Source organism: Pseudoalteromonas citrea (assembly GCF_000238375.3).
In the GTDB taxonomy this organism is placed as follows: Bacteria; Pseudomonadota; Gammaproteobacteria; order Enterobacterales; family Alteromonadaceae; genus Pseudoalteromonas; species Pseudoalteromonas citrea.
In genome coordinates this window covers 57,672-173,014 of the sequence record NZ_AHBZ03000027.1, presented here as the reverse complement: position 1 = coordinate 173,014, position 115,343 = coordinate 57,672, and the positions used below count along the sequence as shown (strand labels likewise).

91 protein-coding genes (1 of these 91 only partly in view) are annotated in these 115,343 nt (G+C 40.5%); 49 read left to right on the top strand and 42 right to left on the bottom strand.

Features of this window, described 5'->3' with window-relative positions:
- Positions 1 to 92: 92 nt before the first annotated feature.
- Complete coding sequence (locus PCIT_RS18970; RefSeq protein WP_010362010.1) at positions 93 to 1,154, bottom strand: GGDEF domain-containing protein; 1,062 nt, start codon at positions 1,152 to 1,154, stop codon at positions 93 to 95.
- A gap of 133 nt (positions 1,155 to 1,287) precedes the next feature.
- Complete coding sequence (locus tag PCIT_RS18965; RefSeq protein ID WP_010362009.1) at positions 1,288 to 2,046, bottom strand: hypothetical protein; 759 nt, start codon at positions 2,044 to 2,046, stop codon at positions 1,288 to 1,290.
- Positions 2,047 to 2,345: 299 nt separating this feature from the next.
- Between PCIT_RS18965 and PCIT_RS18960 the strand changes: the two genes are divergently transcribed.
- The 4 genes from PCIT_RS18960 to PCIT_RS18945 all read left to right on the top strand — a co-directional run bounded on the left by PCIT_RS18960 (position 2,346) and on the right by PCIT_RS18945 (position 6,600).
- Positions 2,346 to 3,065: a substrate-binding periplasmic protein gene (locus tag PCIT_RS18960; RefSeq protein WP_010362008.1), complete on the top strand. Its 720-nt coding sequence runs from the start codon at positions 2,346 to 2,348 to the stop codon at positions 3,063 to 3,065.
- 290 nt (positions 3,066 to 3,355) lie between these two features.
- Positions 3,356 to 5,374: a HAMP domain-containing methyl-accepting chemotaxis protein gene (locus tag PCIT_RS18955; protein ID WP_010362007.1), complete on the top strand. Its 2,019-nt coding sequence runs from the start codon at positions 3,356 to 3,358 to the stop codon at positions 5,372 to 5,374.
- 7 nt (positions 5,375 to 5,381) lie between these two features.
- The gene (locus PCIT_RS18950; protein ID WP_010362006.1) at positions 5,382 to 5,660 is read left to right on the top strand and encodes a hypothetical protein; all 279 of its coding nucleotides are present in this window, start codon (positions 5,382 to 5,384) and stop codon (positions 5,658 to 5,660) included.
- Positions 5,629 to 6,600 (top strand): type 2 periplasmic-binding domain-containing protein, encoded by a 972-nt coding sequence (locus PCIT_RS18945; RefSeq protein ID WP_010362005.1) that lies wholly within the window; start codon positions 5,629 to 5,631, stop codon positions 6,598 to 6,600. The genes PCIT_RS18950 and PCIT_RS18945 overlap by 32 nt, the downstream gene beginning before the upstream one ends.
- Before the next feature lie 188 nt (positions 6,601 to 6,788).
- Here the strand turns inward: PCIT_RS18945 and PCIT_RS18940 are convergent, their stop codons facing one another.
- Complete coding sequence (locus PCIT_RS18940) at positions 6,789 to 7,409, bottom strand: hypothetical protein (RefSeq protein WP_010362004.1); 621 nt, start codon at positions 7,407 to 7,409, stop codon at positions 6,789 to 6,791.
- A gap of 146 nt (positions 7,410 to 7,555) precedes the next feature.
- A complete protein-coding gene (locus PCIT_RS18935) occupies positions 7,556 to 8,926 on the bottom strand; it encodes a pyridoxal phosphate-dependent decarboxylase family protein (RefSeq protein ID WP_010362003.1) in 1,371 nt (456 codons plus the stop codon).
- Between the two features lie 93 nt (positions 8,927 to 9,019).
- On the opposite strand from PCIT_RS18935, the gene PCIT_RS18930 reads away from it, so the two are divergent.
- The 3 genes from PCIT_RS18930 (at position 9,020) to PCIT_RS18920 (ending at position 12,492) form a co-directional block, all read left to right on the top strand.
- Positions 9,020 to 10,411 carry an aminotransferase-like domain-containing protein gene (locus PCIT_RS18930; RefSeq protein ID WP_010362002.1) on the top strand — a complete coding sequence of 464 codons (1,392 nt, stop codon included), beginning with the start codon at positions 9,020 to 9,022 and terminating at the stop codon, positions 10,409 to 10,411.
- A gap of 72 nt (positions 10,412 to 10,483) precedes the next feature.
- A complete protein-coding gene (locus PCIT_RS18925) occupies positions 10,484 to 11,839 on the top strand; it encodes an MATE family efflux transporter (protein WP_010362001.1) in 1,356 nt (451 codons plus the stop codon).
- 68 nt (positions 11,840 to 11,907) lie between these two features.
- The gene (locus PCIT_RS18920; protein ID WP_010362000.1) at positions 11,908 to 12,492 is read left to right on the top strand and encodes a hypothetical protein; all 585 of its coding nucleotides are present in this window, start codon (positions 11,908 to 11,910) and stop codon (positions 12,490 to 12,492) included.
- A 9-nt stretch (positions 12,493 to 12,501) separates the two neighbouring features.
- Here PCIT_RS18920 and PCIT_RS18915 read toward each other — a convergent pair whose 3' ends face one another.
- Positions 12,502 to 13,125 (bottom strand): LysE family translocator, encoded by a 624-nt coding sequence (locus PCIT_RS18915; RefSeq protein WP_010361999.1) that lies wholly within the window; start codon positions 13,123 to 13,125, stop codon positions 12,502 to 12,504.
- Positions 13,126 to 13,338: 213 nt separating this feature from the next.
- On the opposite strand from PCIT_RS18915, the gene PCIT_RS18910 reads away from it, so the two are divergent.
- Both PCIT_RS18910 and PCIT_RS18905 read left to right on the top strand, forming a co-directional pair.
- A complete protein-coding gene (locus PCIT_RS18910) occupies positions 13,339 to 15,537 on the top strand; it encodes an LruC domain-containing protein (protein ID WP_010361998.1) in 2,199 nt (732 codons plus the stop codon).
- The gene (locus PCIT_RS18905; RefSeq protein ID WP_010361997.1) at positions 15,537 to 16,049 is read left to right on the top strand and encodes a hypothetical protein; all 513 of its coding nucleotides are present in this window, start codon (positions 15,537 to 15,539) and stop codon (positions 16,047 to 16,049) included. Before PCIT_RS18910 ends, PCIT_RS18905 begins: the two co-directional genes overlap by 1 nt.
- Here PCIT_RS18905 and PCIT_RS18900 read toward each other — a convergent pair.
- Genes PCIT_RS18900 through PCIT_RS18880 form a run of 5 tightly spaced genes read right to left on the bottom strand, consistent with a single transcriptional unit; the run spans position 16,046 to position 23,132 of the window.
- Positions 16,046 to 17,329: a sensor histidine kinase gene (locus PCIT_RS18900; protein ID WP_010361996.1), complete on the bottom strand. Its 1,284-nt coding sequence runs from the start codon at positions 17,327 to 17,329 to the stop codon at positions 16,046 to 16,048. The genes PCIT_RS18905 and PCIT_RS18900 overlap by 4 nt on opposite strands.
- A complete protein-coding gene (locus PCIT_RS18895) occupies positions 17,326 to 18,705 on the bottom strand; it encodes a sigma-54-dependent transcriptional regulator (protein WP_010361995.1) in 1,380 nt (459 codons plus the stop codon). Before PCIT_RS18895 ends, PCIT_RS18900 begins: the two co-directional genes overlap by 4 nt.
- Positions 18,706 to 18,749: 44 nt before the next feature.
- Positions 18,750 to 21,164: an ABC transporter permease gene (locus PCIT_RS18890; RefSeq protein ID WP_010361994.1), complete on the bottom strand. Its 2,415-nt coding sequence runs from the start codon at positions 21,162 to 21,164 to the stop codon at positions 18,750 to 18,752.
- Positions 21,164 to 21,883 carry an ABC transporter ATP-binding protein gene (locus PCIT_RS18885; protein WP_010361993.1) on the bottom strand — a complete coding sequence of 240 codons (720 nt, stop codon included), beginning with the start codon at positions 21,881 to 21,883 and terminating at the stop codon, positions 21,164 to 21,166. The genes PCIT_RS18890 and PCIT_RS18885 overlap by 1 nt, the downstream gene beginning before the upstream one ends.
- Positions 21,884 to 21,893: 10 nt before the next feature.
- Entirely contained in the window at positions 21,894 to 23,132 is a 1,239-nt protein-coding gene (locus PCIT_RS18880; RefSeq protein ID WP_010361992.1) for an HlyD family secretion protein, read from the bottom strand.
- A gap of 538 nt (positions 23,133 to 23,670) precedes the next feature.
- Here PCIT_RS18880 and PCIT_RS18875 point away from each other — a divergent pair.
- The 21 genes from PCIT_RS18875 (at position 23,671) to PCIT_RS18775 (ending at position 45,827) form a co-directional block, all read left to right on the top strand.
- On the top strand, positions 23,671 to 24,528 hold the full coding sequence (locus tag PCIT_RS18875; protein ID WP_010361991.1) for a polysaccharide deacetylase family protein: 858 nt from the start codon (positions 23,671 to 23,673) through the stop codon (positions 24,526 to 24,528).
- A 116-nt stretch (positions 24,529 to 24,644) separates the two neighbouring features.
- Complete coding sequence (locus tag PCIT_RS18870; protein ID WP_010361990.1) at positions 24,645 to 26,594, top strand: LodA/GoxA family CTQ-dependent oxidase; 1,950 nt, start codon at positions 24,645 to 24,647, stop codon at positions 26,592 to 26,594.
- A 4-nt stretch (positions 26,595 to 26,598) separates the two neighbouring features.
- On the top strand, positions 26,599 to 27,681 hold the full coding sequence (locus PCIT_RS18865) for an NAD(P)/FAD-dependent oxidoreductase (RefSeq protein ID WP_010361989.1): 1,083 nt from the start codon (positions 26,599 to 26,601) through the stop codon (positions 27,679 to 27,681).
- A gap of 70 nt (positions 27,682 to 27,751) precedes the next feature.
- Entirely contained in the window at positions 27,752 to 27,940 is a 189-nt protein-coding gene (locus PCIT_RS18860) for a hypothetical protein (RefSeq protein ID WP_010361988.1), read from the top strand.
- Between the two features lie 190 nt (positions 27,941 to 28,130).
- Complete coding sequence (locus PCIT_RS18855) at positions 28,131 to 28,322, top strand: hypothetical protein (protein WP_010361987.1); 192 nt, start codon at positions 28,131 to 28,133, stop codon at positions 28,320 to 28,322.
- Positions 28,323 to 28,397: 75 nt separating this feature from the next.
- On the top strand, positions 28,398 to 28,715 hold the full coding sequence (locus tag PCIT_RS18850; RefSeq protein WP_010361986.1) for a hypothetical protein: 318 nt from the start codon (positions 28,398 to 28,400) through the stop codon (positions 28,713 to 28,715).
- A 24-nt stretch (positions 28,716 to 28,739) separates the two neighbouring features.
- On the top strand, positions 28,740 to 29,444 hold the full coding sequence (locus tag PCIT_RS18845; RefSeq protein WP_010361985.1) for a helix-turn-helix transcriptional regulator: 705 nt from the start codon (positions 28,740 to 28,742) through the stop codon (positions 29,442 to 29,444).
- 120 nt (positions 29,445 to 29,564) lie between these two features.
- Positions 29,565 to 31,712, top strand: coding sequence for a DUF6351 family protein (locus PCIT_RS18840; RefSeq protein ID WP_010361984.1), 2,148 nt, complete (start codon positions 29,565 to 29,567; stop codon positions 31,710 to 31,712).
- Positions 31,713 to 31,777: 65 nt separating this feature from the next.
- Entirely contained in the window at positions 31,778 to 32,125 is a 348-nt protein-coding gene (locus tag PCIT_RS18835; RefSeq protein ID WP_010361982.1) for a gamma-glutamylcyclotransferase family protein, read from the top strand.
- A complete protein-coding gene (locus tag PCIT_RS18830) occupies positions 32,118 to 32,393 on the top strand; it encodes a hypothetical protein (protein WP_010361981.1) in 276 nt (91 codons plus the stop codon). The genes PCIT_RS18835 and PCIT_RS18830 overlap by 8 nt, the downstream gene beginning before the upstream one ends.
- A gap of 257 nt (positions 32,394 to 32,650) precedes the next feature.
- Positions 32,651 to 33,409: a hypothetical protein gene (locus PCIT_RS18825; RefSeq protein WP_010361980.1), complete on the top strand. Its 759-nt coding sequence runs from the start codon at positions 32,651 to 32,653 to the stop codon at positions 33,407 to 33,409.
- Positions 33,410 to 33,671: 262 nt separating this feature from the next.
- Positions 33,672 to 36,458, top strand: a complete 2,787-nt coding sequence (locus tag PCIT_RS18820; RefSeq protein ID WP_010361979.1) for a TOMM system kinase/cyclase fusion protein — start codon at positions 33,672 to 33,674, stop codon at positions 36,456 to 36,458.
- A 26-nt stretch (positions 36,459 to 36,484) separates the two neighbouring features.
- Positions 36,485 to 37,693 (top strand): IS256 family transposase, encoded by a 1,209-nt coding sequence (locus PCIT_RS18815; protein ID WP_192992771.1) that lies wholly within the window; start codon positions 36,485 to 36,487, stop codon positions 37,691 to 37,693.
- A 407-nt stretch (positions 37,694 to 38,100) separates the two neighbouring features.
- On the top strand, positions 38,101 to 38,880 hold the full coding sequence (locus tag PCIT_RS18810) for a hypothetical protein (RefSeq protein WP_157592815.1): 780 nt from the start codon (positions 38,101 to 38,103) through the stop codon (positions 38,878 to 38,880).
- Positions 38,870 to 39,535, top strand: a complete 666-nt coding sequence (locus PCIT_RS18805; protein WP_010367391.1) for a hypothetical protein — start codon at positions 38,870 to 38,872, stop codon at positions 39,533 to 39,535. Before PCIT_RS18810 ends, PCIT_RS18805 begins: the two co-directional genes overlap by 11 nt.
- 11 nt (positions 39,536 to 39,546) lie before the next feature.
- The gene (locus tag PCIT_RS18800; RefSeq protein WP_010367389.1) at positions 39,547 to 40,080 is read left to right on the top strand and encodes a hypothetical protein; all 534 of its coding nucleotides are present in this window, start codon (positions 39,547 to 39,549) and stop codon (positions 40,078 to 40,080) included.
- A 48-nt stretch (positions 40,081 to 40,128) separates the two neighbouring features.
- Positions 40,129 to 40,986 (top strand): BMA_0021/BMA_0022 family TOMM bacteriocin, encoded by an 858-nt coding sequence (locus PCIT_RS18795; RefSeq protein WP_010367387.1) that lies wholly within the window; start codon positions 40,129 to 40,131, stop codon positions 40,984 to 40,986.
- A gap of 38 nt (positions 40,987 to 41,024) precedes the next feature.
- Complete coding sequence (locus PCIT_RS18790) at positions 41,025 to 41,780, top strand: phytanoyl-CoA dioxygenase family protein (RefSeq protein WP_010367385.1); 756 nt, start codon at positions 41,025 to 41,027, stop codon at positions 41,778 to 41,780.
- The gene (locus PCIT_RS18785) at positions 41,770 to 42,921 is read left to right on the top strand and encodes an amidohydrolase family protein (protein WP_010367383.1); all 1,152 of its coding nucleotides are present in this window, start codon (positions 41,770 to 41,772) and stop codon (positions 42,919 to 42,921) included. Before PCIT_RS18790 ends, PCIT_RS18785 begins: the two co-directional genes overlap by 11 nt.
- Positions 42,922 to 42,924: 3 nt before the next feature.
- Entirely contained in the window at positions 42,925 to 45,021 is a 2,097-nt protein-coding gene (locus PCIT_RS18780; RefSeq protein ID WP_010367382.1) for a YcaO-like family protein, read from the top strand.
- A gap of 212 nt (positions 45,022 to 45,233) precedes the next feature.
- Entirely contained in the window at positions 45,234 to 45,827 is a 594-nt protein-coding gene (locus PCIT_RS18775; protein ID WP_010367381.1) for a porin family protein, read from the top strand.
- A gap of 71 nt (positions 45,828 to 45,898) precedes the next feature.
- Here the strand turns inward: PCIT_RS18775 and PCIT_RS18770 are convergent, their stop codons facing one another.
- The 3 genes from PCIT_RS18770 to PCIT_RS18760 all read right to left on the bottom strand — a co-directional run bounded on the left by PCIT_RS18770 (position 45,899) and on the right by PCIT_RS18760 (position 46,669).
- Positions 45,899 to 46,105 carry an EF-hand domain-containing protein gene (locus tag PCIT_RS18770; protein ID WP_010367379.1) on the bottom strand — a complete coding sequence of 69 codons (207 nt, stop codon included), beginning with the start codon at positions 46,103 to 46,105 and terminating at the stop codon, positions 45,899 to 45,901.
- Between the two features lie 76 nt (positions 46,106 to 46,181).
- Entirely contained in the window at positions 46,182 to 46,403 is a 222-nt protein-coding gene (locus PCIT_RS18765; protein WP_010367377.1) for a hypothetical protein, read from the bottom strand.
- 50 nt (positions 46,404 to 46,453) lie between these two features.
- A complete protein-coding gene (locus PCIT_RS18760) occupies positions 46,454 to 46,669 on the bottom strand; it encodes an EF-hand domain-containing protein (protein ID WP_010367375.1) in 216 nt (71 codons plus the stop codon).
- Positions 46,670 to 47,060: 391 nt separating this feature from the next.
- Between PCIT_RS18760 and PCIT_RS18755 the strand changes: the two genes are divergently transcribed.
- From PCIT_RS18755 to PCIT_RS18725, 7 genes are all read left to right on the top strand, one after another.
- Complete coding sequence (locus PCIT_RS18755) at positions 47,061 to 48,497, top strand: sensor histidine kinase (protein ID WP_010367368.1); 1,437 nt, start codon at positions 47,061 to 47,063, stop codon at positions 48,495 to 48,497.
- 2 nt (positions 48,498 to 48,499) lie between these two features.
- Positions 48,500 to 49,048, top strand: a complete 549-nt coding sequence (locus PCIT_RS18750; protein WP_010367366.1) for a hypothetical protein — start codon at positions 48,500 to 48,502, stop codon at positions 49,046 to 49,048.
- Positions 49,045 to 50,355, top strand: a complete 1,311-nt coding sequence (locus PCIT_RS18745; protein WP_010367364.1) for a sigma-54-dependent transcriptional regulator — start codon at positions 49,045 to 49,047, stop codon at positions 50,353 to 50,355. The genes PCIT_RS18750 and PCIT_RS18745 overlap by 4 nt, the downstream gene beginning before the upstream one ends.
- 156 nt (positions 50,356 to 50,511) lie before the next feature.
- Positions 50,512 to 52,464 carry a methyl-accepting chemotaxis protein gene (locus tag PCIT_RS18740; RefSeq protein ID WP_010367362.1) on the top strand — a complete coding sequence of 651 codons (1,953 nt, stop codon included), beginning with the start codon at positions 50,512 to 50,514 and terminating at the stop codon, positions 52,462 to 52,464.
- Between the two features lie 168 nt (positions 52,465 to 52,632).
- Positions 52,633 to 53,463: a substrate-binding periplasmic protein gene (locus tag PCIT_RS18735; protein ID WP_010367361.1), complete on the top strand. Its 831-nt coding sequence runs from the start codon at positions 52,633 to 52,635 to the stop codon at positions 53,461 to 53,463.
- Between the two features lie 80 nt (positions 53,464 to 53,543).
- A complete protein-coding gene (locus tag PCIT_RS18730; RefSeq protein ID WP_010367360.1) occupies positions 53,544 to 55,295 on the top strand; it encodes a DUF4153 domain-containing protein in 1,752 nt (583 codons plus the stop codon).
- Between the two features lie 233 nt (positions 55,296 to 55,528).
- Positions 55,529 to 56,005, top strand: coding sequence for a hypothetical protein (locus PCIT_RS18725; protein ID WP_010367359.1), 477 nt, complete (start codon positions 55,529 to 55,531; stop codon positions 56,003 to 56,005).
- On the opposite strand, the gene PCIT_RS18720 is transcribed toward PCIT_RS18725, so the two are convergent.
- From PCIT_RS18720 to PCIT_RS18710, 3 genes are all read right to left on the bottom strand, one after another.
- Positions 56,002 to 57,216 carry an anhydro-N-acetylmuramic acid kinase gene (locus PCIT_RS18720; RefSeq protein ID WP_010367358.1) on the bottom strand — a complete coding sequence of 405 codons (1,215 nt, stop codon included), beginning with the start codon at positions 57,214 to 57,216 and terminating at the stop codon, positions 56,002 to 56,004. The genes PCIT_RS18725 and PCIT_RS18720 overlap by 4 nt on opposite strands.
- Positions 57,217 to 57,225: 9 nt before the next feature.
- Positions 57,226 to 57,642 (bottom strand): hypothetical protein, encoded by a 417-nt coding sequence (locus PCIT_RS18715; RefSeq protein ID WP_010367356.1) that lies wholly within the window; start codon positions 57,640 to 57,642, stop codon positions 57,226 to 57,228.
- 85 nt (positions 57,643 to 57,727) lie between these two features.
- Positions 57,728 to 59,674 carry a RecQ family ATP-dependent DNA helicase gene (locus PCIT_RS18710; RefSeq protein WP_040697237.1) on the bottom strand — a complete coding sequence of 649 codons (1,947 nt, stop codon included), beginning with the start codon at positions 59,672 to 59,674 and terminating at the stop codon, positions 57,728 to 57,730.
- Between the two features lie 151 nt (positions 59,675 to 59,825).
- On the opposite strand from PCIT_RS18710, the gene PCIT_RS18705 reads away from it, so the two are divergent.
- The gene (locus PCIT_RS18705) at positions 59,826 to 61,343 is read left to right on the top strand and encodes a phospholipase effector Tle1 domain-containing protein (protein WP_010367351.1); all 1,518 of its coding nucleotides are present in this window, start codon (positions 59,826 to 59,828) and stop codon (positions 61,341 to 61,343) included.
- A gap of 92 nt (positions 61,344 to 61,435) precedes the next feature.
- On the opposite strand, the gene PCIT_RS18700 is transcribed toward PCIT_RS18705, so the two are convergent.
- The 7 genes from PCIT_RS18700 to PCIT_RS18670 all read right to left on the bottom strand — a co-directional run bounded on the left by PCIT_RS18700 (position 61,436) and on the right by PCIT_RS18670 (position 72,947).
- Positions 61,436 to 62,116 (bottom strand): substrate-binding periplasmic protein, encoded by a 681-nt coding sequence (locus PCIT_RS18700; RefSeq protein WP_238348042.1) that lies wholly within the window; start codon positions 62,114 to 62,116, stop codon positions 61,436 to 61,438.
- A gap of 257 nt (positions 62,117 to 62,373) precedes the next feature.
- Positions 62,374 to 64,836: a glycosyl hydrolase family 18 protein gene (locus tag PCIT_RS18695; protein WP_010367347.1), complete on the bottom strand. Its 2,463-nt coding sequence runs from the start codon at positions 64,834 to 64,836 to the stop codon at positions 62,374 to 62,376.
- A gap of 115 nt (positions 64,837 to 64,951) precedes the next feature.
- Positions 64,952 to 66,388: a lytic polysaccharide monooxygenase gene (locus PCIT_RS18690; protein ID WP_010367339.1), complete on the bottom strand. Its 1,437-nt coding sequence runs from the start codon at positions 66,386 to 66,388 to the stop codon at positions 64,952 to 64,954.
- Positions 66,389 to 66,437: 49 nt separating this feature from the next.
- Positions 66,438 to 69,581 carry a glycosyl hydrolase family 18 protein gene (locus PCIT_RS18685; protein ID WP_010367337.1) on the bottom strand — a complete coding sequence of 1,048 codons (3,144 nt, stop codon included), beginning with the start codon at positions 69,579 to 69,581 and terminating at the stop codon, positions 66,438 to 66,440.
- Between the two features lie 713 nt (positions 69,582 to 70,294).
- Entirely contained in the window at positions 70,295 to 71,266 is a 972-nt protein-coding gene (locus PCIT_RS18680) for a sensor histidine kinase (protein WP_010367336.1), read from the bottom strand.
- The gene (locus PCIT_RS18675) at positions 71,263 to 71,814 is read right to left on the bottom strand and encodes a heme NO-binding domain-containing protein (protein ID WP_010367334.1); all 552 of its coding nucleotides are present in this window, start codon (positions 71,812 to 71,814) and stop codon (positions 71,263 to 71,265) included. The genes PCIT_RS18680 and PCIT_RS18675 overlap by 4 nt, the downstream gene beginning before the upstream one ends.
- Positions 71,811 to 72,947 carry an HDOD domain-containing protein gene (locus PCIT_RS18670; protein ID WP_010367333.1) on the bottom strand — a complete coding sequence of 379 codons (1,137 nt, stop codon included), beginning with the start codon at positions 72,945 to 72,947 and terminating at the stop codon, positions 71,811 to 71,813. The genes PCIT_RS18675 and PCIT_RS18670 overlap by 4 nt, the downstream gene beginning before the upstream one ends.
- Positions 72,948 to 73,039: 92 nt before the next feature.
- Between PCIT_RS18670 and nosR the strand changes: the two genes are divergently transcribed.
- Entirely contained in the window at positions 73,040 to 74,362 is a 1,323-nt protein-coding gene (gene nosR, locus PCIT_RS18665) for a response regulator c-di-GMP phosphodiesterase, NosR family (RefSeq protein WP_010367332.1), read from the top strand.
- Here the strand turns inward: nosR and PCIT_RS18660 are convergent.
- Complete coding sequence (locus PCIT_RS18660; RefSeq protein WP_010367331.1) at positions 74,359 to 75,909, bottom strand: methyl-accepting chemotaxis protein; 1,551 nt, start codon at positions 75,907 to 75,909, stop codon at positions 74,359 to 74,361. The genes nosR and PCIT_RS18660 overlap by 4 nt on opposite strands.
- A 337-nt stretch (positions 75,910 to 76,246) precedes the next feature.
- Between PCIT_RS18660 and hemH the strand changes: the two genes are divergently transcribed.
- From hemH to PCIT_RS18645, 3 genes are all read left to right on the top strand, one after another.
- Complete coding sequence (hemH, locus tag PCIT_RS18655) at positions 76,247 to 77,266, top strand: ferrochelatase (RefSeq protein ID WP_010367330.1); 1,020 nt, start codon at positions 76,247 to 76,249, stop codon at positions 77,264 to 77,266.
- A gap of 233 nt (positions 77,267 to 77,499) precedes the next feature.
- Positions 77,500 to 78,594, top strand: a complete 1,095-nt coding sequence (locus PCIT_RS18650) for a sensor histidine kinase (RefSeq protein ID WP_010367328.1) — start codon at positions 77,500 to 77,502, stop codon at positions 78,592 to 78,594.
- Positions 78,587 to 79,231 (top strand): response regulator, encoded by a 645-nt coding sequence (locus PCIT_RS18645; RefSeq protein WP_010367326.1) that lies wholly within the window; start codon positions 78,587 to 78,589, stop codon positions 79,229 to 79,231. Before PCIT_RS18650 ends, PCIT_RS18645 begins: the two co-directional genes overlap by 8 nt.
- Before the next feature lie 24 nt (positions 79,232 to 79,255).
- Here PCIT_RS18645 and PCIT_RS18640 read toward each other — a convergent pair whose 3' ends face one another.
- The 3 genes from PCIT_RS18640 to PCIT_RS18630 all read right to left on the bottom strand — a co-directional run bounded on the left by PCIT_RS18640 (position 79,256) and on the right by PCIT_RS18630 (position 84,870).
- Complete coding sequence (locus PCIT_RS18640) at positions 79,256 to 80,464, bottom strand: IS256 family transposase (protein WP_192992771.1); 1,209 nt, start codon at positions 80,462 to 80,464, stop codon at positions 79,256 to 79,258.
- Between the two features lie 62 nt (positions 80,465 to 80,526).
- A complete protein-coding gene (locus tag PCIT_RS18635; RefSeq protein WP_010365788.1) occupies positions 80,527 to 83,079 on the bottom strand; it encodes a bifunctional diguanylate cyclase/phosphodiesterase in 2,553 nt (850 codons plus the stop codon).
- A 384-nt stretch (positions 83,080 to 83,463) separates the two neighbouring features.
- The gene (locus PCIT_RS18630; protein ID WP_010365787.1) at positions 83,464 to 84,870 is read right to left on the bottom strand and encodes a YfcC family protein; all 1,407 of its coding nucleotides are present in this window, start codon (positions 84,868 to 84,870) and stop codon (positions 83,464 to 83,466) included.
- Between the two features lie 232 nt (positions 84,871 to 85,102).
- Between PCIT_RS18630 and PCIT_RS18625 the strand changes: the two genes are divergently transcribed.
- Complete coding sequence (locus tag PCIT_RS18625; protein WP_010365785.1) at positions 85,103 to 85,516, top strand: hypothetical protein; 414 nt, start codon at positions 85,103 to 85,105, stop codon at positions 85,514 to 85,516.
- A 46-nt stretch (positions 85,517 to 85,562) separates the two neighbouring features.
- Here the strand turns inward: PCIT_RS18625 and PCIT_RS18620 are convergent, their stop codons facing one another.
- The 4 genes from PCIT_RS18620 to PCIT_RS18605 form a co-directional block, all read right to left on the bottom strand.
- On the bottom strand, positions 85,563 to 87,071 hold the full coding sequence (locus tag PCIT_RS18620; protein WP_238348041.1) for a sensor domain-containing diguanylate cyclase: 1,509 nt from the start codon (positions 87,069 to 87,071) through the stop codon (positions 85,563 to 85,565).
- A 506-nt stretch (positions 87,072 to 87,577) separates the two neighbouring features.
- On the bottom strand, positions 87,578 to 88,768 hold the full coding sequence (locus PCIT_RS18615; RefSeq protein ID WP_010365780.1) for an alkaline phosphatase family protein: 1,191 nt from the start codon (positions 88,766 to 88,768) through the stop codon (positions 87,578 to 87,580).
- 124 nt (positions 88,769 to 88,892) lie between these two features.
- A complete protein-coding gene (locus PCIT_RS18610; RefSeq protein ID WP_010365777.1) occupies positions 88,893 to 89,408 on the bottom strand; it encodes a hypothetical protein in 516 nt (171 codons plus the stop codon).
- 357 nt (positions 89,409 to 89,765) lie between these two features.
- Entirely contained in the window at positions 89,766 to 91,937 is a 2,172-nt protein-coding gene (locus PCIT_RS18605) for a S9 family peptidase (protein ID WP_010365776.1), read from the bottom strand.
- Positions 91,938 to 92,173: 236 nt separating this feature from the next.
- Here PCIT_RS18605 and PCIT_RS18600 point away from each other — a divergent pair, with 236 nt between their 5' ends.
- Positions 92,174 to 92,647, top strand: a complete 474-nt coding sequence (locus PCIT_RS18600) for a nuclear transport factor 2 family protein (protein ID WP_010365774.1) — start codon at positions 92,174 to 92,176, stop codon at positions 92,645 to 92,647.
- A 36-nt stretch (positions 92,648 to 92,683) separates the two neighbouring features.
- On the opposite strand, the gene PCIT_RS18595 is transcribed toward PCIT_RS18600, so the two are convergent.
- A complete protein-coding gene (locus PCIT_RS18595) occupies positions 92,684 to 93,265 on the bottom strand; it encodes a helix-turn-helix domain-containing protein (protein WP_010365772.1) in 582 nt (193 codons plus the stop codon).
- A gap of 112 nt (positions 93,266 to 93,377) precedes the next feature.
- Between PCIT_RS18595 and PCIT_RS18590 the strand changes: the two genes are divergently transcribed.
- Complete coding sequence (locus PCIT_RS18590) at positions 93,378 to 93,968, top strand: carboxymuconolactone decarboxylase family protein (RefSeq protein ID WP_010365769.1); 591 nt, start codon at positions 93,378 to 93,380, stop codon at positions 93,966 to 93,968.
- 208 nt (positions 93,969 to 94,176) lie between these two features.
- On the opposite strand, the gene ltaE is transcribed toward PCIT_RS18590, so the two are convergent.
- Complete coding sequence (gene ltaE, locus PCIT_RS18585; RefSeq protein WP_010365767.1) at positions 94,177 to 95,193, bottom strand: low-specificity L-threonine aldolase; 1,017 nt, start codon at positions 95,191 to 95,193, stop codon at positions 94,177 to 94,179.
- A gap of 96 nt (positions 95,194 to 95,289) precedes the next feature.
- Positions 95,290 to 95,961, bottom strand: coding sequence for a glutathione S-transferase family protein (locus PCIT_RS18580; protein ID WP_010365766.1), 672 nt, complete (start codon positions 95,959 to 95,961; stop codon positions 95,290 to 95,292).
- Between the two features lie 394 nt (positions 95,962 to 96,355).
- Between PCIT_RS18580 and PCIT_RS18575 the strand changes: the two genes are divergently transcribed.
- The gene (locus tag PCIT_RS18575; protein WP_010365764.1) at positions 96,356 to 96,769 is read left to right on the top strand and encodes a VOC family protein; all 414 of its coding nucleotides are present in this window, start codon (positions 96,356 to 96,358) and stop codon (positions 96,767 to 96,769) included.
- Between the two features lie 69 nt (positions 96,770 to 96,838).
- Here the strand turns inward: PCIT_RS18575 and PCIT_RS18570 are convergent, their stop codons facing one another.
- From PCIT_RS18570 to PCIT_RS18555, 4 genes are all read right to left on the bottom strand, one after another.
- Complete coding sequence (locus tag PCIT_RS18570) at positions 96,839 to 97,510, bottom strand: type 1 glutamine amidotransferase domain-containing protein (protein ID WP_010365762.1); 672 nt, start codon at positions 97,508 to 97,510, stop codon at positions 96,839 to 96,841.
- Between the two features lie 152 nt (positions 97,511 to 97,662).
- Positions 97,663 to 99,075, bottom strand: a complete 1,413-nt coding sequence (locus PCIT_RS18565) for an alanine/glycine:cation symporter family protein (RefSeq protein WP_010365760.1) — start codon at positions 99,073 to 99,075, stop codon at positions 97,663 to 97,665.
- Positions 99,076 to 99,303: 228 nt separating this feature from the next.
- Positions 99,304 to 100,152, bottom strand: coding sequence for a DUF417 family protein (locus PCIT_RS18560; protein WP_010365758.1), 849 nt, complete (start codon positions 100,150 to 100,152; stop codon positions 99,304 to 99,306).
- Between the two features lie 107 nt (positions 100,153 to 100,259).
- Complete coding sequence (locus PCIT_RS18555; protein WP_010365757.1) at positions 100,260 to 100,916, bottom strand: GNAT family N-acetyltransferase; 657 nt, start codon at positions 100,914 to 100,916, stop codon at positions 100,260 to 100,262.
- Positions 100,917 to 101,204: 288 nt separating this feature from the next.
- Here PCIT_RS18555 and PCIT_RS18550 point away from each other — a divergent pair, with 288 nt between their 5' ends.
- Together PCIT_RS18550 and PCIT_RS18545 are read left to right on the top strand one after the other, a co-directional pair.
- Positions 101,205 to 102,563, top strand: coding sequence for a hypothetical protein (locus tag PCIT_RS18550; RefSeq protein WP_040696085.1), 1,359 nt, complete (start codon positions 101,205 to 101,207; stop codon positions 102,561 to 102,563).
- A 197-nt stretch (positions 102,564 to 102,760) separates the two neighbouring features.
- A complete protein-coding gene (locus PCIT_RS18545; protein ID WP_010365756.1) occupies positions 102,761 to 111,091 on the top strand; it encodes a tandem-95 repeat protein in 8,331 nt (2,776 codons plus the stop codon).
- 386 nt (positions 111,092 to 111,477) lie between these two features.
- On the opposite strand, the gene PCIT_RS18540 is transcribed toward PCIT_RS18545, so the two are convergent.
- The 4 genes from PCIT_RS18540 to PCIT_RS18525 form a co-directional block, all read right to left on the bottom strand.
- Positions 111,478 to 111,729, bottom strand: coding sequence for a DUF2999 family protein (locus tag PCIT_RS18540; RefSeq protein ID WP_010365755.1), 252 nt, complete (start codon positions 111,727 to 111,729; stop codon positions 111,478 to 111,480).
- A gap of 133 nt (positions 111,730 to 111,862) precedes the next feature.
- The gene (locus PCIT_RS18535; RefSeq protein WP_010365754.1) at positions 111,863 to 112,489 is read right to left on the bottom strand and encodes a LysE family translocator; all 627 of its coding nucleotides are present in this window, start codon (positions 112,487 to 112,489) and stop codon (positions 111,863 to 111,865) included.
- A gap of 9 nt (positions 112,490 to 112,498) precedes the next feature.
- Entirely contained in the window at positions 112,499 to 113,518 is a 1,020-nt protein-coding gene (locus PCIT_RS18530; protein ID WP_010365753.1) for a S41 family peptidase, read from the bottom strand.
- 132 nt (positions 113,519 to 113,650) lie between these two features.
- A complete protein-coding gene (locus PCIT_RS18525; protein WP_010365751.1) occupies positions 113,651 to 114,238 on the bottom strand; it encodes a GNAT family N-acetyltransferase in 588 nt (195 codons plus the stop codon).
- Positions 114,239 to 114,400: 162 nt separating this feature from the next.
- Here PCIT_RS18525 and PCIT_RS18520 point away from each other — a divergent pair, with 162 nt between their 5' ends.
- Positions 114,401 to 115,343 carry the 5' portion of a tetratricopeptide repeat protein gene (locus PCIT_RS18520; protein ID WP_010365749.1) on the top strand. It continues 65 nt past the right edge of the window, so 943 of the gene's 1,008 nt are visible here — the first part of the coding sequence; the start codon lies at positions 114,401 to 114,403; its stop codon lies beyond the right edge, outside the window.

Below are 115,343 nucleotides of genomic sequence, written 5' to 3'. Positions count from 1 at the left end.
ATTTTATAATCATATAAAATAAAGAAAGCTAGCTAAGTCTGAGTAGTAAGGCGCTATGCTAGACAAACCTTATAAGCAAGTCTTATGTCACTTTAAATACAGATTTTACACCCTTTACTTTTTTTGGCTTGGTACATTTTTTGATCTGCGCGATGTATCACGCCATCTACATCTAAGTCTGTTTGATCTTGCAGTTGTGCAATCCCCACGCTCAATGAATAATCAGGAAACTCAGTTGAAAACTTCTCTACAAGACGCTTACTGATTGCTTGGGCTTCAGGTAACTCACAGCCAATCAACGCCAAACAAAATTCATCGCCACCCTGTCGGCTTGCAATGTCTGTTTCTCTCGCAATCACGGTAAGTATTTTTCCGATACTTTTTAAAACATTATCTCCCTCTTTATGCCCTTTGCTGTCATTGATCTCTTTAAAGTCATCGATATCAAAATAAACAATCGAAATCGAAGTATGACTACGTTTTGCCAATAGCAACTCGCGACGCAAAAAATCCCGAAAGCTTCGGCTATTATATAAATCAGTTAAGGGATCTTTACTTGCTAAACGCGAAAGACCACGTACGCGTTCTTCTAATGATTTAACGTACAAATCCGTTTTGAGTTTAAGTGAATTCATTTCATTTAACATCGAGCTGATATACGTATCAAATATCCAAGACATATCAAAGGCGATTAACTTCTCTAAAATAGCAGATATTTTATCAAGCACAGCGGCATCATCAATCAAACGTGCCAACGTCACATCAATGCTTTTACGTAAATAACGCTCGGCAGATAAAAAGTACTTAGGCTCTAATCCTATCCTTTTATGTACTAGGCCAATACGCAATCGATTGTTTACATACTCTGCATCATAGAATCCAGAAAATAGGTCTAAAACATATTTATGCAAACCAGACTTAAGCCGCTCAAACGTTTCACTATCGCCAATGAGTAACCCAACATACTCATCTCTCGACAGCAATGTATAAAAATGAGAAACAACCTCGTCTAAATGGCCATCAATGACTAAACGGTACTTATTTAAAAACTCCAGCTCTTCATCGCTCAACTCAAATAAGTTTTTGCGCGTTTGGATCTCAAGTTCTGAAATTTGATATTGCTCAACAAGTGTTTGATGTATTCGCTCTGACATGCTTTCACCTAAGCTGAATATATCACCTAAGTGTAGTGTAAAAACATACATGAGTTTATGTTAATAGTGAGCAAACATAACTGACTCACATTGTGCGTATCACTTATGCTTGCTGAGCAATTTAACTTATCAATTAATTAGGCTGATTTTGCCATTTAAGCAATAGCTTCACTGTCTCTCCGCCAATTAAACCAGCTAGTTGCAAGTCATCTCTATCCATAGCAACAGCTTGATACAAACGCGAAGTTTCAGTCAAATATGCTTTTACTTTATTTTGACACACTGCTTTATCGTCGACAAAGTTGCATTGTTCATAAGCACGTGTGGCTTTAACAATCACATTGCGAATAAATCCATATAAAATGTCCTGAGAGTAACGCTCTAATAAATCATGGTTAATGTATTTAATGGCTAAGTACTCTGCATCACCGTTCCAACATCGGTGCAGGCTCCCAGTGTATTGTGAGTTTAATGCTGTCATCTGAGCAAGTAAGTGCTGCTCATGCTCTGGAGTTTGGCTAAGCCAAATTAACGTATCGAATGTTTCACATTGCTGAGGTGCAATGAGTAGATGTTTTAGTGTGCTAGCAAGCTTGCTTTCATAAGCATTCCCAGCTCTATTATATTGCTGAGCCAGCTCCCACCATGTTGTATAAACTGAAGAACGTTTAAAATTATAAAAGCGATAACTAATACGGGTTCCATTATCGTCTAGCCATTTTAACCGCTCTAACGCTTCATCAAATGCACCATCTTCAATAAGATGCTTTGCACTATCTGCATAAGCAAGTAACTCTAATAAGTTTTGTGGTTTATTATTACCGAATGCTTGAGCACTGGTGTGGATAAAAGTACTGCATATAATGAACACGACAAATGCGAGGTATTTCATATTCTTTAATTCCTTCTGAAATGAATAGATATGGCAATCTTTTGCCTTCAAAGCGCTAACATCATTGGTTAGCCATCCCTTTTACGGGACATAAAAAACCAGCAAAAGCAGTGCCAACTAAAGCATAAGCAAGACAAAAAGCCATACATCACATTATCAAAATACAACTTTTGTTTACAAAAATAGCAATTCGAGTATGACAAAATGCAATTAAACACCACTTATGGCATCATGTAATAACACTGCTAAACTTAACAGACGCTCTGCGCACAACGATATTGGTAACGCCTTAATTCACAATGAAGTACCTATTCTTTTTATTCTTAATCATCCCTAAGGCATATGCTGAACAGTATCATTTTGCCTCCATCAATTATTTAATTGAACAAGAAGTAGGAAGGATCGTTCTCCCTGAAATTTATAATCGACTCGGGATCAAAGTCACAATCTCCCCACTACCAGGTAAACGCGCGCAACATGAAGCTCAGTCTGGGTTAAAAGACGGTGAAGTTATGCGTATTTATAGTTACGGTACCGAAACGCCTTCAACGATTAGGATCCCGACCCCCTATTATCATTTGGAAACAATGGCTTTCATCCGGGCAGATAGCAATATAAAAATAAATACTATCAAAGATTTAAAAAACTACCAGATAGTGAAAGTGCGAGGCGTTAAACACACTAACAATATCACCAAAGGCATGACTAATGTCAAAGACTTAGACACTACCACACAAATGTTAAGGCTTGTCTCCGCAGGGCTTGCTGATGTGGCCCTGACCAATACAGTTGACGGCTTAGTCACCCTAAAGCAACTCAAAATTACCAATGTTAGGCCGCTCTCAAAAAGCTTAGATCGACAAAGCTTATACCATTATGTGCATAAGTCATTGCAGCATTTAGTCCCTAAGGTGGACCAAGAAATAAAAAAAATGAAAGAAACCGGTGACCTTGATGCGCTAATACGAGACGCAGAACAACAAGTGCTTAAAAATAGTCTTGGTCAAATAACCAATTAATATAATGACACCTCATACACAATATTAGCCCCACCTTCACGACATCATGTTAAAAATCACACACAAAAAAACACAAAGTAAGACCAAAATAAAAACATAAAAAATACATATCCATCTATTTAGTTTTTAAAATATACAAAAAGCACTACATCGCACTTAATAAAGTAATTATTTTGTATCAGTAATAACAACTTTCAAACACGGAATATTTAAAAATACTGAATAATTACTAGGTGCTTTTGTACCTAAATATGTTTTAATCCCGCCAAATTTCATTACATCAGTTTAAAATGCTCAAATCATCTGTAATAGGCCGAGTATCAGCCGGTTATGCAGCAATCATATTATCTATGTTCGCCATTGGTATTTTTGCTCTGGTAAAGCTGTCATTAGTGAATGACAACGTGCAAAAAATTACAAAAGTTGCACAACCCATAGAAAAAAGCGTAAGCCAAATAAGTCACTATTTGCAAAAGCTTAATCTCAATATTTACAAACACTATTATGCGCTTACGTCACGCGAACAGCAGCAACTCGCGATCGCAATTGGTAGTAACCAAGATCAAATAACTGAGCAGCTTAATAAACTCGAGATGCTTTTCAACCAGAATCCAGAAAATGAAGCTAACCACGCTCTATTGACTCAATTTTCCGCTCTTAGCAACGAGATGTTTCAGGAACAAGATCGTTCAATGAAAGTGGCCGTTCAGGCATTGAATAGCAAATTGCAGCTGCAATTACTTGCAGATGACCTTACTAAATTAGAGATGACATTAAAAACACTCGAACAGAGTAATAAGCCACAATCAACAACCTATAGTCGGCCACTCTCTGAGGGAGAAAGCTTGCTTCGATATGGCTTTTCACTGGCAAAACAACTGGTCTTAATCAACGATATTGCACAATTTCAGAACTTAGCAGCACAATATAAAACATGGTTAACTGACTTTGTTACTTATGGCTATAGCCTTCAGGCATTAAATAAAGCGGATCCAGACTGGGCGACCCTAATTGACCAACAAGGTAATCTAGCCTCAGACCTAACATGGCTAGTCGACAATAACGAAGGCATAAAAACGTTACAAAAACACTATTTATCAACGCACAATACATTGTCGCAAAACTTAAATAAAATCACTGACAAGTTAACAGCACTTCATACCATTGCCACAAAATTGTCTGCGAATACGCATACTTTCAGCCTCGAAGTAGAAGAATATTCAAACAGCTCAGTGACAGCCAGCCAACAATGGATGGTAATTGCTATGGCTGCGACCTTTATAATTGGTGCACTCATCGCTATCTACATTATTCAAAGCATCCGTAAGCCGCTTAATAGCACCATAGCAACGATTCAAATACTCGCCACGGGAGATTTAACAACGCAGGTTCATCCTGTCGGTAAAGATGAATTTTCGCAGGTCAGTCAGTCGTTACAAAAATTAAAAGGCGCATTTGAAAAGATAGTGCTCGATATCCAATCACAGTCAGATGTATTGAATGCTTCTATTCACACTCTATCAACAAGTGCGCTCGAAACCTCTAATATTGCACATAAGCAAAAAGACCAAACATCGCAAGTCGCCAGTGCCGTTGTTGAAATGACCGCTACCTCGAGCGAAATTTCAAATACCTCGGCACAAGCAACCGAGTTGATGGCGCAAGCAAACACCCAAGCGGCTCAATCACAAACACTTGTGACACGTAATCAGTCACTGAGCGGCCAACTACAGCAAGATATAAAAACCGCTGAGGAAGTAGTTGCATCCCTAGATCATGAATGCCGAAAAATTGAAGATGTGTTGAATGTAATTGTGCAAGTGGCAGATCAAACAAACCTATTGGCACTCAACGCTGCAATTGAAGCTGCCAGAGCGGGTGAGCATGGCCGAGGATTTGCCGTCGTGGCAGATGAGGTACGTAGCTTGGCAATTAGGACTCAAAGCTCTACAGAGCAGATCCAAGCGCGGTTATCTTCATTACTATCCTCGTCAGGGCTTGCGGTTACGGCGCTACAAAACTCAGTTAATAAAGCCATTAATTGCACTGACGTTGCTACCAATCTTGAGTCACAAATTAGAGATTTCGCCAACTCGGTCACAAACGCACACCAACTGAATGAAGTAATAGCTGAAGCTGCACGTCAACAATATATAGCCGCACAAGAGATCAGCTTTAATGTGGAGCAAATTGATGACTTGTCACAACAAACACTCGATCAGATCAGATTAAACTCGAGTGTCACAAAAGAACAAAGTGAAACTGCCACCGCATTGGTATCAATGAGTAAAGCATTTAAAGTAAGGTAATGAGTCAGTGAAATATTTCATCATATTGATACTTAGTTGCATCACATTTTCAGCGACGGGCGCCCAACAAATCGACCTCTATACATGGCGTGTACAAGAAGGCGCATTATGGCAAAAAATAAATCAGCAAAAGCTTATTCCCGGTATCGAGGTCAACGTCAAAGTGATCAGCTTCGATACGTATCAGCAGCACATGCAGCTAGTTCTGCCCGGCTTTGTTTCAGTGGGCCCCTGGGGCCGCGGCGTTAGCACCATTGCTACGACATACTTTTATCGAGCCCAATGAATATCAACTGAATAATATCAACCCAAGTGCGCTCACAGCAGCAACAGCCACAAATGCAAAAATATATGGAGTGCCGTTTGCTGTTCAACTTGAAGGTCTTTTAGTCAATAAAAAGCTGGTAAATAAATTGGGACTCAACCAGCGCCCCACATCGCTCACCCAGCTTGAGTCATACTTTTCACAACTTAAACGTAATCAAATTACACCGCTACATATGGCAAGCGATGATTGGTATTTATCGCAAGTCGTAATTGAAGTATTGCTAGCAGGTTTATTACCGGCGAAAAAAGCCACACAACTGATCTCAGGTGAAAGCTGCTTTACTGATCCAGACTTTGTTAACGTGCTTGATACCTTGTCACATTGGCACCAAAGTGGATACTTTAACAAAAATGCAATGACCGAAGGCTATCAAGGTGCAGGAACAAACGTCGCACTTGCTAATTCTGCAAGCGTGTTTGATGGTGGATGGCGCACAAGTCCTAACTCTTTATTTTATGAAATAGACCCAAACTTTGAATTCGAATTTTGGGCCATCCCCGGAAAAAGTAATAAATTCTACGCATTCGCTGACGGTACTTATCAAGTTAATGCACGCGGCCATTATAGTAGTGCAGCTAAGCGCGTTTTAAAATTTACCACCACGCAACAATTTGCCGAGTTATTTGCCAACGAATTAAATGAGCTTCCTGCTTATTCCAAGCACATGAACATCAAGAGTAAAAACTTAACAGCACTTGCTGAACTGGTCTCTTCTCAGGGATATGGTGTCAGTCTATTCAGCGCAGCAAGCTTGAATACATCTGAGCCGAGCTATCAAACGCTGACAAGAGACGCTATTCGGTTAATTTTCTCTGGAAAAACAGGGAAACAAGCAGCACAGTCTATACAAAAAGGGCTGAACAGTTGGCAATATGTAGGTCATAAACACTGCGCCTAGCCATCTTATTATCCGAGTCAGGGGCAGTGGTACTGACTTCCACGCCCCATGACACTTTTATAAGGTGTGACTCACTAATATTCAGTCAACAAGCGCCAAAGCGGTGGTTAATTTGGTGGTGTTTTTATACAGTATGCTCTCCAAATAGCGTTGTGATCTTGCTAGTAGATTGAAAGAACAGTTAAACATTACGCTGCTGCATTCACTAAAATTGCCCATGGGCTTTGTGGGTCGCTCATATCACTGTCTAACGCATCCGTTGGAGCACCGCCAAGTAACGCATTTTGAGCTTGCTCTAAACGCGCATCAAAATGCCTGATTGCATCAATGAATTTTGACTTCTCAAATTGCGCTAAACTTACGTCGTTTTCGATGCCATTTTTAGCCAAAGACAGCATCTCGCGCCGCACACCTAACTCTTTATATTCAAGGAAATCAATACCAAGCGAATTAAACAAAAGCGCTTGCTGCATTTCATCACGTTCAACTTCTACCTCTATGGGCATTTTCATAATTTGCGTAATGGTCTCTTTATGAAACGCCTTGCTATAGTCTTTGGCTGATAATTCAGGGTCAACCACTGCAGCCGAATGTGATGTGGCTTTTTCAAAATAGAATGAGGCAAATTTAGAAACGTTACGCTCTGCAACAGAGGAGGTTACCAGCGGGTCTTTATTAGTGCTCATATTTTTCTGTGCTTGGTGGTGCTGATTGGCAAATAGCGCGTGCTTTTCTAAACTTGCTTTTTTGGGATGCAAAAATTGCTGTAATGACTGAATGTGATGATTAGCCCCGTGAATAGCGGTCATAGGTTACTCCTGCCTCCTTGGTTTTAAGTCCTACTGCACAGCAAGATTTATTCCACCCATTTTATTGCTAAACAGCAGCTTAGCGTATAGTTATCCTGTAAGCGAAGCGGTGATAGCAAAAAAGCGGCAATCATTTGCCGCTCTCTCTACTTTCCTAGTGCCTGTAGTAGAGTTACTACTTGCTTAATGTCGCTTTCTGAAGTTTCCCAATTGCTTAATGCAGCCCTAATAATAGGTTTGCCCTGCCACACACCTGGGGTCATAAATACTCGACCCGATGTATTAATCGCCGCTAGACATGCCTCTACACTTTTTAACGAGTGTGACCCATTAGGGCGAAATAACACCACGTTAAGTTCGCAAGACTTAACCAATTCGTAGTGCTCACTCTCAGCTAACCACCGAGCAAATGCCTGCGCTGACGTAATGTTATTTTGTATTTGCTTTTTAATCCCTTCTTTACCGTAGCCAATTAGGGTCGCCCAAACTGGTAGTGCTCTGAATCGACGCGAGTTTTCTATGCCCATAGACCTAAAGTTAGTATCCCCAGAAGCCGTATTTAAATAAGGTGCTTGTACATCACACGTCTGTACTAAGTAGCTGGGTTGGCGAGTTAAAAATACACCACAGTCATACGGGACATTGAGCCATTTATGGCAATCAAGAGTAATACTATCAGCACACTCTATCCCGGCTGTTTTTCCATTGGGGCCAGTGAGTAGTCGCTCAAAAATACCAAATGCAGCATCAACATGAAGCCATGCCCCATGAAGTTTGCATAACTGGCCAATGGCTTTGAGATCATCAAAATCAGTCCCCGTGACAGTTGCTGCACTGGCGATCACCAACTTTCCTTTGCAATTACTATTAGACAGCATGTGTGCCAAAGAATCAGCACACATGGCTTCGCTGTTAGACAAAGTACGAACCTGATGCCAACTATTTTGACCAAACCCTGCCATACCTAAACTTTGGACCATGCTCGCATGCGGTGTTGCCGCATATATTTCAATAGCTAATCCCGCCATGCCATCCAACGCAACATCCATTCCTTGCAGCTTACCTACATACTGCCGAGCACTTAGCGCACCCAATACGTTTGCCGCAGTTGCGCCAGTGGTAAACACTCCCTTAAATTCTTCGGGTAGATAGAAAAGATCACATAACCAAGCCAGAGTGTGTAGCTCAAGTTCGGAGGCAATAGAATCTCCTCGTTGTGCAACATTTTGGTTAAACAATCCCACTAACCAATCCGCAAAGGTTGCACAGGGATTAGCGCCTCCAGTAACAAAACCCCAATAACGCCCCCCGTTGCTGGCCGACAAATTGCCTGCAACATGTTGATTAAAAAACTGATAAAAATCATTTAACCCAGCGCCATGTTCTGGCATAGGTAAGGTTGCCAAAGTTTGATTCTTAGACGCCACATCCCGTGCATCTAGTTGATCTCGAAATTGAGTGAACTGCGCTTCTAACATGTCTATCATGTTTTTTTGAATTTGTGATGTGTACTGCATTTTTATTCCTAATGAGTGACGATACATACCCTTTAGTTTATGCTGATAAAAATAAGGTAACAGATACAAAATATAGAATATTTTAGATAACAGATGAAGCAAAAAGCAAAATACAAACAACTCGCTCAGCAACTAATTAGCAAAATAGAACAGCGAATTTATACCTCTGATAAACCACTTCCTTCATTAAGATCGTTTTGCGATATTCAACAAGTTAGCATGACAACGGCGTTAGCTTGCTATCGATATGTTGAGTCACAAGGTTATATCACCGCGCATTCAAAACGTGGCTACTTTGTCACTACACCCATAGCTGGTGCAGTAAAATATGACTTTCCAAACTTTGTTGCCAAGCCCACACAGTCAAAACATTCAGACCGTTATAATGAGCTCACGCCACAATCGTTAGCCACCGCAGAACTTGGTTCTTCATTGGTGGATCATAAAGTGCTTAGTGCATCACTTGCTCAAGCATGCCGCCATAGTGATTTGATCTGGGGCTATGCCTGTATACAAGGAGAAGCGACATTAAGGCTTGCGCTTAGTAAGCATTTTAGTAGCCAAGGGTTTGCACTATCTGAACACGATATTTCAATCACCCATGGCTGCCTCGACGCGGTGCAACTTGCCATTTCGGTAGTCAGCAATGAACACGACATCATTTTAGTCAGCTCCCCCTGTTACAGTGGCTTACTTGATATGTTACACACACTTAAAAGGCGGGTTATTGAAATTCCCAGTACACATGATGGTATTGATTTAGTGCAAATGGAGTACGCGATTCAACAGCACAATGTAGTGGCATGCTTGCTCACGGCTAACCACCAAAATCCAACGGGCCATAGTTTGAGCAACAACCAAAAATGCCAAATAGCTCAGTTAGCCAATACCTATCAACTACCAATCATAGAAGATGATGTATTTCGCGAAATCAGCCATAATCACACACCACCGCTTCCCATCAAGCACTTTGATGATCATGGTTGGGTTATTTGGTGTGCGAGCTTTTCAAAGTCATTATCCGCAGGCCTTCGATTAGGCTGGTGTGCACCCGGTCGATACTTTGATGCCTACATTACACAGCAAAAAGTACGTACGTCAGGCGTCAATAAACCCCTTCAGTTAGCAATTGCCCATTATGTCAACCGAGGCCATTATCAGCAGCACCTCAAACGCGCAAATAGCAAGCTTGCCTCCCATAAAAACTTATATATCACGCTGCTCAACAGCATCTTACCCGCTAATAGCAGCATATATGTCCCCCGTGGTGGTATGGTGCTTTGGATAAAAGTGCCTGATCTTGACTCGGATATGCTGGCAGCAGTATTAGTACAGCAGCAAATTTACATAAAACCAGGCACCATATTTGGCACAACGCAACACTATAAAGAGTGTTTTAGGTTGAATTTTGGGCTGGCATTCACCACTAACATTCAAGCGCAACTTAATAAAATAGCTAATGAAATCAATAAACAACTAACATAGCAATTACAATCAAGACATGCGACACTAATGCAATAAAATAGGGACATCATACTGAATTATTAAGCACACTTTATGCAAGACTTAACACGCGGTTCTATTTATAAACATCTCTTTAATATGTCAATGCCCATTGCATTTGGCTTATTAGTGCAAACCTTATACTTTATTGTGGACCTTTATTTTGTCGGTCATTTGGGCGATGTCGCACTGGCCGGCGTAAGCACTGCGGGTAATTTATTCTTTTTTGTGATGGCATTAACGCAAGTATTTAACGTAGGGTGTGCGACTTTAGTGGCTCATGCAATTGGCCGCAAAGATCCCCTTCATGCAAGTGCGGTATATAGTCATGCGTTGTTTTATGGCATAGCTGCCAGCTTAATCGTCAGTGTGTTTGGTTACTTATTTGGCCACCACTACTTTTCTGTATTAGCGGCCACCGAAGCCATTGGATCCACTGGGTTAACATATTTATATTGGTTTGTACCTTCATTAGCGATGCAGTTTATTTTAACTGTGGTGTCAGCATCTATGCGTGGATCTGGGCTGGTAAAACCCTTTATGATCATACAAATGGCCGCATTATTTTTAAACATATTATTGTCACCTATACTGATCACCGGTATGGGTATTTTCAGTGGAATGGGCGTCGCTGGAGCTGGGTTTGCCAGCTCTATTGCAGCCTGTTCAGCTGTGGTTATGGGTATCATCTATATCAAACGCACGCCAAATATTCTGCAATTAAACAAACAAAAAGTCACACCGAACACACAGATATTTAAATCGATACTAAAAATTGGTGGGCCGGCGGGCAGTGAGTTTATGCTGACCTTCTTTTATATCGCAATGATTTACTGGGCACTCAGTCAGTTTGGTGCAGACGAACAAGCAGGGTTTGGTTTGGGATCGCGGATAATGCAAGCGCTCTTTTTACCGGTAATGGCCATTGCTTTTGCCGCCCCTGCGATTGCTGCACAAAATTATGCTGCAAATAAAATGAAACGTGTTTATACCACGTATAAAGTAACGACCATCGCCACCACCTCATTGATGTTTGTATTGGCTTTACCCTGTATTTTATTTCCTGAGTTTTTTTTCACGCCGTTCAGTAATGATCCGGCCGTTATTGCCGTCGCAGCAACATTTTTAAGTTATGTGGGGTTCAACTTTGTACCTGCTGGTCTCTTATTTTCATATTCAGCCATGTTCCAAGCGTTTGGCAATACTTGGCCGGCTTTACTCAGCACATTCATGAGGGTAGGTATATTTTCTGTATTGCTGATATATTGTGTGGCACAAACACCCATGGCAATCACCACCATATGGATACTCTCTGCCGCCACCGTTTTCTTTCAAGCAATATTAAGCTTTGCACTCATACAGTCTACGCTAAAAAAACGATTATTAACTCGAGCTAAAATCACCACATAAGCCATTATTTTACGGTACGAATTGTGCTTTAGTTAGCCTAGTGCACACTCTATCGGCAAAAAATAACCATGAAGCTTACACTGGAAGAATCTGATTTCATAACGCAAATAGTACAACAAGAAAGCACAGCGCAACTCGACCTTACACTTTCCAAACCAGAAGCAACGCAGTTAAAGCAATGGTTATCAACACTGTCTAAGGCCAGTGATGTACAACTATTGGCTAAAATCAATTCCCAGCTCATGTACTTTCCGGCGCATATTGACACACAAAGAGACGGCGACCCGACGGTAAGTTGTGAATTGCCTCGCATAGTAGACATTAACAATAATTATCGCCATTGGCGCACTGAAAAATTAGAGCACGCTCAACTGCGCTCATCACATCTACCCTGTGTATTCAAAGTGCTTTCACTGTCACTATCGGGGCTAGTGGTACGCACATTCCCCTATAAAGCACATGGATTAATCGATCATTTTACCGATGTAACCGTAAACTTGGCCTTGTCAGAACATATCACCGTTCGATTTGATGTGACGCTTGGCCGCATCATCAACGACACCGCCATAGCATTAGAAATTATGAACATTCACGATGGATACGCTCATTTAAAACAAGCAATTTTTGACTGTTATAATCAAGATCATAGTTAACCCTTTGTGTTAAGAGAACTGACCAACCACAACTCGCAAAGCTAACAGTAAAAATGCAACTCCAAGTATCTTATCAATGAAAGTTTGCTTCTTGGTGAGATCAAATTTGTCACGCGCTTTAGCAGAGCCTATTGAAACGATGAAATACCACATAGTATCAATCACCAACACAGTCGCGCACATGATAAAGCCAACGGCCAAGGTCATTACTTCGGGGTCTATAAATTGAGAAAACAGTGCCACAAAAAAAATCGCCAATTTAGGATTTAAAAAGGCAATGGCGAATCCATCTTGCGCTGCTTGACGATACGAGTGACTACTGTGATGCTCGGACACCTCTAGAGCAGATGATTGGCTCATAAGTATGCGTATGCCCATATACGCCAAGTATGCAGCTCCACCATACACTAGTGCCATGTATAATAAAGGGAAGTGATTGATAATGCTGGCAAGCCCCAACAAAGATAAGCCTGCATAAAGGCCAACACCCAGACCATGCGATACACTCGCAACAATGCCATGTGTCGCACTGTTATAAAGAGAGTGACGTAGAACAACGGCTAAACTAGGCCCTGGTGACATGGCCCCTACCACACAAATAAATGCCAAACTCAACCACGTTGATAATTCCATTGCTTATCCTAGTGCTATTTTAAAAAACGGCATAGTACAACACCGATGCTTATCCGCAAATTTAATTTCACTCGCAATATGCAAATAATTCATTGCAAGATGCAATGAATTTACATATTAAAAAAATATAAAAGCTTATTTTTCATAATATTAAAAGTTGGAACATCGCATGCTTCTCAAGGTATATACTACTTATGCAACTGGCCTTTAATTATGAGAAAAACTTACATCGCAACAATGTGTATGCTATTCGCCTCTGGTAGTGCGATAGCCGACCCATTTGAAAGCTGCCCAAGTAAAGCCTTTTTAATGCAAGACTCCGTTGCAAAGTTGTACGGTATTGATTTGGTATCGGCAAAAGCCACAACCATAGCAGCAAGCTTAACCCGCGAAGGCGCGGCTAACACGTCAAGCGTGAACGCGGTGGGGTTTAACTATAAAGACCAATACATGTATGGCTACAGCAAACAAGAACCTGGGCGTGTAGTACAAATTGGCAACGATTATGATATGACAGTACTCGATGTAACAGGGTTACCTGACACCAACTTTTACGTGGGTGACATACAAGTGACTGGTACTGGCACGAACCAACAAGCCTATTATTTTGTGTACACCCCAAACCATGGCTTGTACAAAATTCCACTTAATGATGACCTAACGCAATCTATTGCCTCAATTCAGTATACTGGCAGCGAAAACTGGAACCTCAATATCTTTGACTTTGCATTTCACCCTAACAGCAATTTACTGTACGCGATGGAGTCTAATGGCAACTTACATGAAATTAACGTAGACACCGCTACCACAACGTTCATAACACAATTAGACACCGCAGGAGATAGTGGCGCGTTCGGCGCAACTTATTTTGATGTTAATGGGCAGTTTTATGCCAGCAATAATAGAAGTGGTAAAATACACAAAGTCGATTTATCGGTCAGCCCGGTGGTTGGGTATACCCCTACAGCATCCGTTTTTACCAGCGGCCCTAAGTCAGGGCAAAATGACGGTGCACGTTGTGCTATTGCTGAAGTCAAGGTGACTGATAACTCCATCGACTTTGGCGATGCCCCCAATGGCTATGCAACCACACTTGCAGACAGTGGTCCGCGTCATTTATACGATCCGAATGATGATGGTGAAAACCTCGTTTATTTAGGTGCGAGTGTTGATGGTGAAAACATTAATACCGCAGCCGATTTAGCCGCTGCGCCCATTGATAACTCTGATGATGGTGTGGCCTTTGTCACCGACTTTGTTGGCGGGCAAAATACACAAATCATTGTTACTGCTTCACAAAATAGCTATTTGTATGCTTGGTTTGACTGGAACCAAGATCAGGTTTTTTCAGCCGATGAAGCCATGCTCGATAAAATAGCCATTAATGCCGGTGATAACAGCCTACTCATTCCGGTTCCTGAAACAACACTTGAAGGTAATACTTGGGCCCGTTTTCGCGTAACCGACGGCTCTGAAGCCTCTAATATCAATGCCACTGGAGGGGTATCAGGCGGAGAAGTAGAAGACTATGAAATCACCACTTACGCAAGTGACGCCTACCCCAGTGAGAACGATTGGGTAACCCTGTCTTATGAAGACAAGTGGCCATTTGCAGGCGATTATGACTTTAATGATTTAGTGACTCACTTTCGCAGCACTCGCTACAAAGAAAACGGTGCGGTAGTGGGCTATAGAATTGAAGGGGAAATACTCGGGGTTGGCGCCACCTACCACAATGGTTTTGCCGTTAGATTGTACGATCAGATAAACGCCTCTACCGAACGCAGAGTGAATCGAGCTGAAATTGATGAAGCCAATATTAGCTTTACCATCGACGGTGTTGTACAAGAAACATCCCCCTTAGAGGCTGGCCGCAGCGATGCTATCTTAATCGTGATGGAAGATGTGTGGGACTATGTGCAAAAAAATGGCGGGTGCCAATACTTTAGAACCGAGGCCAATTGTCAAAGTGGAACTAAAGTGACATTTTCAATGACCGTTCCACTGCTTGCGCCCAAGGCGCTCGCAGACTCCCCTGCAAATGTACTCGACCCATTTATTTTTGCCAGTGCTGACCACTTTCATGGTGATTTCATGAATAGTATTGATAAAAGAAGCTGGGAAGTGCATTTGAAAAATAGAGCGCCAACCGAAGCCTTTTCAAATGAACTTTATAGTGTGTCTGGCAGCGATGATGCATCAAACCCTGCGGCTAATAGCTATTTTCAAACCACCTCAGGGTTACCTTGGGCAATGGAGATTGGTGCGGCATGGAAACACCCTATTGAAACCATTGATATAACCAATGCTTATCCCAAATTTGCGGCTTTTGCCACCTCAGCAGGTAAAAACAGTATTACTTGGTATAGTGAACCACAACTTAGCAAAGTTATTACCTCAGGAGCACAATAATGAATAAATTAACTGTAACTCTATTTAGCCTGTGTTTCTTAAATGCATGTGGCGGCGGTGGTGAAGAAGGCAGCGCAGCTCCCGTGACAAGCCCAGTGGCAGAAAACCCAGATCCCGTCACGCCACCGGACACTGTAACCCCACCCGATACAGGCACAACACCAGAAACGCCGACACCCGATGAAACATCTATGGCAGATCTCGTCATCGATACTGAGTTTGATTTATCAACTAAGTTTTCACTGCTCGTTGATGTAGACCTTAAACTAGAAGATCAGCGTGCTTATTTGAACATATGTCAAAGGTTAGCGGGTGAAAGCAAAGCTGATCGTAATAATTGCGTATTACGAACAGCACTAACTAATGCGCCACTCAATACCGTGTTAACCATTAGCCGTAGCGACATGATGCTCGTTGCTGAAGTATGGATGTATGATAGCAGCACCACACCTATGACATATGAATGGCAGTATGACGCCAGCGCAGACCAACAACAATTTCAGATCCGCTAGTGCGTGTCGGGTAAGATGATCTGCGCGACCGCGCTACATTCTTGTTGCGCGGTCAGCGTCAAAGTTCCTTGATGCTGCTCCACCACTTTTTTACACCAGACTAAGCCTATACCTTGCCCATCTGCTTTAGTTGTGTAAAAAGGCACAAATAAATTATCGACTTGTGTAATGCCAATTCCATTATCCTCCACCTTCATCAATAAAGACCCTCCCTCCTTTTGCGCACTGATCTTAATATTGGCAACTATGCCGCCAGCGCTGCATGACTCCAAAGCATTTTTTAGCAAGTTAATTAGCACTTGTTCAATCAAAATAGGATCAAATTGCCACTGCTCTACGTTAATAACTAATTCGATATTTTGCTCAGGGTGCAATTGGCGCACCCTTAAAAACAACGGAGCAATTTCGACCTTTGCTGTTTTGAGCATAATGCTTTTTTCTAAACTCGCGTAATTCGATACAAACTGTTGCAAATGCTGACTGCGTTCGACAATGACGGCCAACATTTTTTGTTGCTCTTGATCACTAGAAAATTGCGCTAAAGTTTGCGCTATAGACTTAATTGGCGTGAGAGAATTTTTAATTTCATGGCTCAATACTTTCACTAATTGTCGCCACGCTTCATTTTGTGACTCTTTCAGTTCTGATTGAATATTGCTTATTAACAGTAGCTGATGCTTTACACCATTTAGGTTTATTTCACTGCACCTGAGCTGATGCGACGCAGCTATTGCCTCATCACGAAAACACCAATGTTCTTTATTTTTAATAAAACCCAGCGCAGTTAAGTGTTCGTATTTTTTTAACCGCCAATCACATTTCAAAAAGCCTGATAGCGCGCTGTTCCCCATGGTCAGCTTAAAGTCCTCATCAATAATAAAAATAGGATTATTAAGCGCTTGCAATAATTCATTAACCAATAAAGCATGTTGGTTCTGTTCTGTATGCCATACTTCAAATAATTTCATAGTTTGCGTTAGCTCACTATGAAGCTGTGCGGCGACACCTTCTTTATATTCTGCCACAGTCCTTATGCCGGTATCTGAAAAGCGAATGGCATCCATCATGGTCTGCATAGCTCGATAAGGAGAAAAAAACCGCATTTTGAGATACAGCACAATACTGAAATAAGCCGGAGACACTAGCATCCATACTGTGACAATATGAAGTACATTGTGGCTATGCTGCCATATGTTCCATAAGAGTAAGCTCATTAACAGCAGATAATTACCGAATAAAACAAGCCCAAAAAGTTGCTCTTGAGAACGCACTCTATTCACCCAAAGTCCTTCGCACAAATATCATATTTTTCTAGTCGCCGATAAATTGCACTTTTACTTATACCCAGTAATTCGGCAGCTTCTACTGTTTGCCCAGACGTATTCTCTAATGCTTGCTTTAATAGCGTTTGTTCTGCTTGTGCCAATGTCATCAAAGGTAAAACGCCTTGATACTGCGGAGCCTGCTGCACAGAGTTACCCAGCAGATTCAGTACCTCATCGCGCGTTATGTGGCAATTTGCCGTCATGAGCACCAATCGCTCAATAATATGACTAAGCTCTCTCAAATTACCCGGGTATTCCAAACCCTGTAATTCAGCCAAAGCACATGCAGAAAAACTCAAACCTTTTTTATGATGTGCCAGTTGATGGCGTTGTAAAAACTGCTCAGCCAGCGCTGGAATATCTGCATGACGTTGCGCTAAAGAAGGCACCTCAATGGTGATGGTATTTACCCGATAAAATAAATCTTGTCGAAAATATTTTTGCTCAATAAGCGATGTCATATCGGCATTAGTTGCACTGATCATGCGCGGTTTAGCGGATTGTGTTTGACTACTGCCAACCCGCTCAAAGTGCCCGCTTTCTAGCACCCTAAGTAACTTAGCTTGTTGAGTAAGAGGTGTTTCTGCAATTTCATCAAGAAACAAGGTTCCGTTTTTTGCCAGTTCAAAACGCCCGATTCGCGCTTTATCCGCCCCCGTAAATGCCCCTTTGGTATGACCAAACATCTCGCTTTCAAAAAGTGACTCTGGCACCGCTGCCATATTCACCTCGACAAATTCGCCCGTCATATTTGATGATTGGTGCACATAGTTGGCAAGGGTTGATTTACCCGTGCCATTTTCACCCGTAAATAAGATATTTGCTTTACTGGTTGCAACCTGATCGAGCTGCTGTTTTAAGTGCTGCATCGCTGGGGAGTGGCAAATCAAATCAATACAGGGCGATTTATCAGCAATATTTTGCTTTAAAACCGTATTCTCTTGGTCTAAGCCACACAGTTTAAGCGCATTTTCAATCACCTGAACTAATCGTGCGTTATCCCATGGCTTTTCAATAAAGTCATTAGCACCATTGTGTAATGCCTTAACCACCAGCTCCGTATTTGCCCACGCAGTCATCGCAACTACTGCGGGTTTCATTGGTAAATCAGTCAATTTACGTAAGAAAAACAAGCCTTCTTCACCTGACGTTGTATCAAATGCGAAGTTCATATCAAGCAATACCAAATCAACGTGATTTTCGTGCAACTGAGTAAGGCCAGATAAAGGCGAGTCCGCCTCTAAAATATCATACCCATAATTTGCCAGTAAGAATCGTGCTGATAGTCTTACATCGGCCTTATCATCAATTATTAATAGTGTTTTTTGCATGATTTTTTCGCTGTTGCACTGTTGTACACTGCAACAGCGCGTCCTTATTGATTTCTTAAAGCTGTGACAAGATCAGATTTAAGTATTTGTTTTACAGGTATAATACACGCCATGTACGAGAATCCGAGTAACAATATCAATGACATGGTAACTTGTAAAGGTTCTGGTGCTGGGATCAAATTACTGTATTGATATGCATAATGATACACTCCGGCGGCAATAAGCACACTCATACCAATACCTATGAGTAAAGGGATGAAAGCATCGGTGACAACCATTCGAACGATGCGTTTAGGCTTAGCACCTACCGCCATTCTAACGCCTAATTCAAATCGGCGCATTTGCGTACCATATGCGACTACGCCATAAATGCCGGCGCACGCCAATAGCAATGCTAATATACTTAAGCTACCACTTAACCATGCTGCTAACCGATATTTAAACACTAAATCTCGACTAGTTTGTTCCACATCTAAAAATTCTAATATCGCTAAATTTGCGTCGACTCGCTCTACCTCTTTCACAATATCAGTTTGAGTAAAATGTGCTTTATCTGACACTTTAACCATCAAATTTAAACGCATCGGGCTCATGGCAAAATAGGTAACGCCTTGATATTTAGACTGTGTAAATGCATTATAATGGTCGCCTACCACACCAATAATTTTAAACCCTTGCTCAGGTGAGTAAAACATAAATTCACCCACCGCATTTTCTTTACCAAAGGCTTCCAGCGCAACTGCGCGACTGACTAACATCACCTTGGCTTTATCTTCAATATCCGCCTGCGTAAATGTTCGCCCGTACAATACCGGCTGTTCTAGTACGGAGAAATAATCTAGCCCGACCGTATTAAACCCAAATAAGCCTAAGCGATCACCTTGAGAGTCAGTAAATGGGCTAGAAAAGTCACCTTTACGAATGGGAGATATGGTACTTTTTATCGCGGCTTCTACCCCAGGTAATGCCAAAAAATGTTGCTTAAGTTGCTCTATGAGTACTAACTTCGCCTCACCAGACGAGTAACTTTCACCGACATCTATTTGTAAACTAAATATGTTTTCGACATTAAGCCCCAAAGGTTTGGTGGCCATTTTTAAGGTTGATTGCAACACCGTCGATGTGGCAAATAGCATCAACCCAGTCAATGCAACTTGAGAAATTACCAACGCTTTGCGCAATGTGGCAGAAATTTGTTTTTGCGTCCCTTTCCCGCTGCTCGTCAGCTGTTGTTTTAACTGTTCATGGTCAATACTCTTGCTGCCTACCCATGCAAGTATCAACGACAATACAAAAGCAATACCCACCGCAAATAATATCGTGATAGAGTTTATACCTAACTCGTCGAGCCGGTTAATCGAGCCTTGTGCTAAGTGCTGTGTTAACACCAGTAACCATGCAGCGAGGAGTAATCCAAACGCGGACGCACTCAACGTAATTAACAGACCTTCCACAAATAAATGTTTAAAAATATGCTTTGGTTTAGCACCCACACTGGCACTAATTGCCAACATACTTTGCTTTTTAATCACATGTGATAAATACAAGTTTACAATATTGGCAAACGCAATAAGGAGCAATACGATGGCACCTGCTAACACCATTAAAGAGATAATTGGGTTGTCACCTTTTATAACAGCTGGTAACGGCTCTAAGTGCGCTCGATATTCATAGTCTTTAAAATCAACCACAAAGTCACTATTCGCGACGGCATTTTTTAAAGCGTTATCTAGTAGCGATGTCAATTCTGAAACATGCTTCACAGGGTCGTTCTTTTGAATAGTCACTAAATTACGCGACGCATTACGAAACTCGCTTTCGCTAATGCCAGCTTGTGCCATGGGTAAATACAGGCGACTTGTACCATAAAAACTCAAAGGCTCTGGATCGCGAAAGCCATTATCAATAACCCCCACGATCTGTAAGTTCACTCCGTTGAACGCTAAACTTTTACCAAGTACATTGGCATCTGCTGCAAAAACCGATTGCCACATTTGATAGGAAATAACAGCCTCAGGCAATGCGTCTGTTATTATTTCTGTCGCGGTAAAGTTGCGACCCAAAATCACATTCGCGCCCAATAATGGTAAGTATTCATGACTTACATACATCGCCACTTCAACCGGCTTGTCAGCGCGACTGGTAATACGGCCGCGTCGCTGGGTCAACATAGCAGACTCATACCCTGCGGCTTTGGACGCTTGATACATGGCGATTTGACCACCTTCTCCTTGGCCGCCAATATTATCTACGCCATTTTGATGTAAGTTTTGTTTTAAGACATAGAGTTGTTGTGCGTCTTGGTAAGGTAACGGTTTAAGCAATACAACCTGATTAAGGTTAAACGCAGCCAGTAATGCCCCGAGAGTGAGCGCCAAAGTGAACACCATGATGAACGTAAATCCGGGGGCCTTTTTTAGCCCACTCGTTACCTGCTTAAAGTGCGATATTACGTTCATTATATTGCCTCACTTAAGCTGGGCACCGTGACAATTTTTCCATCTAATAAGTGATACTGTTTTGAGGCAAAATTTGCATACCTTGGATCATGCGTCACCATACAAATCGTCGTACCTTGACGGTTTAAAGTACGCAGCAATCCCATAACCGCATCACCATTATGTGAGTCTAAATTTCCTGTGGGCTCATCGACCAGTAAAATGGTTGGATCGCCAACAAGCGCGCGGGCAATAGCAATTCGTTGCTGCTGACCACCAGATAACTGGTTAGGTTTGTGCTCTGCACGATGGCTCATTTCAACTTGAGTAAGGGCTTGCTTTACCGCCGCGGCAATATCAGCTTCACCGAGCTCAGGCTCACGATATCGCAGTGGTAGCGCAACATTTTCAAACACACTTAGTTCATCGATTAGGTTAAATGACTGAAATACAAAGCCGATTTTGAGGTTCCTGTATTCAGCACGTTGATCTAAATTTAAGCCTTCTACGGCTTCACCTTCAATCAAATATTGACCTTCACTGGGTGAGTCGAGTAGGCCGAGTATCGACAGTAAAGTGGATTTACCACACCCAGACGGGCCTGAGATAGATACAAATTCACCGTGGTAAATATCCAGTTCTATATTCTGCAGAGCATGTGTTTCAATGTTTTCTGTGACGTAAACTTTGCTTAAATTCTTTAACGAAATACTCACTGTTTTTGCTGTTGAGGATGTCATACTTGCTACCTTATAGTTTTAATTCGATGGTGTGTGCTGCCTGCTTTTCCATTGCAGATAAAATAAGCTCGTCACCTTGGCGAGCCCCTGAAAGTACTTGGACACGCTGCCCGCTTTGTTTACCTAATGTGATCCATGTTTTTGTGGCTGTTTTACCGTTTTTTGCTACTTTAAAGAGCTGCACTCTGGTGTGTGATTTTGCATTCACTGGCATAGGAATTGTTAGCGTTTGTGGTAATGCACCTAGCGATATAACCGCAGCAACATTAAGTGAGGGCCGAGCGTTATTTGGTAACGCGCCAACCAAGTCCAATTCCACCTCAACATGACCGTCTGTAACAACCGGATCTATGCGCGTGACAGTGGCTTTTGCTTCTCCTGCGCGTGTATCAATAACCGCCGACATACCAATATCAAGCCCTTGTAATTGGCCTTGTGGTACCTTTACTAAAGCAACCAATGAATCGGTACTACCGACCAAAGCAATATGTGATCCCATACTGAGACTCTGGCCTATTTCTATTGGTAATGTTTGCAACATACCATCGATCCCCGCCACAACATTTAAGCGCTGTGCTTGCGATGCGGCGAGCTCTCTTAAACTCTTTTTCTCATTCAGTTTCTGCTGCTCAATCCGAAGCGCTTGTGCATGCAATTGCACAATTTTTTGTTGTTTATTTTTCAGGTGCTGTAAACGGATCGTCAGCTTATCAACCTTTGCTTGGCTATCAAGCAAATCAAGCGCTGATACAACCCCTTGCTTTGCCAGCCCCTGCTCCGCATTGAGCCGAGATTTAGCCACTTGCAAGTCCACTTCTAACTCTTGCAATAACTGTTGATCGGCCAGTATTTCTCGTTCTTGCTTTAATGCCAGCTGCCCGAGTACCGCTTGCTGAGCATTGTAGGCCATGGTTGCTTGCAATACTGCTTGCGCGACTTCAGGGTTACTTAGCCTAGCAATCACACTTTCTTTAGTGACTAACGACCCAGGTTTTATAAATATCTGCTCAACAACAGCACTATACGGCGCCGTTAAATATCGCTGCTGCTTAGACTGTAAACTGCCGAACCCCTTCACCTGTAACTGTAAATCTTCCATAACGACGGCTTCACGCCAAAGCTGACCATTAGGCTTTGCAGCAAAGTAAGCCTTACTTATTTGGCTCACAAGTAAAACGACAACCACAGCCACACTACCGACAGGTAAAATGTTAAACCTCTTTTTTTTGTGTGTGCGTACTTTATCCATATGTTGGTACCTTTTTCAGTTGATACCTTTTAGTAGCAAGTGCGATACCAAAATTTAACCCTATAAATAACAGCGACTTAAAATAATTAAAATACTATAAATCGTTAAATTCCCGAAATCGAGAATAATCAGATTCCCAATTTCGTTAAGGGAACACTCTGCTTTTGAACCGTTGGTTTTTTGGGGAGGGTTACCGGGTTTTATCTAAATCGCAACATTGCAGCTAGGCTACTTCACCTTTGTAACGCAAGAAAAACTAAAACCTAATACCATAAATACAGCAGCAGCCCATAGCCGACAAAACCAGCATCCCGTAATTTATATCACCGCTTATTGAGAGAAGTTCAATTTACCTCCTTTGAAGTGTTCTACGTTAAAAAAAGCTTTAAAATAATATAGTTAGGAAAAGTAGAGTCATACATATAAGGATATTTTCGCTAATTCAGAAATATTCAGTATTCCTTCAGTTAATTTGTATTGCCTGCGGAGGCTTTTTTCGTTTAGATAACCGCAATGTTTTTTTACAAGGAACCTTTTTATGCGAATTTACCACTCATCATTAATCATATGCTTATTTGCCACCGTTTTTACCAGTGCCGTACATAGCAAAACCACAGAGTCCGAACTCTGGAAAAATGACAAGAGTCAAAAGTACTTAGGCTTTACCTACCCTAACGGCGCTCAGAATGCGATTAGTATTACATTTGATGATGCCCGTGATAGTCAAATAACCGTCGGGATGCCAATATTTGACAAACATCAAGTGAAAGGCACCTTTTATGTTGTACCAAATAGCGTAGAGCGACAACTAAGTGGCTGGAAAAAAGCAGTTGAGCGTGGCCATGAAATTGCCAACCATACCAGTAACCATGTTTGTACTGGTAACTTCGAATGGCTCAGAGTGAGAGGGTTAGGGCTTGAAAATATTACACTTGATTGGCTCAAACAAGACATCAATAAAGCGAATACATATCTAAAAGACAACCTCGGTGTAACCCCAACAAGTTTTGCATACCCGTGTGGCAATACGTTCGTAGGCAGAGGAATTGATACTCGAAGCTACGTGCCCTTAATTGCTCAGCAATTTCAATTTGGTCGCACATGGAACGATGAAACAGCAAACAACCCAAACTACACGTCTTTTTCACAGCTCACCGCACTTCGTATTGATGGGCAAACTTTCGATGAAATCAAAGCTATACTCGAACTCCTTAAAGGCAATAATAGTTGGATCATCCTCGCTGGCCACGATGTCGGTGAAAAAGGGCAATATACTGTTGACAAGGAGGTGCTAGAACAGCTCTTTATTTACTTAAAAGATCCTAAAAATGGCTATTGGTTAGATACAGTGAATACAATTGGCAACTATATCAAACAACACAGAACAGCGCCGTAATAGGCTGTAATTGCCATTCTCATGTCGAGAAACTAGACTTCCTTACACAATAGAAGTGCAGTAAATAGTTGCACTTCTAAGTCAATAATTAGTTCTAAATTAAAGGAAGTTTAGGTATGGAAAACACCGCTTGTAATTCAACCATTGTTTCAGCTGCAATATACCCTCCCATTGGTGTAATGCGGGTTGGTAATAGTCAATCTGAATTCTTTATAGGCCCTGAAGTAAGTGAACCACTCCCACAGACACCCAGCTTTTACCGAGATAGTACGGGTGCTTTAAAGCGCCAAGCAGCCCGCTTTAGAGTTTATGGCTTAAATTCTGATGGTGAGATCGTTAAAGAGCTCACTGCCTGTAATGCAGATATCACATGGCATGCGCAACTTGCGAACCAAAAAGCTTCTTGGTACAACTTTGAAATTGCGTTAGATATTCCAGAAGCAGCGCAAGCAGATCCTTCAAAGCTACGAAACAAAAGTGTAAAGGGCGATGAGCGTTACCGACTGCTCATTGATGGCGGAAAAAACACGTTATCTGGGCGTAATATGACCGGTGGGCAGCATCAATTTATCGGCAAATTTGATGAGGAGTCGGTCTACTTAGGTGAAATGACAACCGACTCAGATGGCCGCTTAGTCATGCTAGGGGGACATGGTAAATCAGCAAACATACATGGAGACCCAGCAGTTACCTTCGGTAACAACGATGGGTGGTATGATGACACCTCTGATGGCCCAATTACGGCTGATGTTACTGTCGATGGTGCTGTTTTACCTGTAAAGCCTAGCTGGGTTGTTTGTGCTCCTCCTGATTATGCGCCTATGCAAAAATCTGTTAGAACCATGTGGGACTTAATGTATGACATTGCTGTAGACGCAAACATGTTGCCTCTGCCGGGTAAACCTTCTTTTACTCACGATATTTTACCTATCTTCCAGCGCATGACAGACTTACAGTGGGTCAATGCAGGGTTTGCCGCTGGATTTGGTTGGCAAAGTCCGTTTGATTTTACTTCTGAACAGTGGCTAACACGCTTGAGCGATACATCCGATACGTATCAAGAAACAAGACGTACGTTGTTTAATAACTTTAGAAACTTAGAAACTCGAGCAAACATTGAAGGTGAAGCATTTAATGTGTCGGCAAGTGCGTGGGATCCGACACAAGCGTCATTATCACCACAGCAGTGGCCATGGATATATGGTGACGCGATGAGTAAAGGCGCTAACAACTCTCCCCGTCAATTTCTAACCCTTGCATCGACTCAACTTAATGCACTCGCAAAATGGGTAGCTGGTGATTTTATCGCCGACTATGACCCGCATTATGCCGCTCCTGTTTCTTTAGATGATGTGCCTGTAAGCGAACAACCTGCGATGTTAACCAAAGCTGCAATGGACTTTTGTTTGGCAGATGCTTTTCATCCAGGCTGTGAAATGACGTGGCCTATGCGACATATTGGCATGTATAGCGAAGCATTTCGTTTACGCCACAGTCATGATCCAGAATTAAATAATCATGTTAATTTTGGTGATGAACTCACACCTGACATTGCTATTGCTGAAAATGGCCCTATAGTTAGCGGCCAAATTGCGGGAGGGATCACTCGCTGGATGGCCATTCCTTGGCAAACAGATACTGCATCATGTCGGGATGGCTACAACACCGCATTAGACCCATATTTACCAACTTTTTGGCCTGCTCGTGTTCCAAATAATATGCTCAATCAAGAAAATTATCACACCGTGCTCAATGAATCTCTCCCTTTGGCAGAACGACAAGCGGCATTTAATGAACGTGAATTTTGGTTAGACGATTTACCCGTAGGTGCTACGGCCACTTACGAAGAGCAAATCAATGATATGGTTGATAACTTTGATAAATTAGCAATAGTTTTACCTAAAACAGAAAAAGGGGTTACCAACTTCCCTACCACCATGCAAGTCGGTTTAACGCCGACTCAAAATAAAGCGATGCTAGCATTAAAATCAGACAAACAGGAAAAAGCCACTCGCCCTGATTTAAGCCGCACAGACAAAGCAAACCGCTTTAACTACAAAAGCTAACAGCATGATTAAGTCACACTTACCAAAGACACAAGTTGTAATAATTGGCTCTGGTATTGGGGGCTGCATTGCAGCCCTTGCACTGGCCCCCCATTATTCCGTCACATTGATAGACAAAGCCCCTGTGCAACAAAATAAGGTAGGTGAATCACTCGCGCCAGCCGCAATTAGGATACTGAAGCAATTAAATTTACAGCATTTACTGAGTGATCCTCGGCATATAGTCGGTCAAGGCACCCTATCTTATTGGGGCTCAGACGAACCGACCTTAATCGATAACTTAAAGAACCCTGATGGTTTTGGCTGGCACCTAGATAGAAGTTACTTTGAAAACCAGCTGCGAGCGGCCTGTCACATAGCTAATATACACTGCATTTGGCCAGCACAACTGAACGGCAGTACCATGACATCACATGGGTGGGAAATCGAATATGAAAGCGATTCAAAAACGCATCGACTTATGAGCGATATTGTCATTGACGCCTCTGGCAGGCACTGCGTGTTTGCTCGTCAACAAGGAATCGCAAGGCATCAATTTGATAAGCTCATGTCTATAGGTTTTACTGCAAACCTTAACATTACCAAAAATGTGGCCATTATTAGCCATACCGACGATAGTTGGTGGTATAGCGCACCCATTCACCAAAGTGATTTAAACCCAGGCGCATATCAACAAAAAAGAATCTTTTCTTGGTACGCAGAACCACACGCCATAAAAAAAGCACAAATACACACCCCTCAAGTGTTACTTCAACACGCTCAGGAAGTACCCGGCTTTCAGACATTAATATCTCAATTAGATCATTCCAGCGCGACCTTGCACCCAATGCTGGCAGCTAACTCTTCTAAGCTAGAAAGTTGCTCTGGTAACGCTTGGTTTGCCATTGGAGATTCAGCTATAAGCTTTGATCCCCTGTCATCTCAGGGCATGTTTAACGCGATGGCATGTGCCATTCAGCTTAGTGAGTTACTCATTGATAAAGGCCTTGCCCACACAGACAATCAGCGCATATATCAACAGCAAGTTGACAAAATCTGGCAAAGCTATCTAGCACACCGTGCGCTCTACTATAAAATGGTATCGTGAAAAACAAAAATTTTACAATTAAACTACAAAATGTAACTATGGCAGGGACTTAATTAAAAGGATAATTATAATGAAAATACAGTTAAATAAAAAAAGCGTAAAACTCTTATCACAACAGCAAAATTTAGCAACCAAGCACACTCCAGCGGTTGCTGGTGGACGGTTCCCTGAGCCAACCGTGTTTTGTCGTACTAAAGTAGAGTCTTGTAAGGTTGTCTGCTTCTGGTCGATTCAGGGCGGTGATCATACCTGTATTTAGTCTTAAGCTTAATACTGCAGGCGGGATCTTTTTTTTACCAAAAAACGCTTACCGCCTTTACCCATGAATTAAATCACACCCTTTGCAAATCCTTACACAAAGCTACCCACTGGTAAAAAAGACACGTATAATCCTGCGCCAAACAGTTATGTCTGCTTAAATTCCAATACTTTATCAATTGAGGGAAATCATGTTGCTCGATGCTATTTTCGTTAACTTTATTATTATCAGTTTTTGCTTAGCCGTCACCTGCATTATCATGGCAATCACTAAAAAAGCACCTAGTTCTGAAGAGCGTATGCAAATTAAAATTGAATACGGGCTATTTGCTTGTGCTGGCATTATTTCAGGTTCATTGGCAACCTATGGCTATCTCGCCTAACCTCTACTGACACTCCCTGACAATGTAATGTGTTTTACTTAATGTGACTTATTAATCACAAAAGGAAAACACATTATGACAAACCCTATCATCGAAGTAGTCACATTCGCATTAGCCGAGGGCGTAACAGAACAAGATTTTATGTCAGCCAATTCGCAGTTTGAAACATTTCTTAATGCCCAATCAGGATTACTTTATCGTTCGCTTGCCAAGCAACAAAATTCAGCTTTGTATATCGATGTGATTTACTGGGAGACACTGCATGATGCGACACGTGTCCAACAAGCATTTTATGACTCGCCCGAGTGTCAAAGCTTTATTAAATACATAGATAAAGATACTGTGGAACTGACACATAACAGAGTCATTGCCCAAACCGAATGTAATAATTAACTTACGAATCGATAGAGGATCCCTGTGCACAAATCTGAGCGACTTTTTCAGTTGGTAAACGTTTTAAAAGGCAGGCGTTTTGCTATGACCGCGCAACAATTAGCGGCTCATTTTTGTGTATCAGAACGCACCATCTATCGAGATATTCAACATTTGCAATGCTCTGGGGTGCCCATAGAGGGAGAAGCGGGTATTGGCTATCTTATTGCCGATCACGCGTTGCCACCCATGATGTTTAACGTTGAGGAGTTAAGCGCTTTGTTGCTCGGCAGCAAAATGGTTGGCGCATGGACAGATCCAACGTTAAGTGAGCATGCGCGCTCAGCCATGGCCAAAATAGAAGCTGTTTTGCCTAACCATTTAAAGCAGTCTCAAGATAGCTCGCCTTACTTAGTGTCTAGCTTTAGTCATAACGAAAAGCAGCAACAACTTAATAAACAATTACGTCAAGCAATTGAAGGGAAACACTGTCTTCAGCTTAGCTATAGCGATGTTAATAACACGGCAACACAACGTCAAGTCGAACCGCTCGGTTTGGTATATTGGGGCGGAAAATGGACACTCGTCGCATTTTGCCTACTGAGGTCAGATTACCGAGAATTTAGAGTCGACCGAATACAGTCAGCATGCACACTTGACGTTTATTTCGAGCCACATAGTGAAAAAAGTTTGTCTCATTATGTTGCACTTGTTACAGCAAAATACGCGAATTGTTCAAACAACGAATAACACCACCCTAATAATTTTAATAGCCTCATACGCTTATATGTATTTTACAAAGTAATAACAACAAATTGTAAGGGTACCGCCTACACTTAAAAGTATGACGGTTAACCAATTTGGTGATGCATGAAAACATACATAAAATGGTTGGCAGGAAGCTTTTTTACTATTCTTATCATAGCATTAGGATGGCTTTTTTTTGGTACTAACGACGCTTATAGCTCACGTCAAGTGAAAGCCATTGCCACAGCTACAAGCAACCCTATCTTGAATTTTCACCCGCATATATCTCATAGTCAGCGCCCGTCAGAAACATACCCATTCCCTATTCCTATCGGAGAGGTGGGACCAAGTACTAACCTATATTCTGGGCCAAATCAGTACCCATTTTTTTGTATGTCCATTGATTCTGGACTTGGACTGCCTGAAGTCGATAATACAGACGGTGAAGGTGTGACAGTATATGACAATCATGGGACTTTACTTGGCTACAGCAAGGATTGTGGCGTAAAAACTCGGCTAGAATATTACACGATAGATGAAAACCTCTCTGCAATAAAATTGCCGGATAATGAAAACATAGCAGCCTTTAAGGGCCCGTTATTTAGGGTAGAGCGAGGCACCATTAACCGATTTATTTACACTATGATAGTGCCTATATTACCCAAAGAAGCCCAACATAGAAGCGATACTTCAGTCTGGAACAAACGGCTTATTTATCAGTTTAATGGTGGTTCTGGCATTGGCTATAGACAAGGCCGTCAAACCGCATGGAAAGTGATGAAACGTCAAGCCCAACAGTTACTTGATGGGTATGCGGTAATAAGCTCTAGCGGTAATAAAACCAGTTACACCTATAATATGTTACTCGCTGAAGACACCGCAAGGCGTGTTAAGAAGCAATTTACCAGCCTTTACGGCGAACCACTGTATACCGTGGGTATTGGCGGCTCTGGCGGTGGTTTAGCGCAATACCTAATTGCCCAAAATAGCACAGGGATCTTAGATGGTTTACTCCCCTTGTATAGTTACCCTGATATGATCACGCAAACCACTTATGCACTCGATTGTGACTTACTGAATAACTATTTCACGTTTAGAGCACAAGACAAAAAAGTCTGGCGTAATTGGGATAAGCGCCGCCTTATTGAAGGTATGAATGCTATTAATGGCTTCCCACAAAGAGCTGGATTTTTACAGCCAATAAATCAATTAATGGCGGGATTTATTCCAACTTTACCTGAAGGAAACAGTGAATGTATCAATGGCTACTTCGGATTATCTGCGTTTATAAATAATCCGAGACAAGGTTTTTTACGTGCATTTTTTGCAGACTCGGTAGTAGAGCAGACCCAGTGGAGCTATTGGCAAGATATGCAGCACATTCTCGGTAAAGACGCTCAAGGTAACGGGTTAAGTACATGGGACAATGTGGGAGTGCAATACGGGTTAAATGCATTCAATAACAATGAGATTTCGTTTTCAGAGTTTATTGATATTAACCATAATATCGGTAGCTGGAAGCCTCAAGAAGATATGCAGCAAGAGCAAATCGTTACTCCGTTTGGAACAAATATTCCGCTTTGGCTATCACTATGGGGCAACGAAAATATTACCACCCCATCAACAGCCCCTGCGACACGCCACCAAGGAAACATTCATGCGATGACCGCAGCCTACCGCTCTGGTCAGGTATTCATCGGAAAAGTGACCCTGCCTATTATTGATGCCCGTCATTATTTAGAAAATGAGCTGGATATGCATCATATGTCTGCGTCTTTTTACAGTCGCCTGCGCATTGAGCAGTCACAGGGGCATACTAAAAATCATGTGATTTGGGTTGCCCATAAAGATCATGATCCTACTCAAGCCGCATTTGCAATGATGGACAAGTGGCTGCTTGCTTTATCAGATGGTAGCCCTGATGATGTGCTAAGCGCAAAACCCAGCGAGCTTCAAGACACATGTTTTGACAAAAATGGGGATATTTTTGCGGCGGGTAAAGGTGTGTTCAATGGCAAATGGAATAAACAACCAGACGGCAAATGCCAGTCGCGTTTTCCTATGTTTAGCACCAGCCGTATTGAGTCTGGTGCGCCATGGGCTGGAGATATGTTCAAGTGTGACTTAATGAGCATTGATGCCGCCCTGAATAGAGGCATGTATGGTGCCACAAAGATAACGGAAGAGATGGTCACCCAACTCCGCGCAACATTCCCAGACGGGGTTTGTGATTATAATGGACGAGATTTAGGGCGGCCTTTAGACATTTAAGTTGCCGCGCTTTCCAATATTCTGCTATTGTAAAGCGCATTTATTTACCTATAAGGGCAACATTTGTGGAAGCACTATTTTCATACGGCACCCTACAGCAACAGCAAGTGCAACTTGACACGTTTGGTCGGTTACTTGAAGGGCAAAGCGATGCTTTATTGGGCTATCAAGTAGGTGAAGTTGAAATCACCGATGCAAAAGTCATTGCCAGTAGCGGTAAAACACATCATCCAATTTTAAAATATACAGGTAATGAACATGATGTAGTTACCGGTACTGTTTTCTTAATTTCAGCATCAGAGTTATCTCAAGCGGATACCTATGAGGTTGATGCATATACTCGAGTCTCAGCTTCTTTGCGCTCAGGCAATACCTGCTGGATTTACGCCGCTGCTGAGCAAAACAATGACTAAAACTGAAAAAAAGACAGAGCAATTACTCATAAAGCAACTGACAAATGCCTGTGAAGAGCTAAAGCTACATATTGACTCTTTTGAATACCTCACTCACCACGGGCAATTGAGTAAACTCAAACAAACCCTAAAAGTTGAGGTTTTTTGCACCGCTACGTGCTCTGGGCAACAACTTAAAAAAGCCTTATCTGTTATTAATACTGAACTAAAAACACTGCAACTCACGCTCAAGCCACATGATTTGATCATGACAGTGATTGCTGACTAGATACATTTATTCGTCACCTTAAACCAATTAATTATTGCTGCGGCAAGTCATATCAGCCGCATTAATTATATAAAATCAGACCTAACGCACAGACCCTCATTATTATGTATTTATAACCCTCACCGCTTTCAATTGTGAATAAATCTTATAAAGTGTATTTTTTTGTAAAAACTCTTTAAATACCATCTAATCAAAAGGTAGAATAACCTCTCTAGAATTACCGCTACCTAATAAATAGATTAATCACAGGGATGAAAATGCACCTATTAAAATATACATCATTAACCCTTGCAGTCAGCCTACTTGCTGCCTGCTCATCAGAAACAACCGAGTCAGCGGCTGTTAAAACAGAAGCCATTTGGTCTGATATCTACATAACCTCTAATGGCCAAAATAGTCGAGTGATCGCAGAGCTAAATGTTTCAGGTAGAAACGGTAATAATTTAAAGTTAACCAACGGCGATGAGCTTCGCGCAACGGTTGGTTCAACGGTCAAAGTATTGGAAGAAGATGACAGTGATGCCTTTGATGTAGATTACCGTGCAATTTTTGATGTCGCAGTCGGTGACAGCGAGTTCTTAGTGCAGCTAAACCGCATCAGTGAGAATAAGGTCTTAACCAACACGATCACTTTACCTCCTCAGTATCAAATACTCGCGCCACAAGCTGGCCAACTCTACAACAAAAACGCTTCAATTGAGGTCGAATGGACCAAAAGTGGTGCCAATGACCAATTCAGTATTCAATATCATACTGAATGTACTAAAAAAGACGGCGATAAAATATCTTCAACAACCTCCTTTGATAATGTATCTGACGATGGTGATTTCACCATAAATTTATCAAATATTGAATTGTACAAAGATGTCCAGGTAAATACAGATCATGACTGTAATGGATCATTATTATTACAACGGTTGCGACACGGTCAAATTGACCCAGCCTATGTCAGCAATAGCCGTACTTTTGCAACCCAAGAAAGAAGACTAGACAATCTTACGATAACATTGAAATAACCCAATACTTTAGGGTGTTCACCTAGTGTTCACCCTTGCACGAATTGCTCTCAGTAAATTATAAATTAAAAAATCATATATAATTCATCAATTAAAGATTCCTTCCCCCTGACCGATAAGCTAATCTATAGAAGTAAATTTGTGTAACGAACGCAAGGAAGAGCGCGAACGCTGTGTTAACACAAATCATAAAAATATAAACGTAACCAGGACGTTATACAAAGGATATGGTTACAAACATACTATTGGATTCAAAAAGCTTATGTCGCTCACACAATTTTCAGATCAGTACATTACTGATCGCTTTGATAGTGCCCACTATGAACTTATTCATAAAATTGGTGAAGGTGGATTTGGAAAAGTATTTAAAGCCAAACATAAAAACACAGATCAATTTGTTGCAATAAAATTCTTAGCGCTAGAACCTCACCTAGAAGAACAAAAAAAGCAGCGCTATATAGAACGTTTTAAACGTGAAACACAATTAAGTAGCCAATTACAACACCCGCATATTGTACGATTACTCGACAAAGGTCAGATAGACGATCACCTCCTTTTTGGCGTGTTTGAATACGTTGATGGTATATCGCTGCGCCAACACCTCACACAAGAAGGTGCACTCAATGCGGTAGATGCAACCGATGTTATGCTGCAAGTGTTAGATGCTTTAATTCACGCTCATAGCAGAGGGATCATTCACCGTGACATAAAGCCAGCCAATATTATGCTGGCAAAATCTGGCGCTAAAACCTATGCCAAAATACTCGACTTTGGTATTGGCACCTTAGTATCTGAACATCGCCAACCCGATTTCAACACACTTACACTCACTCAAGAGACGCTAGGCACTCCTTCATACAGTGCTCCTGAACAATTACGTGGCGAACCGGCAACGACAAAAACAGATTTATATGTTTGGGGACTCGTTTACTTAGAATGTTTAACCGGGTTACCTGCTGTGACAGGTTCAAGTATTGCATCGATTTATCATAAGCAGTTGAGTGATGTAAATGTACCTTTGCCTGCTCCACTACTTGGCCACCCACTTGCCTCTCTCCTCAGAAGAATACTCAAGAAAAATGCGATAGAGCGCGTGATCACATCACAAGAGAGCTTTAATGAACTCAATAGCATTAATGTAGCCAACCTCGTAGGTATTCTCACCAAAGGCGAAGCACAACACGGGTTTGATGACGAAACGGTTATTCTACGTAAAGACGCAGAGCAAAGTAGCAATACCAATCACACCCTGCTCACAGAACGCAAACAAATTACGGTGCTAGCGTTAAAAATCAGTATCGCTGAAGTCAACACAAACACCAAAGACCTAGACGTCATCGATGCGTTGAACAAAGCACAGTTAAACCAGTGTGTTGATATTGCCACGCGTTTTAACGCCTACCATGTAGGTACCCTCGGTGACATGCTACTGTTTTACTTTGGCTTTCCTGTTGCCAGCGACAATGACACTCGCCTATCTGCCCGTACCGCCCTTGAGATCATGAGTGAAATGTCAAAAAGAGATGCATTAATGCAAGATGTGCATGGCATTTCTTTTAATATACATATAGGTTTACACACTGGCATATTCGTCACCTATGCCAATGCTATCCCTGAGGGACATATTACCAATACAGCGATGGAGCTCGCACGCTGCGCTCAAGCGAAACAAATACTCTGTAGTGGCGATTCTCGCGCTATTTTAGAACCTTACAGTGAATTTGAAGGCACTAAGTTACCAAATTTACAACAACCAGGTTCACCAGCAACGGTTTATAGCTTAAAAGGCGAAAGGCAAGTTGAAGCGTTTGGCTTTATGCGAGGCACACGGAATAATCACGAATTAATTGGCCGAGAAAAAGAACTAGATAAAACCCTGTCTGTTATAAAGGCCGAAAATACTCAAAGCCATTTAACCCATATTCATGGTGAGGCAGGAATTGGTAAATCTCGTTTACTACAAGAAATACGTAGCCATGCAGGCCAATACCAACACTTGGTTGCGCAGTGCCTACCCGAGCATCAAAACAATGCACTTTATCCTGTACTCACCCTTATTAGGTATTTATTCAGTACAACAAAACTTGATGCTCCCAGCGCTGTTAAGCTATTCAGCGATATAATAACCCAGCAAAACGACAGTATCGCAATAGAGCAAGCTCTACCAATATTACTGATTTGGTTAAACATAGAACTACCAGAAAACATACCGGCATCGACACTCGCTCCAGATCAACAAAAAGCATTACTATTTAGTAGTTTAACAGCATTACTACTGAGCAAACATTATAGTATTAGTGAGAATAAGCTATATATTATCGAAGATATCCACTGGGCAGATACCACGACAATAGAGTTTATTCAGCACTTTGCAGGGCAACTAAACACAAGCAATGTGTTGATCAGCACATCTCGACAGCAAGTGCCTACATCGCTAAAAGACCTCACGTTAATGGAAGTGAACCTTAATAAGTTAACGGCACAAGCCACTGAAGACTTTATCATTAGGCTATTTGATGATCAGCCAGTTTCACGTAATGTACTCAACATACTCACCAGCAGAACCGATGGTATTCCATTATTTATCGAAGAACTAGTAGGCATGTTAAAGCAAAAAGCCTTGGTCAGTGTCATTGAAGGTGAAATTAACTTTGTGAGCCCAGACAAACTAGATCAAGTACCTAGCAGTTTACGTGAATCACTCCAGCAAAAGCTCGATAGCCTCGTTCACGCTAAAGAAACCGCTCAGCTTGCCGCCACAATCGGACGAGAGTTTGAATATGACTTATTAGTTGCAGCATCATCTCTGAGCGAAAACCAAATTCAGAATGACCTGAATGAGTTGATAGCCAATGACCTGATTATTCAGCAGAGACGAGTGAGTAACGATAGTTACATATTCAAACATGCTTTAGTGAGAGATGCAGCGTATGAGAGTATGGAAGCAAAAGCCAAAACACAGTTTCACTCAGTAATAGCTGACTACTTACAAAGTAATGAGCAAGGTTCAAGAGCCTGTAATTTAAATTGTGTATCTGCTTATAATTAAGCCAGTAATGGCTGAGGATAAGCAATATGGATAAGAAAGCTCTAGAAGCCTTCGCTCGCGAAGCAGCTAAGTCGATTAAGACTCCTTCTGATCTTGATGACTTTAGGAAAATGTTAACCAAGGTGACGGTTGAGACAGCCTTAAATGCTGAACTTAATGAGCACCTCGGTTACGAAAAAAACTCACCAACTAACGATAGTAACAGTCGAAATGGCTACTCATCTAAACGCCTAATTACAGACGATGGTGAGATCCAGTTAGAAGTCCCTCGTGACCGTGACGCGTCCTTTGAACCCAAGCTTGTTCGTAAACATCAAACCCGATTTCAATCGATGGACGACAAGATCTTAAGCCTATATGCCAAAGGAATGACCACCCGTGAAATCGTCGCAACATTCAAAGAAATGTACGATGCGGATATCTCCGCCAGTCTAATATCTAAAGTTACAGATGCTGTTTTAGAACAAGTGGTTGAGTGGCAATCTCGCCCGCTTGATACGGTCTATCCCATCGTTTATCTCGATTGCATCGTCGTGAAAGTACGCCAGAATAAACAGGTTATCAACAAAGCCATTTATCTCGCACTTGGCGTAAATATGGAAGGTCAGAAAGAACTTCTTGGGATGTGGATGTCCGAAACCGAAGGAGCGAAGTTCTGGCTTAGCGTGCTCACCGAACTTCAAAATCGAGGCGTGAATGATATCCTCATCGCGTGTGTAGATGGCCTGAAGGGCTTTCCTGATGCCATCAACGCTGTTTATCCAAAAACTCAAATTCAGCTCTGTATCGTACACATGGTGCGAAACTCAATGAAATACGTCCCATGGAAAGACTACAAGGCAATTACCGCTGACTTAAAAGAAATCTATCAAGCAACAACGGAAGATGAAGCCCTGTTGGCGTTAGAGCACTTTGGTGATAAATGGGATGAAAAGTACCCTCAAATCAGCCGCTCCTGGACGGCTCATTGGGATAATCTCAATACTCTATTTAGCTACCCTCAAGATATTCGTAAAGCTATCTACACGACAAATGCTATTGAATCTCTGAACAGTGTGATCAGAAAAGCGACCAAGAAACGTAAACTGTTCCCGACAGATGAATCCGCTAGCAAGGTGGTGTACTTAGCGATAATGGATGCTTCCAAGAGGTGGACAATGCCTATTCATAACTGGAAGCAAGCTCTAAACCGTTTTATGATTATGTTTGAAGACCGACTAACTGAATACTTGTAACTAAGAGCAGTTACACAGAATTATTTACAGGGTCAGGTTCAATTGATATTCATAGTAAATGCGGTCGGCATTTTTATTTATCAGAAAAATATGAGCTCTCAATAAATTCATTTTTAATTGTATTAAAGCACAACTCTTTCATCAACGACTTTCAAAACTTTTATAAGCTTTTAGAAGAAATACATAATATAAACTCATTCATTAAAAATAAAAGTGTTTATATAAAAAATAAGATAGAGTTATCATCCATTCTATTAAAGTCTAAATCCAGCCAATTGGGTTATGGTCACCCAAGTATTCGTGAGATTTCGTTGGAAATAATTAGGAGCTTTAGGAGGTTAGATACTAGCGACAAACACGAAGAGAATCTATTTAGAGCTTATTGGTTTTTGATGCTTTACCACCACATGAACAACAATAAATTGTTGACAGTAAAATATTCGAGTAAAATCATTAATGAATTTGATACCAAAAATAAGATTTATGTTCACATAGTCTTAGCAAAAAGTTACCTTTTACAGGGAAAGATTAGCTACGCAGATAAACAAATAAAAAATGCAAACTTGATATTAGATAACTTGGATAGTGAGCATGATCTAGACCTTAGTTTTGGTATATCATATAAATCGATGATGCTAATGGTGTCGGGCTTATTAAATGCTTTTCAATTAAATAAAACGCTTGCTTTTGAACATATTAATTTAGCTATAGAACTGGGTAAAACGAATAACGATCATAATGCTGTAGCTCAATCTTGTTGCTACGCTAGCTTTATCTGCCTAATGTTTACTAATGATGAAATTGACTATAAAGATCAAGCTAGGCAGTATATAAACATCTTAGACAGCCACTTTTCTAAATTTGGTTCACTAGATTATATATTACCATGCTTGGAGCTGATAAATGGATGGCTGAACAAAGACTCTACTTTGATATTAAAATGGACCAATGATGAAACATTTATGAGCGGTATTATGTACAGCATGTGGATTTCATTTCTTCTTAGTGTAGAAAATAGAAAATCAGGTGAAATTACAAGCCATCTCAACAAAGCTGAAAAGATTTCAGAAAAGTTCTTTCAACCAAGATTATATAAGCATCTTAATATTTTCCCTAAAAAAGAAATTGACTTCTACATTAGGAATGAAAACTTGTGGGCACTAGAGGAAATGAATTATGAGGCTTGATAATGATGGTTTTTTAATTCTGAGAGGCTTAATAAATAAAAAAGACTTAGAAAAAATTCAAAAAGAAGTAAATAAAGATTTTTTCAAGTCGAACAACCTTAAAGAAGAGAGTGAATTAAATTTAATTACAGCACATAAATCTGTAAAGAAATGCAATGTAAAGTATTTATCAATGGGCTATGAAAATAAGCTTATTGACAGAGAGATAAACAACCTCGCCAATTCGAAAATAAAGAATAAAATATCAGAATTAATAGATAAAGATTTAACTTATGAGTCAGGTGGAAGCATTATAACTTTATTCCCTGAAGAGCTTACCGGTTACCATGTTAGTTATCACCAAGACGAAGACGTTAGCGATAAAAACCCCAATCGAATTCATGTTATTACCCCGCTAACGAATGAAAAATTAGACCTAATTCAAGTATTAAGCTCAACGCATAAAGTTGGTACTTTCAAACACTCTTTATTTGGTCCATTAATAAAAATTGAAGATGAAAATTTAGAAAACCACCTAAAAAATGAAATTGATATAACACTTAATTTTGGTGATTTTTTAATATTTTATACTTCATTAGTTCACCGCGTTAAAGACAATATAAATTCCGATAAATCTCACTGGATGTTGAGATTCATTTTAAAACACAAGAAATAAAGGTATAAATCATGACGATTAAAAAAGCCAAGGCACCTGTATTAGGGCTAGTTTATAACTTAGTTTTTGATCCAAAGGTACGCTCTGAATTCAATAAAACACCTAAAAAAGTTGCCGAAGTTTTCGGGCTTACAGAAAGTGAATATGATAATTTAATAACCGCAAATAGCACTGGTGACTTTCAGACAACACTAGGTGAGCTTCTTTCAAAAGAGGTAGGTTCACAACTATCTAAGCCTCAGTTATTAATTCCTAATTCAGAAGACTATATAAACACACCAACAATTTCAGCAACATATAACCTTCTTCATAATGGAAACGTTTCTGACTATATTCAGCATGAAGAGGGTAAAGTCACTGAAGAAGATAAACAAAGGTACACAAATTTCTTCGATACTTTTGGTATCAGTGATAAAAAAGTACAAGAAGCTTTTGAGACTTGGGTTCCTGAAGTCAATGAACTGACAAAGTCTATAAACTCTGAGCTGAAAGAAGTTGTAAAAGAAGACTTTTCTAAACCAGATGCGGATCCCAAATTTAGCTAGCAATTTAAGCCCTATAATTACTTTATAGGGCATATTTAAAGGAATACTATGAAAAATATAAACCATTGCTTTTTAAGCTTTAGATCTGCCTTTGTTGGAGCCATAGCTAAATCATGGCATGATCATGAGTACAAAAAAAAATTTATTTCCACCTGTAAAAACACGAATAATGACATTTTAAAATTTTTAGAAGAAAACCCCGCATCAGAAAATACAAGTTTTATAAGCCCTTGGAAAAACTTATCTATACAATTTCGATATAAAAATTTAGTTTGGAATCCCGTTGATGGAAGAAAGTGGCTTGGTGATAATAGTGGAATAATTTTAAATATACCTAAAATACCTGAAAAAAATGATAATTCAGCAGAATTTTTGGCTAGGTATTATAATATATTTCCAACCTTTTATGGTTTAATTAACCATTCACCTAAGAAATTAATAAGTGAAGAAGCTATCAACCATAATACGCCCTTGATAGATTACACTGAATCACACTTATTTGATGTTGATATGATTAGTTATACTGATGAATCAATTAGACATTTCTCAGCTGTTATTATGGAGGCTATTGCACTATATTGGAGAAATGAAGATTTTCGAAATGAATTAACTCCTGAATCTGAAACTAATAAAATCAATGATGGTGATATCGTTAATGATAAATCTCCTGTTTTATCAAAATGGCTAGGATTTAAAAACCCTTGGGACATGAATATTCTATTCAATTATGATGACAGTTTTGAGTTAACAGAATCTAGTCTGGCCAGTAACTCTATTCCAAGTAACGTTATATGTTTAGCCTATCCAGAGTCACCTTCTATTACTTCTGAAGATAATACATTACTGCCAATGGCTTTAGCTAACTACAATCAAGACGGCTCTATTTTGCCGTTCTCCTGTTCATAATGATGTAAGGGTGATTATTCACCCTTCAATTATCTTATATGAAAAAATCATTTAAAGAATCAGGGTATACTAAGCTTTCAAATATATTTGATAAATCTATTATCAATAGAGCTTATATAGAATCTCTTGAGCTTGTAGAAAAAATACGGGCGGGTAAGTTAAATAACTCAAGTTCTTATAAAAAAGACAGTGTAATAAGAACAATTAATCCACATGTTTTCTCTCCTGCCATTAAAGAACTCTTGACAGAATCTAGGCTTGGTATTGAAGCAGCGACTGTTACCAAAAGTAAAAGCATTCAAATATGGGGGAGCCAGTTATATGTCAAGTTGCCGCAAAGTACAAACTCTACCGTTGGTTTACATACAGATTTCCAATATGTAAAGTGTTTTAAAAATAAAGTTTTAACTGCTTGGATACCTTTAAATAACATCACAATTAAAGCAGGCAGCCTTATATATATCCCAAAATCAAACTCTTTCAGTGACTCAATTGAACATTTAACTGATGCAGATTGTAAAGATATAAATAAACAAAGAGAAGTCATCAAAAATAACTTACCTAGTTCATATTATTGGGAGGAGGTGATTTCTGATACTAATATTGGAGATCTTTTTTTTCATGACCATAAAACTATTCATGGTAGTAACCCTAATATGACTCTGCGTCCAAGAATAGCTATTGCTGTTGGGCTAGTAACAGATTCAACCGAATTTGAAAAAAAGCATGATTACTTTGGATACATTAATCAACTTTCACATAAAGAGGTATGTCCAGTTATATATGAAAAATAAAATATACAAAATAATAGATTGCGACAGACATGTTATCGAACCAATTGAAATTTGGAAGCATTACTTATCATCTTATTTAGATGGCATACCAAAAATAGAACTAAGCTTTGATAACGAAATGAAATTGTCAGAACGTGTTTCGCAAGGTTTCCCGGCTTTAAGCCTTCCCCCAATATACAAAATTGCGGGTGAACCTATTTTAAGTAATTGGAATATTGAACAACAAGTCGCGACAGCTTTAATAAACTCGCAAAGTATTAAAGAACGAAAATCTGCAACGAACCCGGTAGATCAACTCAAATCCATGGACGACACAAACGTGTCCCAAGCTTTAATATTTCCTACGTTTGCTAACTATATAGTAAACCACAAAGATTTAGATTCACGCTCCTCTCTTGCCTATGCAGAAGCTTATAATAAATGGATACGAGATTATTGTGCTCATAACCAAAAACGATTATTGCCTGTTGGTCTAATAAGCCGACATGACACTTCTACTCTTGTAGAACAGGTTCAAACTATAGCCTCTTTTGGTTGGAAATCGGTTGTTCTTAGACCTGAACCAATACTTGGTAAAAGCTTGGGCCACCCTGATAACGATGATTTTTGGAAAGCTTGCTCAGACTTAGGCATTATTGTTAGCTTTCATGGCGGGACGCATTTACAAGGCAACACTGTTGGTATGGATCGATTTAGCACCAGGTTTTCATTACATGCTTGTTCTCATCCTATGGAAGCGCAAATGGCTTTTGTGTCTTTACTTGAAGCAGGTGTATTAGAACGTAACCCTTCTCTTAAATTAGCATTCTTAGAAGCTGGTTGCTCTTGGGTCGCACATTGGCTATGGCGATTAGACAATATTTGCTATAACGAATTTCCTAGCCTAACTAAAGAAAGTATCACTATGCTACCATCAGAATACTTTAAAAGACATTGCTGGGTTGGTGTTGAAATAGGTGAGCCACTTAAAGACACTTTAGAGTCTATAGGGCATAAAAAATTGATTTTTGGTAGTGACTATCCGCATCCTGATCATCTGCATTTTGATTTAACTGAAATTGCTCAAAAGCTCCCAGAATTAAACAATAAACAGTTAACTGATATTTTAGAAAATAACCCTAAAGCACTTTTTGATTTATAACATATGCTAAATAAAATACCTAGATGGTCGAAATATTACACAGCTTACGAGCTGAAAAACAGAGATTTATTGATCGTTGGCTGTGAGCAAGAGTTTTTATTTACCAATGAGAAATATCCCCTTTTTCATTTAATTAATGGTGACCGTTCTTTGAGTGACATAGTTACTCAATCTTTGTCAAGTAATCAAGCGGAACACTTTTTATATTTAATTGATAAATTTGTCAAGCAATGCGATTTTTTAGATTTTGTTGACGTGAATACTAAGAATAATAATAAAAATAATGATCTTGAAGTAAAGAAAATTAATACCACTTTAACAGTGCTTTCAAGTGATTATGATTGTACAGCACGAACAATAAGTAAGGTGATTAAAGAGAGTTGCTCGAATACAATTTTTTTTATTGCTCATAGCTTTATTGATCAATTTTTATGTAATGAATTAAATACTGTCACTCAGAACTGTGAATTTTCGGTCATAGTAATTACCTATACAAAAGTACTTATATCTCCTTTGTTTAATGACTTGAGTGAATATATAAAGTTTACAGAACTTCTAGAACGAAACACCCCAGTTGCCCAAACGTTTAAAACTTCTCTTGATGTTAAATTTACAAGGCCATTACCACCGGGTATTCAACCAAACTCACTCGCTACATTAAAAGATAGGTTTAAAGATACATTTATCTGCCATACAAATTCTAAATCTAAAAATTTAACTGAATTATCATTTAAGTCTAATGAAATCATAGAACATAGTTACACACCGCTTATTTACTCAAATAGTTTTTTGAAAAATAAAATCACTTTGCAATCTAAACCACATTTTAATAGCAAAGATGGTGGCTCTAGGTGCGTTGACGCTTCACTCACCGTAGAAAAAATATTGCCTTTTGTAAGCCCTTTAACCGGCTTAATAACTCATCTAGAACCCTTAAAAAAAGAGGTGAATAGTCCAATAACTATATATAGAACAGGCTTTTTCAAGACATTGCCTAAAAACAAATTACACACCATAAAAAATGATAGTTTTGTACAGGCTTGTTTGGGTAAAGGGGTTTCAAAAGAGCAATCTATGGCCAGTGCATTGTGTGAAGCTATAGAAAGAAAAAATGCTCAATTTTTAGGTAATGAACAATCATATTTATCAAACAGAAAAAGTTTAAGTGCAAGAGCTTATGGTTTTGAACAACATTCTTTTTATAGCGCTAATCAATTTGAAGCATTTAAAAAATCAATTTATTCAAATGAAAATAAAATAGTTGCTGTCCTACCATATGATGGTACTGACATTAACTGGCATTCTATATGGTCTCTTTCTCATAATGTATCTGTCTATGTTCCTACTGTTCTTTGCTTCGCAAATACCCCTTTCGAGGAAGATAAATTTGGTAAATGGCAGTCAAATGGTTGCGCCGCAGGTAACAATTTAGAAGAAGCCATTTTGCAAGCTTTGTTCGAGTTAATTGAACGAGATGCCACTGCTATTTGGTGGTACAACAAATTAGAAAGGCCAAGCTTTGACTTAACACGATTGGACCCTGATTATTTAAACCCATTACATCAAACCTTAAATAAAGATCATGATTACTGGGTGTTAGATTTAACGGTTGATACAGGCGTGCCGGTTATGGCTGCAATTGGCCGCCACAAACAAAGTAAGGGTTTAATATTTGGGTTTGGATGCCATTTAAAACCTGAAATGGCAGCCCAGCGAGCCCTAACTGAGTTATGTCAGCTCATCCCCATTCGTAATCAAAACGGTGCTCCATTTGATTTTGATGCGATTGACCTTCAAAGCTACTTATTTGCTAATGATCAAGCACCAAGAGGGGTATATGCTTTGTCTGAGACTCTTGATATAAAAGATGATATTTTAGCCATTGTTGAACACTTAAAATGCCTTGATTTAGAGACCTTAGCTCTTGATTATACTCGCCCACCTATACCAATACACACAGCAAAAGTGTTTGTACCAGGGCTTTGTCACATCTGGCCTCAGCTCGGTAACAATCGCTTATATAACACACCAATTAAGTTAGGCTGGTTAGATGAGCCACTAAACGAGCAAACCATCAATCAGCAGGGTTTATACATATAACTCATTTATGTGCATTACGGATCAAACCGTTTCAAATAAACCAGAGAATCACACCGCTCCTCTGGTTTATTTTTTAACGCATATAAACCTGCATTGACGACATGTAGCTGACCTTTACACATTTTTACTTTTATTCCATGCCATCAGAATTTAAATTCCGTATACTGAGCTCAAAATTACCTATTCACTCGCATCTTCCAAAAGGACACTTCATGAATAAACTTATGCTTGCCAGCATTGTTGGTCTGTTACTTACCTCTCATACAAGCCAAGCTGAGATTGGCGTTACGGCATACGCTGGGCAAACTTACAGTCAATCAGTAACCACAACTCGACAACAAAAACACGAGTTTTCTGATGACACGCATTACGGATTTAGTGTCGACTGGCATGAGAATGATACCAAATATGGTTTTTTCTATAGTAAATACGAAGGTGAATTTGAAGAGAGTACGATACACAAAATAACAACAGAATATCTCCTGTTTCAAAGTGCCGTATATCGCCCTGTTTCTGATGACCTAGATGCATATATCGGTATGCAACTGGGTGTGAATCGCCTTGATACGAACTTTGCAGAAGCTGATTCATTCTTTGCTACCGGTTTATTTGGTGGCTTAGAATATCAAGTAATGGATAGATTAAGTGTAGGTACAGAGGTACGTTGGCTGGCAACCATTATCGACAATAAGTCTAAAGTTACGTGTGATACTGATCCAGAAACAAAAAATATGTGCAGCTGGCATTTTAATAGTGAGAACCTAAGCCAGGTTCAAGTCAGTGCTAATATCACTTACCGCTTTTAATACATATAATTATATGAAAAAAGCCTAAGTTTTCACTTAGGCTTTGCGCGTCAAGTAGTACGGGAGACTACTTATTGATGAAACTCTTTTTCTGATAATTTGCCATCTTTGTTAGTATCGAGTAATTCAAATGCCTTGCGGATAGAGGCTGACTGTGCAGCTTCACTTTGGCTAATAAAACCATCTTTGTCTGTATCTAGTGTTGTGAAATCCGCGGCTGTCGCCGAATATGCGACAGTCAGAGTTCCTACAATCAAAAGTCTGCTTATTAATTTCATTACTTTTCCTTTTTAATAAAGTCTGGGCACCTCTTTCAGTACGAATAGCGCCTCATTAATTGCCTTGCTGTACTTCTTATAATTGAAAGTTGAGAAACTCACTGCGGCTGAGTAACTTGTCTTTATCAGCGTCTAACTTGGCAAATTGCTCAGTTAATAGCGTGTTCGCTTTCGCTTCTTTAACACTTATTACACCATCATGATCAGTGTCTAAATCAGAAAAAGACAAACCCGATGCAAAACTCATTGCACTAATTAATGTTAGGCTCGTTGCCATAAATACATGGACCAATTTCATGTTGTACCCTCTTTTTTATATGAGATAATCTTAAAAATAAAACGTAATATTCAGTTAAAAAAATCAAATTCAGCGCGTGAAATACCGCCGCTATTGTCGACATCTAAATCTTTAAATTGCGCCATAAGCCTTGGAAGCTGCTTTGACTCACTCAAGCTAATTACGCCATCGTTGTTTCTATCTAACTGTTGAAAAGTCAGCACGCCTGTCTGTGGTTGTGAAAATAACCCTGCTGCACCACTTAGTAATACCACTGTCATGTACATTCGTAAGCTCCTGTAATATCGCCTTTATCTAACTTATTCGCCACGCCCTATGCTCAGCTACCAATCTACTTAATTTCCGGCTTTCACATCACTTAGTGAATGTTAAGAACATTTAGCGTGCACTAGCTAGCTCTACCTTTTGAGAAGCTGCAACGCCAAACAATATGATTGAGATAAGTCGCCGATTGCTATTGGGATATATCAACTATGATGCCAAATATAAAATTCACATTTAAATCATAACGTTACAGTGAGTGGGGAGTATTAATTCAGGAAGCATTAAGTCGGGCTGTTGCTAAATAGCGACATCAACAATTATAAAATAAATAATTTATAATAAAATCAGCAAGTTATAAAATCGCAATTTAGCAACACTCGTTCTGGAAATACAATGAATACGACAATAAAGACTGTTAAAAAGCGATTTATTTCGTCTTATAAACGCGTTAAGAGCACGCCTCAACGGTTTTTTTCACAATCTTTGGGCTTGCAAGCAAAACTAGCCCTAACGATTGCGCTGCTACCTATCATCGTGTCGGCAGTTTGGTATGCAAAACACTTATCTTTAGAGCAACAGAAGATGCATCAGTCATATGTTATAAATCATGACCTTATAATTGAGTTTTCAGCTATAAAAGAAAGTATTTCAGCGCTTGAGAAAGCACAAAAAAATAATACATTGCTAGATAGCCCCGCTTTACAAAATAGTATTAATAAAAAGTGGAAGGCCACGCGAAAACGCATTACGTTACTGAAAAATAGGCTAATGGAAAATGTACTTGTTGCACAATGGCAACAAGTACTTACCTTATCACCAACCTACAATGCACACTTAGTTAATTATTCGGCTCTGAGTCACGAACTGCAAACCACAGAAAAGCTGTTTCATCGCGCTTTAGCAACGCGGCTCGCTGAACAGCGCACGTCTTTCTCTGACAAAAATTACGGCCTACTCGCGCTATTACTCATACTCGTAACGCTATTTATTGTCTTTAGCCTTATGCTAATTCGCCGCGTAACACATCAGCTTTATACACTTGAACATACCATTGTCCAGTTAGGCAATGGTAAATATGTCAGGAACATTGAGCTACAGGGGAGTAATGAGCTGGAAAAGCTAGGACAACGGCTGAATTGGCTTAACGAGGCACTTCAACACAGTCATGCCCAAAAGGACTCTTTTTTACGCCATGTTACGCACGAACTAAAAACACCTTTGGCATCATTAAGTGAAGGTAGCAGTCTCTTACAAGACACCTGCATGGGTTCATTAAGTGGGCAGCAAGAGCGTATCGTCGAGATCATGCAAGGATCGGTAAAGCGCTTAAATACCTTAATCGACGATTTACTCAGTTACAGCGCCGCCAGCCACCCATTGAATACTCAGCAGAAAAAAAGCTTAGTGGCAATAACGACTGATTTGAAAACACATTTTACCTCTCAAGCGTCTAACTCCAGCAAAAAGCTCATATGGAATATTGGTCAAAATTCAGCTTATATGCCCTACCTGCCCTGTAAAATCATATTAATTCAGCTTGTGAACAATGCATTGCAATATGCTGATCAGAGTATTCGTATAGAAGTGTATAGCAATGAAAATACAGCGACCTTTTCTATTTATGATGATGGCGTAGGGATTGACCCTTGCGAGCTAGCTAACATAACACAGCCATTTTTTCGCGGTCAGCATAGCCATAACCATATTGGAAGTGGACTTGGTTTATCAATTGTCGCCGAGTCGGTCAAGCACCTGCACGGCTCTATCGAGTTTAACCCGCTGTCACCTGGTACACATGTGTGTGTCAAAGTGCCAGTAAGAGGAAAGTAATAATGCGTTTATTATCTTTATTGCTGGCGCTTTGTTTGATAAGTGCATGCCACTCAACCCAAAAGATGGATACTGAGAACAAAGCAAAGCCCCTGCCAACACAACACTATGCGCCGGTTGCTATGCTGTTTCAAACCCATTATGCAATTTGTAGCACGAATGCCTTATCAACAACTGATAGGCAAATGCACACGCTGCCAATCCACTATCAACAACACCAAACACTTAACCTATTTTTCACCAAATGGTGTAACAGCCCTTCCACCACAACACAATTAAGGTTACTAAAAATATTAGTCGAACAAAATAAATGGCCTGACGAGTACGCTATCTATTTCAACTTTATGAAACGTAGTACCCAAGATTTACGAACGCAAAAGTTGGCCAATATCGCGCTCAAAAAAAGTCTAGAAAGCACAGAGTACCGACTAAAAAACTTGCAAATTACACTGATTGAATTAAAAAAACAGTTAACTCAAGTAGAGTTGCAGCGACTTAACCCCTCAGTGCCAGAAATACCAACTCAACTTAGGGAGGAAGGAGCATTATGAACAAGGCAACCATATTACTGGTCGATGATGATCAAGCATTTATCGAACTATTGGCAATGAGGTTAGAATCGAATAATTACCATACACTGCGTGCTTATCGTGCCACTCAAGCGTTAAAAATACTACAAAGTGAATCGATTGATTTAGTCATAACAGATTTAAAAATGGCCCATATGGATGGTTTTGAGCTATTTGAAAAGATTAAAAGTGATCATTTCGCTATGCCAGTGATCATGATGACAGCCCACGGTTCAATTCCAGACGCCGTCGATGCAATAGAACAAGGTTTTTTAAACTTTATAAGCAAACCCATTGATAGCCAAACACTCCTCCATACAATAGAAAAGGCACTTTTTAGTACAACAAAACCTCAACCTTCGTTGCAGAGCAATAATTACTTTGGAATTTCATTCAAAAGTGCAGCGATGCGCCACGTCGTTAATCACATTCAAGCCTTAGCACCCAATAGTGTGAATATACTTATACAAGGTGAAAGTGGCACGGGTAAAGAAGTAACAGCAAAAGCGATTCACCAAGCCAGTGGCTATGCCTCAGGCCCCTTCATTGCCATAAATTGTGCGGCCGTCCCTGCGCATTTATTAGAATCAGAGCTGTTTGGCCATAAAAAAGGCGCGTTTACTGGTGCAATCAATGATAAAACGGGCCTTATTTTGAGTGCAGATAATGGCACTATTTTACTCGATGAAATCGGCGACATGCCATTAGACTTGCAAGTAAAGTTACTACGCGTGTTGCAAGAGCGAACCGTTCGGCCAGTAGGGTCTCATACTGAGCATAAAATCAATGTGCGCTTTTTGTCTGCCAGCCACAAAGATTTACAGCAAGCAATCGTGAATAAAGAGTTTCGAGAGGATTTATACTACCGACTCAATGTTGTATCAATCACACTGCCTAGCTTACGTGATCGAATCGAAGATATTATGCTGTTGGCCAATCAATTCATTACTGAACTTTGTGATCAACGTAAGTCAATCAACCCGCAGGCAATAACACACCTGCTAAATTATCATTGGCCCGGTAACATTCGTCAATTACACAATGTGATTGAACATGCATTGGTACTGACACCCGGTAAATTAATTACTGAAGAAATCGTATTAAAAGTACTACCAGCGCAACATGAGCGGCACTTTCAAGGGCTCAATGAAGCAAAGAAGCAGTTTGAATATGACTACCTTAAAAAAGTCTTATCGCTGTCAGAGGGTAATGTAGCGGAAGCAGCCAAACTGGCACAAAGAAACCGCTCAGATTTTTATAAGCTCCTAAAAAAACATGAAATTAACTAAACAGATACAAGATACTTAGCGAAACAAAGTTTAACTATTTTATTGTGAATACTTGTACAAAATCAGATAAATCTGAGATTGTGTGTATAATTTATAAAGTTACACATAAACACATAACAAATGTAACCAAACATCACACAGTCGCAGGAGTATCAAATGAGAATGCGCCAGAAGCTCATTATGAGTTTTTTATTAACGGTGATAGTGCCTATTTTAGCCATTTCATTGGTGAGCATTTCACAAACTAAACAAGAATCTTTAGAGCGTTTTTTAGACTCGTCTAGTAATGAAATACGCCAAGTTGAAAATACCTTTGTTCTTTTCTTTGAGCAAATGAAGAATAACGCCCGCTTCCTTGCACAAAGTAAATTGGTAAGTGATTTACCGAATAATATTAGCAGTTACATGGGCCCAGAGCGCATGATGTCTCCTTTAGACAATGACCCACAAGAAGCCGAGATATTTGAACTCTTTACCGCATTCGGGGTAACCCACGAAGAATTGCTGTTCGTTTATTTGGGTTCAGAGCAAGGGGGCTTTATTCAATACCCAGCTGAACCCCTAGGAAATTATGACCCTCGACAACGCCCTTGGTATAAAAATGCCAAGAAAACACCACGCGATGTGATTGTTACTGAACCTTATCAAGGTGTTACAGGGCAAGCTATGGTGTCAGTGGCAACGGGGATCTATAAAAATGGCACATTTGCAGGTGTACAGTCGTTAGATGTGACTTTGTCTACACTCACAGATATTGTCAGCAACATTCGCTTAGGTGAAACAGGGTATTTAATTTTAATGGATGGCAATGGTGTCATTCTCGCCGACCCAAAAAACCCAGATAATAACTTTAAGAATATTAAAGAGCTCAGCTCGCCTTTATACCAATCGCTAAATTCTGACAGAGATAAGTCATTTTTAACCATTGAAACGGGTGATAAAACAGTCACAGCAAAACCTTATCAGTCTGATGCCTTAAACTGGCGTTTTGTGGCCATTATTGACGAAGATGAGATCTTATCTTCTGCCTATAACATGTCAGTGAGTATCAGTATAATCGCACTTATAATGTTAGTGATATTTGGCGTTATCGCTGTCGTACTTGCAAATAAAATTGTCTATCCGATTGAACGGGTATCGGATGGGTTAAGAGATATAGCACAGGGTGAGGGCAACTTATCGAAAAGGCTTCAAGTGATTGGTAATGACGAGATAAGTGAACTCGCCACTTGGTTTAATCAATTTTTGAATTCAATTAATGTTTTGGTAAAAGACATTCAATATAATGCGCACTCTCTAAATGATGCCGCCCACCATTTTGAAACACAAATATCAGACATTAGAACCCAATGCCACAACCAGTCAGACACCGCTAATCAGGCGGCTCACAACACTGAATCAGTCAACAATATGGCGCATATTGTGAGTCAAAATTGCCAAGAATCTCTCAGTGAAATAGATCAAACAGATGAATGCACACATACTGGTAACAAGCTTATCGGCAATACCGTTACGCAAGTGGCTCAACTTAATAGCTCACTAAGTGGTTCGGCTGCAGCAATGAGCCAATTAGAAAGTGAAAGTAACAACATTACTAATATTTTAAGCGTTATACGTGGCATAGCAGAGCAAACCAACTTACTTGCACTCAATGCTGCCATTGAAGCGGCTAGAGCAGGCGAACAAGGCAGAGGGTTTGCCGTGGTTGCCGACGAAGTAAGAACGCTCGCACAACGTTCACATGATGCAACACAAGAAATTGAACACGTTTTGACAAAGTTAATTGATCAAACTCGCGCTGTATCCGAAAAAATGACCCAAAGCGTCAGTGCTTCCAATGATGCAATTACTCAATCAGAGCAAGCACACCAAGCGTTTGATGACATTGCAAACAGTGTAACTAAAGTAAAAGCATTAATAGCAACCATCGCCCAAGAAGCCAGCCAACAAGGTGTGTCAGCCAGTGAAACTCACACTCAAATTCAAGGGGTGACCGCATCCGTCGCGCAGGTGAGCCAGTCAACGGATAGCCTATCAGAAGGCGCAACTCAACTTGTTGATTTAGCAGATGGGTTAGACAACCTAGTAGGTCGATTCCGCATTGACTAAATAGGCCCAACAACTGTGCTTTTATAAGCTTGAGTGAGTTTAATAAATGTGGCATATTTATTAAACTCACTCACGTAAAGCTCTAAAAATAAAGGTTAAATTCTGCATCTAGGTTAGTAACCATAATACCTTAGCTGAGTAATAGAACTAACCACACAAAGGCCAACAATGCGTACACAAAAACTGAGCGTAAGCCACATAAAGCGCATGTTCATGTGCCTGTTCATACTAGGGTGTGCACCGTTATTGCTAGCCAAAGAACACGTCTGCGAAAAAACCATAACCATTAGTGCCGCTAATGATTGGCCGCCTTATTCTTATAAAGAAAATGATGTGTTTAAAGGGCTTGATATAGATATCATTGAGCTGCTGTTAAAAGATATCAATGTTTGCTGGAACTATGTGGCTTACCCCTCGTCGAGTCGGGCATTTAGCGAATTTAAAAAAGACCATGTCGACCTCATTTTCGCTGCAAGCTATACTTCTAATCGCCGAGGATTTGCTGAGTTTAGTGTCTCCTATCGGGCTGAAGTTATGCAGTTGTTTAGCCATATATCACAACAACCGCTCCAAATAAACGCGGAAGGCACGTTACCACTTGCCCTTAATAACGCAATAGTGGCTATCAATAGAGGCAGTGTATACGGACCGGAATTCAGCCATTTTCAAGCTCAATGTACCGATTGTGTTATCGAAATGAGCGCATCAATAGATCGTTTTGAATTAATAAAACACAAACGTGTTAATTTTGCCGTAGAAGATTTACTCAGTGGGGCTTACATAATAAAAAATAACGCTCAGCTCAGTCAGAGCGTGCGTACAACTCAAATCATGATTCACAAAAACCCTGTACACTACATGCTGCGCCCTGGCATGTTCAGCGAAAAAAAATTACGTGAGTTTAATCTCGCCATAATCAACAATAAAAGCCGAATAGAAACACTCACCAATCAATATAAGGCTCAACTCACCTCCAACAAACAATATTTGAAGAATTAATTAGGGAGCAATTCATAACCGATTAACCCGCCAGCATTTACTATGCTGCAATAAGAAATAAGATAAAACAAGGATTGTGTATGATATCAAATCATTCTGAACTCACAAAAATACAATACAAAAGCTTACTCTTTGTTGCTTTACTGCAAGGGCTTGCTCTTCTTCTATTACATCAAGCCCTTGAATTTAAATGGGCCATAGCAGAGTCATCGGCTACTCTATTTGCCTGCTACTCTATCGCCATCATTTTGCCTATTCTGAGCATTTATGGGATAAGCCAAAAAACAACCAGTAAGTACTACTGGTTTATAGGTCTATTTTCGCTATTTTTCGCTGCGTTAGGTGCTTACACAGGAAGTCAGATCGTCAGTTTAAGTAGTGAATCTCTTGGCATGTACAGCTTTACGTATGGTCTCGTTATGACGGTAGCCGTATTTAAAGTACTTCTGTTCAGCCAAGCCCTGAGTAACCACTCTGATCAGTGGTATATTGATTACAACCTGCTTATCCAACGTGCTTGCCACTTATTCATCACCCTCTTTTTTGCCGCATTATTTACCCTCGCAATGTGGCTAATCTTAATACTATGGGCTGAATTATTTGCAGCTATCAATATCACATTATTCCAACGTCTGTTTTATGAACCGTGGTTTTTCTATCCAATGCTGACTTTGAGCCACACCCTTGGCGTGCTTAAAGTAAGAGACAATGCCAATGTGGTCAATACTGTAAATCGGTTGATTCAAGTTTTGTCGTTGGCATTGTTACCGCTTCTAGTCATGCTAAGTTCTCTCTTTTTAGTTGCATTACTTTTCCAAGGTATGCAACCAATTTGGGACAATGGCGGTAGTGCGCTGATATTTACCTTACTCATCGCCATTTTACTTACCCTCAATACCGCGCTACAAAGCGACGAAGGTCAATTACTGAAGCACCATTGGACACAGATTGCTTTAACGCTCGGGGTTATATTACTGCCAGTGTACGTTGCGATAAGTGGTTATGGGCTATACCAAAGAATTGAGCAATACGGGCTATCTGTAGATCGCTTATGGGCGATCTTAATTTGGGTATTTGTGGCAGCTTATTTCATCTGTTATAGCGCCGCGATTATCAAATATAGAGTTAAGTGGTATGCACATTTAGGTAATATCAATACTAAACTGGGGCTAACCTTAGTCGCGGCTCTTTTAGCGACTCAGTCTCCCTTGTTAGATTTCAGAAAACTGTCAGTATCTAGCCAACTAGCCCATATTAACTCTGGTCATATCGATATTAACGATGTCGATTTAGACTACTTTGCCTTTAACTTAGGGCGTCCAGGAAATGAAGCACTAAAGCAGCTCCAACAAGAATATGGTAGCACTAACCCTGCGCTCAATACGCGTATTGACGCCGTACTAAAGCGTGTTGTAAACCCCTATGGCAACCCCGATATTGAACAACTAGATGTAACAACTTTGCTGCAACCCAATGCATATTTATCTATCGAACAGCTTCCTCTGCCACTGCTCAGTAGGATTCAAAACTATGCTAAACATACCAACACGCAGCTTTTTAACAGTAAAAAACTGGATATTGTCGCCATTGACCTCCACGGAGATATAGGAAAAGAATACCTTTTGATCGCACATTTTGAGTATTACTTTGAATATGTTTTATTTTATCAGCTCGACGGGGAGTGGTTGGAAAAAAGCATGGATATAACACACAACGCAAACCCATTTATAGAAAAACAAGTGATCAATGCACTTATTGAACAGCAGTACTCAACCCAAGAACCCAAGTTTAAAGACATTGTTGTCAATGGGGAAACGATGCAAGTTAGGTGAGCATCATATTCACCTGTTTTACCACTAAGCCCTGACGGGGTGTTCACTATGTGCCATGCAAAATATTCCTGCTTGGCACATTATTCATGACTCATTTCACTTAAAAACAAGCTAGAACTTGCATAAATAGCTGTTCATGGTGTTCACAAAGCATTATTGCACTTAAAGTCATAAAAATGTCATGTTGACGATCAATAATACAGCGATTAAATATTAAGAGACCTACTTACGTCATGAACCACCCGCCTCTGAGGCTTAGTTTTGCTGCGCGTTCCTTAGATGAACATACACATATAGAAACAATGCAGTACGATACATTAGCACTAGAATATCAAGCTTCAGGTATTTACATTAAATGTATATTGCCCAATGACGCAATTTCAGGTGATAGTATCTCTTTGTCTGCAACTTCTGTAACAGGTCGCGATGCGAGTTTTAGTGCTGAAGTAACTTTAACTAAAAATGCAGTAGATACTGGGTATGTTGAGGTATGCTTAACAGGCTATGGTTCAAGTGGTGAGTACGTATTACAACTGAATTTATTGGGTATTTATAACACTATAAAAAATACCGCAGAGTTTAATGCGCAAATACATAATCCGCTCAACATAAAAACGCCTGTTCAAACGCCTTTTTTTGGCCGTGTATGGGCCAAAACAGCAAAGCGACATGCCGCAAGTGTGCTGACCTCATTGCTTTCAGTCTTTTAATCCGGAAAGCTTATTTTGCCCATCGTGATCGGGTTACTTTGATTGCTTTCACCTTTTACTGAGGCACTGTCGCCTACCAGTGTTTCATTGGCTAATATAGCGAATAACACCGCTTCTTTTGCATCAGGGTTTATGCCCAACGCTTGACTGCTCATCACGTTGCAGCTACTTGAAAGCTGTGACTCAACCTGCGCCATTAATAACGTATTATGATATCCCCCACCACTGACATATACATTCACTGGCTCATTGCCCGTCAGTATACAAGAAGATAATAAGGTAATGTGTTCTACAATTACCTTCGCGCTAAAGCTATTTAATGTCGCCATCACATCATTGTGCGATAAATGTTCGGTGTTACTGTCTGTTTGAGCTTGACTTAATAATGCCAAATTAAATACTTCTGGCCCTGTGGTTTTTGGCATATCACGTTTGATAAAGGCCACAGCCATTAAGCTTTCGAGTAACGCTTCACTTACTTTGCCTGCATTTGCAATGTCACCATTTTGATCATAATCCACTTGAAAGTGACGCTGCATATAGGCGTCCATAATCGTATTTCCAGCGCCTATGTCTGAGCATAATACGTCTGAAAACGAACAGTTTTTAGGTAAATACGTAAGATTGGCGATCCCACCAATATTAAGTAAAAGACGATGTTCTTTTTTGCTACTGAAGTAATAATAATCACCATAATGCGCAAGCGGTGCGCCTTCTCCACCCGCGGCAATATGCTTCTGTCTAAAATCAGATAAAGTGGTAATGTGTGTCATAACAGCAATATGATCTGCATCGGCGATTTGCAATGTACCATTGCCAAATTCACTATATTCATGTTGATGTGCAGGACAGTGATATATCGTTTGTCCATGGCTGGCAATCACATCAACCTCTTGAGCTTTCACGTCCCATCGTGCCAATGTATCAACAATCAGCTGGCCATGATAGGTACCTAACCATCCATTAAGCAGCGTCAAGTATTCTAAGTCGACCTGCGATTTTGCAAAGACCCGCCTTATTTTTTCTTTAACCTGTTCAGGATATTCACAGGTAGTAAATTGCAATACCTCCACTTCAGTCGCGGTGCCACATCCTTTAATGTTACACAAAGCGATATCTAAGCCATCAAGTGACGTGCCACTCATTAACCCCATGATCAAACGGCTTTCTTTTTCTGCGCTTTCAACCAATCTTTTTATATGATGATGCATAAACTGTTATCATTCACTTTCTGAGGTATACAAACTGACAATCGGATAATCAAACGTGCCAAACTCGAGTTTAATCGTTGTTTGCTCATGACCCGCTAACTTTATTCTAGTGTCAGGTAAATTACCAAATACCCGTGTGCCATCAGCGATAATTGCCACAATATGTTTGGTATCAAAAATTCTCTGTCCTGATGCCATATTCTTGATCACTATTAAAGCCGCTCTATCACCAGCCTGAGTGCTCATAGGCATTGCTCGAATAATGCTAAAATCGCTTGGTTTGGGATATACTCGGGCATCATTTTCAAACGTATTAGCGGGCATTAACGTTTGTATTGTATCAAAATTGTATACATCGTTTTCAGCAACGACGTTACCTGCAGCAAATATTAACGTCAGCCAAAAAGAAAAAGTCAAAAGTTTCATAGTGCTCCATATCATAAGTACATTGAGTAACGAGGCATATTACCCAGCGTCAGCTGAATAAAGCCTGATTTATCCCTGTTTATTATTAGCTTGCAAGCCCAAGCTGACGAATTTTATCGGTGACCACAGTGTACCGATGCCCTTCACAACATGCAAAACCAGGCAGCTGCTTCAATTTATACTTGGTGAATAAAGGGGTAGTCACGCCCGTTAAAAACCGCAGTATGGTATCAGAGCTGACCGACTGTGCGCCATTTTGCAAATGCTTTTGTAAACCAAATACAACTGTGCGTATATGATCATCCGTAGGCAATGTACGTTTAGTGCTTTCAACTAAGGTTGCAACTGCGCCATGACAGACACTGCAATGACCACACGCCTCTGGTACATTCGTATCATCAAAGTACTTTGCCAAGTTAGCACTTAAGCAACGGTCTAACTCAAAAAACCGGATCATCGCGCCGATACGCCTTAGCTCACTTTGCTCTTTTGACTTAAAATAGCCATAGAGTTGCTCAACCAGAGCTGACTGCTCAAGCAATGCCATATTGACGTCATAAACCTGCATCACACGTTTACTTTCTAGCTCAACCAGACCTTGTTCATGTAAATAATCAAGCGCAGAAACCACTCTTTCTCTATTAACGCCCTGTGCAACTAATGCAGAAATATCGACTGTTCCCCATACTTTCTTAAATTGTATAGCTGCAAACACTTGTTGTAAAAACTGTTGCCGCTCAGGGTTAAACTTTGCATAAATCTTCTGCTCGCTATGCAATAACTTAATACGGAAATCAGCATAATAGGCATATTGAGCAGTCAGTACGCCTTGCATTTCTAATTGCACTAATAACGTTTTTAACGCCAATACACGGATATTACTGGTCTTCGATAATGCCAACTCTTGCATATCCCAACGGCCATTTTGTTGCTCTGCACTAATAGTATCAATAACCGTTTGTACTCCAGACAGCTCAGGCGTATCGCCGTAAACAAAATTTTCAACAGTGGCGATACCATCAAGGTTAGCTAAAACAGTGCATCGTGATGGCGCGCCATCTCTGCCTGCTCGCCCTATTTCTTGGCTATAGTTTTCAATTGACTTAGGTAAATCAAAATGAATGACAAACCGAATATCAGACTTATCTACGCCCATGCCAAAAGCAATGGTGGCGACAACAACTTGCTGCTGATTTTGCATAAACGCTTTTTGCACATTCTGCCTTGTTTCATCACCTAACCCTGCATGATAGGCAGCCGCTTTGATCCCTGCGGCTTGCAGCTGCTTTGCGACGTGTTCGGCTTGTTGCTGCAATGTGACGTACACAATCCCAGCTCCAGACTGTTCTTTTATTGAACGCACCAAGTAAGGTATTTTTTCGTCTTCAGTTTGCGCAAGTACATTAATATCTAAATTCGAACGATAAAAGCCGGTTTGAACAATGTGTGCTGGCTCTATATGGAACTTTTCCGCCATATCATTTTTTACTTTTTTGGTCGCTGTTGCCGTTAAAAGTAAAACAAGCGGAATATTTAATGCGCGTCGATAGTCTGGTAACTTTAAGTAATCGGGTCGAAAATTATGGCCCCACTCTGAAATACAGTGCGCTTCGTCTACCACCATCATCGACACTGGAACTTGCTTTATAAATTCTCGAAAGCGTTCATTTTTGAACCGCTCAACTGACACCATTAAGATTTTGATCTCGCCTTTTCTTATGCCTTGCATAACTGCTTGGCTTTGCAATTTTGACTGAGTCGAGTCTAAGCTGGCCGCTGCTATGCCCTTTCGTTGTAAAAAGTCTATTTGGTCTTGCATTAATGCCAATAAAGGGGATACCACTAATGTAAGATTTGGTAAGTGTAGTGCAGTTAATTGATAGCAAAGAGACTTACCTGAGCCCGTCGGGAATATGGCTAAAGACGATTTTTCTGCGAGTAATTGGGTAATTGTTTGTTGCTGCCCAGTTCGAAAAGTGGCAAATCCAAAATGTTGCGATAAGCTTTGAAGCAGTTGCTGCTCATGCACCATAAAAGTGGTCTCAATATATTCAATAAAGTGACTTAAAAATATCACATTTTTGCACTCTAATGTGCACTATCTGATGATGTCGTAAAAGTTTTATGTAGCAGTCAGCTTTTTATAAGTTGAACTCGATTTGAAACCAACTCAGAGGTTCATAATGTCTAATAATACCGCGTCCAAAACGTTAATTTTTAATTTTGACGGCACATCAAGTGAGCCTCGTGATTCCCGCCAATACAGTAGCGAGCACTTTAAAGAAGATATGGGGATTACCAATGTACTTAAACTCCACCTTATGCTCGGAGGTAAATTACATAGCCATGCACCACCCGTTACGGAGCAACAACAGTGCTTTTACTATTGCGGTATTGGCGACCAAGGCGGTGAGGTAAAAAAGCTGCTCAATCAGATACTCGCGCCGAATGATAAAGAAGTCGCAACCATTTTAACCAAAGCCATCAGTGATTTTAATTATCACTTTCAGCCTGGTGATAAAATACTTTTAATAGGATTTAGCCGCGGAGCCGCATTAGCACGGCGATTCGCGAAATGTTTAGAGCGCTATATTTCGCAAGATGTCTATTTATGTGTCTTTGATACCATCGCGTCCATCGGTTTTAGTAAAATAACCAAAGCTACCTGTGGCACAGAGCACGTTATTTTTGAAGACCATAATGCGGCTAGTAATGTGGCACAAGCTCTTCATTGCGTTAGTTTAGATGATAAGCGACGGGCATTTGAGCCAACCTTATTTAACTACGCTCAACATATCAAAGAAGTCTGGTTTGCCGGTTGTCATTCAGATATTGGAGGTGGGTTTTATCGCAGCGGATTATCAGACATTACTTTGCGTTATGCAATAGAATGGCTAATCAACCTTGATATCGGGTTAAAAATATATAATAAAGAGCATATTAACTTTCAGGCGTTACTCCCCTATGAAAGTACGCCATTAATTTGTGAAGAGGATGTCACGTTATGCCCAGACGTATTAGCACGTAGCTATCAACATGACTATTTTTGGCTCAATAGCAGTTTTAAGGTTATCAATCGCCAATGTACCGTATTGGAATACGATCAAGTTAGTCAGCGCCCACCGATTATTCACCACAGTGTTGCGCAACGGATCAACTCATTAAGCAGCTACCGCCCTGAATCATTAAAGTCAGTAACTCATATCATCGAAGACAATAACAATAACCATCTGACCTGCGTTGGTCTCCCCCCTCATTTAGCACTTACCAATCAACACATCACTATTTTACAAACAGGTGAAAAAGTCACTGTCAAAGTATTCGCTTCACAAAAATACAACACGACAGGTGTCATGTTGGAAAAAGGAGCAACATACAGGTTTAGCACACAAGAAGAGGCCATTTGGTATGATAATGGTCATCCAACAAACATTAAAGGGTGGAATAGAGCAAAGCAAACGATAGGTGTAAAACGCCATGCTATAGAGTTATTTTTACCATATAAGCGCGCCACAAATGCACAATGGTTCGCACTCATAGGCTGTATAGAGCACAATGATGATACTGCATTTTTAATCACCAATACGTGCGAAGTCAGAATTAACCACTCTGGTGAATTTACTCCGTTTGCTAATGATATAAATAAAGACTATCAGCAAAATAGCGGGAGTATTGACCTGACGATCACCCGACTTGGATAAAAAACAATGAAATAGCTTACTCGTCAACAGGCTTTTTTATGGTGGTAACCCTTTAATAAATAATTACTTTATGGGGGCTCGTATTAATCGGGCTAAGGCTCACCTTTTATCCAATCAGTATACTTTGCTTCAATACGGCGTAGTTCAGCGTTTAACGATTTAATGGCAGTATTAATTTTGCGTACTTTGTCATAATCAAAACTCTGTCTGTTCAGCATAAAATGTATTGCGTTGTCATTTACCACATAGTCATGTAGCACGATATCTTTATAGCCTAGTAAGCGCTTAAAGTATAAACCACTGATTTCATCTTCAATCAAGAAGTCTACGCGTCCACGTTTTACTAGTTCCATACGCTGGGTCACACTCGCCACTTCAAAAAACCGTTGTTTATACCATTTTATTGTCAATATTTGAGCGAGCTCTTCGCCGTAGTATGCCCCAGGGTTCGCAGTAAAGGTATATTTTGCAGCGAATAACTCTGTAAGGTTAGTAATCGGCGCAGTAACCTGATGCGTAAATAGCCGCATTCTCTCTCGGCGATAGCCTTTACTAAAATGGGCAATTTCAGCACGCTCTTTATTGTAACTCGCAGAAGGTAAAACATCGATTTCACCTTTTTGCAATTCTGCAATACCACGCGCCGAAGAAGGGAGTTTGACAAATTCAATACAAAACCCGGCGTGTAAAAATACTGCTTTTGATATCTCAACATCTAATCCAGAGTAATTCATCTCATCATACATGACATAGGGCGGCCAAAGTGTTCCCACCCCAACCTTATACGTCGTCGTGCATTGTGTATTGCCCCAGCCGTAAAAACTCAAGAAAAGAGCACAAAAAGTAAATAGTTTCAGAACTAACAACCTAAAAATAAAGTAAATACATAGTCATTATGGATTACTAAGCCAATAAAAACAAAGGCGCCAAAGGCGCCTTTAATCAATTAATATGTAACTGTTACTCTACACTCGACTTGGCCCGTCCTTGGGTCAATCAAATCCTATTGATATCAAATCTCATGTGCCAGTTATAGTGCTTTCCACACTTGTGCTTTACCCGGCTCTTCACCGCGTGTCCACCATTTAGCTTGGTAAGTCACCCCACCATAAACACATGTGTCACCGCCAACATATACTTTATCAGCTTGCCATGTATCACCGCCTGCCGCTTTGTCAGTCACAGTCACATCAAATGTTTGTGATGCAGATGCTTGACCATCTGATACAGATACTGACACTTGATACGTTTTATCAGTAGTTACTTCACCTGCAGACAATGTAACATTTGCACCTGTACCCGACACTGTTAATCCTGCAGGTACCGTCCAGTTATAGGTTAATGCATCGTTATCTGCATCAGAAGCAGAAGCGGCGACAGACACACTTGCCAACTCTTCAAGCGTTACATTAGCAATAGGTGCTAAAACAGGCGCAGTATTTGAACCAGCAACTTTGGCTGTTACCACAACATTGCGAGTTACTTGGCCTTTACCATCAGATACGGTTACTGAAAGTGCATATTGCGTATCAACTGTAACTGCTGGCACAGCCACAGATACTGACGCTGAATTCGCATTGGTTAGTACTAAAGCCGCATCACCAGCCCAGCTGTAGCTCAGTGGGTCGCGATCTGCATCTGTTGCGCTTGCACTCACCACTGCAGAGGCACCTGCTTCGATGGTTACCTGACTATCCACAGTGACTACTGGTAAACGATTGGTGGGAACACCACCAGCTAAACCATCATGCATTGCATTAAGAATATCGCCATTGTCCGCATCAATTTCCCAAGAGAACAAACCACCTAAGTTATGCGTATTAACATAAGCCCCTTTGGCTTTCACTGAGCGAGGTGTATCAAATGTCAACAACTTACCGCTGCTTCTATTCCATGCATATCCACCCTCAGCTTGCTCGTCATAACCTACTTCATAGCCGTTAATACCTGTGCCACTTGCACCAATTAGGTTAGCGACAACGCCTTTATAATCCATGATGCCAGCTTCCCAAACGCCTTGCGCTTTTGAACCTGTAAACTTACCGTTACCCGGTGCTGTCATTGGGTTACCTGAAATAGTCGTATTGGCATCAAATACCCCTTCCCAACCACGACCATACATTGCCGCACCAACGACGATTTTCTTAGAATTAACGCCTTGTTGTAGTAATAGCTGAATCGCATTATCCGTAGTATAGGCTGGCCCTTTGCGCGGCTCGCCGTTATCATCAAGACCTGTGCCGTTACATTCGTCAGTACTTAAATGAGAACCACAATATAACGCCGTTTGATGACCTGTTACATTATTCCAACCACCGTAAAAGTCATACGTCATCGCAAAGATATAATCCATGTACTGCGAAGCGGCTTGATAATCTACGTCTTCAATTTTGTCATAACCAGCACCAATTGCCGATGTTAACTCATACGTGCGTCCTGTTTCAGCTTCTAATCCATCCAACATCGCACGTAACTCTTGCATCAAAGCAACATAAGCAGGACCATCTTTGACCGGATCACCAAGGTTACCATTTGGGCCACCGCCACCAGGGAATTCCCAGTCAATGTCTACACCATCATAGAATTTCCACGTTTTTAAGAACTTTTTCATCGATGCAACGAACGTGTCACGATTGGCTTTTTCTGTAAAACCATGAAATGGGTCTGATAGCGTCCAACCACCTACAGACGGCAGTATCTTCAAATCAGGGTAACGCTGTTTGAGGGCCATTAACTGTGAATAGGTACCACGAATTGGGTCTTTTGAGTCAACACCTGGTAACGCTTTTTGCACTGCTGCCCACGGGTCATGAATAACCACTTCATAATCAGCTGAGCCGCCACATGCTTTTTGTAATGCACGCCAGCTATTGCCATTTTCTATTTCTTTTAATGATTCATTTGCACCACAGATCGGAATAAAGCCATAAAGAATGTGTGATAAGTTTTGCGCTGGCACTTGTGTAACATCAAAGTCACGTCCATAAATTCCCCATTCAACAAAATAAGTACCGGTTACCATTCCTGGTTTAGTACCATAGTTTTTATTGTTAGGATCTACATTCATAGGTAATGGCGCTAAATGGCCGCCGTCTGTATCGGCAATCACTATCGGCTTGCCAGCACTTCTCGCACACGTTGTGCCTTCACATAGTTCCAAGTAAACGTTGTGGCGACCTGACTTCGAATAAGGGAAAGTCACCACTCCACTTTTAGTCCCAGCTGGAAGCGTACCTTCATTGACTAGCATGTCGTCAAAGTAAACTTTATAGCCATCACCCCCTGCGCCACTCCAAGCATTCCATTTGAGTTCAACAGTGACAACGTCTTTCGCCGTAACAATATCCTTATATGACCCATTGCCATCGAGGTTAACCTCAACGAATGAATACTGCTGTGGTTTCCAATCCAGGCTTGGTGTAGATGGCGCTGCCATTACTGCACCTGAAGCCAACGCGAGACCAATTAGGGCCGTTAGTTGCTTTAGTTTCATTACTTTTCAACCTTCTTTACATGTTGTATCCAACCAATAGGGTGGATGATTGTTGTTGTACTACTAAATTAAACCGAATTAAGTACTTGTTTTTACTGGCAATTATTTGCATATACTATAATTTCTTCCAAACTTGCGCGGTACCGGGCTCCTCACCTACATTCCACCATTTAGCCTGATAATTGATATTCTCATGAGCCACTTTGTCACCGGCAACATAAGTCTTACTCGCACTCCAAGCCGGCAACTGTGGTATACCTGTGCTTTTAACTGTGACCGGCACAACTGCAGACGTGCTCAATTCACCATCTGATACAGTTACCGTAATTGAATAGCTCGTATCACCGTCAACGACTGGCGCAGTCACATCAATCGTGGCACCAGTGCCGGTAAATGTGAGTGGACTTGGAACTTGCCATTGGTAAATTAAAGCTTGTTGTTCGTCGTCAAAAGCATGTACATGCAATTTAGCCGTTGTGCTTTCGTCTAGTATAAAAGGGTCTGGTTTATGAATTTTAGGGGCTGTATTTGGTGCTTGAACTTGAATCGAGAGGTTATAAGTATAATTAGCATTGCTAACAAACACCTCATTTGACAACACATTTTGCCCGTCAAACACAATATTTCCATTGGCTTGACGAACACCTACTTGAACTGTATTGGCATGGTCTAAATTTAGTTCATCCGCTAACAACTGCTGCCATGAAGCCTCATTTTGCGGCGTGATTTTTATCGACTTACTCACAATCTCCTTGCCTGTACCATCGAAAACACGCGCCCAAACTGTGTCTGTTGCTTTGGCATTTTGACCTTGCTTAACGAAATACCCAGCACTTGTCCACGTAACAGGACCTGAATCGCGTACAATCGTTACATCACTACAGTTATAAAACCCTTCACCCACAACATCATTGCGTTGCCAGCGAGTATATAAAATTGCATCACCAACGCGGTCTTGCGGAATTGACACTTTCATTTCATAAAAGCGTTTACCATCAGGGTCTTTAACAAAGTCAACATTGCCAACTTCTGTCACTAACTCAACATCCTGCCAACCCAATGTATCTACACTAGGGTTAAACGTTGGCTTACTTATATAAAATTTCCAAAAACTCGGGTTGTGAGGTGTTGTTGCTCTAAATCTTATGGCCAACTCATTTTGTGCATTGGGCGTGACTTCTGTTCTTTGCCAATGCTCAGATGGTAGATTCATACCACGCTTTTCATGAGAACCTGCAGCGCATAAAGTGCCATTTGGAATGTTCTTTTCTACCGCGGCTTGGTTGTTATAATCGGGTGTATTCGCAGCAAATTCATGCTCCTGAATAAACTGCACATGTCCAGACTCTAAAAATGCTGCTCGACACGCCAAGTTTGGAATGTTTGAACCATCATCAGGCCACCAATAGCCTCCTTGGGCCTGACAAATAGCTTGCCTTGCTTTGGGGAATTCCATAAAACCATGTGCCATAACCGTTTGGCTTAGCACGCTCAGCGCAATTGCACCGAGGCCTATACCCGCTTGTGATACTCTTTTATCTTGCTTGTTCATAATCATTCCTTTTTATAGGGCAGCTAGGCTGCCCTATAATAGTTGAAGCTTATAAATTACAGACTTTTGTATAATCACCGCTTGATTCAGGTGCTTTATTTGACCACCACTTAGCCTTATAAACCTTTGTGCCTTGGATTATCAAATCTCCTGCAGCTGCGTGTGTGGACTGCGGAAATGCCGGGTACACTGAAATATCAGCAATTGGCACACCTTCACAGCTCGTTACTGGGCCACCGTTGCCATTACCTGGTTTTGCAGCTGGAAGCTTCGGGTATTCGAACTTAAATGCATAACGCTTTCCGTCCTTTTCTGCTACAAAATTAGCTGGGCCTGTGATTGGGTTGTAATACATGACCTGTGCATTTACGCTTTCACCTGGTGCAAACGACTTAGGCACACTGCCCCATTCATTTACTAATGTGATTGAGAAACGATGGAACTCATTTTCGAATCCGCCAATATTGTTGCCAGCCGTATTTGATCCATTAACGTCAACTGCCATTTTCAGCTTTTCTTGGGCATTCCAATTAGATTTGAAAATAGCAGAGGTTGATACCGGCACATCGAACGAAATCTTCGCACCGCTTAAATCAATACCTGAGTTATTGGTAAATACAAATGTTGGCGCTATTGGGTAATTATCATCGCCTGTAGGGAAGTCTTTTGCTGTAAATGTGACATCAACAGACTCTGCAGGTACCGCAAATGTAGGGTCACCATTATGAACGTCGTATGCAACACCGCTTTGATTGAACTTGTTATAAGCCAATGAGGTCATGCTTGAACCCATGAAGTACTCACCTTTCGCAGCATCGTAATCATAGTCACCAGCAAGTTCCCAGAACATGATCCCACCAAGGCCATTATTGATGACATAATCAACCTTCGTGCCCATAGACTCTTCATCTTCAATAGAGATGAATACATTCTTTTGTGCATTCCAAAGCCATGGTGCAACGGCGACAGAGTCATAATGACGAGTGTAGGTACCCGTGAGTACGTCTGTTGGGTCCGTGTCCGGTGTTAAACCATAAATACCTAAATAGCTTGGCGTGATCCCATTCTCTAAGTTTTTGGCATGCCATAGAGGGTTTGAACCCGCAGGTACTTCATAACCATTATCATTTTTGTCATGCCATAAGTTATCAATACCGACAGCGCCATCACCGCATTTGTTCTTCTCACCTACGCCCGTACCAGGTGCACAATCAGCTTGGTTTGCGAGCGCTGCTTGGCCCCATAAACCATTTGTGCCACCTTGTACATTTTGGAAACCACGTGTGTAGTATGGAAGCCCTATATTTATGCGTCCTGCTGATATTGCACCTCTGAAATAACGTACCGCCCAATCCGTATTAAGATAGCCAATACCTTCAAACTCTTTGGTCCCGTATACATTCCATTGTTTTAATTCTGAATCTAATCCCGTATCAAACAACGCGGCGTTGTGACCAACATGAGAGTTCCAAGCACCATGCAAGTCATATGACATAATATTCACGTAATCTAGGTACTTCGTTACTTGGAAAGTCTCCATACCGCGCAGTAAATAACCTGATGATGGGGATGCAATTGTTAACATATAATGCTTACCGTCAGCCTCACCCGCTTTATCGAGTACTTCACGTAAACGCTTCATCAATACTTGATATGATGCGTTCAAACCAGCGCGGCGAGCATTTGAGATAGGGAAGTCATCAGGGTGCCCCGAGTCTTTCATTGATGATGGATATTCATAATCAACATCAACGCCGTCAAATCCATATTTTTTAATAAAATCAACAGAGCTTTGTGCAAATGCTTCAATACCAGCGTGATTGACAGAACCATCAGCATTGGTCGTCATCGTGTAGAAGCCACCACTTTTAACTCGCTTACCATCACCACCAAAGAAACCACCTGTTTCAGCCCATCCACCAACAGAGATCAATGTTTTCACATCAGGGTGCTGTTTTTTGTATTTGTTTAATAGGTTAAAGTGACCTTTGTACGGCAAGCTTGGATCCAGTTCCGCACCAGCGACACCAGGCCATTCCATATTGGTTGCAGGGTTGCCTGGTGCGTTTGGATCACCAATTGATACTTTGTTTGCTGCATCAACATGGGCAAAAGCATAGTTAATATGTGTAATTTTATCCCAAGGAATATCATTGACTAGGTAGCTAGGCTGACCGTTAGCACCATTTCTCCAACTAGTGAAGTAACCTATCACCCTGCGAGGATGATCAGCTCCCATAACCTCACGGCCGTTTTCATCATAAATTGTACAGTAAGGCGTGTTCACACCTGGCGTTTGATAAAGACCCGCTGGTTGACAGGCATCGCGGTTGTTGCCTTGACCCGCATCTATCACGGTTAGCGTTTTACTTATCTCCCCAGTAGCGCCCTTATCATCGGTTACCGTTAACGTAAATGTTACAGAGCCTAATTGAGCAGCTTGCCATGTATGCGTAGTTGCAGATCCATTGCTTGATGCAACTTCAACACCATCCACAGCAAAGCTTAGCGCTGTTACTTGCCCATCACTATCACTACCAGACAAGTTAAACTCAACGCTTGAACCGACCACCAATTCACCGGGTAGACTAACTAACTCTAACGCTGCTACAGGTGCTTTATTAACAGGATCAACCACTTGCTTAACAATCACTTGATTGCTCAACATCGTTGACACCGCACCTTTGTCATCCGTGGCTTTCACTGAAATAACATGTGACCCCTCTTGCGCAGCCCACGTTCCATCAAACATATCTGCTGATGCTTGTGTATCGGTGGCAATGAGAACGTCATCAACATAAAAATCGACTTTAGCAACAGTACCATCTGCATCTGTCGCATTAACACTAATGGCAACGCTGTCATTAACGTTAAATTCAGTACCTGACGCGGGCGTCAACCCAGCAACAACTGGTGGAGTGTTTGTGACAGCGCTGTCACAAACACCCAATTTAATCCATTCCTGCCAAGGTTTTGAATGGGTTACAGGGTCAACTTTATTCCACCACTGTGATTCATAAGCTGAATCGGCTCTTTGTACAACCTCGCCCTTAACGTAAGCGGTATTTTCCTTCCACACAGGTACGCCAGTACAGTCATAAGGTAAATTTGACGCATTGCTTAAGCCTGTAAATAACCCTAATGAAATGGCACTGTACTTCAGTGCCGACTTGAACATTTTTTGAGTTCTCATGATTTCTCCAACCTTTACATGTAACTTTTGTTTAACAAATTAACATTAAAAGTAACACATAGCTCCAACCCGTCAACATGTCACAGTTCACTTTTTAATCAACAAAATACCACTAAGTAATGATAATTTCGTATTTTTACAGTTATCGGATGAGTAATATTCAGTCGTAGATAGTCATTACTGGTATGAATTTGACTCATCTTTAAGTTTACTAATATTTATTAATTAAATTATTAAAAACATTAACTTGGAAGGTGATATATTGAATTCATTACTAATAAAGACACTTTCGGATTAAATTAACTAATGAATGAGAAATAAGAACAGAAATAACCAAACGTTATAACTTATACCCTTAAGTTATTAAAATACCTATAATATTTACCAGAAACTTGATCAAGTACCAATAAACAGGTAATTAGCCTGTGATAATTAGAGTTATAACTTGGTGATTTTGAAATAAAATATTCTTTATTCAGTATTTTAATACCGAGAAACAAGCAAAATTGCCAACTTCGCTTAGCCTCTAGGCAGAATAATGGGGGAAACTATTCGAGCCAGAACGAGAACGTCTCGCCTGTTTTATGGATGAAAAAATTTAGTATTGAATTCGCGAAGTAATTATTAAGCCAAAGTAAGAAGTTATAAGGTGCATGATGTGGTGATTAAATCAAAATGAGGTGTAATACCGTTCACTACTAATCACGTTTACTTTACTCAAAGTTAGGATTAGGCTCTTTCACAATAGGGAGGCGACATCTGATCAGTGACCCTTTTCGTAACGTACTTTCTATATAAATATCTCCTCTATGTTCTTTCACTATACTATAGACGATTGCCATCCCCATCCCAGTCCCTTTACCAACCGGCTTAGTCGTATAAAAAGGTTCAAAGATTCGATCTATTGTTTCATCACTCATTCCTTCGCCATTGTCTTTTATTTCAATGTATATGTATTCAGGGTCTGCAGAGAGCTTGACTACTAGATGTGGATACTGCTCTGTCATTAAGTCACACGCATACTTTGCATTGAGTAATAGGTTTACAAACACCTGATTAATCGCAGATAAGTTACAGTAAGTAAGCGGCAACTCTTCTTTAATACACTCTACCTTGCTATTTTTTAACTGATTCGTTAATAGCTTTATCGCACCATCCAGAGACTCCGTCACATCTGACATCGCCATTAAATTGTTTTTTGGCCGTGCAAAACTCAGTAAATTAGTCACAATCGCACTTATTCTTTTAAGTCCTTCATGGGTATCATCTAATAACTCGTCTAAGTCTTCTAAAATAAACTCTAAGCTAAGCCCATTATCTAATTGAGTTATGGTCTCAATGACCTCTTGCTCTGGTACAGATTGTGACATCAGTTTTTGTGCTAATTGTAATAGCGAAACTAAAGTCGGTTTTAAATAGCCAATGCTTTCTAAATTACTGGTAACATAAGCTAGTGGGTTATTAATTTCATGCGCCACGCCTGCAGACAAAGTACCAAGGGTCGCCATCTTTTCTGTTTGCATTAAGACTGCTTGCTGGTTTTGCAATAACTCAATCTTTTCTTCTAGTGCTTGGTTTGCATTAAACAACGCTCTTGTTTTATCTTCAAGTAAGCGCTCAAGTTCATCTCTTGCGGCCTTTTCCCTTAAATACGCTTTTTCGTAGTTATGGCCTACTTCACTCATGCAGCCACCTTAATAAATCTTACTTCAATTGCACACTCATCAGCCCCTTTATGCATACACTCCACATGATCTAACGTCACATTCATATTATAGTGCGCAGCTGCGCCATAAATAAGTCCTTCTGCACACAAGCAAAGTTTACGGCTCGAATAATAGTGCATCAAGATGAACCCTTCTTCTATCACTTCACATCTTATTTTTGGTAAGTTTGGTTCTTGATATAACTTTGCAACTTCTACATGGATCACTGAGTCTATTCCCATAATTAACGACACAAATCCGTCAAACTCATCAACGATTGTGGGGTGGCGCTGCAATAAATAGCCAAATAAGTATTCACCAAACGCCCGTAACACATCCGTCATTGGGAGTTGCAATGCCACTGCAACATCTTGCGCCAGCCCGAATAACTCCTCATCAGGGTAACTTTGAGCAGATATATATACCCTATCATCAGGTGCGTTCTTTTCCAGTAGGGCTTCCCACGCAGCCATTCCACACTTTTCAATAACTAAAGATTCTAGCCCTCTAAAGATAACCCCTTTCATATATTACCCTTCTGAGTTTTTTGCCATTCAAAAAACCAGTCTTGAGTCGCCTGTAGTAAATTCAATCCCTCTAGTAACTCATAATCAACTGGTTCCAAATCAAATTCATCATTGTGGTACACATGTGCAACAACTTTATGAATTAGCGTTGGGCTGGTCCCATCGCCTAATGGTAATTCATCTATTAGTTGCGCTCTGACAATATCATGCTCAAAACCCCAAAGTGCCAATAAATAAGCAGTTAGTGCACTTTTTGATACTCGGGTATTGTCTTTACCTGATTGAACATAACAACTATATGTCAACTCCCCCACGCCACTGAGTAAGCCTGAAGCAAAAGACATTCGCTGAGCCTGAGTGTCTTTTCCCCATATTTGAGCTAGAGACTGGGCCATAGTTGCACGACTAAAGGCCTCCTTAATAATCTTATTCAGCTCATCTTGCTTTACTTGATTCAATAACTGCTGAGTCAAAGCACAGCAGACCACTATCGCTTTTAACCTTTCCTGACCTAAACGGATTAAAGCTTGTTTAAAGTCGTTAGTATGATGCGCAAAGCCCATATATGCTGAATTGGCGATTTGCAGTATTTTCCCCATTATTAGTGGGTCATGGCCTATCTGCTCAATTAACACTTTCATGTCTGGCTGGCCCTTGTCCATTTCGCGTAGCAAGTTTTGCGTGACTGTACTTAAATACGGGAGCTCATTAAGTTGCCCTAATACCGACTTCATTGACATGCTGATAGGCAAATCAGCTAACAGCTGAGTACTCTCTATCACTTCAATTAAATGAGCTGGAATAAACGGTTTCACCAAATGAAAATGGATAGTGTTATTAATTTGCCACTGGTAGTTATCTTTCAAGTCTCCCGTTAATAAACATCTGATGGCTGCTGGACATACTTCTTTTGCCCGATTCAGTAGGTCTGTACCAGAGACAACCGGCATCATTGAATCGCAAAAAATAACGTCGGGCATACCATTATTTTCGATACAGTTTATAAATTCTTCTGGGTACTGTAAACACACAACATTAGCCTGCCTATACATTCTACTTAACGTTCTCGAAAGCGCCCTTAAAAGCAGTTCGTCATCGTCAATTAACAATATATTTAGTTTGAATTCAGGCATTCATTACATCCGCAGCCACAAAGTATTTGTTTATACCTACAGCTTAGTCTAAATTTACCAACATACATACTCATCTAATGCGCTGTTTTTAAATGGAAGATTTTGAAGAGTTTACAAGTACACCGATACAAATAATGTGTTTAGACGATGAACCAAGTGTACTACGAGCTTTGGTTCGCTTACTCCGTCATCACAAATTACAAGCAATGCCTTTTACAGAAGGTGCAGAGGCCCTTGAGGCTCTGTCGAAGCAGGAATTTGCTCTCATAATTAGTGATATGCGGATGCCAAATATGAATGGTGCAGAGTTTTTAGAAAAGGCAAAAAAATTAGCCCCTGATACACAGCGAATATTACTTACTGGCTACTCAGATCTGATCTCGACAGTTAATGCTGTAAACCAAGGAGAAATTCACGCCTATGTTAAAAAGCCTTGGCAAAACCAACGACTGATTTACCTCATTGAACAAGGTGTAGAAAAATATAAACTCAAAAAGCATAACCAAGCTTTACAGAAACACGTGATCGAACAAAATAATCAACTCAAAGAGCTTAATGGTTCACTCGAACTGCTCGTTGAAAAAAGGACAAAACAAATTCGTCAAGTGCTCAAACAACTTGAAGCAGCCAACGAACATGAACGCAGTGATCACAAAGCAACAGTAGAATTGTTATATAACTTTATCAATGCGAATCCCAATTTAGACGCACAACTGGCAAAAAATATCGCAACCAGTTGCTTACAAATAGCAAAAGCTTTAAAGCTCAGTGATAAGCTAATCGAAATGGCAAATATGTCTGGGTATTTAGCACAAGTCGGCTTATTGGCCATGGACCCGGCTTTGTATAAAGTACCGACAACTCAACTAAACGAACAGCAACGAAAGTTATTTTACACCCACCCTGCCACTGCCCAATTAATGCTTATGCCAGCGCAACACCTTAGCGAAGTGGCTGAAGCCATATATCATCAGTTTGAAAAATATAACGGCAACGGTATTCCTAAAGGGCTAAAAGGCAACGATATCCCAATATGTGCCCATATTTTATCAGTCGCTAGAGACTATTGGCAAAACATAGAGTTAAGTCAAAAGCCAGATGAGCAAAGGCTTTCTGATGCGTTAGAACTGATAAAAATGTACAGTGGCAACTTTTACCACCCCAAGGTGGTACAAGCCTTTGAAGCAACACTTAACGATAAAGCAAACGTACAATCTGACAATGTACGCTCCATGGATATACTCACATCTAAGCAACTCAAACCAGGTATGGTCCTAGGGCTTGCTATTCACAGTCATAAAGGGATCATGTTGCTGCCAAAAGGCCATCAATTTAATGAAAAATCAATTGCCAAGTTACAGCAACTTGAAACTCAAAAGCCCACGCCGTTTAGAATAATGATAAAAGATGACTAACGCTTAAAACGAACAACTAATTCATACATATCATTGGCAACCACGGTTAAGTTCTGACTAACATGTTTTACTTTGTCAGCACTGTCTAAACTGGTATTTGCCAATGATGCTATATTCACTACTTGTTGATTAATATCATCAGAAACAGCTGCTTGCTCTTCTACAGACGTAGCGATTTGCATAGACATATCATTAATATTTTCAATTGCCCCATTAATTTTTTCTAACATATCTGTACTTTTTTCTAACTGCTCAATGCCAAACTGGGATTCACTTTGCCCACGCTGAGCAATCTCCACAGAATGTTGCGTACTTTGCGTTAGTTCATGAATGATGGTGTGAATTTCCTGTGTCGACTGCTGTGTGCGTTGCGCTAAATGCCTCACTTCATCGGCAACAACAGCAAACCCTCGACCTTGCTCTCCGGCACGTGCCGCTTCTATCGCGGCATTTAAAGCCAGTAGGTTCGTTTGCTCGGCAATTTGCTCTATAATTTGAGCAACATCTGCGATACGAGCAGTTTGCTTAGATACCCCTAATACCGAATCACGAATAAGACCGACTGTGCTACCTAGCTCTAAAATTGCCTTTTTTGTCACTTTTCCGACATCAGCGCTTTCATTGGCTAACTGCAGAGAGCTCAATGCCTCATTCGCCGTTGACTGAACATGACTTGATACATCATTAATTGTGGTGCTCATTTCATTCATTGCAGTCGCTACTTGCTCTGTTTCAAGCTGCTGCTGTTGCAACTTAGCATAAGACTCACTAGCCCCAACCAGTGAACTATCAGCCCCACGCGCCACTTCTTTTGCAGAGTTTTCAATTCGCGTGATCACCGTATCCAAATGCGCTTTCTCACTTAATAACCTCACTTGGATCTGCGCCATTTTACCTTCCCAAGTAGTATAAACCTGTGTTGCAACCTCATCACAAAAGCTATGGGATAACGAATCCTCTAACCGAGATAACTGCTCATTATCCCGCCATAGATTGTAACTACTTAAGCCTAAGCAATTCATAACAAGCCAAATGAACGCTGCACTTTGTGATAAATAAAACCAGATAAGAATTGCGGATAAAACCATAAAAACAGGCCAAATAGCTCTTAGCTTTGGCAGTTTATAGGGAGTTTTATTACCAGCGTTAATCGACGAATATAAAGCTTGAGCACGTTCAACCATTGCACGTTCAGGCAAGGTGCGAACTGATTCATAACCAATTACCCTGCCATTTTCTGTAACCGGTGTTACATAGGCATCAACCCAGTAAAAATCACCATTCTTACACCTGTTCTTCACCAACCCCATCCACGCTTTTCCCGCTTTTAGTTGCTTCCACATGGTTTCGAAAGCAAGTGCAGGCATATCCGGGTGCCTCACAAGATTATGAGGTTGACCAATTAATTCTTCACGCATAAAACCACTGACTGAAACAAATGCTTCATTACAATCAACAATATTCCCCTGTAAATCAGTCACGGAAATGAGCTTTGTATGCTTATCAAAAGTTTGCTCTGTATTTGTGATAGGTTGATTCAGACGCATAAATCCCCTTTAAGGCTAAAAACAATAACAACGTATCTTTAAATTCATTATTGTGACGACGCAGCAGCACTAAAAATATGATATGAAATACGAAAAAGAGTCGAGAAATTACGTGTATCACAGATAGCATGCAAGGCCGACAAGGTGAAATGTTTCGAAAATAAGACTAAAGAATGAATAATCTATTGCCATTTTATATAATTCATTAGAATAGATCCACTTTTCAGTGACGTACGTACTAATAATCTTGTAAAATTATAAATAGGTCAGGTGATTTAGTTCACTGATCTACTACACTCTCAAATCTGCATTAATAATATGCTTTAAGGAGCTATGCGTGTCCCGTTTTTCGGCTATAACAGACAATCCGCACGACCAACGATTCAATCAAAAAACAGGGATCTTAGTCACCAATTTAGGCAGTCCTGACGCGCCTACGGCAAAAGCACTGCGAGTTTATTTGGCTGAATTTTTATCAGACCCTCGTATCGTGGAAATCCCACGACTAATATGGCTAATGATACTCCATGGTATTATCCTTCGGGTACGACCAAAAAAGTCAGCGAAAGCTTATGCGTCAATTTGGACCGACAATGGCTCACCTTTAGTGCATACCACACAGCAGCAGGCTGATAAATTATCACAACTTATTAAATCTATGGGTTACGAGAATACAGAAGTCGTTATGGCAATGCGATACGGAAACCCATCGATTGAATCTGGGCTAGAAGCCCTGCGTGATAAAGGCTTGACTCGAATAATTGTTTTACCATTATATCCGCAATACTCAAGTCCTACGACAGGCTCTACATTTGACGCAGTTGCATCCGTGCTCAAAAAGTGGCGGTGGGTACCTGAGTTGCACTTCATCAACGGGTATCACAAAACACCTAAATATATCACTGCGCTTGCGGCATCCATTGCAGAAAATCTCAAAGAACATGGTACCCCTGAAAAAATCGTATTTTCATATCATGGTATGCCAAAACAATTTTTAACCAATGGCGACCCGTATCATTGCCTGTGCCACCAAACCACCAATCTAGTGGTCAAAGAACTGGGCATTGATAAAGATCTGGTCATCACCACTTTCCAAAGTCGCTTTGGTAAAGCGGAGTGGCTCAAGCCCTATACTGATGCCACTCTAACTGACTTCCCTAAGCAAGGTATTAAAAATATCGCGATTGTAAGCCCGGCATTTAGCGCTGATTGCCTAGAAACTCTCGAAGAGTTAGAAGAAGAAAACCGCGAGATTTTTGAGCACGCGGGCGGCGAGCAATACCGCTATATTCCCGCTTTAAACGAAAGAGACGACCACATCGACGCACTTTATGACGTAGTGAAAACATTATTGTAAAACTGTAAACAAATACTGCGCGTCAAAAGGCGCGCAGCTCTACTTAATTAGCCTTTTCTCACTTTACTGTGTATAACAACACAACAGCTCATAAGGTAGTCCATCACATTTTATTTAAAGAATGACCTGTGGCAAAACCAAACCTATATCTTAATCCATTAGTGGTGTTCTTAATGTGCGGTATATTGCCTAGCAATTCTGTACCCAGATAGTTATAATCAATCAAAAAAGTTATGCTCAGAATACAAAAGTCATCCCTTGCAACGGTCTTATTTACTTGGCTTACAGTCGCATTACCCAGCACTATAGGAATACAAGAGCCCACTCTACTTTTTGCTATTGCAACCATTCATGGCTTATTTCTGATAACAATGTTGATCATTATTAATGATGTTCCGAACAAAAACCATCGACTAAATTACACATTAATTGCAATCTCAATTGGATTAGTTATTTGCTTAATGATGATGTCAAATAGTTACTTGTATCTCATTTACAGTGTGATGATGACCTCAATTTTCGCGTTCCATACACCTGTTATATTTTGTATTGGCTATATTATTGTCATCCATAGTATTTATCTACTTATACAATTTTTGATATGGCAAGCTGGCTGGGATATCGTCAACACCACCACCTTTATTGCATTTCACTGTTTTGCGCTAATGCTCACCCAAAAAATGCTCAGTGAAAAGAATGCCAAAGAGGCGCTCACTCTTAGCAACACCCAACTTGAAGCGGCTCATAGCTTACTTGCCAATGCGGCTGCTCATGATGAAAGACTAAAACTAGCGCGTGAGCTACATGATAATGTAGGTCATACACTCACCTCACTAATAATTAATCTAGATATTGCTCGTCGAACACAAAGCGCGCAACAAATAACTCTTTGCTACGAGCAAGCAAAGGCGGCACTTGATACGACCAGAAATGTTGTCAGTCAAAAACGAACCGAAGATCATCTAGACTTACCCAGTACATTAATAGAGCTGGCTGAAAAAACGCCTCGGATCGCTGTAATCACCAAAATTCCAAAGCAATTTACATGTACGAACTTAAAGGTTGCACATTGTGTTTTGCGGTGTTGCCAAGAAGCAATTACAAATACTCTAAAGTATGCTCAAGCGACACAGTTTACTATTGAGATTACCTCTCAGGCCGAGCAGCTCATTTTACACTTGTATGATAACGGGGCAAAAAACAACCAATTCACACTTGGGAACGGTCTAACTGGTATGCATGAGCGCGTTCAAGCACTTGGAGGCAAGTGCAGTATAAACAACAAAGAAACAGGGTTTCATATAAAAATAAGAGTACCGCATGGATAAGATAAAAGTACATTTAGTTGACGATCAATGTTTAGTCAGACAAGGGATGACCGCTCTCTTACAACTTACAGAATCTATTTGTGTGACAGGGGAATCTCACAGTGGCAACACCTTTTTATCAAAGCTTGCCAACAATGATATTGATGCCGATATCGTGCTGTTAGATATGCGCATGCCAGATGGCACTGGGCTTGATGTATTACGTACGCTGCAGCAACACCACACTCATTTAAAGTGCCTCATTCTAACGACATTTAACGAAGATGAATTCCTGATCGGCGGTATGGAAGCTGGGGCGTGTGGATATCTACTAAAAGATGTTTCACTAGAAATGCTTGTCGATGCGATCACCCGAGTGAACCAAGGGGAAACCGTATTACAGAATTCCCTAACGCAACAACTCATAAAGGCGAATCGCCAACAAACTGCAGAACCCAATATAGATTTAACGCATAAAGAGCGTCAAATATTAAGCTTGATAGTAGACGGACTATCAAATAAAGAGATTTCCGCAAAAATATTTAATGCAGAGGGCACTGTGCGTAATCATGTCTCAAATATACTTTCAAAGCTAAATGTTCGAGATAGAACACAAGCAACGCTTAAAGCTATTAAACTCAATTTACTGACCCTGTAAATAATTCTGTGTAACTGCTCTTAGTTACAAGTATTCAGTTAGTCGGTCTTCAAACATAATCATAAAACGGTTTAGAGCTTGCTTCCAGTTATGAATAGGCATTGTCCACCTCTTGGAAGCATCCATTATCGCTAAGTACACCACCTTGCTAGCGGATTCATCTGTCGGGAACAGTTTACGTTTCTTGGTCGCTTTTCTGATCACACTGTTCAGAGATTCAATAGCATTTGTCGTGTAGATAGCTTTACGAATATCTTGAGGGTAGCTAAATAGAGTATTGAGATTATCCCAATGAGCCGTCCAGGAGCGGCTGATTTGAGGGTACTTTTCATCCCATTTATCACCAAAGTGCTCTAACGCCAACAGGGCTTCATCTTCCGTTGTTGCTTGATAGATTTCTTTTAAGTCAGCGGTAATTGCCTTGTAGTCTTTCCATGGGACGTATTTCATTGAGTTTCGCACCATGTGTACGATACAGAGCTGAATTTGAGTTTTTGGATAAACAGCGTTGATGGCATCAGGAAAGCCCTTCAGGCCATCTACACACGCGATGAGGATATCATTCACGCCTCGATTTTGAAGTTCGGTGAGCACGCTAAGCCAGAACTTCGCTCCTTCGGTTTCGGACATCCACATCCCAAGAAGTTCTTTCTGACCTTCCATATTTACGCCAAGTGCGAGATAAATGGCTTTGTTGATAACCTGTTTATTCTGGCGTACTTTCACGACGATGCAATCGAGATAAACGATGGGATAGACCGTATCAAGCGGGCGAGATTGCCACTCAACCACTTGTTCTAAAACAGCATCTGTAACTTTAGATATTAGACTGGCGGAGATATCCGCATCGTACATTTCTTTGAATGTTGCGACGATTTCACGGGTGGTCATTCCTTTGGCATATAGGCTTAAGATCTTGTCGTCCATCGATTGAAATCGGGTTTGATGTTTACGAACAAGCTTGGGTTCAAAGGACGCGTCACGGTCACGAGGGACTTCTAACTGGATCTCACCATCGTCTGTAATTAGGCGTTTAGATGAGTAGCCATTTCGACTGTTACTATCGTTAGTTGGTGAGTTTTTTTCGTAACCGAGGTGCTCATTAAGTTCAGCATTTAAGGCTGTCTCAACCGTCACCTTGGTTAACATTTTCCTAAAGTCATCAAGATCAGAAGGAGTCTTAATCGACTTAGCTGCTTCGCGAGCGAAGGCTTCTAGAGCTTTCTTATCCATATTGCTTATCCTCAGCCATTACTGGCTTAATTATAAGCAGATACACAATTTAAATTACAGGCTCAATTTACTGGAATAACCTCACGCCGTTTTGCATTTTTGTCTTTGCTGCTGTAAAGCATATTTAAGCACTCTTTAATGGGCTTTGCACAGCTATAGTAAAAGCCTTGAATGTTGTGACATCCATATTGTTGCAACATTTCTAACTGCACACTTTGCTCGACGCCTTCAGCAATCACTCTAATATTTAATTGGGAACTCAAATCTACAAGGCATTTTATCATCGCTTGTTTTGACTTGTCCGCCACTAAACTATCTACAAATGACTTATCTATTTTCACATAATCAACTTGATTATCGATCAAATTACTTAATGATGAATAACCAGTACAAAAATCATCTAATGCAACTTTAACCCCTTTAGAGCGCAATATGCTTAGCACATGCCACGTATATTTATTCGTTGCCATCGACTCAGTCACCTCAATCGTAACTGCGTTATAAGGTAAATTTGCTTTCTCTATCGCTGCGCTAATAAGCTCTATCTGATTATTTGTGCTTTTAAATTCATTGACTGAGCGATTAATAGAGATGGAAACATCCGTAAAGCCTGCTTGATGTATTTTCGACAGATCCTCACAGCTTTGCTCTAACACAAACTGCCCAATATAATGAATTAAGCCAAACTCTTCAGCAACTGGGATGAAGCGACCAGGAGACACTACACCATATTCTTCGTCAAACCATCGTATCAAAGCTTCAAACTTGCGAATTTTACCTGTCTTGGCATCCACAATTGGCTGGTAGTGTACCTCTAACAATTTACTCTTTAATGCCTCTTTTAACTTATCTCTGAGTTTAATTTTATTTAAGTAAGCATTTTGAATGGCAGCATTATGAAGTGCTACGCTACCCACTCTATGTTTCTTAGCACTGCCTAGCGCGTGTGCTGCATTGCGTACTAAATTAGCAGCTGTTATTTGTTGTTCTATCGGTAAAACAGCGACACCGGTACTCGCGGTAATTTCTATCGTTAAGTCATTGAAAACATAAGGTTGGGCTAATTTGGCACTCAACTTCTTAGCAACTAACATACTGTTATCACCATCCGTATGGTCTAACAGTATTGCAAATTCGTCACCTCCATAGCGACTAACAGTATCTTGTGCACGAACTGCATTTTTTAACCGTTTTGCCGCAGAGAGTAAAACTTTATCTCCTGCCTCCGGGCCAAAAACATCATTGATTTCTTTGAATCGATCTAAGCCTATGAATAATAGTGAACACAACCGGTGCTGTGCTCTCGATTCTGATACTTTTACTTCAAGCGCTTTTAGAAAACTACGCCTATTTTGTAACCCAGTTAATGGCTCATGGTCTGCATAAAAAGTAAGCTGAGCTTCATTGCGCTTCCAATCGGTAATATCTCGGAAAATCGCCACATAATTACAAACAGATCCTTCTTCATCCTTAATTAAGCTTAAGGTAAGCTCTTCGGGGAAAACTTGACCGCTTTTTCGTCGATTATAAATTTCTCCCTTCCACATTCCTTCTTTATTAAGTTGCCGCCACATTTGGTTATAAAATTGCGTATCTTGGTGACCAGAAGACAATATAGCAGGGTCTTTCCCTAACAACTCATAGCCTGTGTAACCTGTAAGTCGCTCAAAAGCTCGATTTACCATAATAATCTTATTATGTGCGTCGGTGATCATAATGGATTCAGTGGCATGCTCAAACACAACATTCGTTAATTCGAGCTGCTTATTTAATGCCGATATATAAGATACGTCTTGCACAGTAGCGCTGAAAATACGCTCAGATTCTGGAGCTTCAGAATACTCGACACGGCCAATTATCCTAAATAAGCCTCTTAATTCAGTACGTTTAATATGTGAAACATTAATATCAAAAGTATCTAACTTACTTGCAGCAACTTTGTCTAATAACCCTTGGAGTTTATACTTATCACTCTCTTCTAGACTATTCATAAAATCTACAATTGAGATATCCTGAGCTGCGCCTTTTATTAAACGGGTCATTTCAGCACTAAACCAATGGCTGTTTTGCTTGATCCGCCAAGTCCAAGAGCTGAGTTTGGCGATACGCTCGCCCTTTGCTAACAGCTTAACTAATTGGTCTCGCGACGCAACTTCTAAATTATGATTAAGCTCTGCCCCCACCAAATGGCTTAACTCTTTAAACCACATTTGCTCAGCTTGACTGATGTCTTTAGGCTGCTTAAACATACAGACCATAACGCCGATAGGTGTATGATCGAGTGCCCTTAACGTGATCCCTAAATAACTGTCAATACTTAATACTTTTAGAATATCATCTGTTTCATATAGTTGTTGTAAATTATCATCAATAGCGCAAATTGACTCACTGCCCTTGGCATCTTTACAAGGTGTGCCTTCTAAATCATAAATGATATTATCAACGCAATTACCCTCAACCATATAAAGCGTAGTTTCAACTTTAGTATCACCATCAACAAACTTACCTATTAAGCAATGTTCCGCACCAAGTCGTTGATATAACATATTTAAAGCTAGCTGATATCTTGCAAAGCTACTGCCCAAATTATAGAACTGACTAAAAGACAAATTCATGATTTATTCGCATCTTTGATTATTTAATAGGGTTATGTGAATTTAATTCGGATGTTAGCTTATTAAACTACCGTTAACCTCAATTGAGATCAATAAAAGTTGAGATATAATGTCAAAGTCGTTAAATTTTAGATCTGTTTTGGTAGTTTGAAAAACTATATTTCAAGGGTAGGAATATTGATTAGTGTTTTTCCATCAAAAGTACATGGGTGGGTGAATGAATGAACTAATTAGTTTTAAACTTAATGAAAGCATTATTATGCATACTGGTATGCATAATTTTTTAATACAAACTAATATATAACGTTTAATGTAATATTGGCCTAAAAATGCAAGCCACCAGTGCACATAACGCAACGGGTGGCTTGCACGATTTATAGCCTTCTATGCAATAACGGGTTGAACATCAAGCCCATACCCAAAATATACAGCTAGAACTAAGACAAAAGATGCCGCCGCCATTAGCTTTAATAATAATGGTAAACAAAAACGGAACCAATGCGTATAAGGCACACCAGCCATACCAATGATCCCCATTAATACTGCATTTGTGGGGATGATCATATTTGAGAAGCCATCACCAAATTGGTATGCCAGCACCGCCACTTGGCGAGGTACGCCTACTAAATCACCCAACGGCACCATTAGAGGCATCGTTACATAGGCCTGACCAGAGCCTGAAGGAATGAATGTGTTGAGTAATGTTTGAATAACTAACATACCCACAGCAGAAATTTCAGCACTTACATAAGACAGTGGTAAAGACATGCTATGCACTAAGGTATGTAATATTTGTCCGTCTTCTAGAATCAGCGCAATACCACGGGCAACACCAATAAGAATTGCTGTAGTCACTAAATCTGAAACACCTTCAATAAAGCGTTCAGCCGTCTCATCTGCTGACAGCTTACCTAAAATAGCAATTACCGCTCCCCAAGCAATAAATACACCACCCAGCTCATATAGGTACCAGCCTTTTGTCGCAATACCCCAAACAGCAATGGTTAATGTGATCAAAAAGCTGCCCAAAATTATTTGGTGTCTTGTTTCTAACTTGGGATAACTCGGCTGTTCCTTCCCATCAAGTGGACATGCCACACCAATCATCATTGAAGAACTTGGATCTTGTTTTACCCTTTGCGCATACTGCCAAACATGGTGGAAGCCAATTAAAACAAAAGGCACAAAAATAGCTAACCTCAACCAAATCCCTGAATAAACAGGTATTTCCGCAATTTGCTGTGCAATAAGCACGGTAAATGGATTAAACGCAGAAACACCATACCCGATGCCATAGCCCGCAACAATCATACCAACTGCAGTCATTGCATCTAGCCGCATCGCTTTACACAAAGCCACTAAAATAAGAACGAATGGGATGTATTCTCCAGCCGTACCTATACTACTAGATGCCATCGCAAAGCAGAAAACCACCATAAAGATAAGCTTTTCGGGTTTTGAACCATATTTTTCTAACAGCCGGCCAATTAAAGCATCAACTGTGCCTGTCGCTCTTGCTATCGCGAGCACACCACCTACGATCAGCACGAAGAAGATCACATCTTGTGCACCAGCAAAAGCACGCGGGATCGCCGTTAATAAATCCCAAGGAGTAAGGAACGTTTTTTCTTCAATAACTTGATACGTGCCAGCAACGACCATTTGTCGCCCTGAATCTGATAACTGTGTTTCAAAAAAGCCTTGAGGCACTACCCATGTAGCAAATAAAGCAATTACCATCATACCCAATAGTAGGATCAAGGTATGAGGGACTTTTAGCGTTTGACCCATATGTACTCCTAAATTATTCTACAGGCCACTGCGCGACCCCTAAATCGCGACATGATACCGAGTTTAGTCACGCTTTTCACTCACTCTCGATAAAAAGTGTACCTAACTTATGTAAGACTCCTTAGAACTGTAAGTTTTAACTCACTTTCGCATGCAAATTTTAACAGTTTCTTACTGGTGAAATTAAGCTTTGCGCGGAATAATTACCCTATACACAACTGGGAGAGCAACAATGAAAAACACCTTACTTGCATTCGGCGTAATTTCGGTATTAGCGGCATGCGCACATCATGATGATGTTCGTCCAAGCTCAGATAATCAACACTATGTTATTATTAAGGCATCAGAACGCGGTGAGGGCATACAGGAAGCCCTTAATCAAGCCACACACTTTTGTAAAAAAGATGCACAATCAATGTATGTCATCAATGAGTCTGTGACTTATCAGGGGGAGCAAGATGAGCAAACCTTCTTAAACGATAAATCCACAGCTCAGATTATATCCAATGCAGGAACCTGGCTTTGGGTACTAGGCGATGGTTATGTCGATGATGCCGGTGCAATTGCTTCTTTGGCAGGTGCTAGCGCTGAACATTCATTAGGTAAACCCTATTTAATTAACGTCAGTTTTCGCTGTAGTACCTAATATTCCCATGTTTAAGTGCTCAATAGTCATGAGCACTTAAATAAGGCTAGGCAGCTTCACAATCCCTGACCGCCGTTCTATTTCTGCCATCGCGCTTTGCTTGATAAAGGGCTTTATCTGCATTTTTAAGGACATGATGAAAATCACATACGTCACTTGAACTGTGAGCAACTCCAAGCGAAATATGTACCTTAGCTACAGGAGGAAATAAGTGGTTTGAAACATCAACCCTCAACCTTTCCGCAATCGATACCGCATGTCCAATATCAACATTAGGCAAAAATATACAGAACTCTTCACCTCCAGTTCGACATATCACATCTTGTTCTCTGGCACTGTTTTGCATCAGCTCCGCCAAAGTTCGGATCACTTGGTCGCCAACATCATGACCAAACTTGTCATTTATGTGTTTAAAATGATCTATATCTAACGCAATGACCGAAAATGGTTTTTTTATCCTTTGAAAGTACTCAAGCTTAACCAACATTCCCCGACGATTTAATAGCTGAGTTAAGGGGTCTTTTTGACGGTCTAAATCATACTCTTGTATCGTTCTCCCGACTAACTCTGTGCCTGAAACAATCGCTTGCTTCAAATGCTCGGCTTCAAAATACCACGCATCAATTTTTTGAACGTTCGATTGAGCATACCTGTCCATTGCCCTGACACCGACAGCCAGTTTCCATAGCGGCTTAGCTATTTTCGAGCCAAACACTAATATCAACAATAAAGTGAATATGGTAACAGGCAACGTACTTTTAAGGACGCTCAAAATCGTATCATTGAGTTGAGCCAACGTTACTTTAAGGGGCCTTTGTGCTACCACACCCCACCCAGATATTGGCACCGATGCATACCCGCTCAGCATGTCAGTACCTTGACTATTGCGTAATACCCTTACACCAGACTTACCGGAAACAGCATCTTCAATTGCTCGATTACTTTGAATAGTCGTTCCCACCCGCTCAGCGTCAACATGGTATATAAGCTGCTTATTTTGGTCTACGACATAAAGGTAAGAACCATCACTGTAGTGATGTTTCCCTAATAAGCGATTAAGAATATTATCGCCTTGTAAGTAAATACTTGCCGCAATAAACCCCTGATATTTCCCTATTTTATCAAATATTGGATGAGACACACTTATAATCAGATTCCCCGCAGGGGAAACGAACGGAGTAGAGATATGCGGTTTTTTACGCGACAGCGGAGCCCTGCCTTGCGCACTTTCTACCACGATACCTTCAAGGTTTAATGAACTAGGTGCTATAGATAACACTTTTCCTTCAGCATTGACTATCACGGCAGAATTGAAGCTCGATGTTTGTTTTATTAAACGCTGTAATTCCTGATTACGCGTCACCGAGTTATCGTAGTCTGTTCCTATATAGTTTGCGCTGAACTTCAACTGAGTAACGACTGAGTTCAAAAATAGCTCAGTTATTTCTGCCAATTTTGTCGCATACACTCGATTAGCCTCAAGCGTGTCTTCAATTAGCAGAGTTTTTTGTACTCTAAATGTCGCATATAGTGAATTCCCTAAAGTTATCACCATACTAAAAAAAGCCAATAAAAAAATCAGCCTTTTTAGATCAATTTGTTTGGTTGAATTCAAACAGCCTAACATTCCCATTCCTTGTTAAAAACATACATCAGTCTTATCGTTCGCCAAAATAATAACTGACTTTTACTATTTCTCTTTATTCTGTATCAATCTGAGAATAAATGAACAGGTATTCACCTATATTTCCACCCATTACTAACTCACTGTGGTTCAAGCAACTCAACACAATCCCAATAGTCGCTTAATACACTTGCTCAATGTATAATCATGGAAGTTAAAGTCAAATATTTAATTAAGGGCTCATCTCTACTAATGAAAAAGACTAAGGTAAATCCCCTCGTTTCACATTTCACAGTTGCATTTATTTTACTTGCAGCGCTGTGGATATTTGTCAGTGAAAAAGACTTACTCGTCCTCGGAAACTCTCTTATTTTAGTCTATGTAGTGTATGCATTAGGCTCAAGGGTCATGCCTCGTAAGCACAAGAAAAAATAGCATTACTTTAAAGCTTGGCGCAGTACTGCTCCATCACTGTCTACAGTGTTCATTAATTTTAACCCCAGGATTTCACTTACAATAGGGTAAATCTCTAAGTTTTCCATCTCGTTAATAACCATGCTTGATTTAAACGCAGGACCATATGCCACAAACATTGCGGCCATATCATTGGTATTGGCATACCCATGAGTTCCCTGATATGGCACTTTATTCCCTTGACTAAAAACGCGCGGCGCTTTTGTTTCTAATATAATATCAGGGATCCGAGATGATCCTAAGTAATGGCGCTCAGCTAACGTCTGTTCCTTTACAATAACAAATCGACCTCTCGCCTGAGCATGTATTTTTTTAATCACCACAACTTTGTCAGCCTCACTGGCATCTTTGGTATAAATCAAAACCCGAGGGCCCGTATTTTTTACAACCCAATTATCAGGTATTGCAAGTTCACCGATATCTATTGTTCGTGTGCTGTCCACATTAGACATACCATGATCAGATACCACAATGAGATTTATTGGCTGAGGTAGCTTCGCTAACCGATTGTGCAGCTGTGTTATTAATGTATCAACCTGCTGAACTGCATCATAAACTTCAGCGCTATCAGGGCCAAATTCATGCCCTAAAGAATCGACCAAAGAAAAATACCCAGCAACAAAGCTAGGTCGCTGTGATTGATCAAGAGAAAGCCACTGAACGATTTGATCTATTCGCGCTTGATAATCACTTTGCTGTGAATAGTGGTAGTAATAATTAGGCACCATGCCATTAAATCGGGCATCTGATTCAGGCCAAAAATAAGCTGCTGATTTTAGCCCTTGCATTTGTGCTAAGTTCCAAAGAGGAATACCATTGAGCCACGTACTATCGTCTTTTCCGCTGCCCATTTTGTAACATTGATCTCGCTTTTTGTCACAAAATTTATTATCAATCACCCCATGATTAATCGGCCGTAAACCTGTAATAATTGAAATATGATTGGGAAATGTTTTACTCGGATACACAGGCCACATTTTGTTTACTCGAACACCCTGTTTGGCTATATTGGCAAGCCCTTTGGCGCGATGCTTTTCAATATAATCCCAGCGAAACCCATCCAGTGATATTAGCACTACAGACTGTTGTTGAGCTGATGCTGCAACAGAAAAAAAGAAACTCGCCAATAACAGACGCTTTACCACATTGTACATACCATATTTCCAAATTTTGTAATCTCTAAGGTAGAATGGCATTATTACGCTAAGCGTATGACAATAAAAATAATTGCGGCAGGAAACACATTTGAATTTATTATTTCTTAAGATATGTATTGTACTATATACCCATACGCCGAACTGCAACTAAAGAATAGCCTGTTTGTTGGCTCACATTAAGCGCACCACTTTGCCACGCAAGCTCAAAACGTTTTTTTTGTTTGCTCTTGTTTTGGCTACACCAGACAAACTGAGTTACATTTGATCCTTTTTCGCGGCATTGCTGTGGAATAACATAGAATCTTTGCCACTCATATTGCTTCTTATCATCCGTGAATAACTTTCCAGCATAAGTCATATTCTCTAGAGGGGCATTTAAGAGCTGCTCATCAGGTAACGCAAGGGCATGATCATCGCTTGATTGTTCATCTTTGCAATGCCGGAGTAATAAAACAAAAATACGCTGTTCTTGTGCAGAAAAATCAACACTATGACTGCTTTGTTGTGTCATCTGGCTAATTAATACGGCGCGCTTATATGCCAGCTTTTCACAGGTCGCTTTACTAAATTGCGTGTTTGCAGCAAAGGTATAGTCCACTGCACACACCCATAGCAGACAGGCTAAAATCCATTTCATAATATTCCAGATATCCATATCTATTTGGCTGTTAGAGTTATAATTCTAGTATAACAAGAACTTTAAAATTAAGTATTCATTGTGGGACTTATCCCAATGCCAAAATACCCTAATTACGGGGAAGTACAGAAAATAGGCTCAGCAAAGTATCGGTATGAAAATATTAATAACCAGAAAAAAGAACTAGTTTTATATACAAAAAACACTATTTCTGTAAAGGAAGTAAATATGCAAACCCCTGAGTTGTAAGACATATCATACAAAATAATAGGCTAAAAACACTGTACTTCGATATAAAACGTATCAAGTTATAAAAGTGGTACTTAGTCTATAAGACTAGTACCACTTTTATACATGCTATAACCTGCCGTTAGCTAACTCAATAAAGAAAGCATAATGTAGCGCTCTATCTTTGATGCTTTTATAGCGCCCAGATGCACCACCATGCCCTGCTTGCATATCAACTTTAAATAACAACTTATTGTTATCAGTTTTCTTTTCTCTTAACTTCGCTACCCATTTTGCAGGCTCAAAGTATTGTACCTGAGAATCATGCAACCCCGTTGTCACCAACATATTTGGATAGTCTTGATCCGATACTTGATCATAGGGCGAATAAGAGCGCATGTAATCAAAGTATGTTTTATCATTCGGGTTACCCCATTCATCATATTCATTGGTTGTCAGTGGCAGTGTTTCATCCAACATCGTATTTATCACATCGACAAATGGTACCGCAGCATGTACGCCATGGTATAGTTCTGGTGCTTGGTTTACGACAGCTCCCATAAGCAATCCACCAGCACTTCCTCCTTGCGCGTATACTTTATTTTCATCCGCATAACTTTGTGTAACAAGTGCACGAGTTACATCAACAAAATCATTAAAAGTATTCTTTTTATTTAATTTTTTCCCATCTTCATACCATTGTCGGCCCAACATTTGAGAGCCACGTATATGTGCAATTGCGTAAACAAAACCTCGGTCAAGTAAACTCAGAGAAGCATTTGAGAAGCTCGCATCTTTTGTATATCCATAAGAGCCATAAGCGTATTGTAAAAGAGGGTTAGAGCCATCTTTTTTGAATAACGATTTCTTATAAACCAAAGATACAGGAACCTTAACTCCATCTCTCGCAGTAATAAATAGGCGCTCAGAGGCATAATCATCAGAATTAAAACCACCTAAAACCTGAGTTTCTTTTAACGTCGCTTTTTTATAGTTCTTTAAGTCTACTTCAAAGGTAGTCATCGGCGTCGTCATGCTTGAATAACTCAACCGTACAGCATTATTATTCAGTTCTTGGTTACCTGTTAACCTTACTAAATAGGCTGGATCATTAAATGTTAATTGATGTTCGTGATCATCGGTTAAATCTCGTATCGTGACGTATGACTGACCCATTTTTCGGGTCTGATAAACCAAGTGAGCATCAAATAATACGACACGTTCAAACTTTTCTTTATCATCATGTTCAATCACTGTTTGCCAATTTCTTTTATCTGAAAACTTCGTTTCATGAACTTTCATTAATTTAAAATTAACAGCATTTAAGTTGGTTGAAATATAGAACCAATCGTTTAATTTAGAAACACTGTACTCCAGCCCTTTTTCTCGCGTAATAAAACGCTGAGGCACCGAAATACGGTCATTTGCATCAATTAATGAAACCCCTTTAGACTCAGTACTAGAGTGGTGAATATAAATATATTTACCATCTTTACTCTTACTAATATAAGTATAATAAGTGTTATCTTTCTCTTCGTAGACTAACTCATCAGCACTTTGAGGTTGACCTAAAGTATGTCTAAAAACTTGGTTACCCAACAAAGACACCGGATCTTTTTTTACATAATACAGTGTTTTGTTATCGTTGCCCCACACGATACCGCCTTGCACTCCTTTGAGTTCTTCTTTTAAGTAGCTTCCGGTTGATAAGTCTTTTACTCGAATAGTGTAAATGCGGCGGCTAACCGTATCTTCTGAATATGCTAATAATTTATCATTCGGGCTTACAGAGAAGTCTGCAATATTGTAATAGTCATGGTCTTTAGCATGATCATTCATATTAAATAGTAACGTCGGATCACTCCCCGAAACACTGTTACTCCGATACAAAGATGGATATTCTTGCTCACCTAAGGTTTCGGTGAAATAATAAAATTGACCGTCTTTAACGGGTACCGAACGATTATCTTTAACCATTCTTCCTTTTATTTCATCAAACAATGTACTTTGTAATTGCTCTGTTGGCTTAAGTATAGAATCACTGTACATATTTTCTCGAGTCAAATGCGCAATGACCTTTTCATCACTACGAGAATCGTCTCGTAACCAGTGGTAATCATCACGCATTTCATAACCATGAATTTTTGTTACGTGTGTTACTTTCTCTGCAATGGGGGGGGATATAGTCACTTTTTTAACCGTGGCTTCAACATCAGATGCTTTAGATGATGTATTCTCACAACCGGTTAAAATAACAGCAATGCTAGATGACAATATGCTGGCAAGAAAAAATCTCTTCATATTCCTTTGCTCTTTTTATTTATTCGATGAATTGGCAATATAGCTCAGACTCAGTAAGGTGTCGCTCGTAAATAACGTAAATACGATGAAATAGTCTGAAACTCCGTTGTACACCAACATAATACGTTGGGGTAAAATCAAGACAACTTCATATTCGCGCTTAATTGTTAATTTAATGTATTAGCAAGTACAATAATACCTAACGTTATCAGCTACCAAAATAACCAAGGAGTAAAATGTTTAAAGTACTAGTGACTTTACCTCTCGCTGTTTTTTTACTTGGATGCCAAGTCAATCAACATAACCCAAGCTTGGCTGCAAGCTGTGAAGAGGTACTTATGAAGTATCCACAGTATCGAGATAAAGGACCAATTAGAGACTACCAAGGTCTATTTACGCAAGATGCAACATTTTTAGTACCAAAATTAAATATTGCATTAGAAGGAAATGAAGCGATTGCTGCCAGGGTAAAAACAGCATTAGTAAATAAGAAAAGTATTCATATGATCACGAGTATGGATGTGCAGCCAATGGGAAAAAACATATTCACTAATCGCTCGCATTTCGTTTTATACCTCAAAGATAAAAACAACCACACTGCGCCAACACGTATTTTTAATGGTCGTTATGAAGATGAACTCATAATTGAGTCAAATCAATGTTACATAAAAAAGAGGCATGTGGTCATTGACAGGGTAGATACCCTATAGCTCTAGTTGTAGTAGCTTATAAAAATAGCCTCGGAGCTATTGTGAAGAGGTTCTTTTATACCAGCGAATGACCTCTTTTTGATCTCGCGTAATTGGTTCTCCTTGTGCTTCAATAACTGATGCTGTCTCTGCTAACACTTGCTCTGCTTGCAATTCCAACTTTTCTAGCAATGCTAACAGTGTAGTCTGTTCTTTAGTAGTTAAATTCTCAGTTAAACGTTGAGTTCTTTGCTCAAGGTGTTCTGTTATTTTTTGATAAACGCTCACCCCTACTTCAGTCAATGCAACCCGCTTTACTTTCTGATTTGTTACTCGTTTAACCTCAGCTATATAATTTAGTTTTAATAAACAGTTAATGGCTCTATTCACAGAGTAAGGATCTAGCCGAGACTGATAAGCAATATCAGCAGCATTAATTGGACCATAGGAGCCTATATTTAATAACACCCTAATCTCTCTTGTTTCCAGCTCTGTGAGTTGTTTAATCGCTGCATCTCTATCAATTGCCAATAAGTTACTTGCAACCGCCACCCTATAGGGCAAGTGGTTATATAAATCATATGGATTTGCTATATCTTTGTTTAAAGTAAATGCTGCTTTTCGCATTTTATTACTCATTTAAAACCCTCATACGTTTAAACCATTCACATACTTTGCTTTACAACACCAGCGATGACACGATAGTATTTATGTTGCAAATGCAACATAAATATTTCAACAGGATCTTATCATGGCACTAGTTACACCTCTTTCACAAGATGAAAATCAAGAAGTTAGTGAATTGGCAACATTTTTTAATGAAACCCTTGGGTTTTGCCCAAATAGCGTATTAACCATGCAAATTCGCCCAGCGATAGCAAAAGCCTTTATCACCTTGAATATGGCAGTGATGGAAAATTGCGGTCGAGTCACAGCTGAACAAAAGCGTCTTATTGGCTATATTACCAGTGCTAATACAGGCTGTAGATATTGCGAAGCGCACACTATTTTAGCTGCAAAACGCTATGGGGGATCTGAAGAGCGCCTTCACTCGATTTGGCAATTTCGGGAAAGTACACTTTTTACCGATGCAGAAAAAGCCGCATTTGAGTTTGCCTTGGCTGCATCAAGCGTTCCCAATGCAGTCGACAATGCCATTGAAACTGAACTCAAGAAATACTGGGATGACGGGGAGGTCGTTGAAATATTAGGAGTTATTTCACTATTTGGTTATTTGAACCGTTGGAACGACACAATGGCGACGACTTTAGAAACCAATGCCATTAACGCTGGCAGTACATTCCTTCAACATAACGACTGGCAAATCAGTAAACATCAATAGCGTCTTGATACGCTATATCAAATTTAATATGGCGTATCAATTAACTTTACAGTCTTGTTAATAGCGTGCCCCATTCATCAAAAGACAGTAACCTTAATGATAAAATACCAAGGATAACAAGCAACTATTAAAATAATTACAAACATTTACTCCATCGTTCACTCTATTAAGCCGTGCTTATGAGGTTTACTACAAAATCACGCTCTCTTCATTCGTTTAAATACTGTTCCAACGAATATATCAACGTATCTATACTCATTTTATTGATATCTTTATGCGTCACTAACCTCATGCCTGCGTAGCTCGATGTGAGTAAAATGCCATTCTCTGCGAGCGTTGTGGCAAGGCCATTTAAATTGATCGACTGCGCAACATCTACATACACAATATTCGTGCTAACAGAGTATGCACTGGTATCAAAGCCTTTCACTTCGTTTAGCTGCTCTGCCAAATACTTTGCATTGTCATGATCTTCAGCCAACCGCTCAACATTATTCAATAGCGCATATTGCCCTGCCGCGGCGAGAAAACCAGCTTGACGCATGCCTCCACCAAGCATTTTTCTGATCCGACGCGCTTTAGCGATAAATGCTTTGTCACCCAGTAATAATGATCCAATCGGTGCGCCTAGCCCTTTAGACAAACATACGGTCATTGAGTCAAAGTACTGACTTATTTGCGTAACATCCACACCTAATGCCACGGCCGCATTGTAAACTCTGGCACCGTCTAAATGTAAAATCAGCTGATTCTGTTCACAAAACTGCTGTGCTTTCGCCATGTATTCCAGACTGAGTACTTGACCGCCAATGGTATTTTCGAGGCTCAACAGTTTTGTACGCGCAAAATGAAAATCATCGGCTTTAATTGCTGACTTCAACTTAGTAAAACATAAGCTACCATCGGCTTCATTCTCAATCGGTTGTGGCTGAATCGACCCTAATACCGCAGCGCCGCCCGCTTCATATTTATAATTATGTGCATTTTGTCCGCATAGATATTCATCACCCCGCTCACAATGTGCCATCAACGCCAGTAAATTGGCTTGCGTACCTGAGCTTGTAAAAAGTGCTCCTTCAAAACCATGCCGTTCACTGGCATATTGCTCAAGGGCATTAACCGTTGGATCGTCTCCATAAACATCATCACCCAGCTCGGCCTCGAACATGGCCTTTTTCATCTGAGTGCATGGTCTTGTTACTGTGTCTGAGCGAAAATCTATCATTTTATCGTTCCTTATTTCTTATGAGTCTTCGGTAAAGTCATCAAGGTATATTCCGGGAGTTTCACCTATTCTACTTCGATCATTAACCACATTTTATTAATCAACTAAAGGTGTAAAAGGCCCATTTTTATCGAGTGCTTTTTGATACGCTGGACGGCGCTTTATATCTGCAACAAAGCGGTGAATATTAGGGTAGTCATTGCCCAAATTAACTCTCGCAATAGCAACCTCCATACAATACCCCATCACTATATCAGCCGCAGTAAAAGTATCTCCAGCAAACCACCGAGAGTGCTTTAGAGTCTGTTCAATATGTGAGATTAATTTATTTAAGCGAGGGTTTAAATAACTGCTTTGGACCTTGCCTACCACCACCCGAATGATTGGCCGGATAAATGCCGGAGATTTACTGATCATGCGTTTAAAAATAAGCGACTCGGTGAGCAGAGGCATTAAGCTACCTTGCGCACTATGAAACCAATATAAATAAGAGACTCTATGCTGCTCTGAACCAAGGTTTCTAAGTTCTTCATTATCATACTTCTTAAGTAGATACTCCAAAATGGCATTGCTTTCAGGCAAGATATACTCACCATCAGAAATACAAGGAGATGTGCCCGCAGGGTGAAGCTTCTTAAAGTTGTCGGGGGCTAAAGAGGTTTCTTTGTTTCTGGCATAATGCTCAATATGGTATGGCGCATCAAGTTCTTCTAATAGCCATAATACCCTAAATGATTGAGAGTTTTCTAAATGGTGAACTGTCAGCATACCGAGTCCCTATTCTGGTTATGCAAAGACTCAATGTATCTTTTCATCAGTGATGATACAAGTACATCAATCACGTAATTTATTCATAGCCTGTCACCGACATCGTCATTACTGTGGCGCAAATTAAATACCGCTGGCTAATATTTATTTTGTTTATTAAACAATCACCATAGTGAGTCACCACTCAAAATTGTACTTAGAATAAGCAAGCCTGAACCACCGACATTCACGCATAATTCAAAATGTGCGATTTCAGCTGTGTGTTTATGCTTTACGCTCTTGACCTCAAGTTAACCTAAGGTTTTAAGCTGGGCCTATAAAGTCAATTTAGCTTAATTGAAATACGTGAGCTTTGGCTATTTAAAATAATAAACACCTGAAATAAGGAAACATCATGTATTTAGAGCATATTAATTTAGTCGTCAGTCACCTGCCCCGCGCTTTAACTTTTTATCAAGCCGCATTTCCTCATTGGAAAATCAGATGTTCAGGATCAGACAGCTGGAATGGTCGAGCGAGAAATTGGTTGCATTTTGGTGACGACAATCAATATATTGCATTAAGCGATCACGGTACGGACCCTGCTCGTGACCTAAGCGGTTATCAAATAGGGTTAGCGCACTTTGGCTATGTCGTAAACAACCTAGCTAGCCTCATAAATCGGATGAATGCCGCAGGGTTTAATGCCGATATGGGCAGTAACACTCATCCATATCGAAAAAATGCATACTTCATAGACCCCGATGGCTTTGAAGTCGAATTTATAGAATACAACAGCGATTTACCTGCTGAGCGAAACAGTGACTAATATTTTTAGGAAAGATTATGCCAAAGGTCGGTCTTTTAGTCCTGACCTCTGACATATCAATTACTTAATTTACGCTAAATATTTAACTAAAGCTTCACCCACAGCCTGAGCGCTTGCGGGGTTTTGACCCGTAATTACTCGCTTGTCTTCAACCACAAATGACTGCCATGGCTGCTTTTTGCTGTATTGCACTGCTTTTCGAGCCAATGCATCTTCAAGTAAGAAAGGAATGTCATTAATGGTGCCAAAGTCTACTTCTTCTTCTCGCGTAAACCCAGTGACTGACACTGACGATAACAGCAATTCACCATTACTCAATTTAATCGGTAACAGCCCTGCTGGTCCATGACATACCGCAGCAATCACCCCGCCATTCTCGTAATGCTGAGCACTCAAAGCCGCAACCGTGATATCTTCGAATAAATCATTTAAAAGCCCAAAACCACCTGGATAAAAAACAGCATCATAGTCATCAATGCTAACGGAAGCCGCAAGTAGTGTGTTTTCAACTTTACTCACAAAGCCAGAGTGACCTAGCACTGATTGATTCACTTCATCACCATCAGGCTCAGTGCCATATAAAGGCGCTTTTCCACCCAGTATTGACGCTATATCATAATCAATTCCCGCACCATTTAGCACATTTACAACATGAGTAAGTTCAGGGGCATACGTACCATTTGCTTGATCAGTGCTGCCAAGTGTTGCGTGATTTGTTACAAATATGATTACTTTTTTCATTGCTCTCTCGAAGTTTGTGTTGTTGCCTTTGTGCTAGCAAGTGTAGTCGAAAATTAGCATTCAATAATATAGCGTAAACGCAAAGCACTTTTGCCATACAGCAACAATCAAAGCACCTTATACATAATGATGGCTATTTTTGTGCTAAAGCATTACTTATGTGACCAAATACCGGATGCACATTGACCTTGAACTCGCGTCACAGAGTCATTAAATGTCGGTTCCCTCCCTTGTGCTCTTTGCGCATGATAATCTTTGTTGAGTGCAATCACTGTTGGTGTGAGTTGTACAATGGCAAAGATATTCACCAAGGTCATCAAGCCTAATGCCATATCTGCAAGGCTCCATACTTCTTTTAATGTTGCGGTTGCCCCCCACAACATCATGAGTAAATACAAAGAGGTATACAGCCCTCTACCTAGTTTATTATCAAGCTTAAATAAATGTAAATTACTCTCAGCGTAGGCAAAATTAGCAACCACCGACGTAAATGCAAACAATGTGATTGCCGCTGCCACAAAATACACCCCACCAGCTGCAAGGTGTGCAGTCATCGCAGTTTGTGTCAATCGTATGCCTTCCATTTCACCCGAGATATTAATATCAGCCAGTAAAATGATCACTGCCGTGCAGCTACACAAAACAATGGTGTCTAAAAATACCCCGAGCATTTGAATGTACCCTTGGGTAACTGGGTGGTTAGGAACAGGGCTTGCGCTACCTGATGCATGGGGCACACTGCCCGCGCCCGCTTCATTTGAATATAAACCACGCTGTATGCCATTTTTTATTGCAGCCCCCATAGCACCTGCTCCCGCTTCTTGTAAGCCAAATGCAGACATGAGAATCTCTTTGAGCATCGCTGGCACAGCGTTTAAATTAATTAACGTGATCACCACCGCCACCAACACAAATAAGATCCCCATAACTGGCACTACTCGCTCTGCAAATCGCGCTATAGACTTCAACCCCCCAAGAATGATTGAGCCTGCTAATATAGTGATCACAATACCTGAGTAGAGTTCAGGTATATCAAAGGCAAAACGCAGTGCATCGGTTATGGTATTGGTTTGCATGGCACTGAAACTAAACCCGTATCCCAAGAATAAGCAGACCGCAAACGTCACTGCCAACCAAGGTTTATTAAGGCCAAGTTGAATATAATAAGCAGGGCCACCTCTAAACTCCCCTTGGTTGTTCTTTATTTTATATACTTGCCCCAAGACACTTTCTGCAAACCCTGTAGCCATACCTAATATGGCAATCACCCACATCCAAAAAATAGCCCCACTACCACCTAACGAGATAGCCACAGCCACACCCGCTAAGTTACCAGTACCAACCCGTGCCGAAAGGCCAGTACATAGCGCTTGAAAAGAACTTATCGTCTCTTTATCGGCTTTGTTACTGCCCTTAAGTAAAGTAAACATATGTGAAAAGTGACGTAGTTGGATGACATTCAATTTGTATGAAAACCATATTCCGGCAAACAGTAAAATATAGATAAGTAACTGACCACGGCCCCATAACAACGCATTAATAGTTCCCACTACCTCTTCAAACATCATTCACCCCATATAAATGCATATGCAAGCATCAGCGTAATTCGCAGTTTAATTTACACCACCATAACAAAATTATTGGTTATATACAGTACAACCTTAGGTAAGGGGGTGAGCAACTATTACAAACTTTATAAAGGAGGTAGTGTGAGTACGCCATGTTCAAGACAGTATGAACATGGCAGGTAAACATAATGTGTTTCGCCAATTATGGGATAACAGTAATTGCGATTACTCTAAAGACTCGTTGCCAATAGTAGCGCCATAGTGAACAATCACGGCAAGGTTACCAAAGAACCATAAATCTTTGATCACAAACTGTCCAAGCGAAGTAATGATGGTATCAGTACTAAAGGCATTGTTTGCCGTAAACAAAAAGGTTTGCGTCATAGCAAAAACAGCCCCAGCACCCACGACTGCAACCAAGCCAAGGCGTGGCATTTTTTGCCAAATCGCAAATCCCAATAGGCTCGTAAATAAAATATCATAAACCCCAATTGCATTGGATGCGCCCTGCACTGAAAACACCACATACAACCATGACATAAATGGGGAAGTATCAACTAAAGAGACAATACCATTAGCTTCAAACTCAAAAAATTTCATGCCGCCAATCCAATACATTACCAATGCAACAGGGATAAAATTAACTAAAGCATGCTGACGAAGGCTGAATCTGTTATAGCGGCTTAAATAAATGGCCAATGGTATTAATGCAGCATACTTGATGATACCTTGTCCAGAGCCAATAATCGGAAAGCCACCCAACTGTGTCATCCAGCGAGTTTCACTTATCAATGTCAAAAGTGGCATAACAGCTATAAATAGAAGTGCGATAAGTAATACATCATTAAATGCAGGTTCACGCGCGGCGAGTATCACAATGAGGCCAGCCGCTAAAAAAGTTATACCAGCCAAGATCCCCAGTAACGGAGTATCTACCCATTCGGTAATTAAATAAAAACTGAATGTGTTGGAAATGCTATTTGCATTGCCCCCCAAAAAAAATGACAGCCCCAACAGTAAAAAACTGACCAATAGGGAGCCGTGAATAATATGATTGGTGTGATTTTGCGTCATTGTACATCTCAGTATCTAATTAATAACCACTAGACCGAGAGAGTGACAATAATCATTCAATTAAATCACGCATATAAAAATACTAAGACGCAAATATAACTTAATACCTAACCAAGCGCAGTCATACTGTTCAAAGGGGTTGAACGTTGTGCCCAGCTTTGGTAAGCATTACTCAATGATTTTATCCAAAACATTAACGGCTTGGCTGTTTCATGATCGTCACCATGCTCCTGCCAGTCCATGATACAAATATGGTTTGCTAATGGTTTATACCCAAAGTGCTGCCACATACCATCTAACGGGCGATACGCGCTGGGCCTTTTCAAATGATTTGCTTCACGGACAACAGTGGCAAGCGCAATATACGTATAAGTACATAGCTGACTGACATACTGCTCAGCCAACTTAAACAGTTTACTGGCATACCCATTGCCTCGATATACTGGGTACATTAATACTTCGCTAAAATAAAACGTCGATGTAAGCGGGTACATACTATTAATAAATGGCCGCATTACAGCTGGCTGCTCGTGGGCTAAAGGTAACCCTGTCAAAGCCCCAACAATCTCGCCTTTATCTTTCATGACCACCATAAAACTTTGCTTAGTGTTCGCAAACTTACGAAGGTATTCAACTTCATAACTCACAGACCCATCATACAAATACGGGTATTCTGCAAAGATGTCGATCCTTAGCCGTGCAATTTCATCAATTGCTTCGGTAATGTCATTGCCTGTCAATACGTCGAATGTATGCTGTGTCATAACGAGTTACTCTGGTGATTTTTAGTCATGATAGAACCCAAATGTGGAAGGACTATGGACTCAGCTTCATCAGTGCCGTTTTAACCTGAATTTTGTCCAAACAATTGAGTTTTACTGCAGCTGAATAAACACACATATGCATTTTTTCATTTTCACCTCGCGTAAAATCATTAGATAAACGTGTATTAATTCAATTAAGGCAAGACCTTACTACTATTGAATGAAACAGGACATTTGGGGTACAATCTGTACCGTTATAATGGAATTTAACTTTTCAAAGGATATGAGATGAAACTGCTCCCACTTGTGTGTGCAATAAGTACTGCCTGTTTATTAACTGCCTGTGGCGGTTCGTCAAGTAGTAATGGTAATGTAGCCACCACTAATACATCTGCTAACACGCCTACCAACACAGTTACCCCCCCACCAACACCCGTGTCTGAATATGACGTTAGTTTTACTTCTGTTATTGAAAATGACTGCGGTATTACGCCTATCGCAAGTAGCTTAATTTTTCATGACCAACAAGGCCAGGCGATCGAAGCGCCAATCATTAAGCAAGACGGTCAGTTTCAACACAATGTACCTGACAACACCCACTATATTTCAATCATTGCGACGCAAACAGATAACCGTAACCAAAAGCAAACTGAAATCATTACAATCAATAATGTGGACGATATTTCGAGTGATCTAGCATTGGGCACTGTGACCTTTAAAGGTTATCAAAGCTGTAGCTGTGACGCTGTGAATTTTGATTTTAGTGAACTGGCAGCCACAAATCCGGGTTACACCGTCACTGGGTTTTCTGACAATGTCGTTTTAGCAAATAACCCGAGTACCTTAGCGCTGTGTGCCAACTCTCTCCAAGAGAAACTTTTATTTATTAAAAATGAAACTACTGGGGATGTACGCGGCGGGCTGTTTTCACTCACTGAACCCAAGACTATTGTATTAACCGATACCGACTTCCCTACAGCTGGGGTTGTAGTAAATACAGCGCAACACGCTCAAACTAACGAATACGTTATTATATCAGCCAGCACTTCAGAGCTTTTATCACGAGAGCAATCTCGATACGCACGATTCTCCTATACGCCACTGTATATTTTCCCAGATATTGTTGAACAGAGTTACATCACCTCATATTTAGAGCAAACCTCATCTCAAGCGGGCATATCCGTCACGATTGCATCATTTGTCACGAATACAATTGATGATACTGGCACCTTTAACACACTTTCCCACATTCAAGGCTCTCATGAACTGGCCGCAGCATTTGCTGAATTTGGTAACTCATTTAATGACACCTCACGATCTGTAATATATGACTTTGGTAATGCTGATCAAAGAATAAATGAAGTCACGGTTACCCTAAGGTGGCAAGACCAATTTAATGGTAATGTCAGCTGGGCAGTCAGGGGCAAAACCCAGGCAAACATTGCCGCCGATTTATCATTTGGCAACTACCTCAATGAAAGTACCGCACAACTCAGTAACCCGTCACTGAGCGTGACACTCGCCGCTCACCAATTTAACGGTGATTTTGCCACACTACAAAGGCTAAGAACCGAACCGCTATCCAGCAATGAAATAAGAGACTTGCTCGCACAGTCAGCCTTTTTAAACATTACAGCTGATCAGTAACGCAAAAACAATCGAGCGAACGCTTACAAAGCACGCTAGGCATGGCAACTTACTTCATTAAAGTTGTTATGCCTTTTTGCATATAAATAATAAAAAGTGTAAAGAATTTAGTGCATTGCACTCACCATTTTTGATTTAACACCATGGAGTACTGATTTAATCACCCAGTACACATTAAAGTAATAGAAAGGACTATTATGACTATAAAACGACGGGAGTGGATAGCAGCTCTATTTACTCGACCCTACGCATTTACTCATGCGAGAACAAAAAATAAAGTGGGTACCACTATATCGACTTTTTTGGCAGCTCTGAGTATGCTTTTTTTTGTACAATCAGCGAAAGCGATAGAATGTAGCAATGTATATGCTGAGGGGTTGCAACTTCGGTGCGCTAATTATTCGATGGTTAATGATGACGTTTTTAGTGTGATATACCATCAAACAGATTCCTCTTCTAACACAGCTCAATTAGTCTATGTTAGTAACCCGGGTTATATCGTTGAGGAAGTCCCTCAATACGTTACCAAAGGTGAGACGTATACCTTTACTAATAACTTATCCACTCAGTCTCCAAAACAAACTATTACAGTTACGTGGAGTGAAGGGAACTCCTATGGCTTTGATTCACCGACTTTAAGTCATAATCCAAATACCAACGGCGAATTCCATTTAAGTAGTAATCAATTACATATAGATGATTATCAAGGCCTCTACGTTATCAGTGAGGATCCCTATCATAGTATAAGGCTCGAAGACAACGCATACGATAATCACCTATTTAAATTAGAGTATGGCTCACGTATCCGATTCAATGATCAACCAAATATCACACTTGGAGAGTATAAAATTAGTGTTACATTAGAGAATCAGAATGATCCCTCTCTCAGTGTAACAAAGCAATTTAACATTGAAGTAGTTGATCATGTGACCCTCTCTGATCGCCCTAAGAGCAGCGTCTATCAAAACCAAATGTATAGTTTTAACCCAACAATTAGACACTCAGATCACCTTGACCCAAACGAATACAGTTTTCATATTGAAAACAAACCTACTTGGGCCACGTTTGATACCAGCATGGGGATGTTACAAGGTACTCCCACTGAAGATGATCTCGGTACTACTGAAGAGATCCATATTTATGTTACCGATGGTAAAGCCCGTTATTTAGTCGAGCCTTTTTCAATCACTGTGCTCCCATTTAATTACTCGCAAAAAGTCAATTACATGGCACCATATAGCCTTTATACTGGTAGGAACTTTTCGCTGTTTCCACATTATATCGAAAATACAGACAACGACCCTTTAACATATCAATTAATAAAAGCGCCACAATGGCTGAAAATTAACCCAACCTCTGGCGAACTGTTTGGTATTCCTGAGGTGCATAGCGACACAGACTTACTTGAATCAACTTTGGTTGAGGTAACTATTGCAGTGTCTGACGGTGACAATACCTACCAAACATCTCTCCCACTCTATATTACCAAACTAGATGATGCAGAACTCATACTACCGTTAACAGGCGATCTCTCTTATTCGTCAGGCATGTACGGCTTTAACGTAGATGAAAACGATGGGCTACTAAGTCATTTTAACATCAGCAATGAGCTAAAAGATCGACTTTCAGTCTCAGTTATCAATATTGACCTCCTCTGTCAGAACCATGGTCTTTACGTCAGCAGTAATGGGGCATTTACTTTGAACAACAACTATAGCAACACGCCAACGTGTCAATTTCAGTTTATTGTTCAAGGCTTTAGTCAAGCATCAAAAGTGCATACCGCGAATCTTACTTTTTCCCCTGATTTAGTATCGCCAACCATTAACTGGGATAGAGCTTTTATAGAGGAAGACCAAACAACAACCATAGATGTCCTTGCCAATGACGTTATAGGTGATAAATCTTCGGCGAAAAGTACATTAAAAATAACTTCGGCACCTAAGTTAGGTGATGCAGAGGTGATTGATGGCCAGATCAAATATACTCCACACCCAAATATGTTTGGCCAAGACACCTTAAGCTATAGTTTTGATAGTCCATATCATGGTGTCACTGGTCCAGTAACTATTGATATCAATTTCAATAACGACGTACCGACAGTGGCGCCTCATACAGCTCAATTAATTGAAGATAACGTATCACAATCAATTTCATTACGTGCTTTAACTTCTGACATAGAAGACGGCGTACCCGCAGGTGCTATTAGTATTATCAGTTCGCCAACAAAAGGCGCTATGAGCTTTAACTTACAAGATGAGTCTATTGTTTACACGCCAAGAGCAAATGAAACCGGTATTGATACACTTTCATTCACAGTAACAGATAACTTTGGTGCCGTATCTGAGCCTGGTATTATCACATTTGATATCGAGGCCGTTAATGATACACCCATCGCCCAAAACGATACGTTAACCACACTTGAAGATACGGTTAAAGAACTCAATATTTTAGAAAACGACTCTGATATTGAAGATGAAACGTTTACTGCCGAAAACATCACCCTTGAAGATCAAGGCCAAGGTGCTGGCATCTATCCGCTTGCGAATGTAACCGTCACTCCTGCGGGCAACCTCTCGGTTAACCCAACACCTAATGCAAGTGGCGCATTTTCATTTACCTATATGGTCACTGATAGTGGTGGTAATACCTCACAACCCGCCACCGTCAATGTACTCATTGAGTCAGTAAATGACGAACCAAGCGCAGACTCTAAAAAAGTCGACGCCATTGAAGAACAACCAATAGCCATAACGTTAACAGCGAGCGACATCGAGCAATCTCCTTTAACATACAAAATTATGTCTGTACCCCAAAGTGGCAAAATAACTATTATTAATGATGTGGTGACTTATACTGGAAACTTGAACTTCTCAGGTGCTGATAGCTTTACCTACGCGGCATTTGACCAAACCTCATGGTCAACACCAGCCACCATTAATATCAACGTTGCCAATGTTCAAGATTTACCATTAATTTCTGGCTCACCAGCAACCAATGTAAAACAAGATCAACTGTATGACTTTACACCTACAGCCAGCGATGTGGATAACGATGGGTTAAGCTTCACTATTAATAATAATATGCCTTCTTGGCTAAGCTTTAATGCCTCAACAGGTCAGCTAGTAGGGACACCGAGCAATGATGATGTCAATACATACACAAATATTGCAATTAAGGTGTTTGACGGCACTGGATATACTGCGCTAACTCCATTTTCAATAGAAGTTATTAACGTCAATGATGCCCCATCGCTTACTGGTACTCCTTTACTCGAAGTCGAGCAAAACAATCTATATCACTTCGCACCGACATTAACAGACCCAGACCTTGAAGACAGACACACTTTTTCAATAAAAAATAAACCAACTTGGCTCACCTTTGATGAAGCCTCTGGCGCGCTGACGGGTATGACTGCCGATAAAGATGTAGGTACTTACGAAAACATCATCATCAGTGTCAAAGATAATGTAGCAGATAGCCTGTCAGTGAGCTTGGCACCGTTTAGTATTACAGTTATTAACAGCCCTGACATTCCCTCAGCTGAACCTTTTCAATTTACATTGAATGAAGGCGAAGCACTAAGCATTGGGAAAGTAAACGGTTTGCTTAGTACTGCCACTGATGTAGATTTAGACTCTGGCGATACACTTATTGCAATATTAAGAGACTCTGTAAAGTACGGTACGCTTACTCTCAATGAAAGCGGTGCATTTATCTATGAACATGATGGGTCTGAAACACTCGAAGATACATTTACATATCGTGTTAAAGACAGTACAGATCTTGTATCAACAACTCAAACCGTGACACTGACGATTAACCCTGTTGATGATGCGCCAATAGCTAAAAATGATGAGACGAGCACACAAGAAGATACGCCCGTTACCTTCTCTCTTATTGACAATGATACTGATGCAGAACAAAAGCTTGTCGCGGCTTCTACCATACTTGTGACTGAGCCTAAATTTGGCGCAGTGTCTATCACCAATGGTATTGCCACCTACACGCCAAATGAACACGCTAATGGCCCTGATTCATTTACTTACACAGTGTCTGATTCAACCCCATTAACCTCTGAACCTGCCACGGTCAACATTGCAGTTTCCGCTGTGAACGATGCACCAAAAGCAGTCAACATCTCTAAAGTGACGAATGAAGATACAGACTTAGTCATCTCGATAGACGATATTCGCACCCAAGCAAGCGACATCGAAGACACCAATCCAACAGGTGACATTAAACTTACCTCTGAGCCGATACATGGTGTAGTGACTCTAAGCCAAGCTGATGGCACATTAACTTACATACCTAATCTTAATGTGGTAGCGACCGACACCTTTAAATACACCATTGCCGACAGCAACGGGGAAGTGTCTAACGAAGCGATAATTAGCATCAACATTGGCGCAATTAATGACCGACCAATTGTTGAAAATGATAGTGCACAAACCGATGAAGATACCTCATTGACGTTAGACATATTACATAATGACTCTGATGTTGAAGACCAAGGTTTTAATGGGGCAAACATTACCCTAGAAGACCAAGGCAATGGGGAAGGCGTGTTTGACCTTGCTAGTGTTACCGTTAATGCCGATGGGCAGCTACATATAGCACCCGCTAAAGATGCCGTTGGAGAACTGACCTTTACCTATGTACTAACAGATAGTGAAGCTTTAGCATCGATACCTGCCACAGTGAATGTGACTATTAAGCCAGTTAATGACGCACCAGTGGCTGAAAACAACACTGCAAAAGTTCAAGAAGATGGGTCATTTGAAATTAACATTTTAGGCAATGATACTGACGTAGATGCGAATGATAAGTTAGATATCGACAGTGTCACGCTGGTCGATGTGGCTGAATATGGTACGGTGAGCATATCTGAGGCCGGGACCGCGACCTACACACCCAATGAAAACTTCTCAGGCACTGACAGTTTTACTTATACAGTAAAAGATATCGCTGGCGCCATTTCAAATAAAGCAGAGGTGTTGGTAACCGTTGAAGCGGTGAATGATGCCCCAGTAGCAACACCAAGTGCAACGACAGTGGCCGAAGACGGTCGTATCGACATTACACTAACAGGAACAGACATTGAAAAGTCGGCGCTAACTTACAAAATTAGCACAACACCTAGTAATGGTGTACTCACACCAGTAAGCGGTGTGGTTTGGTCATATACACCAACAGCAAACTTTAATGGCACTGACAGCATTGCATTTATCGCCAATGACGGAGAGTTAGACTCGGAAGCGGCACAAATAGCAATCACAGTCACTGCAGTAAATGATGCACCCAATGCACAAAATGTGTCAGCAACAACAGATGAAGAGACTTCAGTATTTGTGGGGTTAAATGGCAGTGATATTGATGGTGACAACGTCAGCTTTATTATTACCAATCAACCAAGCAATGGCACTGCAACACTGTCTGGTGGACAAGTAAACTACACACCAAATGATGACTTTACTGGTACAGATAGTTTTAGTTATCAAGCAAATGATGGTTCGCTCACATCACAAACGGCTGTTGCAGATATTCAAGTGAATAACGTCAATGATGCGCCAAGTATCGCAGGTACACCTGCGACCACTATACGTCAGGGCAATACTTATACCTTTACACCAAGTGCAACCGATATCGATAGCACGCAGTTCAGCTACACAATAGCCAATAAACCGACATGGGCTAATTTTGATAGCACAACGGGTACTTTATCAGGCACCCCTGCTCGCGATGATGTAGGTATTAGCAACAACATTGTTATCACAGTCAGTGATCAAGAGCTCAGCGCTTCTTTACCAGCCTTTGACATTGAGGTGAGCTTTACCAATACACCGCCACGCGCACAAGCACAAACCATATCGGTACAAGAAGATGGGACCACGAGCTTTATCCCCACGATTAACGATATCGACGGTGATACGTTAAGTGTAGAACTTGTTACTCAACCAAATGCTGGTACTGCGTCTGTGCAAGGCAATACCCTGACATATACGCCTAATGCCAACTACAACGGAGCCGATGCACTTACCTACATCGTTGATGATGGTAGCGAGCAATCTTCTGAAACTCGCATTGCAATTAATGTTGTCTCTGTGAACGATATGCCACAGGCAAACCCTGATACATTCACATTTGACGGCAACGATGCCAATCGCTACGTACTTGATGTGTTAAGTAACGATACTGACCTCGATGAGCAACCACTTACCATTGTTGGTGCGCAAGCATCTATTGGTAGTGTGACGGTTGAAAACAATCAGCTGGTATATCAAGCACCAACCCAAGCTTCTACCACGGTGACGATTAACTATGTAATTGCAGATCCTGAGCAAGCACGCAGTGCATCAAGCGCCACGTTAAGTATTATCTCACTGCAAACAGGCCTGCCAGAAATCACCGCACCAGCTGATACTTCAGTGAATGCAACAGGCTTATTCACAAAAGTTGAACTCGGCGTAGCTACCGCGACCGACAGTCAAGGCAATACGCTTGCTGTATCACTGGTCGACAACACCCGTATATTTGCGCCAGGCAACCACCTTGTTTATTGGCAAACCCAAGACAGCCAAGAACGCATAGCTATGGCATCGCATACGGTAACGGTGAACCCGCTAGTATCGATAGATCAAGGCTTTACTGTCAGTGAAGGCAGTAGTAACACCGTCACTGTTCAGCTAAATGGTGATGCCCCTAGCTACCCGGTAACCATACCGTATACAGTATCTGGCTCTGCGACTGCCGCAGACCACACTTTAGAAAGTGGCGAGGTCATTATTACCTCAGGCCGTTCTGGCTCAATCACATTCGAGGTGATCCAAGACGCTCAGCAAGAAACAGGCGAGGCAATCATTATTACACTTGGTAATGAAGTGAATGCTGATACATCAAGCAATATCGCTACAATATCTATAGAAGAAGGCAATATCGCCCCGCAGATCTCCACCACAATCACCCAACAAGGTGAAAACCGTACGCTTGTCGCTGCTGACCAAGGTGAGGTTACACTCTTAGCGACTGTGTCGGATGCGAACAGTAATGATCAATTACAAGTGTCATGGACAAGTGCAGATCCTCGTATAAGCAATACCAGTGCAACAGATACAGCGTTTACCTTCTCGCCAGCTCAGTTACCTGCGGGTATTTATAGTATTACTGCTAGCGTGACCGATAATGCAACTCCAGCACTTAGTGCGTCTCAAGAAGTCTATATTGAGGTTATTGCACAACTGGCAGCATTAACATCACAAGACAGCGATGGTGATTTGATCCCCGACAATGAAGAAGGCTATGCCGACTCAGATGGTGACGGGATCCCTGACTATCAAGATGCAATCTCACAACCTAACGTATTACAAGGTAGTGCAGGTAATTCGACGGGTCACTTGATTGAAGCTCAAGCAGGTACATCGTTACGTAAAGGCACGTCTGTGGCACAAAATAGTTCAGGTGGTGCGCAATTGCTAAGCTCTGAATTACCAAGTGATGATACAGCGCAAAACGTGGGTGGCCTTTATGACTTCATTGCCTCAGGGTTAATGAATGCTGGAGATACCTTTACTATCGTATTGCCTCAGTATGAGCAGGTGCCTTTAAATGCTGTTTATCGTAAGTACAAAAATGGCGAATGGGTTAACTTCTCACTAGGTGGCGGCAACAAAGTAATGTCAGCGCAGGGTGAGTCAGGTTATTGTCCAGCAGCAAATAGCAGTCAATGGCGTGACGGACTTAATGCAGGAGACTGGTGTATTAAGCTACAAATCGTTGATGGTGGCCCTAACGATGATGATGGTATTGCTAACAAAACAGTTGTAGATCCAAGTGGTATGGCTATTGTGTTAAACGGAAATACGTTACCTGTAACGATAGACGACACCTTCACAGTTAAAGCGGGTAATCGTATGCAACTTAATGTATTACACAATGACACAGATGCTGACGGAGATACTCTGTCTGTTGTGAACGCAACATCTGACATCGGTACCATAGAACTTGAGGGTGGCCTTGTTTACTTCACAGCTCCAGAGAATTTATCTGGCACTGCACAGGTAACTTATATGATTGCCGATACACAAGGTGGGTCAGCAAGTGGTCATGCTGCTATAACCATTACGACCAACACAGCGCCACAAACGGTAAATGATGCAGCAGCTGCACTCGATACGCAAACACTCGACATTGACGTGCTCTCTAATGATCAAGATAGTGATGGTGATGTGCTAACCATCATCGAAGCAACTGTTGATGAAGGTAGTGTAAGCATTACGGATAACAGCACCTTACGCTATACACCAGATGTTGGTTTCTCTGGTATTGCCACAATTCAATACACAATCTCTGACAGTGATGGCGCAAGTGATGTGGGTCAAGTTGCAGTAACCGTTACGCTAGATAGTGCTACGACTGTGACGCCAACACCAACCCCGACACCAGATAAAAAATCATCAGGTACCTTTGGCTTATTAATGTTATTGCTTATTTTAGGAGGCGTTATTAGACGCTACAAATATAAAGTTTAAACATTAAATAAAGCATGACAAAAACGTCACCTAAAAAGCCAGCAACTTGCTGGCTTTTTTATACTTTAAGATACGCTATCGATACAAGTAATGTATTTGCTCTTAAATTATTAAGCCACAATACTCCATTAAATCCAGCATAATGTATCGTCACAAGAAACACTCACAACTATATGCTCAAATAAAACCGGATCTAGGGTGTATATGAAGTTATAACTTGTAAAGTTATATAAAGATTACGAAATAGTATGCTGCGGTATTTAAAGAGCAATAGGCCCAGACTAGCTGATTACTTGGCTGAAAAAAGTGATCTAAAATAAACACGGTAGCTCAGCTACAAGTCAAAGCCATAAAACTGGCAATGACTCACAGCTTTGAGGCAGGACTTATTGCTTTAATTTGGCTTTTGCTTCTTCTACTTTTGAAAAGTCTAAGCCTAGCTCTTCAACAGCTTCTTTAATCAGTGCAGGGTTTTGCATGACTAGGCCCATAAGTTGTTGCAGTTTGTCTTGTGGGATCCCTAGCTGTGACACCACGCCCATTGCCATTAAAGGGTTTTCTGTTAACGTTTGGAATAGCTCGCTTATCTGAGCGTCGCTGATATTGTGTTCTTTTAAAATCGCAAGAATTGGGTTCATTAAACTACCTTTTAGAAAGTCAGGGGATAAAGCAAAGCTTATCACTATTTTTGCAAGTCCCGAAGTCACTCGCTGTACCGTAAGCTATAAATAGTGATAAATACCGCTAATTCAAGAGCAAATACACAAAGAGTTACTTTTGTGGCATCAAAGCCACAGCCAAGCCTGATGAAACAAAGGTTAACCCAGCGCCAATATTCAGCTTATCGACAAAACGGGGCTTTGTGTGTAACCATTGGCTTAACCGAGAAGCAAAAACCCCCATAAGCGTAAAGCCAAGTGCAGTCAAAAAAGCAAACCATACGCCGTACCCAACCATTTGTGCGGTGACAGAGCCTAACTCAGGGTTAACAAACTGTGGAATAAATGCCAAAACAAATAACCCTGGTTTCGGGTTAAGCGCCGCGGATAAAAACCCAGTTAAAAATATAGCGCGTAATGGTTGGCGAGCAACAGGATTAAGCGTGAACAACCCTTTACTGCGAAGCACCTTTACCCCAAGCCAGATCAAATACGCAGCACCGATTGTTTTAACGATGTAAAATGCAAGCGTTGAAGTTTGCAATAAAACCGTTAACCCGAGCGTCGCTGCCAATACATGAAACAAAATACCAGTCCCCGATGCAGAACCTGACACCAAGGCAGCACGCTTCCCTTGGCTCAGCCCTCTGCCAATAGCCAGTAAATTATCAGGCCCTGGAGAGCAAACAAGTACCATACAAGCCACTGTGAATGCTAAAAACACCTCGAATGGAAACATAATACACCTTTATTTAAGTATCGTATTTACATCGCTTAACGCTGATTTTATATCATTCAAATCATGAATATTGGTTTTAGTCTTTGCTAACTCTTGCAATGCCATTTGGTGCGCATACGATAATGCTTGACTCGCGGGGATGGTATGATGAGGCTTAACACCTACGCCTTCCCAATTAGTCTCAGTAATGGGGTTGATGGCCATAGATACCGGCATAGAAACACGTACATTATTAGTAAGATTTACAAAACGCCAGGGGTTCGCTCCCCCTTTGGTTTTTTCGCCTATGACAGTTGCTCTGTGTAAATGTTTAAAGTTATATGTGAACTCTTCAGCCGCAGAGAACGTGGCGTTACTGGTTAATACATAAATCGGTAATGTAGCACGTTTTTTACCAGCGATTGGCACCGTCCAGTACTCGCTCGTTTTGCCCGTATCGCGCGAGTAAAAACTATTTAAATGAGTGCGCTTATCTAAAAAGTAACTACTAATAAGCTGAACCATCGCCGCATCACCGCCACCGTTTTCTCGTAAGTCAATGATCAAACTATCAACACCGTCTAACAGTGTCATAAGCGCTTGTACTTTTTGTTTACTCTGCTCTGTCACATTAGAAAAACCCCAAAAAGCTAATACCCCCACATTGCCAGGCAATATCTCAACGTGATTGAATCCAAAGTTTTTACGTTCCAATTGCGCAAACCAAGACTCATTAGGTTTTGCTACGCCGCCTTTTTTACGCGGCTGTGATGTAATCTTCGATACACTTAAGTGCTTATCAAATTCAGTCAGCGTTTCATTTAATATGGGTAATAGCGCCGAAACATCTTTCGCCTGTGTGAACGCCTGTGAGTTTTCAAATTGAGACAAACCGTCAATAATTTTAGGGATGCTATTTTGCATGACATATAATTGGGTGATCTGTTGCTTTAACGTGTGGAGTAGTTGTCGTTTTTCGGCTTCGCTTGCGCTCGCGTGTGTTGCTAAAAAAGATGATAATAAAACAAGTGATAGTAGCGTCGTTTTCATTCAATTCTCTATATAGTAATCCTTAACTTTATGAATAGACTTTATATATGTCGGCAAGTTCCCGTTATGTGTTCAATAAATTATCTGTTTGAACACATTTTAAAAAGGGCCTAACCTAAATGCTCATCCGTATTACGCATGCTCATGTAACTTATATTCAAGGTTATTACGGACCGCAGGCCACTCACTGGCAATGATTGAGTACACCGCAGTATCTCGCAAGGAGCCATCTTTCATAATTTGATGTGAACGTAATATACCATCTAATTTTGCCCCTAAACGTTCTATCGCAGTTCTTGAGGTATGATTAAAAAAGTGTGTTTTAAATTCCACAGCAATGGCTGAATGGTGTTCGAACACGTTCTGTAGCAGTAATAATTTAGACTCTGTATTTATGGGGCTACGGCGCACTGAGTTTGCATACCAAGTATAGCCAATAGCGGCACGTTTATTGGTTCCATCTACATTATAATAACGAGTGGTTCCAACTACCGTATTGGTCCGCTTATCAATCACCGCATAAGCGACCTCTCCCAGATGAGCTTGCTCAATCGCGTGCTCCACATAAGTCACGATCTCATCAGGTGCTGGCACATTAGCATACCAAAGGCGCCAATACTTTCCATCAGTGACGGCAACCTGTAATGCACTAATATGTTGCATTCCGAGCGGCTCTAATTTTACATACTTACCATCCAATGCTTGGTTTTCTATCCACATAATCTATACTCTATTCAGAAGTTTATCTAAAATTACACTGTATATTATCAAATTTTTTAAAGTCGCTTTAAGATATGTTTAATAAAAATATAGTTGTGATGTTTATTAACTAATGCACAATAGAATAAAGTCGAGTTTTATTGGGAGTATTTAGCGTTGTTCATGCCATCGTTGTATTTTATAGCTGTTTTGACCACCGCTGCCGCATTCCCAGATGCTGATGCACTCAATAAAAATGCTAAAGCTGACCCACATTATCTATTTGAACAATTTCAAAAGTATAAACACTTACCCGTCACCGTTGGTGCGTTCGAGCTACACACCAACATTTTTAGTACCTCAGTCAAAATAAACCACCCGAAAACAGCTATATCTTCTGGGCTATTTCTCAGTGATCAACGCTGGGCAAAATTATCTCGTAATAGAGAAGCCAAAATATTGAATGGCTTAGGTATTTTATATAGGAAGAATCATGCATACCACGAAGCAATTACAGCATATAAATGTGCAATCAACTATGTAAATGATAACCACAAAGAACATACACGGCTGTTGTTAAATATGTATTCGTCGCAGCGCAAACTCGGGTTATATGATGACGCTGCGGACTCACTTGAACAAGCACAGCGTATTGCCACCAGCGAGAAAGACAAACGCCGGATACAGCAAAAAAAAGCAACACTCAATTTAGAAACAGGAAAACACGAACTCGCGCAACGTCAATTTATCAAATTGTTTAGAGACGATAGCTTAAAAGGCACTTCTGAAAACTCAGTAAAGTCGGGGCTAAACTTATTAGACAGCCTCGTTTTACAAGGAAAATATAAGCAGTTTTGGCGTTATCACAACTCTGTGAAACAAAGCATCTTCGACCTAAAAGTCGAGAATTTTCATTACCTGTATCATTACTTAATAATGGAAGCCGTGGTAAAAGCAAAAATGCTACCCAGCCAAGTTCAATTTGTGAGAGTGGCTTATGCATTAGAACGAAGTTCATTTTTATACACATATGGCCTTGAAGACTCATTAAGAAAGTATTTAGAAATTATTGATGTACCTTGGGTAACACGTCATGTAAGCCCATTTATGGATCAAAATATACGTC

Excerpts from the sequence above, each read along its gene's own strand:
- PCIT_RS18680 (WP_010367336.1), bottom strand. The coding sequence starts at position 71,266 with ATGAGTGAAGTAGGCCATAACTACGAAAAAGCGTATTTAAGGGAAAAG.
- PCIT_RS18720 (WP_010367358.1), bottom strand. The coding sequence starts at position 57,216 with ATGCATCATCATATAAAAAGATTGGTTGAAAGCGCAGAAAAAGAAAGC.
- PCIT_RS18750 (WP_010367366.1), top strand. The coding sequence starts at position 48,500 with ATGCGTTTATTATCTTTATTGCTGGCGCTTTGTTTGATAAGTGCATGC.
- PCIT_RS18690 (WP_010367339.1), bottom strand. The coding sequence starts at position 66,388 with ATGAACAAGCAAGATAAAAGAGTATCACAAGCGGGTATAGGCCTCGGT.
- PCIT_RS18705 (WP_010367351.1), top strand. The coding sequence starts at position 59,826 with ATGTCTAATAATACCGCGTCCAAAACGTTAATTTTTAATTTTGACGGC.
- PCIT_RS18630 (WP_010365787.1), bottom strand. The coding sequence starts at position 84,870 with ATGGGTCAAACGCTAAAAGTCCCTCATACCTTGATCCTACTATTGGGT.
- PCIT_RS18545 (WP_010365756.1), top strand. The coding sequence starts at position 102,761 with ATGACTATAAAACGACGGGAGTGGATAGCAGCTCTATTTACTCGACCC.
- PCIT_RS18770 (WP_010367379.1), bottom strand. The coding sequence starts at position 46,105 with ATGAAATTAATAAGCAGACTTTTGATTGTAGGAACTCTGACTGTCGCA.
- PCIT_RS18735 (WP_010367361.1), top strand. The coding sequence starts at position 52,633 with ATGCGTACACAAAAACTGAGCGTAAGCCACATAAAGCGCATGTTCATG.
- PCIT_RS18855 (WP_010361987.1), top strand. The coding sequence starts at position 28,131 with ATGTTGCTCGATGCTATTTTCGTTAACTTTATTATTATCAGTTTTTGC.
- PCIT_RS18550 (WP_040696085.1), top strand. The coding sequence starts at position 101,205 with ATGAAACTGCTCCCACTTGTGTGTGCAATAAGTACTGCCTGTTTATTA.
- PCIT_RS18870 (WP_010361990.1), top strand. The coding sequence starts at position 24,645 with ATGGAAAACACCGCTTGTAATTCAACCATTGTTTCAGCTGCAATATAC.
- PCIT_RS18580 (WP_010365766.1), bottom strand. The coding sequence starts at position 95,961 with ATGCTGACAGTTCACCATTTAGAAAACTCTCAATCATTTAGGGTATTA.
- PCIT_RS18695 (WP_010367347.1), bottom strand. The coding sequence starts at position 64,836 with ATGAAACTAAAGCAACTAACGGCCCTAATTGGTCTCGCGTTGGCTTCA.
- PCIT_RS18885 (WP_010361993.1), bottom strand. The coding sequence starts at position 21,883 with ATGACATCCTCAACAGCAAAAACAGTGAGTATTTCGTTAAAGAATTTA.
- PCIT_RS18875 (WP_010361991.1), top strand. The coding sequence starts at position 23,671 with ATGCGAATTTACCACTCATCATTAATCATATGCTTATTTGCCACCGTT.
- PCIT_RS18910 (WP_010361998.1), top strand. The coding sequence starts at position 13,339 with ATGAGAAAAACTTACATCGCAACAATGTGTATGCTATTCGCCTCTGGT.
- PCIT_RS18780 (WP_010367382.1), top strand. The coding sequence starts at position 42,925 with ATGCTAAATAAAATACCTAGATGGTCGAAATATTACACAGCTTACGAG.
- PCIT_RS18805 (WP_010367391.1), top strand. The coding sequence starts at position 38,870 with ATGAGGCTTGATAATGATGGTTTTTTAATTCTGAGAGGCTTAATAAAT.
- PCIT_RS18830 (WP_010361981.1), top strand. The coding sequence starts at position 32,118 with ATGACTAAAACTGAAAAAAAGACAGAGCAATTACTCATAAAGCAACTG.
- PCIT_RS18820 (WP_010361979.1), top strand. The coding sequence starts at position 33,672 with ATGTCGCTCACACAATTTTCAGATCAGTACATTACTGATCGCTTTGAT.
- PCIT_RS18570 (WP_010365762.1), bottom strand. The coding sequence starts at position 97,510 with ATGAAAAAAGTAATCATATTTGTAACAAATCACGCAACACTTGGCAGC.
- PCIT_RS18645 (WP_010367326.1), top strand. The coding sequence starts at position 78,587 with ATGGATAAGATAAAAGTACATTTAGTTGACGATCAATGTTTAGTCAGA.
- PCIT_RS18605 (WP_010365776.1), bottom strand. The coding sequence starts at position 91,937 with ATGAAGAGATTTTTTCTTGCCAGCATATTGTCATCTAGCATTGCTGTT.
- PCIT_RS18905 (WP_010361997.1), top strand. The coding sequence starts at position 15,537 with ATGAATAAATTAACTGTAACTCTATTTAGCCTGTGTTTCTTAAATGCA.
- PCIT_RS18675 (WP_010367334.1), bottom strand. The coding sequence starts at position 71,814 with ATGAAAGGGGTTATCTTTAGAGGGCTAGAATCTTTAGTTATTGAAAAG.
- PCIT_RS18620 (WP_238348041.1), bottom strand. The coding sequence starts at position 87,071 with ATGGTGATAACTTTAGGGAATTCACTATATGCGACATTTAGAGTACAA.
- PCIT_RS18610 (WP_010365777.1), bottom strand. The coding sequence starts at position 89,408 with ATGAAATGGATTTTAGCCTGTCTGCTATGGGTGTGTGCAGTGGACTAT.
- PCIT_RS18940 (WP_010362004.1), bottom strand. The coding sequence starts at position 7,409 with ATGACCGCTATTCACGGGGCTAATCATCACATTCAGTCATTACAGCAA.
- PCIT_RS18800 (WP_010367389.1), top strand. The coding sequence starts at position 39,547 with ATGACGATTAAAAAAGCCAAGGCACCTGTATTAGGGCTAGTTTATAAC.
- PCIT_RS18525 (WP_010365751.1), bottom strand. The coding sequence starts at position 114,238 with ATGTGGATAGAAAACCAAGCATTGGATGGTAAGTATGTAAAATTAGAG.
- PCIT_RS18915 (WP_010361999.1), bottom strand. The coding sequence starts at position 13,125 with ATGGAATTATCAACGTGGTTGAGTTTGGCATTTATTTGTGTGGTAGGG.
- PCIT_RS18635 (WP_010365788.1), bottom strand. The coding sequence starts at position 83,079 with ATGAATTTGTCTTTTAGTCAGTTCTATAATTTGGGCAGTAGCTTTGCA.
- PCIT_RS18925 (WP_010362001.1), top strand. The coding sequence starts at position 10,484 with ATGCAAGACTTAACACGCGGTTCTATTTATAAACATCTCTTTAATATG.
- PCIT_RS18795 (WP_010367387.1), top strand. The coding sequence starts at position 40,129 with ATGAAAAATATAAACCATTGCTTTTTAAGCTTTAGATCTGCCTTTGTT.
- nosR (WP_010367332.1), top strand. The coding sequence starts at position 73,040 with ATGGAAGATTTTGAAGAGTTTACAAGTACACCGATACAAATAATGTGT.
- PCIT_RS18565 (WP_010365760.1), bottom strand. The coding sequence starts at position 99,075 with ATGTTTGAAGAGGTAGTGGGAACTATTAATGCGTTGTTATGGGGCCGT.
- PCIT_RS18600 (WP_010365774.1), top strand. The coding sequence starts at position 92,174 with ATGTTTAAAGTACTAGTGACTTTACCTCTCGCTGTTTTTTTACTTGGA.
- PCIT_RS18955 (WP_010362007.1), top strand. The coding sequence starts at position 3,356 with ATGCTCAAATCATCTGTAATAGGCCGAGTATCAGCCGGTTATGCAGCA.
- PCIT_RS18815 (WP_192992771.1), top strand. The coding sequence starts at position 36,485 with ATGGATAAGAAAGCTCTAGAAGCCTTCGCTCGCGAAGCAGCTAAGTCG.
- PCIT_RS18765 (WP_010367377.1), bottom strand. The coding sequence starts at position 46,403 with ATGAAATTGGTCCATGTATTTATGGCAACGAGCCTAACATTAATTAGT.
- PCIT_RS18615 (WP_010365780.1), bottom strand. The coding sequence starts at position 88,768 with ATGTACAATGTGGTAAAGCGTCTGTTATTGGCGAGTTTCTTTTTTTCT.
- PCIT_RS18935 (WP_010362003.1), bottom strand. The coding sequence starts at position 8,926 with ATGCAGTACACATCACAAATTCAAAAAAACATGATAGACATGTTAGAA.
- PCIT_RS18850 (WP_010361986.1), top strand. The coding sequence starts at position 28,398 with ATGACAAACCCTATCATCGAAGTAGTCACATTCGCATTAGCCGAGGGC.
- PCIT_RS18670 (WP_010367333.1), bottom strand. The coding sequence starts at position 72,947 with ATGCCTGAATTCAAACTAAATATATTGTTAATTGACGATGACGAACTG.
- PCIT_RS18965 (WP_010362009.1), bottom strand. The coding sequence starts at position 2,046 with ATGAAATACCTCGCATTTGTCGTGTTCATTATATGCAGTACTTTTATC.
- PCIT_RS18590 (WP_010365769.1), top strand. The coding sequence starts at position 93,378 with ATGGCACTAGTTACACCTCTTTCACAAGATGAAAATCAAGAAGTTAGT.
- PCIT_RS18715 (WP_010367356.1), bottom strand. The coding sequence starts at position 57,642 with ATGAAACTTTTGACTTTTTCTTTTTGGCTGACGTTAATATTTGCTGCA.
- PCIT_RS18865 (WP_010361989.1), top strand. The coding sequence starts at position 26,599 with ATGATTAAGTCACACTTACCAAAGACACAAGTTGTAATAATTGGCTCT.
- PCIT_RS18555 (WP_010365757.1), bottom strand. The coding sequence starts at position 100,916 with ATGACACAGCATACATTCGACGTATTGACAGGCAATGACATTACCGAA.
- PCIT_RS18745 (WP_010367364.1), top strand. The coding sequence starts at position 49,045 with ATGAACAAGGCAACCATATTACTGGTCGATGATGATCAAGCATTTATC.
- PCIT_RS18920 (WP_010362000.1), top strand. The coding sequence starts at position 11,908 with ATGAAGCTTACACTGGAAGAATCTGATTTCATAACGCAAATAGTACAA.
- PCIT_RS18755 (WP_010367368.1), top strand. The coding sequence starts at position 47,061 with ATGAATACGACAATAAAGACTGTTAAAAAGCGATTTATTTCGTCTTAT.
- PCIT_RS18760 (WP_010367375.1), bottom strand. The coding sequence starts at position 46,669 with ATGTACATGACAGTGGTATTACTAAGTGGTGCAGCAGGGTTATTTTCA.
- ltaE (WP_010365767.1), bottom strand. The coding sequence starts at position 95,193 with ATGATAGATTTTCGCTCAGACACAGTAACAAGACCATGCACTCAGATG.
- PCIT_RS18575 (WP_010365764.1), top strand. The coding sequence starts at position 96,356 with ATGTATTTAGAGCATATTAATTTAGTCGTCAGTCACCTGCCCCGCGCT.
- PCIT_RS18790 (WP_010367385.1), top strand. The coding sequence starts at position 41,025 with ATGAAAAAATCATTTAAAGAATCAGGGTATACTAAGCTTTCAAATATA.
- PCIT_RS18840 (WP_010361984.1), top strand. The coding sequence starts at position 29,565 with ATGAAAACATACATAAAATGGTTGGCAGGAAGCTTTTTTACTATTCTT.
- PCIT_RS18660 (WP_010367331.1), bottom strand. The coding sequence starts at position 75,909 with ATGCGTCTGAATCAACCTATCACAAATACAGAGCAAACTTTTGATAAG.
- PCIT_RS18860 (WP_010361988.1), top strand. The coding sequence starts at position 27,752 with ATGAAAATACAGTTAAATAAAAAAAGCGTAAAACTCTTATCACAACAG.
- PCIT_RS18640 (WP_192992771.1), bottom strand. The coding sequence starts at position 80,464 with ATGGATAAGAAAGCTCTAGAAGCCTTCGCTCGCGAAGCAGCTAAGTCG.
- PCIT_RS18710 (WP_040697237.1), bottom strand. The coding sequence starts at position 59,674 with ATGGTGCATGAGCAGCAACTGCTTCAAAGCTTATCGCAACATTTTGGA.
- PCIT_RS18535 (WP_010365754.1), bottom strand. The coding sequence starts at position 112,489 with ATGTTTCCATTCGAGGTGTTTTTAGCATTCACAGTGGCTTGTATGGTA.
- PCIT_RS18685 (WP_010367337.1), bottom strand. The coding sequence starts at position 69,581 with ATGAGAACTCAAAAAATGTTCAAGTCGGCACTGAAGTACAGTGCCATT.
- PCIT_RS18810 (WP_157592815.1), top strand. The coding sequence starts at position 38,101 with ATGAACAACAATAAATTGTTGACAGTAAAATATTCGAGTAAAATCATT.
- PCIT_RS18740 (WP_010367362.1), top strand. The coding sequence starts at position 50,512 with ATGAGAATGCGCCAGAAGCTCATTATGAGTTTTTTATTAACGGTGATA.
- PCIT_RS18970 (WP_010362010.1), bottom strand. The coding sequence starts at position 1,154 with ATGTCAGAGCGAATACATCAAACACTTGTTGAGCAATATCAAATTTCA.
- PCIT_RS18785 (WP_010367383.1), top strand. The coding sequence starts at position 41,770 with ATGAAAAATAAAATATACAAAATAATAGATTGCGACAGACATGTTATC.
- PCIT_RS18825 (WP_010361980.1), top strand. The coding sequence starts at position 32,651 with ATGCACCTATTAAAATATACATCATTAACCCTTGCAGTCAGCCTACTT.
- PCIT_RS18890 (WP_010361994.1), bottom strand. The coding sequence starts at position 21,164 with ATGAACGTAATATCGCACTTTAAGCAGGTAACGAGTGGGCTAAAAAAG.
- PCIT_RS18530 (WP_010365753.1), bottom strand. The coding sequence starts at position 113,518 with ATGAAAACGACGCTACTATCACTTGTTTTATTATCATCTTTTTTAGCA.
- PCIT_RS18930 (WP_010362002.1), top strand. The coding sequence starts at position 9,020 with ATGAAGCAAAAAGCAAAATACAAACAACTCGCTCAGCAACTAATTAGC.
- PCIT_RS18595 (WP_010365772.1), bottom strand. The coding sequence starts at position 93,265 with ATGAGTAATAAAATGCGAAAAGCAGCATTTACTTTAAACAAAGATATA.
- PCIT_RS18960 (WP_010362008.1), top strand. The coding sequence starts at position 2,346 with ATGAAGTACCTATTCTTTTTATTCTTAATCATCCCTAAGGCATATGCT.
- PCIT_RS18880 (WP_010361992.1), bottom strand. The coding sequence starts at position 23,132 with ATGGATAAAGTACGCACACACAAAAAAAAGAGGTTTAACATTTTACCT.
- PCIT_RS18625 (WP_010365785.1), top strand. The coding sequence starts at position 85,103 with ATGAAAAACACCTTACTTGCATTCGGCGTAATTTCGGTATTAGCGGCA.
- PCIT_RS18895 (WP_010361995.1), bottom strand. The coding sequence starts at position 18,705 with ATGCAAAAAACACTATTAATAATTGATGATAAGGCCGATGTAAGACTA.
- PCIT_RS18560 (WP_010365758.1), bottom strand. The coding sequence starts at position 100,152 with ATGACGCAAAATCACACCAATCATATTATTCACGGCTCCCTATTGGTC.
- PCIT_RS18540 (WP_010365755.1), bottom strand. The coding sequence starts at position 111,729 with ATGAACCCAATTCTTGCGATTTTAAAAGAACACAATATCAGCGACGCT.
- PCIT_RS18650 (WP_010367328.1), top strand. The coding sequence starts at position 77,500 with ATGCTCAGAATACAAAAGTCATCCCTTGCAACGGTCTTATTTACTTGG.
- PCIT_RS18725 (WP_010367359.1), top strand. The coding sequence starts at position 55,529 with ATGAACCACCCGCCTCTGAGGCTTAGTTTTGCTGCGCGTTCCTTAGAT.
- PCIT_RS18775 (WP_010367381.1), top strand. The coding sequence starts at position 45,234 with ATGAATAAACTTATGCTTGCCAGCATTGTTGGTCTGTTACTTACCTCT.
- PCIT_RS18730 (WP_010367360.1), top strand. The coding sequence starts at position 53,544 with ATGATATCAAATCATTCTGAACTCACAAAAATACAATACAAAAGCTTA.